Origin of the sequence: Blattabacterium clevelandi (assembly GCF_003268615.1) — a bacterium.
Taxonomy (GTDB): Bacteria; Bacteroidota; Bacteroidia; order Flavobacteriales; family Blattabacteriaceae; genus Blattabacterium; species Blattabacterium clevelandi.
The window spans coordinates 1-115,343 of sequence record NZ_CP029844.1 but is presented as its reverse complement, the minus strand read 5'-3'; the positions used below and the strand labels follow the sequence as shown (position 1 = coordinate 115,343).

106 protein-coding genes, 5 tRNA genes, 1 other RNA gene and 1 pseudogene (1 of these 113 running past the window's edge) are annotated in these 115,343 nt (G+C 23.4%); 44 read left to right on the top strand and 69 right to left on the bottom strand.

What is annotated here, in order from left to right:
* The 6 genes from DM817_RS00555 to DM817_RS00530 form a co-directional block, all read right to left on the bottom strand.
* Positions 1-960: the 5' portion of an aldehyde dehydrogenase family protein gene (locus DM817_RS00555; RefSeq protein ID WP_113738134.1), read on the bottom strand. It extends 396 nt beyond the left edge of the window; the window shows 960 of its 1,356 coding nt (coding positions 1-960); its start codon is at positions 958-960; its stop codon lies off the left edge, out of view.
* Positions 961-995: 35 nt separating this feature from the next.
* Positions 996-1,442 (bottom strand): SufE family protein, encoded by a 447-nt coding sequence (locus DM817_RS00550; RefSeq protein WP_113738133.1) that lies wholly within the window; start codon positions 1,440-1,442, stop codon positions 996-998.
* A gap of 43 nt (positions 1,443-1,485) precedes the next feature.
* A complete protein-coding gene (gene metE, locus DM817_RS00545) occupies positions 1,486-3,771 on the bottom strand; it encodes a 5-methyltetrahydropteroyltriglutamate--homocysteine S-methyltransferase (RefSeq protein ID WP_113738538.1) in 2,286 nt (761 codons plus the stop codon).
* 106 nt (positions 3,772-3,877) lie between these two features.
* On the bottom strand, positions 3,878-5,080 hold the full coding sequence (locus DM817_RS00540) for a putative sugar nucleotidyl transferase (RefSeq protein ID WP_113738132.1): 1,203 nt from the start codon (positions 5,078-5,080) through the stop codon (positions 3,878-3,880).
* Positions 5,081-5,103: 23 nt separating this feature from the next.
* On the bottom strand, positions 5,104-5,358 hold the full coding sequence (locus tag DM817_RS00535; RefSeq protein WP_014246058.1) for a type B 50S ribosomal protein L31: 255 nt from the start codon (positions 5,356-5,358) through the stop codon (positions 5,104-5,106).
* On the bottom strand, positions 5,327-6,472 hold the full coding sequence (locus DM817_RS00530; protein WP_113738131.1) for a 3-oxoacyl-ACP synthase III family protein: 1,146 nt from the start codon (positions 6,470-6,472) through the stop codon (positions 5,327-5,329). The genes DM817_RS00535 and DM817_RS00530 overlap by 32 nt, the downstream gene beginning before the upstream one ends.
* A 106-nt stretch (positions 6,473-6,578) precedes the next feature.
* On the opposite strand from DM817_RS00530, the gene ubiE reads away from it, so the two are divergent.
* The 5 genes from ubiE (at position 6,579) to DM817_RS00505 (ending at position 12,337) form a co-directional block, all read left to right on the top strand.
* The gene (ubiE, locus tag DM817_RS00525) at positions 6,579-7,322 is read left to right on the top strand and encodes a bifunctional demethylmenaquinone methyltransferase/2-methoxy-6-polyprenyl-1,4-benzoquinol methylase UbiE (protein WP_113738130.1); all 744 of its coding nucleotides are present in this window, start codon (positions 6,579-6,581) and stop codon (positions 7,320-7,322) included.
* Between the two features lie 22 nt (positions 7,323-7,344).
* Entirely contained in the window at positions 7,345-8,850 is a 1,506-nt protein-coding gene (locus tag DM817_RS00520) for a GH3 auxin-responsive promoter family protein (protein ID WP_113738129.1), read from the top strand.
* A gap of 57 nt (positions 8,851-8,907) precedes the next feature.
* On the top strand, positions 8,908-9,177 hold the full coding sequence (gene rpsO, locus DM817_RS00515; protein WP_110477392.1) for a 30S ribosomal protein S15: 270 nt from the start codon (positions 8,908-8,910) through the stop codon (positions 9,175-9,177).
* Between the two features lie 127 nt (positions 9,178-9,304).
* Positions 9,305-11,455 carry a polyribonucleotide nucleotidyltransferase gene (locus DM817_RS00510; protein ID WP_113738128.1) on the top strand — a complete coding sequence of 717 codons (2,151 nt, stop codon included), beginning with the start codon at positions 9,305-9,307 and terminating at the stop codon, positions 11,453-11,455.
* 18 nt (positions 11,456-11,473) lie between these two features.
* The gene (locus DM817_RS00505; protein WP_113738127.1) at positions 11,474-12,337 is read left to right on the top strand and encodes a sigma-70 family RNA polymerase sigma factor; all 864 of its coding nucleotides are present in this window, start codon (positions 11,474-11,476) and stop codon (positions 12,335-12,337) included.
* A gap of 10 nt (positions 12,338-12,347) precedes the next feature.
* Here DM817_RS00505 and DM817_RS00500 read toward each other — a convergent pair.
* The 3 genes from DM817_RS00500 to DM817_RS00490 form a co-directional block, all read right to left on the bottom strand.
* Positions 12,348-12,421, bottom strand: a tRNA-Arg gene (locus tag DM817_RS00500).
* A gap of 37 nt (positions 12,422-12,458) precedes the next feature.
* On the bottom strand, positions 12,459-13,217 hold the full coding sequence (gene tpiA / locus DM817_RS00495; RefSeq protein WP_113738126.1) for a triose-phosphate isomerase: 759 nt from the start codon (positions 13,215-13,217) through the stop codon (positions 12,459-12,461).
* 58 nt (positions 13,218-13,275) lie between these two features.
* Positions 13,276-13,791, bottom strand: a complete 516-nt coding sequence (locus tag DM817_RS00490) for a DUF1599 domain-containing protein (protein WP_113738125.1) — start codon at positions 13,789-13,791, stop codon at positions 13,276-13,278.
* Positions 13,792-13,830: 39 nt separating this feature from the next.
* Between DM817_RS00490 and folP the strand changes: the two genes are divergently transcribed.
* The 5 genes from folP to DM817_RS00465 all read left to right on the top strand — a co-directional run bounded on the left by folP (position 13,831) and on the right by DM817_RS00465 (position 19,100).
* Positions 13,831-14,661 carry a dihydropteroate synthase gene (gene folP / locus DM817_RS00485; protein WP_113738124.1) on the top strand — a complete coding sequence of 277 codons (831 nt, stop codon included), beginning with the start codon at positions 13,831-13,833 and terminating at the stop codon, positions 14,659-14,661.
* 55 nt (positions 14,662-14,716) lie between these two features.
* Positions 14,717-15,484, top strand: a complete 768-nt coding sequence (locus DM817_RS00480) for a diadenylate cyclase (protein WP_113738123.1) — start codon at positions 14,717-14,719, stop codon at positions 15,482-15,484.
* Between the two features lie 32 nt (positions 15,485-15,516).
* A complete protein-coding gene (locus tag DM817_RS00475; RefSeq protein WP_113738122.1) occupies positions 15,517-16,821 on the top strand; it encodes a UDP-N-acetylmuramoyl-tripeptide--D-alanyl-D-alanine ligase in 1,305 nt (434 codons plus the stop codon).
* Positions 16,822-16,898: 77 nt separating this feature from the next.
* A complete protein-coding gene (gene pdhA, locus DM817_RS00470) occupies positions 16,899-17,903 on the top strand; it encodes a pyruvate dehydrogenase (acetyl-transferring) E1 component subunit alpha (protein ID WP_113738121.1) in 1,005 nt (334 codons plus the stop codon).
* Between the two features lie 39 nt (positions 17,904-17,942).
* Entirely contained in the window at positions 17,943-19,100 is a 1,158-nt protein-coding gene (locus DM817_RS00465) for a dihydrolipoamide acetyltransferase family protein (protein ID WP_113738120.1), read from the top strand.
* On the opposite strand, the gene DM817_RS00460 is transcribed toward DM817_RS00465, so the two are convergent.
* Positions 19,097-19,825, bottom strand: a complete 729-nt coding sequence (locus tag DM817_RS00460; protein ID WP_113738119.1) for a TerC family protein — start codon at positions 19,823-19,825, stop codon at positions 19,097-19,099. The two genes, DM817_RS00465 and DM817_RS00460, sit on opposite strands and share 4 nt — an antisense overlap.
* Positions 19,826-19,833: 8 nt before the next feature.
* The gene (locus DM817_RS00455) at positions 19,834-21,657 is read right to left on the bottom strand and encodes an ABC transporter ATP-binding protein (protein ID WP_113738118.1); all 1,824 of its coding nucleotides are present in this window, start codon (positions 21,655-21,657) and stop codon (positions 19,834-19,836) included.
* Positions 21,658-21,745: 88 nt separating this feature from the next.
* On the opposite strand from DM817_RS00455, the gene secD reads away from it, so the two are divergent.
* Together secD and DM817_RS00445 are read left to right on the top strand one after the other, a co-directional pair.
* The gene (secD, locus tag DM817_RS00450; RefSeq protein ID WP_113738117.1) at positions 21,746-24,577 is read left to right on the top strand and encodes a protein translocase subunit SecD; all 2,832 of its coding nucleotides are present in this window, start codon (positions 21,746-21,748) and stop codon (positions 24,575-24,577) included.
* Positions 24,574-24,819, top strand: a complete 246-nt coding sequence (locus DM817_RS00445) for a Sec-independent protein translocase subunit TatA/TatB (RefSeq protein ID WP_113738116.1) — start codon at positions 24,574-24,576, stop codon at positions 24,817-24,819. The genes secD and DM817_RS00445 overlap by 4 nt, the downstream gene beginning before the upstream one ends.
* Here DM817_RS00445 and DM817_RS00440 read toward each other — a convergent pair.
* Genes DM817_RS00440 through DM817_RS00430 form a run of 3 tightly spaced genes read right to left on the bottom strand, consistent with a single transcriptional unit; the run spans position 24,816 to position 28,616 of the window.
* Positions 24,816-26,948 (bottom strand): peptidylprolyl isomerase, encoded by a 2,133-nt coding sequence (locus tag DM817_RS00440; protein WP_113738115.1) that lies wholly within the window; start codon positions 26,946-26,948, stop codon positions 24,816-24,818. The two genes, DM817_RS00445 and DM817_RS00440, sit on opposite strands and share 4 nt — an antisense overlap.
* A 3-nt stretch (positions 26,949-26,951) precedes the next feature.
* Positions 26,952-28,229: a hemolysin family protein gene (locus DM817_RS00435; RefSeq protein ID WP_113738114.1), complete on the bottom strand. Its 1,278-nt coding sequence runs from the start codon at positions 28,227-28,229 to the stop codon at positions 26,952-26,954.
* Between the two features lie 9 nt (positions 28,230-28,238).
* A complete protein-coding gene (locus DM817_RS00430; protein ID WP_235610883.1) occupies positions 28,239-28,616 on the bottom strand; it encodes a hypothetical protein in 378 nt (125 codons plus the stop codon).
* Between the two features lie 184 nt (positions 28,617-28,800).
* Here DM817_RS00430 and DM817_RS00425 point away from each other — a divergent pair.
* Positions 28,801-28,873, top strand: a tRNA-Phe gene (locus tag DM817_RS00425).
* A gap of 26 nt (positions 28,874-28,899) precedes the next feature.
* On the opposite strand, the gene DM817_RS00420 is transcribed toward DM817_RS00425, so the two are convergent.
* From DM817_RS00420 to DM817_RS00405, 4 genes are all read right to left on the bottom strand, one after another.
* A complete protein-coding gene (locus DM817_RS00420; protein ID WP_113738112.1) occupies positions 28,900-29,406 on the bottom strand; it encodes an OmpH family outer membrane protein in 507 nt (168 codons plus the stop codon).
* A gap of 30 nt (positions 29,407-29,436) precedes the next feature.
* Entirely contained in the window at positions 29,437-31,974 is a 2,538-nt protein-coding gene (locus tag DM817_RS00415; protein ID WP_235610882.1) for a BamA/OMP85 family outer membrane protein, read from the bottom strand.
* Positions 31,958-32,689: an isoprenyl transferase gene (locus tag DM817_RS00410; protein ID WP_113738111.1), complete on the bottom strand. Its 732-nt coding sequence runs from the start codon at positions 32,687-32,689 to the stop codon at positions 31,958-31,960. The genes DM817_RS00415 and DM817_RS00410 overlap by 17 nt, the downstream gene beginning before the upstream one ends.
* Before the next feature lie 100 nt (positions 32,690-32,789).
* Positions 32,790-33,674 carry an NAD kinase gene (locus DM817_RS00405; RefSeq protein ID WP_113738110.1) on the bottom strand — a complete coding sequence of 295 codons (885 nt, stop codon included), beginning with the start codon at positions 33,672-33,674 and terminating at the stop codon, positions 32,790-32,792.
* 156 nt (positions 33,675-33,830) lie between these two features.
* Here DM817_RS00405 and DM817_RS00400 point away from each other — a divergent pair, with 156 nt between their 5' ends.
* Genes DM817_RS00400 through DM817_RS00390 form a run of 3 tightly spaced genes read left to right on the top strand, consistent with a single transcriptional unit; the run spans position 33,831 to position 35,952 of the window.
* A complete protein-coding gene (locus DM817_RS00400) occupies positions 33,831-34,772 on the top strand; it encodes a mevalonate kinase family protein (RefSeq protein WP_113738109.1) in 942 nt (313 codons plus the stop codon).
* A 21-nt stretch (positions 34,773-34,793) separates the two neighbouring features.
* Positions 34,794-35,540, top strand: a complete 747-nt coding sequence (locus tag DM817_RS00395) for a pseudouridine synthase (protein ID WP_113738108.1) — start codon at positions 34,794-34,796, stop codon at positions 35,538-35,540.
* The gene (locus DM817_RS00390; RefSeq protein ID WP_113738107.1) at positions 35,527-35,952 is read left to right on the top strand and encodes a type II 3-dehydroquinate dehydratase; all 426 of its coding nucleotides are present in this window, start codon (positions 35,527-35,529) and stop codon (positions 35,950-35,952) included. Before DM817_RS00395 ends, DM817_RS00390 begins: the two co-directional genes overlap by 14 nt.
* On the opposite strand, the gene yihA is transcribed toward DM817_RS00390, so the two are convergent.
* Genes yihA through DM817_RS00365 form a run of 5 tightly spaced genes read right to left on the bottom strand, consistent with a single transcriptional unit; the run spans position 35,919 to position 39,614 of the window.
* Entirely contained in the window at positions 35,919-36,560 is a 642-nt protein-coding gene (gene yihA, locus DM817_RS00385) for a ribosome biogenesis GTP-binding protein YihA/YsxC (RefSeq protein ID WP_113738106.1), read from the bottom strand. The two genes, DM817_RS00390 and yihA, sit on opposite strands and share 34 nt — an antisense overlap.
* Positions 36,535-37,314, bottom strand: coding sequence for an alpha/beta fold hydrolase (locus DM817_RS00380; RefSeq protein ID WP_113738105.1), 780 nt, complete (start codon positions 37,312-37,314; stop codon positions 36,535-36,537). Before DM817_RS00380 ends, yihA begins: the two co-directional genes overlap by 26 nt.
* 43 nt (positions 37,315-37,357) lie before the next feature.
* Positions 37,358-38,071, bottom strand: a complete 714-nt coding sequence (locus tag DM817_RS00375) for a ribonuclease III family protein (RefSeq protein ID WP_113738104.1) — start codon at positions 38,069-38,071, stop codon at positions 37,358-37,360.
* Positions 38,058-39,320 (bottom strand): beta-ketoacyl-ACP synthase II, encoded by a 1,263-nt coding sequence (fabF, locus tag DM817_RS00370; RefSeq protein WP_201260537.1) that lies wholly within the window; start codon positions 39,318-39,320, stop codon positions 38,058-38,060. The genes DM817_RS00375 and fabF overlap by 14 nt, the downstream gene beginning before the upstream one ends.
* Positions 39,321-39,347: 27 nt before the next feature.
* Positions 39,348-39,614 carry an acyl carrier protein gene (locus tag DM817_RS00365; RefSeq protein ID WP_113738103.1) on the bottom strand — a complete coding sequence of 89 codons (267 nt, stop codon included), beginning with the start codon at positions 39,612-39,614 and terminating at the stop codon, positions 39,348-39,350.
* Between the two features lie 92 nt (positions 39,615-39,706).
* On the opposite strand from DM817_RS00365, the gene DM817_RS00360 reads away from it, so the two are divergent.
* On the top strand, positions 39,707-41,290 hold the full coding sequence (locus DM817_RS00360; protein WP_113738102.1) for a phosphoenolpyruvate carboxykinase (ATP): 1,584 nt from the start codon (positions 39,707-39,709) through the stop codon (positions 41,288-41,290).
* A 9-nt stretch (positions 41,291-41,299) separates the two neighbouring features.
* Here DM817_RS00360 and DM817_RS00355 read toward each other — a convergent pair whose 3' ends face one another.
* Positions 41,300-41,884, bottom strand: a complete 585-nt coding sequence (locus tag DM817_RS00355; protein ID WP_113738101.1) for a riboflavin synthase — start codon at positions 41,882-41,884, stop codon at positions 41,300-41,302.
* 57 nt (positions 41,885-41,941) lie between these two features.
* Here DM817_RS00355 and pdxA point away from each other — a divergent pair, with 57 nt between their 5' ends.
* Positions 41,942-42,985, top strand: coding sequence for a 4-hydroxythreonine-4-phosphate dehydrogenase PdxA (gene pdxA / locus DM817_RS00350; RefSeq protein ID WP_113738100.1), 1,044 nt, complete (start codon positions 41,942-41,944; stop codon positions 42,983-42,985).
* Here the strand turns inward: pdxA and DM817_RS00345 are convergent.
* Positions 42,980-43,216 (bottom strand): FoF1 ATP synthase subunit delta/epsilon, encoded by a 237-nt coding sequence (locus DM817_RS00345; protein ID WP_113738099.1) that lies wholly within the window; start codon positions 43,214-43,216, stop codon positions 42,980-42,982. The genes pdxA and DM817_RS00345 overlap by 6 nt on opposite strands.
* Positions 43,217-43,261: 45 nt before the next feature.
* Positions 43,262-44,770: a F0F1 ATP synthase subunit beta gene (gene atpD / locus DM817_RS00340; protein ID WP_113738098.1), complete on the bottom strand. Its 1,509-nt coding sequence runs from the start codon at positions 44,768-44,770 to the stop codon at positions 43,262-43,264.
* 98 nt (positions 44,771-44,868) lie between these two features.
* Between atpD and DM817_RS00335 the strand changes: the two genes are divergently transcribed.
* The 4 genes from DM817_RS00335 (at position 44,869) to tyrS (ending at position 50,585) form a co-directional block, all read left to right on the top strand.
* A complete protein-coding gene (locus tag DM817_RS00335; RefSeq protein WP_113738097.1) occupies positions 44,869-45,822 on the top strand; it encodes a bifunctional riboflavin kinase/FAD synthetase in 954 nt (317 codons plus the stop codon).
* A complete protein-coding gene (locus DM817_RS03030; protein WP_235610881.1) occupies positions 45,819-46,289 on the top strand; it encodes a hypothetical protein in 471 nt (156 codons plus the stop codon). Before DM817_RS00335 ends, DM817_RS03030 begins: the two co-directional genes overlap by 4 nt.
* A 38-nt stretch (positions 46,290-46,327) precedes the next feature.
* Positions 46,328-48,532: a PD-(D/E)XK nuclease family protein gene (locus DM817_RS00330; protein WP_235610880.1), complete on the top strand. Its 2,205-nt coding sequence runs from the start codon at positions 46,328-46,330 to the stop codon at positions 48,530-48,532.
* A 766-nt stretch (positions 48,533-49,298) separates the two neighbouring features.
* On the top strand, positions 49,299-50,585 hold the full coding sequence (gene tyrS / locus DM817_RS00320; RefSeq protein ID WP_113738096.1) for a tyrosine--tRNA ligase: 1,287 nt from the start codon (positions 49,299-49,301) through the stop codon (positions 50,583-50,585).
* 2 nt (positions 50,586-50,587) lie between these two features.
* Here tyrS and era read toward each other — a convergent pair whose 3' ends face one another.
* From era to DM817_RS03090, 4 genes and pseudogenes are all read right to left on the bottom strand, one after another.
* Positions 50,588-51,493, bottom strand: coding sequence for a GTPase Era (gene era / locus DM817_RS00315; RefSeq protein WP_113738095.1), 906 nt, complete (start codon positions 51,491-51,493; stop codon positions 50,588-50,590).
* A gap of 4 nt (positions 51,494-51,497) precedes the next feature.
* A complete protein-coding gene (locus DM817_RS03085) occupies positions 51,498-51,626 on the bottom strand; it encodes a hypothetical protein (RefSeq protein ID WP_317046361.1) in 129 nt (42 codons plus the stop codon).
* 305 nt (positions 51,627-51,931) lie between these two features.
* On the bottom strand, positions 51,932-52,027 hold the full coding sequence (locus DM817_RS03080; RefSeq protein ID WP_317046360.1) for a hypothetical protein: 96 nt from the start codon (positions 52,025-52,027) through the stop codon (positions 51,932-51,934).
* 418 nt (positions 52,028-52,445) lie between these two features.
* Positions 52,446-53,211 (bottom strand): annotated as a pseudogene (locus tag DM817_RS03090) (AAA family ATPase); the annotation flags it as partial.
* Between the two features lie 565 nt (positions 53,212-53,776).
* Between DM817_RS03090 and prfB the strand changes: the two are divergent.
* The 6 genes from prfB to menD are packed head-to-tail and all read left to right on the top strand — an operon-like array spanning position 53,777 to position 60,304.
* Positions 53,777-54,880 carry a peptide chain release factor 2 gene (prfB, locus tag DM817_RS00305; protein ID WP_113738094.1) on the top strand — a complete coding sequence of 368 codons (1,104 nt, stop codon included), beginning with the start codon at positions 53,777-53,779 and terminating at the stop codon, positions 54,878-54,880.
* Between the two features lie 9 nt (positions 54,881-54,889).
* Positions 54,890-56,281, top strand: a complete 1,392-nt coding sequence (locus DM817_RS00300) for a type III PLP-dependent enzyme domain-containing protein (RefSeq protein ID WP_113738093.1) — start codon at positions 54,890-54,892, stop codon at positions 56,279-56,281.
* A gap of 14 nt (positions 56,282-56,295) precedes the next feature.
* Positions 56,296-57,168 (top strand): agmatinase, encoded by an 873-nt coding sequence (gene speB / locus DM817_RS00295; RefSeq protein WP_113738535.1) that lies wholly within the window; start codon positions 56,296-56,298, stop codon positions 57,166-57,168.
* Positions 57,165-57,866, top strand: a complete 702-nt coding sequence (gene cmk / locus DM817_RS00290) for a (d)CMP kinase (protein WP_113738092.1) — start codon at positions 57,165-57,167, stop codon at positions 57,864-57,866. Before speB ends, cmk begins: the two co-directional genes overlap by 4 nt.
* Positions 57,867-57,875: 9 nt before the next feature.
* The gene (locus DM817_RS00285) at positions 57,876-58,610 is read left to right on the top strand and encodes a beta-ketoacyl-ACP reductase (RefSeq protein ID WP_113738091.1); all 735 of its coding nucleotides are present in this window, start codon (positions 57,876-57,878) and stop codon (positions 58,608-58,610) included.
* Between the two features lie 11 nt (positions 58,611-58,621).
* The gene (gene menD / locus DM817_RS00280) at positions 58,622-60,304 is read left to right on the top strand and encodes a 2-succinyl-5-enolpyruvyl-6-hydroxy-3-cyclohexene-1-carboxylic-acid synthase (RefSeq protein WP_113738090.1); all 1,683 of its coding nucleotides are present in this window, start codon (positions 58,622-58,624) and stop codon (positions 60,302-60,304) included.
* Here menD and DM817_RS00275 read toward each other — a convergent pair.
* The 3 genes from DM817_RS00275 to DM817_RS00265 all read right to left on the bottom strand — a co-directional run bounded on the left by DM817_RS00275 (position 60,301) and on the right by DM817_RS00265 (position 64,462).
* Complete coding sequence (locus DM817_RS00275; RefSeq protein WP_262509746.1) at positions 60,301-60,786, bottom strand: SanA/YdcF family protein; 486 nt, start codon at positions 60,784-60,786, stop codon at positions 60,301-60,303. The genes menD and DM817_RS00275 overlap by 4 nt on opposite strands.
* A gap of 128 nt (positions 60,787-60,914) precedes the next feature.
* On the bottom strand, positions 60,915-64,199 hold the full coding sequence (gene secA / locus DM817_RS00270; RefSeq protein ID WP_113738088.1) for a preprotein translocase subunit SecA: 3,285 nt from the start codon (positions 64,197-64,199) through the stop codon (positions 60,915-60,917).
* Positions 64,200-64,228: 29 nt separating this feature from the next.
* Complete coding sequence (locus DM817_RS00265) at positions 64,229-64,462, bottom strand: DUF2795 domain-containing protein (RefSeq protein ID WP_014246008.1); 234 nt, start codon at positions 64,460-64,462, stop codon at positions 64,229-64,231.
* 157 nt (positions 64,463-64,619) lie between these two features.
* On the opposite strand from DM817_RS00265, the gene fmt reads away from it, so the two are divergent.
* Both fmt and DM817_RS00255 read left to right on the top strand, forming a co-directional pair.
* Positions 64,620-65,576: a methionyl-tRNA formyltransferase gene (gene fmt, locus DM817_RS00260; protein ID WP_113738087.1), complete on the top strand. Its 957-nt coding sequence runs from the start codon at positions 64,620-64,622 to the stop codon at positions 65,574-65,576.
* Between the two features lie 102 nt (positions 65,577-65,678).
* Positions 65,679-65,945, top strand: a complete 267-nt coding sequence (locus tag DM817_RS00255) for an HU family DNA-binding protein (RefSeq protein ID WP_113738086.1) — start codon at positions 65,679-65,681, stop codon at positions 65,943-65,945.
* A 50-nt stretch (positions 65,946-65,995) separates the two neighbouring features.
* Here DM817_RS00255 and pdxH read toward each other — a convergent pair whose 3' ends face one another.
* Positions 65,996-66,661 (bottom strand): pyridoxamine 5'-phosphate oxidase, encoded by a 666-nt coding sequence (pdxH, locus tag DM817_RS00250; RefSeq protein ID WP_113738085.1) that lies wholly within the window; start codon positions 66,659-66,661, stop codon positions 65,996-65,998.
* A gap of 103 nt (positions 66,662-66,764) precedes the next feature.
* Between pdxH and DM817_RS00245 the strand changes: the two genes are divergently transcribed.
* From DM817_RS00245 to pheT, 3 genes are all read left to right on the top strand, one after another.
* Positions 66,765-66,838: transfer RNA gene (locus DM817_RS00245), tRNA-Met, on the top strand.
* 23 nt (positions 66,839-66,861) lie between these two features.
* Complete coding sequence (gene dnaN / locus DM817_RS00240) at positions 66,862-68,004, top strand: DNA polymerase III subunit beta (RefSeq protein ID WP_113738084.1); 1,143 nt, start codon at positions 66,862-66,864, stop codon at positions 68,002-68,004.
* A complete protein-coding gene (gene pheT / locus DM817_RS00235; protein WP_113738083.1) occupies positions 68,001-70,079 on the top strand; it encodes a phenylalanine--tRNA ligase subunit beta in 2,079 nt (692 codons plus the stop codon). The genes dnaN and pheT overlap by 4 nt, the downstream gene beginning before the upstream one ends.
* Before the next feature lie 12 nt (positions 70,080-70,091).
* On the opposite strand, the gene DM817_RS00230 is transcribed toward pheT, so the two are convergent.
* Both DM817_RS00230 and trxB read right to left on the bottom strand, forming a co-directional pair.
* Complete coding sequence (locus DM817_RS00230; RefSeq protein WP_113738082.1) at positions 70,092-71,555, bottom strand: glycine--tRNA ligase; 1,464 nt, start codon at positions 71,553-71,555, stop codon at positions 70,092-70,094.
* Between the two features lie 30 nt (positions 71,556-71,585).
* Complete coding sequence (gene trxB / locus DM817_RS00225) at positions 71,586-72,524, bottom strand: thioredoxin-disulfide reductase (RefSeq protein ID WP_113738081.1); 939 nt, start codon at positions 72,522-72,524, stop codon at positions 71,586-71,588.
* 29 nt (positions 72,525-72,553) lie between these two features.
* Between trxB and DM817_RS00220 the strand changes: the two genes are divergently transcribed.
* Positions 72,554-72,985, top strand: coding sequence for a type I restriction enzyme HsdR N-terminal domain-containing protein (locus DM817_RS00220; protein WP_113738080.1), 432 nt, complete (start codon positions 72,554-72,556; stop codon positions 72,983-72,985).
* On the opposite strand, the gene gap is transcribed toward DM817_RS00220, so the two are convergent.
* The 6 genes from gap to fabZ form a co-directional block, all read right to left on the bottom strand.
* Positions 72,973-73,995: a type I glyceraldehyde-3-phosphate dehydrogenase gene (gene gap / locus DM817_RS00215; protein ID WP_113738079.1), complete on the bottom strand. Its 1,023-nt coding sequence runs from the start codon at positions 73,993-73,995 to the stop codon at positions 72,973-72,975. The genes DM817_RS00220 and gap overlap by 13 nt on opposite strands.
* 12 nt (positions 73,996-74,007) lie before the next feature.
* The gene (lepA, locus tag DM817_RS00210; RefSeq protein ID WP_113738078.1) at positions 74,008-75,804 is read right to left on the bottom strand and encodes a translation elongation factor 4; all 1,797 of its coding nucleotides are present in this window, start codon (positions 75,802-75,804) and stop codon (positions 74,008-74,010) included.
* A gap of 122 nt (positions 75,805-75,926) precedes the next feature.
* Complete coding sequence (pth, locus tag DM817_RS00205; protein WP_235610879.1) at positions 75,927-76,490, bottom strand: aminoacyl-tRNA hydrolase; 564 nt, start codon at positions 76,488-76,490, stop codon at positions 75,927-75,929.
* Between the two features lie 7 nt (positions 76,491-76,497).
* Positions 76,498-77,385: a succinate--CoA ligase subunit alpha gene (sucD, locus tag DM817_RS00200; RefSeq protein WP_113738076.1), complete on the bottom strand. Its 888-nt coding sequence runs from the start codon at positions 77,383-77,385 to the stop codon at positions 76,498-76,500.
* An 80-nt stretch (positions 77,386-77,465) separates the two neighbouring features.
* A complete protein-coding gene (locus DM817_RS00195) occupies positions 77,466-78,050 on the bottom strand; it encodes an elongation factor P (RefSeq protein WP_113738075.1) in 585 nt (194 codons plus the stop codon).
* 49 nt (positions 78,051-78,099) lie between these two features.
* The gene (fabZ, locus tag DM817_RS00190) at positions 78,100-79,374 is read right to left on the bottom strand and encodes a 3-hydroxyacyl-ACP dehydratase FabZ (RefSeq protein ID WP_113738074.1); all 1,275 of its coding nucleotides are present in this window, start codon (positions 79,372-79,374) and stop codon (positions 78,100-78,102) included.
* 118 nt (positions 79,375-79,492) lie between these two features.
* Here fabZ and DM817_RS00185 point away from each other — a divergent pair, with 118 nt between their 5' ends.
* Positions 79,493-79,855, top strand: coding sequence for a hypothetical protein (locus DM817_RS00185; protein WP_235610877.1), 363 nt, complete (start codon positions 79,493-79,495; stop codon positions 79,853-79,855).
* A gap of 20 nt (positions 79,856-79,875) precedes the next feature.
* Positions 79,876-80,025: a 50S ribosomal protein L34 gene (gene rpmH / locus DM817_RS00180; protein ID WP_113738072.1), complete on the top strand. Its 150-nt coding sequence runs from the start codon at positions 79,876-79,878 to the stop codon at positions 80,023-80,025.
* An 8-nt stretch (positions 80,026-80,033) separates the two neighbouring features.
* On the opposite strand, the gene DM817_RS00175 is transcribed toward rpmH, so the two are convergent.
* The gene (locus tag DM817_RS00175; protein ID WP_113738071.1) at positions 80,034-81,212 is read right to left on the bottom strand and encodes a M14 family zinc carboxypeptidase; all 1,179 of its coding nucleotides are present in this window, start codon (positions 81,210-81,212) and stop codon (positions 80,034-80,036) included.
* Between the two features lie 264 nt (positions 81,213-81,476).
* Here DM817_RS00175 and DM817_RS00170 point away from each other — a divergent pair, with 264 nt between their 5' ends.
* Both DM817_RS00170 and DM817_RS00165 read left to right on the top strand, forming a co-directional pair.
* Positions 81,477-82,268 carry a CPBP family intramembrane glutamic endopeptidase gene (locus tag DM817_RS00170; protein ID WP_113738070.1) on the top strand — a complete coding sequence of 264 codons (792 nt, stop codon included), beginning with the start codon at positions 81,477-81,479 and terminating at the stop codon, positions 82,266-82,268.
* 74 nt (positions 82,269-82,342) lie between these two features.
* On the top strand, positions 82,343-83,266 hold the full coding sequence (locus tag DM817_RS00165; RefSeq protein WP_113738069.1) for a ribonuclease Z: 924 nt from the start codon (positions 82,343-82,345) through the stop codon (positions 83,264-83,266).
* On the opposite strand, the gene DM817_RS00160 is transcribed toward DM817_RS00165, so the two are convergent.
* Together DM817_RS00160 and DM817_RS00155 are read right to left on the bottom strand one after the other, a co-directional pair.
* Positions 83,255-84,454 (bottom strand): ABC transporter permease, encoded by a 1,200-nt coding sequence (locus DM817_RS00160; protein WP_113738068.1) that lies wholly within the window; start codon positions 84,452-84,454, stop codon positions 83,255-83,257. The two genes, DM817_RS00165 and DM817_RS00160, sit on opposite strands and share 12 nt — an antisense overlap.
* Before the next feature lie 6 nt (positions 84,455-84,460).
* A complete protein-coding gene (locus tag DM817_RS00155; RefSeq protein ID WP_113738067.1) occupies positions 84,461-84,784 on the bottom strand; it encodes a ribosome-binding factor A in 324 nt (107 codons plus the stop codon).
* Between the two features lie 91 nt (positions 84,785-84,875).
* On the opposite strand from DM817_RS00155, the gene DM817_RS00150 reads away from it, so the two are divergent.
* Positions 84,876-84,949, top strand: a tRNA-Ile gene (locus tag DM817_RS00150).
* Between the two features lie 20 nt (positions 84,950-84,969).
* Here the strand turns inward: DM817_RS00150 and DM817_RS00145 are convergent.
* The 15 genes from DM817_RS00145 to DM817_RS00075 all read right to left on the bottom strand — a co-directional run bounded on the left by DM817_RS00145 (position 84,970) and on the right by DM817_RS00075 (position 97,597).
* Positions 84,970-85,043 (bottom strand) — tRNA-Arg (locus DM817_RS00145).
* Between the two features lie 14 nt (positions 85,044-85,057).
* Positions 85,058-85,312 (bottom strand): 50S ribosomal protein L27, encoded by a 255-nt coding sequence (gene rpmA / locus DM817_RS00140; RefSeq protein WP_113738066.1) that lies wholly within the window; start codon positions 85,310-85,312, stop codon positions 85,058-85,060.
* A 24-nt stretch (positions 85,313-85,336) separates the two neighbouring features.
* Positions 85,337-85,663: a 50S ribosomal protein L21 gene (gene rplU, locus DM817_RS00135; RefSeq protein WP_113738065.1), complete on the bottom strand. Its 327-nt coding sequence runs from the start codon at positions 85,661-85,663 to the stop codon at positions 85,337-85,339.
* Between the two features lie 9 nt (positions 85,664-85,672).
* Positions 85,673-86,908, bottom strand: a complete 1,236-nt coding sequence (locus tag DM817_RS00130; RefSeq protein WP_113738064.1) for an aminotransferase class V-fold PLP-dependent enzyme — start codon at positions 86,906-86,908, stop codon at positions 85,673-85,675.
* 3 nt (positions 86,909-86,911) lie between these two features.
* On the bottom strand, positions 86,912-88,210 hold the full coding sequence (gene sufD / locus DM817_RS00125) for a Fe-S cluster assembly protein SufD (protein WP_113738063.1): 1,299 nt from the start codon (positions 88,208-88,210) through the stop codon (positions 86,912-86,914).
* Positions 88,211-88,220: 10 nt separating this feature from the next.
* A complete protein-coding gene (gene sufC / locus DM817_RS00120) occupies positions 88,221-88,991 on the bottom strand; it encodes a Fe-S cluster assembly ATPase SufC (RefSeq protein ID WP_113738062.1) in 771 nt (256 codons plus the stop codon).
* Between the two features lie 25 nt (positions 88,992-89,016).
* Positions 89,017-90,459: a Fe-S cluster assembly protein SufB gene (gene sufB / locus DM817_RS00115; protein ID WP_113738061.1), complete on the bottom strand. Its 1,443-nt coding sequence runs from the start codon at positions 90,457-90,459 to the stop codon at positions 89,017-89,019.
* 21 nt (positions 90,460-90,480) lie between these two features.
* Positions 90,481-90,810, bottom strand: coding sequence for a HesB/IscA family protein (locus DM817_RS00110; RefSeq protein ID WP_113738060.1), 330 nt, complete (start codon positions 90,808-90,810; stop codon positions 90,481-90,483).
* A 40-nt stretch (positions 90,811-90,850) separates the two neighbouring features.
* A complete protein-coding gene (locus tag DM817_RS00105) occupies positions 90,851-91,375 on the bottom strand; it encodes a DUF192 domain-containing protein (protein WP_113738059.1) in 525 nt (174 codons plus the stop codon).
* A complete protein-coding gene (lgt, locus tag DM817_RS00100) occupies positions 91,372-92,241 on the bottom strand; it encodes a prolipoprotein diacylglyceryl transferase (protein WP_113738058.1) in 870 nt (289 codons plus the stop codon). The genes DM817_RS00105 and lgt overlap by 4 nt, the downstream gene beginning before the upstream one ends.
* Before the next feature lie 5 nt (positions 92,242-92,246).
* Positions 92,247-92,465, bottom strand: a complete 219-nt coding sequence (yidD, locus tag DM817_RS00095; protein ID WP_113738057.1) for a membrane protein insertion efficiency factor YidD — start codon at positions 92,463-92,465, stop codon at positions 92,247-92,249.
* Positions 92,462-94,738 (bottom strand): aconitate hydratase, encoded by a 2,277-nt coding sequence (locus DM817_RS00090; protein ID WP_113738534.1) that lies wholly within the window; start codon positions 94,736-94,738, stop codon positions 92,462-92,464. The genes yidD and DM817_RS00090 overlap by 4 nt, the downstream gene beginning before the upstream one ends.
* 66 nt (positions 94,739-94,804) lie before the next feature.
* Entirely contained in the window at positions 94,805-95,578 is a 774-nt protein-coding gene (locus DM817_RS00085) for an alpha/beta fold hydrolase (protein WP_113738056.1), read from the bottom strand.
* Positions 95,579-95,581: 3 nt separating this feature from the next.
* The gene (locus tag DM817_RS00080) at positions 95,582-96,325 is read right to left on the bottom strand and encodes a pyridoxine 5'-phosphate synthase (protein WP_113738055.1); all 744 of its coding nucleotides are present in this window, start codon (positions 96,323-96,325) and stop codon (positions 95,582-95,584) included.
* Between the two features lie 12 nt (positions 96,326-96,337).
* Positions 96,338-97,597: a mechanosensitive ion channel family protein gene (locus DM817_RS00075; RefSeq protein ID WP_235610876.1), complete on the bottom strand. Its 1,260-nt coding sequence runs from the start codon at positions 97,595-97,597 to the stop codon at positions 96,338-96,340.
* A 173-nt stretch (positions 97,598-97,770) separates the two neighbouring features.
* Between DM817_RS00075 and nusA the strand changes: the two genes are divergently transcribed.
* The 3 genes from nusA to aspS are packed head-to-tail and all read left to right on the top strand — an operon-like array spanning position 97,771 to position 103,479.
* On the top strand, positions 97,771-99,027 hold the full coding sequence (gene nusA / locus DM817_RS00070; RefSeq protein WP_113738533.1) for a transcription termination factor NusA: 1,257 nt from the start codon (positions 97,771-97,773) through the stop codon (positions 99,025-99,027).
* Between the two features lie 41 nt (positions 99,028-99,068).
* Entirely contained in the window at positions 99,069-101,735 is a 2,667-nt protein-coding gene (gene infB / locus DM817_RS00065) for a translation initiation factor IF-2 (RefSeq protein WP_113738053.1), read from the top strand.
* A gap of 1 nt (position 101,736) precedes the next feature.
* Positions 101,737-103,479, top strand: a complete 1,743-nt coding sequence (aspS, locus tag DM817_RS00060; protein WP_113738532.1) for an aspartate--tRNA ligase — start codon at positions 101,737-101,739, stop codon at positions 103,477-103,479.
* On the opposite strand, the gene DM817_RS00055 is transcribed toward aspS, so the two are convergent.
* Together DM817_RS00055 and DM817_RS00050 are read right to left on the bottom strand one after the other, a co-directional pair.
* Entirely contained in the window at positions 103,476-103,967 is a 492-nt protein-coding gene (locus tag DM817_RS00055; RefSeq protein ID WP_113738531.1) for an inorganic diphosphatase, read from the bottom strand. The genes aspS and DM817_RS00055 overlap by 4 nt on opposite strands.
* The gene (locus tag DM817_RS00050; protein WP_113738052.1) at positions 103,964-105,169 is read right to left on the bottom strand and encodes a dihydrolipoamide acetyltransferase family protein; all 1,206 of its coding nucleotides are present in this window, start codon (positions 105,167-105,169) and stop codon (positions 103,964-103,966) included. The genes DM817_RS00055 and DM817_RS00050 overlap by 4 nt, the downstream gene beginning before the upstream one ends.
* 62 nt (positions 105,170-105,231) lie before the next feature.
* On the opposite strand from DM817_RS00050, the gene DM817_RS00045 reads away from it, so the two are divergent.
* A complete protein-coding gene (locus tag DM817_RS00045; protein WP_113738051.1) occupies positions 105,232-106,776 on the top strand; it encodes an NAD(P)H-hydrate dehydratase in 1,545 nt (514 codons plus the stop codon).
* 7 nt (positions 106,777-106,783) lie between these two features.
* Here DM817_RS00045 and lnt read toward each other — a convergent pair whose 3' ends face one another.
* Together lnt and ssrA are read right to left on the bottom strand one after the other, a co-directional pair.
* Positions 106,784-108,451 (bottom strand): apolipoprotein N-acyltransferase, encoded by a 1,668-nt coding sequence (gene lnt / locus DM817_RS00040; RefSeq protein WP_113738530.1) that lies wholly within the window; start codon positions 108,449-108,451, stop codon positions 106,784-106,786.
* A gap of 61 nt (positions 108,452-108,512) precedes the next feature.
* Positions 108,513-108,910: a transfer-messenger RNA gene (gene ssrA / locus DM817_RS00035) on the bottom strand.
* 36 nt (positions 108,911-108,946) lie between these two features.
* Between ssrA and DM817_RS00030 the strand changes: the two genes are divergently transcribed.
* Entirely contained in the window at positions 108,947-109,798 is an 852-nt protein-coding gene (locus DM817_RS00030) for a YitT family protein (RefSeq protein WP_113738050.1), read from the top strand.
* Positions 109,799-109,820: 22 nt separating this feature from the next.
* Here DM817_RS00030 and rodA read toward each other — a convergent pair whose 3' ends face one another.
* The 5 genes from rodA to DM817_RS00005 are packed head-to-tail and all read right to left on the bottom strand — an operon-like array spanning position 109,821 to position 115,343.
* Complete coding sequence (rodA, locus tag DM817_RS00025; protein ID WP_113738049.1) at positions 109,821-111,062, bottom strand: rod shape-determining protein RodA; 1,242 nt, start codon at positions 111,060-111,062, stop codon at positions 109,821-109,823.
* A complete protein-coding gene (gene mrdA, locus DM817_RS00020; protein ID WP_113738048.1) occupies positions 111,046-112,950 on the bottom strand; it encodes a penicillin-binding protein 2 in 1,905 nt (634 codons plus the stop codon). Before mrdA ends, rodA begins: the two co-directional genes overlap by 17 nt.
* Positions 112,947-113,462 (bottom strand): hypothetical protein, encoded by a 516-nt coding sequence (locus tag DM817_RS00015; protein WP_113738047.1) that lies wholly within the window; start codon positions 113,460-113,462, stop codon positions 112,947-112,949. The genes mrdA and DM817_RS00015 overlap by 4 nt, the downstream gene beginning before the upstream one ends.
* A complete protein-coding gene (gene mreC / locus DM817_RS00010) occupies positions 113,459-114,286 on the bottom strand; it encodes a rod shape-determining protein MreC (RefSeq protein WP_113738046.1) in 828 nt (275 codons plus the stop codon). Before mreC ends, DM817_RS00015 begins: the two co-directional genes overlap by 4 nt.
* 19 nt (positions 114,287-114,305) lie before the next feature.
* Positions 114,306-115,343, bottom strand: a complete 1,038-nt coding sequence (locus tag DM817_RS00005; protein ID WP_113738045.1) for a rod shape-determining protein — start codon at positions 115,341-115,343, stop codon at positions 114,306-114,308.

Here is a 115,343-nt window from a genome sequence, read left to right as displayed (position 1 = left end):
AAGATTTTTATATTGTTTATACAATTTTTCCGATAAATCTGAACGAGCTATATAACCTATTTTAGTAGATTCATCATATAAATCTCCTTGATTATATTTTTTCATTTCTTGAATAACAAGATCTATAAAATCATCGACAATAGAATGATCTATAATAAAACGTTTAGCAGAAATACACGATTGTCCTGTATTATTTAATCTAGACTCTGTAGCAAATTTTGCCGTTTTTTGGATATTATTTACATCTTTCATTACAATAAAAGAATCATTTCCTCCTAATTCTAAAACAGATTTTTTAATATATTTACCTGCTATATTTCCTATATGACTTCCAGTTAAATAACTTCCTGTAAAAGATACTCCTTGTATGATAGGATTTGCTATTACTAATTCTATTTTAGGTATATCTATTAAAAAAACTTGAAAAATACCTTTTGGAAATCCAGATTCAATAAATATTTTTTCTAAAAGGATAGAACAACCTACCGTATTAATAGAAGGTTTCAAAACAATGACATTTCCTAGTAAAATATTAGGAATTGCATATCTTATAGTTTGCCAAATAGGATAGTTCCAAGGCATAATTCCTAATATAGGACCTATAGGTTCAAATCGAATGTAAGATTTTTCATATTCAGTATAGATATTTTGAAACAAAATAGATTCTTCTAAATCAATATAATATTTACATAAATTGATACTTTTATTGACTTCTTTACGTGATTGCTTTATAGGTTTTCCCATTTCTTGGGTTATTAAATACGATAAAATATCTAAAACATCTTTCATAGAAGATATTAGTTTATTAATGTATTCAATCCTAGAAGAAAAAGAAAGATATTTCCATTCTTCATATGCTTTATTAGCTAAAGTGAGTTTATCATTAATTTTTTGATCCTCTATAAAAGAATAAGTATTTAATATATTATTATCAACCGGATTAATAGTTTGGAACTTCATGATTTTTTTTTATAAAGAAAAAAATGGTAAAATACCTACGTATTTTTACTATTACAACTAACAGAAATTTTTTCATTAAAAGCTATTGCATAATACTTAATTTTTTTTAAAAATAAAAGTATACCATTAGCACGAATCGGAGATAAAAATGTTCGAAATCCTATTTCAGAAATCAAATTGTCCTTATATGAAATAATTTCAAATGGAAAATGACCTGAATATATACGAATCATAATAGCGGCCATTCCTCTAGGTAAAAGAGCATCACTATCTGCATTAAAAAAAACACGTACTCCTCTTAATTTAGCTTCCAACCAAACATTAGATTGACATCCATGAATTAATTTATCTTCGGATCTAAAAATATCGGACTTTTTTGGTAAATTTTTTCCTAAATCTATAATATATTCATATTTTTCTTCCCAATTTTTGAGAAGAAGAAATTCCTTTTTAATTTTTTCCTCTTTATTCTGTAATGTCATTTTAAATATTTTACAAAATTAAATATATTGGATATTTTATCATCTAATTGATCAATTTTTTTCGAGCTATTCTTGCCGATTCTGTCATATTTTTCAGTGATTTGATGACTTCATCCCATTTTCTAGTTTTTAATCCACAATCTGGATTAATCCAAATATTTCTAATTGGGATTCTATTAGAAGCTTTTTGAATTAAATCGAATATTTCTTCTACAGTAGGAATTCTTGGAGAATGAATATCATATACCCCTGGCCCAATTTCATTTGGATAAGAAAATTTTGAAAAAGCCTTTAATAATTCCATTCTAGATCTAGAAGTTTCTAAAGTAATGACATCTGCATCTAAATCTGCTATATGTTTCAATATATCATTAAATTCACTGTAACACATATGTGTATGAATTTGTGTTTCATCTTCCACTCCACTTGAAGAAAGACGAAAGGCTTTAATCGCCCAATTAAAATAAGTATCCCAATCTTTTTTTTTTAAAGGTAATCCTTCTCTAATAGCAGGTTCATCAATTTGAATAATCTTAATTCCAGATTTTTCTAAAGATTCTACTTCATCCCTAATAGCCCAAGCAATCTGATAGGCCGTAGTAGAAATAGGTTGATCATTCCTAACAAAAGACCACAGTAAAATAGTGACAGGGCCTGTTAACATCCCTTTCATTAATTTATCTGTTTTAGACTTTGCAAAACATATCCATTTTACAGTCATATCACTAATCCTACTTATATCTCCATAAATAATAGGAGGTTTGACACAACGACTTCCATAACTTTGTACCCACCCATTTTCAGTAGAAATAAATCCTTTTAATTTTTCTGAAAAAAATTCAACCATATCATTTCTCTCAAATTCTCCATGTACTAAAACATCTAAATTTATTTTTTCTTGTTTTCGAATAACATCTATAATAAATTCTTTAATTTTTTTTTCATATTCTTCTTTACTTAACTTTTTTTTTCGGAATTTACTTCTTAAATTCCTAATTTCTTTTGTTTGAGGAAATGATCCAATAGTTGTAGTTGGAAATAAAGGTAGATTAAATTTTTGATGCTGTTTTTTTTGACGAATATTAAAAGGACTTTTTCTTTTTATATCTTTATCTTTTATTTTTATCACTCTTTCTTTAACCTTTTTATCATGAAAAATAAAAGAAGTTTGTGTTTTTTCCAAAAAATTCAAATTTTTTATTAAAATGGAATGATTCCCTTTTATAATATTTTCTAAATCGATTAATTCATAAATTTTTTGTTTAGCAAAAGACATTTTTTCTTTGATATCCATAGGAATAGAATGTTCAGATCCTATATCTATAGGAATATGTAAAAGAGAACAGTTAGGTGCAATCATCACTCTTTTTTCTCCTAATAATTTTATGGCTTTTTCAATTTTTTTTATGGAATGAACATAATTATTTTTCCAAATATTTCTTCCATCGATTAATCCTAAAGATAAAATTGTTTTTTTATCTATTAAAAAATCTAAAATGATTTCTAATTGTTTTGGATCTTCTATTACATCAATATGTAAAGCTGGGATAGAAAGATTCTTAAGAAGAAAAATATTTTCTGAAATTCCATCAAAATAGGATGTGAGTAAAATATTGATTTTCGAACAAATTTTAGATATTTCTTGATAAGCATATTGAAATGCTTCTATTTCTTTTTGAGATAAATCTAAAACTAAAATTGGTTCATCTATTTGAATCCAAGTAGCTCCTTGATCCTTTAATTTTTTAATTATTTGTATATAAACTGGAACAATATTTTCAATTAAATCCATTCTATGAAATGAATTTTCTTTTTCTTTTCCCAAAAAAAGATAAGTAACAGGACCTATCAAAACAGGTTTTGGAATTTTTTTTATCACTTTACTTACTTCTTCAAATTCATTAAATATTTTTTGGGATAAAATATAGAATTTTTGATTTTTGTAAAATTCTGGAACTATATAATGATAATTAGTATTAAACCATTTCGTCATTTCCATTGCCTTGATATCCCATCCATCTTTTTGAACTCCTCTAGCCATGGAAAAATAAAGATCGATATCATGTTTCATAGGAATTAAAGAATAAGATTTTGGAATAGATCCCAATAAAAAAGACATATCTAGAACATGATCATAAAAACTAAAATCATTACACGGAATCAAATCTAAGCCAGCGTTTTCTTGTGTTACCCAATTTTTTTTTCGTATTTTATAACCAATGTTCAATAAATTCTTCAATCCTATCTTATTGGACCAATAAAATTCACAATATTTTTTCAATTCTCTTTGTATTCCTATTCTAGGATAACCTAAATTATGTTTTAGCATAAAATCATTTTTATTTATATTAAAAACCAAATAACCAATATTTTCTAGTTTTTATAAAAAATTCATATTATAATCCTATTTTTTATTTATTGAAGGAATAAATAAGTTATATTTTATTACCCATCGAATGATATAAATATTCTAATATTTCTTTATCTAAAAAAGAAAAAGAAATATTTCTTCTATTCATCATTATCTCAGCAGTTTCACAAACCTTTTCAAAAGGAATGACTTTTCTATTTTGTATTCCTCCTAAAGAAAAAGAAGGAATATATCTAGGAGGAAATCCATATCCAAAGATATTTGTATTGACTCCTACTATTGTAGCGGTATTAAATTGAGTATTAATTGAAGATTTGGAATAATCTCCCATAATCATTCCAAAAAATTGAACATCAATAGGAAAAAAAATTTTTTTTTCGTAACTCCAAACTTTAACTTTAGAATAATCATTTCTTAAATTAGAAATATTGGTACCAGCTCCTAAATTACACCATTCCCCCAAAACCGTATTTCCCAAAAAACCATCATGAGCTTTATTAGAATAAGAAAAAATAACAGAATTTTTGATTTCTCCTCCTACTTTACAATCAGGACCAATTGTCGTCCCCCCATATATTTTAGATCCCATATTTAAAATTGATTTTTTACAAATAGCAACCGGGCCTCTAATCATAGATCCTTCCATTATTTGAACTTCTTTTTCAATATAAATTGGACCAAATTTTGCGTTTAATACAATATTCTCAGCTGTCATATCTTCTTCTAAAAAAATTTCTTCTTTATAAAGAAGGTGATTGTTTCCAAATAGAGAAAAAGAATTTTTCCCTTTTGTTAAAAAATGAAAATCTTGTTTTAAGATACTTTCATTGTTGATAAATATATCCCATGGATATTGAATATAAATTACCTGGTTAATATGATATATTTTTTTATATTTTTTTAAAAATGGAGTATCTGTTCTATAAGAAAAAAGAGATTTTCGTACAGCTACCATTTTTTCTTTAAAAAAAATAGCCTCATTTTCTTTTAATTCAAAAATTATTTGAATCAATTTTTCATTGGGAATAAATGAAGAATTGATTAGTAATATATTTTTGTGCATTCCCTTTTTTTTTTCTATTCCAAAAGAATATTTTTTTGAAAGAAATGGTTTTGTAAGAACAAAAGCTTTTCCTCCAATATATCTTTCCCATCTTTCTTTTATTGTCAATATTCCTAATCTAATTTCTGATATTGGTCTAGTAAATGTAATAGGAAGTAAATTTTTCCATTCAATATTATCATCGTATAATATGAAATAATCCATATTATAATATAAGATAATTTATATTAAAATTTTTTATATTTTTCGTATTTTTTTTTAAATTTCTCTGCTGGTCCTGTTTTACCTAAAAATTTTTTTTCTCCAGTAAAAAATGGATGAGAATAACTAGATATTTCCATTTTATATAGTGGATAAATAGATTCATCTATTTTAATGGATTCTTTTGTATTTACGGTAGATCTACAAATAAATAGGATTTCGTTGTTAATATCTTTAAATACAACAGGTCTATAATTTTCTGGATGTATTTTTTTTTTCATAATATTTTTTAATTTTTTTTTTAGGAAAACGATAAATCATTCCATTAATATTCATACCTGCTCCTAATGAAGCCATTAATATAGTATCTCCAGGATTAATTTCATGAGGAGGAATTTTTTTTTGAATAATTAAATCCAATAGAGTTGGAACAGTTGATACAGAAGAATTTCCAAATTTTTGAATAGTCATTGGCATTAAATTTTTACAAAAATCTTTGTTTGAAGATGAATACTCATACAAGTTCAACAATCTTTTTAAAATAGCATAATCCATTTTTGCATTAGCTTGATGAATAAGAATTTTTTTAAGATCTTTAATATGCAAATTCGAATGATCTAGTATACTTTTTAGCATATGGGGAACTTCTTTTAATGCATATTCATAAATACGTCTTCCATTCATTTTAATATTCACTAAAGATTTTTTATAATTAGGATTTAAAGAGGGACCATTAGTTAAATAATGTAATTCCTCATTATTATTGCATTGAGAATCATAATGAATAATTCCTTGATTTTCTTCTTCTTCTATTTCGATAGCAGATAACACTGCTGCCCCCGCTCCATCTGAAAAAATCATAGAATTTTTATCATGCGGATCTATTACTTTAGATAAAGTTTCAGAACTAGTAATCAAAATATTTTGAGCGTTTTTAGATCTTAAAAGTTGATCTGCCAATATCATCCCTTCTATCCATCCTGGGCACCCAAAAATCATATCATATGGACGACATTTTTTATTTTTTATTTGAAGTTTATTTTTCACTCTAGAAGCTATAGATGGCATTAAATCAGATTGAAAAGAAATAGGATGAATATCTCCATAATTATGGGCAGAAATAATATAATCTATTTTTTCCTTATTAATTTTAGAATTAATCAAAGCTTTTTTTGCAGCTATAGAAGCAATATCAGAATTATTAAATAATGGATTATTTATATATCTTCTTTCTTCTATTTCTGTAATTTTTTGAAATTTTTTGATAATTTCTTCATTAGATTTTTCAATTTTTAATCCTTTTTTATCATAAAATGTATGTTTTAAAAAATGATTATTATTTATAATTTTATTTGGTAAGTAATGTCCAGTTCCTGTAATTATTGATCGAATCATTCTTTTTTAATAAAAATAATAATTAAAAATAAAAAGAAAAAAAAATAAAATTCTTAAATAAAGAATCGTTTTTCTTAACTTAAGTAAATATTAATTCATATTATTTATGAACAAAAATTCTATTTCATCAGAAGAAGATAAATTAACAAAAATGTTCGATAGTATCTCTTCAAAATATGATTTTCTGAATCATATATTGTCTTTTGGAATAGATATACTCTGGAGAAAAAAAGTCATTAATTTATTAATCAAAAACAAAAAATACAAAAAAATATTAGATTTGGCTACTGGAACTGGAGATTTAGCTATATTGCTAGCAAAAAAATTTAAAAATTCTTCTATTATTGGTTTAGATCCTTCTGAAAAAATGCTAAAAATAGCAAAAAATAAAATAAAAAAAAATTTTTTGGAAAAAAAAATCACTCTAATTCAAGGATATTCACAAAATATTCCTTTTGAAAACAATACTTTTGATTTAGTCACCATTGCGTTTGGAATAAGAAATTTTCAATATATTCACCTTTCTTTCAAAGAAATATATAGAATACTAAAACCTTTAGGAATTTTAGAAATTTTAGAATTTTCCAATCCTTCTAATCCTTATATAAAAATATTTTATCATCTTTATTCTCATTCTATTTTAACTAGAATAGGAAATTTTTTTTCAAAAAACCATTTTGCTTATAACTATTTACAAGAATCTATTAAATATTTTACTTATTATGGAAACAAAATGAAAAAACTATTAAAATACCACGGATTTCAAACTTATTCTACAAAAGAATTAACTTTTGGAATTGTTTCTATTTATTTATCCCAAAAAAAAATTAATTCAAAAATTTATTTTTGATTGATTGAAAAATTTCATTATAATGAAATATTTATCTGGATATTTAACATCTTCTTTTATAAAAAAAAGAATCAAAAAAATAGAATCGATCATACGATCACCAATAAAAATACAACATAAGTTAATCCATAAAATGATATTTTATGCAAAAAAAACAGAATTTGGAAAAAAATATGGATTTCAAGATATTAAAAAATATCAACAATTTTCTGAAAGAATTCCTGTATGCAATTATATAGATTTAATTCCTATAATTAAAAGAATTCGTAAAGGAGAAAAGGACATATTATGGCCTGGAAAAGTCAAATGGTTTGCTAGATCTTCTGGTACTACCAATACAAAAAGTAAATACATTCCTGTTACTACTTTTTCTATGCATGATTGTCATTACAAAGCAGGAAAAGATATGCTATCTATATATATTCATAATCACCCAGAAACAAAAGTATTCTTTGGAAAAGCTCTACGTTTAGGAGGTAGTCATGAATTATGTAAAAAATACAATACTTTTTATGGAGATTTATCTTCCATTTTAATACAAAATCTTCCATTTTGGGCAGAATATATTAGTATTCCTAAAAAAAAAATAGCATTAATGAGTGAATGGGAAAAAAAATTAGAAACTTTAGTAAAAGTAACTGCATCCAAAGATGTTCGTATTTTATTAGGAGTTTGTTCTTGGCTATTAATTTTTTTAAATCGATTATTAAGCGAATTTAATAAACAAAAAATAAATGAAATATGGCCTAATTTAGAAGTTATATTCCATGGAGGTGTTAATTTTAATCCCTATATCAAACAATATAATAATTTATTTAACACTCCTATTAATTATTACGATGTGTACAGTGCATCCGAAGGATTTTTTGCAGTACAAGATCAAAAAAATGTTGATGGTCTTTTACTTTTATTAGATCATGGAATTTTTTATGAATTTATTCCTATGGAAGAATTCCATAATCCTTATCCCAAAATTTTTCCTATTGATAAGGTAGAACTAAATAAAAATTATGCTTTAGTGATTTCTACCAATGCTGGACTATGGAGATACATAGTTGGAGATACTATTAAATTTACTAGTATATCTCCATATCGTATATCTATTTCTGGAAGAACAAATCATTATATCAATTCTTTTGGAGAAGAATTAATTATAGAAAATGCAGAAATAGCTTTAAAAAAAACTTGTTTGAAAACAAATTCTATTATTCATGAATATACTGCAGGCCCTATTTACATGAACAAAAAAAATTCTGGAGCTCATGAATGGATTATAGAATTTAAAAAAACTCCAAAAGATTTATCCTATTTTAGAGATATTTTAGATAATGAATTAAAATCATTGAATTCTGATTATGAAATTAAACGATATAAAAATATGGTTTTACGTCCCCCTATTATATATATAGCTCGAACTGGATTATTCTACGATTGGTTAAAAATGCATAAAAAACTAGGAGGTCAAAATAAAGTACCTCGTTTATCTAATGATAGAAAATATCTAGATTCTCTACTTAAATTAAAATAAAGTATAAATACATATTTATAAAATATTTTTAACTTTATCAAATAAAGATATTGTATTATGTATTTAACTGAAAATAAAAAAAAGGAAATATTTAAAAAATATGGAATTTCCGTTTTGGATACAGGATCTTCTCAATCTCAAATAGCTTTATTCACTTATCGAATTAATCATTTAAGTAAATATCTAAAAAATAATAGAAAAGATTTCAATACAGAAAGATCACTGATAAGATTAGTAGGAAAAAGAAAAAAATTATTGAAATATATAGAAAAAAAGGATGTAAATAGTTATAAAAAAATTATAAAAATCCTAGGATTAAGAAAATAATCTAATCTTTGATCATGATTACATACAGATAATTTCTTTTCATATCATTCATACTACACAAAATATAATAATAAAAGAAATAGAATTTTTGTTATTTTTTTTTAAATCCAAAAGTAAAAAATCAAACATGCTAGATACAGTAAAGGAAATTATCTCTCTAGGAGATGGACGTACTATTATTATAGAAACAGGAAAATTAGCTAAACAGGCTGACGGTTCAGCTATTATACGTATAGGTAATACAATACTATTAGCTACGGTAGTAATTTCCAAAAAAATAAAAAATGAAGCCAATTTTTTACCATTAACAGTAGATTATAGAGAAAAATATTCTGCAGGTGGTAAGATTCCTGGTGGATTTATAAAAAGGGAAGGAAGACCTTCTGATGAAGAAATTTTGACAATGAGATTAGTAGATCGTGTTTTAAGGCCAACTTTTCCTGAATCTTTTCGAAAAGAAATACAAATAATGATATCTTTATTATCATATGATAATAAAGTTTTACCAGATGGATTAGCTGGACTTGCTGCTTCTACAGCATTATCTGTTTCTGGAATTCCATTTAATGGACCTATATCAGAAGTTCGTATCATACGTATAAATGGAAAATTCTTTATAAATCCAAGTTTAGATCAATTGGAAAAATCTGATATAGATCTAATAGTAGGAGCTTCTACTAATTCCATTATTATGATAGAAGGAGAAATGAAAGAAATTACAGAAGATGAATTTATTAATGCGGTTACTATAGCTCATCAAGAAATAAAAAATCAAATAAAAGCCCAAAAGAGATTAGTAGAAAAATTACTAAAACTAAAATCCAATCATCCTTACTTTTCACTTCTTTATGAACATAATCATATAGATGATCCATATTTATTGGAAAAGAAAACTATGAAAAAAAAACTTTTTTCTTTTTCATACGAAAAAATTTACAAACTATATAAACAATTTTTGGATAAAAAGACCAGATCTATTCAAGAAAATAAAATTTTAAATAATTTTAAAAAAACATTACCTATAGATGATAAAGAAAAAAATGAAATTTTTATCGATCAATGTTATGAAGAAATAAAAAAAGAAATAACCAGAAACATGATTTTAAAAGAAGGAATTAGATTAGATGGAAGAACTAATAAACAAATACGAGAAATATGGAGTATTGTGGATTATCTTCCTGGAGTTCATGGTTCTGCTTTATTCTCAAGAGGAGAAACTCAATCATTAACTACAGTAACATTAGGATCATCTTTAGATGCTAATAAAATTGATAATGTAATCATGGAAAATCATGAAAAATTTTATCTACATTATAATTTTCCTCCTTTTTCAACAGGAGAGATACGTCCAATTAGAGGTGTATCTAGACGTGAAGTAGGACATGGAAATTTAGCACAACGTGCCTTAAAAAATGTTATACCTGATAATCCTTATACGATTCGTGTAGTATCGGATATTTTAGAATCTAATGGGTCTTCTTCTATGGCTACAGTTTGCGCAGCAAGTTTAGCATTAATGGACGCAGGAATTTCTCTTGAAAAACCTGTTTCCGGTATTGCTATGGGATTATTTATAGATAAAGAAAAAAAAGTTATTTTATCTGATATTATGGGAGAAGAAGATAGTTTTGGAGACCTTGATTTTAAAATAACAGGTACAAAATATGGAATTACAGCATGTCAAATGGATGTAAAAACAATCCAAGGATTCACTTATGATCTTTTAAATCAAATTTTAATACAAGCTTTAGAAGGTCGTATGTTCATTCTAAAAAAAATGCTAGAAAATTTTCCTATATATAGAAAAAAATTAAAACCTAATGCTCCTAAAATACATACTTTCAATATCCCAAAAAATTTTATAGGTTCTGTAATCGGTCCTGGTGGAAAAGTTATTCAAGAAATACAATCTTGTACAGAAACAAGTATTTTAATTGAAGAGAAAGGGAATATGGGTAATATTGAAATTATAGGAAAAGATTATCAAAAAATAGAGGAAGCAATTCATAGAATTAAAGAAATTACTTTTGTTCCTGAAATAGGAAAAATTTATAAAGCGAAGGTAAAATCTATAAAAGATTTTGGAGCTTTTGTTGAAATATCTAAAGGTGTGGAAGGATTGTTGCATATTTCTGAAATAGGATGGAAAAGACTAAATAATATAGAAGAAGAACTACAAATTGGAGATATCATCGATGTAAAATTTATGGGCATTGATGATAAAAATAAAAAAATGAAACTTTCTAGGAAAATACTTTTACCTCGTCCTAAAAAATGAGTAAAATAATAACAAAATATGAGACAACTTAAAATCACCAAACAAGTTACCAATCGTGAATCTGAATCTTTAGATAAATATCTTCATGAAATAGGAAAAATTCCATTATTAACTCCAGAAGAAGAAGTTGAATACGCACGTAGAGCAAGAGAAGGAGATTCTTCTGCTATAGATAAATTAGTAAATGCAAATTTACGTTTTGTGGTTTCTGTTGCAAAACAATATCAAAATCAAGGATTAAGTTTATGTGATTTAATTAATGAAGGTAATCTAGGGTTGATCAAGGGTATATTGAGATTTGATGAAACAAGAGGATTTAAATGTATCTCTTACGTTGTATGGTGGATAAGACAAGCTATATTACAGGCTATAGCTGAACAATCACGTTCTATTCGTCAACCTACAAATAAATTGGCATTGTTAAACAAAATACTTAAAACTTTTGCTCAATTAGAGCAAGAACTTCAAAGAACACCTTCTGCAAGAGAAATAGCAGAAAATTTAGAGATGAATGAAAAAGAAGTAGAGGAATCTTTAAAAAATTCAGGAAGACATATTTCTATGGATGCTCCATTAATAGATGGAGAGGATTCTAATCTATACGATTTAGTAAAATCTGATGAATCTCCTCGTCCAGATGAACATTTAGAAAAGGAATCTCTCCGTAAAGATATAAAAAGAATTTTGGAAACTTTAAGCGAAAGAGAACGTCGAGTTATCATTTTACATTTTGGATTAAATGGATCCCCACCAATGACATTAGAAGAAGTGGGGCAATCTTGTGATTTAACAAGAGAACGTGTAAGACAAATCGAAAGCATAGCCTTAAAAAGATTAAAACATTCTTCTAGAAGTAAAATACTAAAACCTTATTTAGGATAAAAATAAAATGAGACCTCGAGGGGAGTCGAACCCATAACCTTCTGATCCGTAGTCAGATGCTCTATCCAATTAAGCTACGAGGCCGAATAATTTTTTAAATGATAAAGATAATAAATAAAAATTAGGATTGAATAATTTTCATAAAATTTTTCATATTAAGGGAATAATTTCCAACCAGTCCTCCATCAATGTCTTTCTGTAAAAAAAGATCTTTTGCATTCATATCATTTATACTACCTCCATACAAAATAGATAAATCATTGGACCCACTTTCTCCATATTTATTAAAAAATAAGGTACGTATGTATTGATGCATATTTTGAGCTATTTCAGGAGTAGCTGTTTTTCCAGTCCCAATAGCCCATATAGGTTCATATGCTATAATAAATGAATTTATTTCTTCTAAAGAAAAATAAAAAATTGTTTTTTCTAATTGATTTTTTACGGTAAGAAAATGTTTTTTTTTTTCTCTATCTACTTTCGTTTCTCCTACACAGAAAATAATATGAAATCCATATTTTAATGCAATTTTAATTTTTTTGATGAGAATATCATTCGTTTCGGTAAAATATTTTCTACGTTCACTATGTCCTAATATGACCTTTTTAATTCCTATAGATTTCAACATAGAGGCCGATACTTCTCCTGTATAAGATCCATTTTCCATTTGATGTATATTTTGTGCAGCAATACTTAAAGTAGTCCCCTGTAAAATTTGATTTGAAATATGTAAAAAAGGAAAAGATGGAGCAATAATTATTTTTTTTTTTTGATTAATTTTATTTTCAAAAATGATTTTTAATAAATTTCTAAGATAAGAAGTCGTTTCATAGAAATCGTGATTCATTTTCCAATTTGCAATTATAACTTTTTTTTTCATTTTTAAATTTATTATAATAATCCTAAAGATGAATTTTTGATAATATATAAATAAAATTTCATTTATGTTTTTTCATATCCTTCATCAATAAAAGAATGGTTATTTTTAAAATTTTAAAAAAAATTATTTCTAAATGATTAGATAATATTTTTTCTTTTTTTTTTTTTAAATAGAAAATATATTCTAAAATCTTTTCTATTGAAGGGGTCCTTATTTTTTTATTATATAATTCTATATTTTTTTTCCAATTTTTAATTTTATTAAATTGTTGAATATAAAGACAAATAATCTTAGAATGAGAAATATTTTTTTCAAGATTATTAGAAGTATTTAATTTTATTATCGTAATGACAATATAATTTATCACATCTATATATGTATCTATCACTTTTTCCTCTTTTACTTTTTGATATCCCCTTTTTTGAATATTGTATATACGAAAGACTTTCATAAAAATTTGATCTATCATAGAATATATTTTTATGATTTTCCATGATAAATCATAATCTTTTAATTTTTTTTTAAATAATTTTTTACATTTTTTTATGATAAAATCAATGGAAATATGATTCATCTCATTTAATTTTAAAAATGAATTAAAAATAGTTTTTTAATGACAATTAATTGTGCAGGAACTTTATTTTCTTTTAAAGAACCAAAAATTATGGGAATAGTTAATTTAACTCCTGATTCTTTTTATGATGGAGGTAAGTTTAATTCTGAATTTAGTGTATTAAAACATGTGGAAAATCTATTAAATGAAGGATCGGATTTCATAGATATTGGAGGATGTTCTACTCGTCCAGGATCCAAATATCCAACAGTAGAAGAAGAAATAAAACGTGTTATCAAACCTATTCGTTCTATAATAAAAAAATTTCCAAATGTTAGAATATCTATAGATACTTTTCGAAGTGAAATTGCAAGAATAGCTGTAGAAGAAGGAGCTATAATGATCAATGACATATCTGGAGGTATGTTAGATCCAAAAATGTTTTCTTTATTATCGAAACTTAAGATTCCATATATATTAAATCACATGAAGGGGACTCCAGTAAATATGCAAAAAAATCCATATTATTATAACATAATTATAGAAATAAATAACTTTTTTGCTAAACAAATTTTTTTATTAAAAAAATATGGAATTAATGATATTATTTTAGATCCAGGATTTGGTTTTGGAAAAACTGAAAAACAAAATTTCCAATTATTAAAAAATTTATCTTTACTTGGATTTGAGGATCATTTAATTTTAATAGGAATTTCTAGGAAATCTATGATTCATAATATTCTTAATATTTCTTCTGAAGAATCTCTGAATGCAACTTCTATCATTCATACATTAGCTCTTTTAAAAAAAATAAAATTGTTACGTGTTCATGATGTAAAAGAAGCTGTAGAATGTATAAAATTGGTACAATATTATAGAAAAATTTTCTAAATTTTTATTAATAAATTTATATTATCATAATTCTTTTTTTTCATTTTTATATTTTTTGAAAATTTCTTTCATTGATATTTTAGATATTTTTCTAGTAGCTATTATTTTATTTCAGGTATATAGACTTGTTTATAATACAGCTGCTTTAAATATTTTTTACGGAATTATTGCAACTTTTGTATTCTGGAAAATAGTAGAAGCATATAAAATGAAACTCCTTAGCATCGTTATAAGCATTTTTTTCAAAGGAGGGTTCTTAGCTTTAATTATTCTATTTCAACCAGAAATAAGAAAATTTCTTCTGATAGTTGGAAGTAGAATTTTTTTTAAAAAATTTATTCTTTCTATCTTTGGAAAATTCGAAAAATCAAAATTTTCCGTAAAAACAGAAACTATAGATAGTATTGTAAGATCTTGTGCAATTTTATCAGGAGATAAAACAGGTGTTTTAATTGTAATTCAATTATATCAAGATATAAAAGAATTTATACAAAATGGAGATGAAATGGATGCTAAAGTCAATAGTCCTATTTTAGAAAGTATTTTTTATAAAAATAGTCCATTACATGATGGTGCAGTCATTATTATAGGAAACAAAATAGTAAGAACCAGAGCGATACTTCCTGTTTCTTACAATAAAGAAATTCCATCACGTTTAGGCCTTCGTCATAGAGCTGCTATTGGATTATCCGAAAAAACGGATTCTATTTGTCTTGTTATTTCTGAAGAAACAGGTTATATATCTTATATTAAAAATCAAAAAAGAACAGTTATTACTAATATTAATAATTTAAAAATAAAACTTGAAAAAGATCTTCTTTAAAATTTTTTATCTATTTATTTACTAAAATATGGATGACTATAAAAAATTTATATAATTTTTATTCTATTTCCTCTGGAATAGAAATAAATAGTAAAAAAGTAAAAAAAAACTCTATTTTTTTTTCTTTAAAAGGAAAAAAATTTGATGGGAATCAATTTGCTTATGAAGCAATTTCAAATGGAGCAATGATTGCTATAGTAGATAATAGAAAATATTCTATTCTTCATAAGAATATTTTTTATGTAAAAAATTCCTTATATTTTTTACATAAATTAGCTGTTTATCATAGATTTAAACTAAAAAATATACCGATTATTGCTATTACAGGAAGTAATGGAAAAACAACTACTAAAGAATTAATAACATCTATTCTTTCTAAAGAATATGAAAATGTTCATTATACTAAAGGTAATTTTAATAATCATATAGGAATTCCATTAACCATATTATCTATGCAGAAAAATACACAAATAGCAGTGATAGAAATTGGAGCAAATCATGAAAAAGAAATCAAAAAAATGTGTTCTATAATTAATCCAGATTATGGATATATAACTAATTTTGGAAAATCTCATTTAGAAGGATTCAAAAATATAAAAGGGATCATTCGTGGAAAATTGGAATTATACAATTTTTTAAAAAAAAATAAAAAAAAAGTTTTTGTCAATGGAGATGATCCTATACAATTAATTAACAGTATAGGAATGAATAGATATATTTTTTCAGAAAAAGTAAATTCAAATCCAGATATAATCATTCAATATTTATGGAATAAAATTGGATTAAAATCTATTTTATGTATTAAAAATATAAAAATAGTTTCCCCATTAGTAGGAGATTATAACTTATATAATATAGCTTCTTCTATAACTATTGGAATTTATTTTAAAGTTTCTTTAAAAAAAATTAAAAAGACCATAGAAGAATTTATTCCTAATAATAATCGTTCTCAAATTTTAAAAAAAAGAAATATCAAAATCATTATAGATTGCTATAATGCTAACCCAAGTAGCATGATAAAAGCTCTTACTTTTTTTAATAATAAAATTATAGGAAATAAAATAGTTATATTAGGTGATATGTTAGAATTAGGAAATTATTCTGAGGATGAACATAAAAAAATTATTTTTTACTTGGAAAAAAGCAATATAAATTCAATATTTTTGATAGGAAAAATATTTTTTAATACGAATATCAAAACATCCGATAAAATTATAAAATTTTTTAATAAAAATATATTTATACAATGGATAAAAAATATATCTGTTAAAACAGATTATATCCTGATCAAAGGTTCTAGAAAAAACACATTAGAAAGTTTGATCCCTTTTATCTAATTATCTAATTATATAAATTTTTTGTAGATTTATATAATTAAATTTGTAAACAATAACCTCGTAAAGGTTTTTCTTTTATGAAAAAAATTACCACAAAAACTTACCTAAAATGGTTTAAAGACATGTTTTTTTGGAGAATTTTTGAGAATAAATGTCGTTCCTTATATTTAAAACAAAAAATTAGAGGATTTCTACATTTATATAATGGACAAGAAGCTATTCCTGCTGGAATCACCCATGCGATGGATCTTTCTAAAGATAAAATTATTACGGCTTATAGATGTCATATATTACCTATTTCTATGGGAGTAAATCCTAAAAAAGTTATGGCAGAACTTCTAGGTAAAGAGACAGGTACTTCTCATGGAATTGGAGGTTCTATGCATATTTTTAGTAAAAAACATCGTTTTTACGGTGGCCATGGTATTGTGGGAGGCCAAATTCCATTAGGGGCTGGTATAGCTTTTGCTGATAAATATTTTAATAGAGATGCAGTTACATTAACAATTATGGGGGATGGGGCTGTTAGACAAGGTGCCTTACACGAAACTTTTAACATGGCAATGTTATGGAAATTACCAGTTGTATTTATTTGCGAAAATAATCAATATGCTATGGGAACTTCCGTAGAAAAAAGTACAAATATAAAAGAAATTTATAAAATTGGTCTATCCTATGGAATGCCTTCTTATCCTGTAGATGGAATGGACCCTAAAAAAATAGCAAAAGCGACTTATAAAGCTATTGAAATTGCTAGAAGTGGAAATGGTTCTACTTTTTTAGATATTAAAACTTATAGGTATAGAGGACATTCCATGTCGGATTCAGAATTATATCGTAACAAAGAAGAAATTCTTTTATATAAGAAAAAAGATCCTATTTTAAAAATAAAAAATATTATCATAAAAAATAAATGGAAAACTGTAGAAAAGTTAAACTTTATAGAAAATAAAATAAAAAAAGAAGTAGAATCCTGTGCTGATTTTGCAGAAAAATCAGATATTCCTTCTATTAAACAAATGTATAATGCTGTTTATTATGAATCTAATTATCCTTTTTTAGATGAAGTTCCATATTCATGATTATTTTTTTATATTGTGTAAAAAAAATACCTTAAAATAATGGCTGAAATAATATTCATGCCTCAGTTAAGCGACACAATGCAGGAAGGTACTGTAATCAAGTGGAATAAAAAAGTAGGAGATCAAGTATCAGAAGGAGATATTTTAGCGGAAATTGAAACCGATAAAGCTATTCAAGATTTTGAAATTGATGTAAGTGGATTTTTACTTTTTATTGGTGTAAAAGAAGGCGAAACAACACGTGTTAATAATATGTTAGCTATTATTGGGAAAAAAGGAGAAAATATAAGTTCATTGATAGAAAATTCTAACTTATTGAAGACAGAAGAAGAAAGTAATCTTAAAAAAGAAAAAGAATGTAGAATTTTTATTTCTCCTTTAGCAAAAAAAATAGCAAAAAAAATAGGAATTTCTATAAATAAAATAAAAGGAAGTGGAAAAAATAATCGTATTATTAAAAGAGATATTGAAGCTTATGAAGAAAAATTAATAAGAAAATTAAAGAATCCAAAAGAAAATAAACGAATCAATATTTCTTCTATGAGGAAAAGAATAGCAGAACATTTAATATATTCTAAATTTACAGCTCCACACTATTATCTTTTCATAGAAATTAATGCAGAAAAAATGATTAATTTGAGAAAAAATTTAAATGATAAACTTTCTAAAGAAAAAAAAATATCTTTTAATGATATTATTATTAAAGCAGTAACTATATCTTTAAAAAAATATCCAAATTTAAATGTTTCTTGGAAAGAAAAAGAAATTATATACCATTCCTATATTAATATTGGTATTGCAGTAGCTATCCAAGATGGATTAATTGTTCCAGTAATTAAAAATGCTGATCAAAAATCATTATTACAAATTTCTCAAGAAATAAAAGATAAAGTTTTATGTTCAAAATCAAGAAAAATCCAACCAGAAGAACTAGAAAATAGCACATTTACAGTTTCAAATTTAGGAATGTATGGAATCGAATTTTTTACTTCTATTATTAATCTTCCTAATTCTTCTATTCTATCTATAGGATCTATTATAGAAAAACCTATCATTAAAGATTCCAAAATTGTAATAGGAAATATTATGAAAGTTACTTTATCTTGTGATCATAGAATTATAGATGGAGCTACAGGTAGTAATTTTCTTTCTTTTTTAAAAAAAATATTAGAAGATCCAATAATGATATTAATCTAACTTTTTTTTTTGTATATCCAATTGGATATACAAGTATAAAAAATTGGGGATAAAAATAAAATTATGGTAATAAATGAAAAAATGCTTTCTAAATAAATATTATTATTTGTATAATATTTTTTTTCAAAAAAAGAAAATATAAGTTTTATTCCAAGTAATAAAATAACGGAAAAGGCAGAATCTTTTAAAAAAGGATTAATTTCCATTAATTTTACAAATTTTTGAGCGGTAAATCTCATTGTTAAAATTCCTATAAAAATTCCTAAAAAAATCAATATAAAATTTTCTGAAAAAGCAATAGTAGCAAATATATTATCAATGGAAAAAGCTAAATCCATTATTTCTATAGAAATAATAATTTTCCAAAAAGAATTTCGTAATATTATATTCTTGTTCGAATCTTTTTTAACCAATTTTTTTGAAAAAAAATGATTCAATCCAATATAAACTAAATATAACCCACCCAATGGTTTTAACCACCAAATTTTAATTAAAATAGAAGCGAATATTAAGCTAATACCTCTAAAAAAATAAGCTCCAAAAATTCCATATTTTAAAGCTTTTTTTCTATCTTCTTTTTTTAATCTCATAATCATAGAGGCTAACATAGCTGCATTATCTATTGATAAAATACTTTCTATTAAAAATAAATTTCCTATAATAGAAAAAGATTTTATAGGATTTTCAGTAATATCTGTAATATAATTTAAAATAAAATCTTTCATTTTTTTTATTAAAAATTCCTGTAAGTACCTTTTTTAGATATTAAAACATGAGTAGGACCTTGTTCTATTATTTTACCTTTTTCCAATATTATGATATAATCCGCATTTTTTATAATATTAGAAGATAATCTATGCGCTATTATTAATGAAGTAGAATTTTTCATCATTTTATTTAAAGAATTTTGAATCATTATTTCTGATTCTATATCTAAAGAGGAAGTTGCTTCATCTAAAATTATAATTGGAGGATTTTTTAATACAGCTCGAGCAATACTAATCCTTTGTTTTTGACCCATAGATAATTTATTCCCATTATACCCAATAATAGTATCATATCCATTTGGAAGTTTTTTAATAAAATAATGAGCATTTGCAATTTTAGCTGCTTTTATTACAGAACTTATAGATATTTTTTCTTCCAATCCTAATGCAATATTATTTAAAACAGAATCATTAAAAAGAATTGGTTCTTGTGTTACCATTCCTAATAACTTTCTGTAATCTCTGTTTTTTAAATAACTAATATTAATTCCATCAATAGTGATTTCTCCAGAAGAAACTTCATAAAAATTAGCAAGTAAATTTGCAATAGTAGATTTACCACTTCCAGATCTTCCAATTAGAGCTATGTTTTTTCCTTTTTTTAAAGAAAAATTTAAATTCTGAATTAATACTAATTTATTATATGTTAATGAAACATTACGAAATAAAATTTCATTTTTAAAATGAAAAATAGATTTTGATTGTTTTTTTTTATCATGTTGAAAACATTTAGTATTTAATATTTCTACAATTCGTTCTGCAGAAGCTTTTCCTTTTTGAATATTTGATATAGAATTCACTAAATTTTTTGCTGGATTAATAATTTGAAAAAAAAGACCTACAAAAGAAAAAAGTATTTCTGGGGCCATTCCTTTTTTTTCTAAAAATAGTTTTCCTCCATACCAAACAATCAATATCATTGTAATAGTTCCTAAAAATTCACTAATAGGAGAGGCTAATTCTTTTTTACGATTTACACGTGCAGAAAGTTTTTTCTGACATTCAGATACTTTTTCAAAACGTTTTTGCATCTGATTTTCTGCATTAAAAATATTTATAATTTTTGTAAAATTCAAAGTTTCTTCTACAACCGTAAATAATTCTCCTAATTGATTTTGAGCTCCTCTTGCATCTTTTTTCAAACTTTTTCCTATAATAGAAATTAATGTTCCCATTAATGGAAGTAAAATAAAAGTAAATAAAGTTAATTGATAACTCATAAAAGATAAAGTAAGCAAATGAAAAAAAACCATAATGGGAGAACTAATTATATTTGCTAAAGAATTTACAATAGATACTTCTATTTCATTTACATCATTAGATAATCTAGACATTAAATCTCCATTTTTTTTATCATAAAAAAATATTGTTGGAATCGATAATATTTTTCGATGAAAATCATTTCGAATATTTCTAACAATAGATGTTCTTATTCCTATCATAAAATATTCAGCTAAATATCTAAAGGTATTTCGCAAAAAACAAAGTAAAATAATAAAAATACAAAAAATTCCAAGTGTATTTATTTTTCCATATTTGTCTGATAAAATATTAATATAATAATGAAAATATTTTTGAATAAAATTAAAGGATCCATCCAAAAAATTTAAAAATGTTGTTTTATTTTCTTTTTTTACATCAGTAATTTTCAGAAAAATACTTAATAAAGGAGAAATAGATATTATAGATAAAACTGAGAATAAAGAATGTAAAAAATTACACGATATATTTAGAATATAGTGATATTTGTAAGGTTTTGAATAAGATAAGATTTTTTCAAGTGCATTCATTTAATTTTCTTAATCCACTAAAAGCAAAGATAATTAGAAAATTTTATTCTATTCTAATTTTTATATTTTTACCATAAAAATCATTAGAATGCGTATAAGAAATTTTTTTACAATTTTTACAGTTATTTCGTTAACTATAATTTGTTTGTATTATATATGTTTTAGTTTTTATGCTTCTAAGTTAGGAAAAGATTCTTACGTTGATTCTAATGTCAATTTAGAAAATGAAAAAAAAATAGGATTATTAAAAAATAAAACCATAAATCTAGGATTAGACTTAAAAGGAGGAATCAGTATGATATTGGAAATATCTGAAAAAGATTTATTAAAAAAATTTTCTGATAATTCTAAAAACCCCATTTTTTTAAAATCATTGGAAAAAACGGATAAAAAAAAAGAAAAACATCCAAATACTGATTATTTTTCTTCTTTTTTAAAATATTTTTATCAAGAAAGAGAAAAAATGAACATAGATTTTTCTCTTTCGGATTTATTTGGAATAAAATCTCATATAGAAGAAATAAACTATAGTAGTTCTAATAAAGAAATAGAAAATATTATTAAAAAAAAGATAGATAAATCTATTTCTTCCACTTATAATATTCTTAGATCTAGAATAGATAAATTTGGAGTTATTCAGCCAAAAATACAAAGAATTAATAATTCAAATAGAATTTTAATAGAATTATCTGGAATAAAAAATATCGATAGAATAAAAAATATTTTGCAAAAACAAGCTGAATTAAATTTTTTTGAAATATATAGTTTACAAGAAATTATTCCATATTTTGAAGATATAAATAAAAAATTTTTCAAGAATAAAATCAATGAAAATAAATCTTTAATAGATATATTAAACATTCCTCATATTATTAAATATACTAATAATCCAATCGTAGGTTTGGTAGATCAAAAATATTTTAAAATAGTGAATGAATTTCTGAATTCAAATGAATCTAAAGAATCTTTACCATATAATTTACGAGATATAAAATTCTTTTGGGGATATAAAAAAAATCAATATAAAAATAAAAAATTTTTTCAATTATTTTCTATAAAAAAAACAAATGATGAAAAAGAAATTTATCCGTTAAATGGAGATATGATTGTTAAAGCATATAAATCTTTTGGTCCATTTAATGAAATAGTTGTTAATATAAAAATGAATCAGATTGGATCTAGAAATTGGAAAATGCTTACTGAAAAAAATATTGGAAAAAATATAGCTATAGTTCTAGATAATTTAGTTTATACAGCTCCTATTGTTAAATCAATCATTCCCAATGGTATGTCTCAAATATCAGGACGTTTATCTTTACAAGAATCTGAAGATTTAGTAAATATATTAAATGCAGGAAGATTACCTACTTCAGTAAAAGTAATTCAATCTGAAATAATAGGCCCATCTTTAGGAAAAGAATCTGTACAAAAAGGAATATTTTCATTTTTTATATCCATATTTCTCGTATTTATTTGGATATTTTTTTATTATTATATTCCTGGTTTATATGCTAATATAGCATTAATTTTTAATTTAATATTTATATTTGGAATTCTTATATCTATAAATGCTGTATTAACTTTTCCTGGAATTTCTGGTATAATATTAACATTAGCAATGTCTATGGATGCTAATATACTTTTTTATGAAAAAATTAAAGAAGAGATAAAAAAAGGAAATTCTATACGTATAGCTATTTACAATAGCTATACTATACATAATGGAGCATTATCTTCTGTTATTGATGGTCAAATAACTACTTTATTATGTGGTCTTATTTTATTTTATTTTGGAATAGGTCCTATTAAAGGATTTTCTACGACATTGATTATTGGAATTTTTACTTCCATGTTTACTTCTATTTTTTTAGTAAGATTATTTTTAGAATTTCATTTAAATAAGTATAAAAATATTTCCTTTAACTACCAAAAAATATTAATTAATAAAATTAAAAATATTAAATGGGATTTTTTATCTAAAAGGAAATTAACTTATACTATATCCTTTATCTGTATTATAATTAGTTTTTTATCACTTTATTATCAAGGATTAAACTTGGGAATAGATTTTGTTGGAGGACGTTCTTATATTATTTGTTTTGATCATAAAGTTATTCCAGAAAAAATCTCTTATCTTTTGTCCAAATCTTTTATAGAAAATGGAATCCCATCATTTCCAGAAGTAAAAACATTTGGTAATGAAAATCAATTGAAGATAATAACTAAATACAAAATACGGAATGAAAGTAATAAAGTAGACAGAGAAATTTTGGAAAAAATGTTTGTAACATTAAAACCTTATTTTAATACTATAGATTTTAATAGTTTTAAAATATTAGGCAAAGAAAAATCCTTAGGTATTTTATCTATCGAAAAAGTAGGACCTATTATAGCTGAAGATATTACTAATAATGCATTTATTTCAATACTTTTATCCTTATTAGTAATATTTTTTTACATTTTTATTAGATTTAAAAAATGGAAATTTGGTTTAGGTGCTTTAATTTCTCTACTACATGATATAATTATTGTTCTTGGGATATTTTCTCTTTTTCATAAATGGATTCCTATTCTAGAAATAGATCAAACTTTTCTCGCAGCTTTATTGACTATAATAGGTTATTCTATCAATGATACAGTAATTGTTTATGATAAAATTCGACAAATATTAAAAAATACCCCTTCTTCAATTTCTTTTTATAAAATTATAAATGATGGAATTAATCTAACTTTAACAAGAACTATGAATACCTCATTCATAACTATGTTAGTTATCTGTACTATTTTTTTCTTTGGAGGAACTACTATTCGTGGTTTTATGTTAGCTTTATTCCTTGGAATAGGAATTGGTACTTATTCTTCTATATTTATAGCATCATCTATAGTATATGATTTATCTAAAAATCAGAAAAAAAAATGATCAATTTTTTATTTATTAGTATTGAAGAAAGTTTTTTTATTATTTTTATAGCTATAATAATATTTGGACCAAAAAAAATACCGGATATAGCTCGTAATATGGGGGAAGGGATAAGATATTTAAAAAATGCAAAAAATAAAATTCAAAATGAAATAAATACAAATCGGATTGATCCCTTTTCTGAAAAAAAACAAAAATCTATTAAAAAATCAAAAATATGTTCCTCTATAAAACGTAACTAAAAATTAGTTCTATAATCTTGTATTTTAGAATTACTTATCAATTTTTTTGATAAATATTCTAGAATTTTTTTTCTCAAAAAAGAATTTAAAACTTCTATTTCATAAGAAAAATAAGAAGGTTTTTTATAATTATAAATATTCTTTAATGGTCTTATAAAAAAAACTCCATTTTTACCAAAAATAGGTTTAGAAGTATTTTTTAATTTTAAAGAAAAAGAACCCCCAACTACTTTAGGCTCTTTATAATTATTAATCATAGAATCATAAAAATTGATTTTATAATGTTTTTTTATTTTTTTAGAAAAATAAAATGCTATTTTTTCTAGATTTCTAGAAATAGATTTTCTTTCTATTATATTGTAGAATAATTTTTCTATTTTTTTTCTTCTAAGAAATATGGTCAAGTTATTTTTTATTTTTTCAATAGGAAATACTCTTTTTTGAATATTTGAAAGATAAACAATAATACAATCTCTATTTGAATTATATATTATTTTGATATCTTTTTCTTTTCTTTTATTTTCGAAAGACCAATTAATAATTTCTCTGTCTAATTCTGTATTTAAATCACTTATTGTCCATTGATTAGATTTAATATTTTTCAAAAAAATAGTCTCATATTCTTTTTTTCTTGCATTTTTAATAAATGTATTTAAATTAGAATTTTTATTTTTTATAATAAATTTTTTAACATTATTAGAAATAAAATTTTCCGTTTTTTTAGATGGAATAAGTGTTTTTATAATTACAGCAAATTGATAAGCAGGTTCAATAGGACTTTTTTTATCAATTCTTAAAATATGATATCCATATTCAGTTTTTGTTAATCCAATTGTCCCATTTTTATTTTCTTCATTAAAAATATTAAATGTTCCAAAAGAATTTTGTTCTTCATATTTTAACCATCCTAAACTTCCTTTATTATTTTTTTCATTAATTGTATCATCAGATTTTTCTTGAACTAAGGAATCAAATTTAGAAGGATCCTTTTTAAGTATATTATATATTTTTTTAGAAATTTCTTCAGCTTTTTTTTCAGTTCTGCTATTAGAAGAACGTATAGCATTTTTATGAGAAATCAATATATGGCTTGATAAAACAGAATCAGATATCATTTTTTTTCCAATAATTTTTGCTATTATATATGTATTTCCTACTTTTAAAGGACCAAACATACTTCCATTTTTATTATTTTGATTTTGAATAATAAAATTTTGAAAAAAAATAGGAATATTTTTTTTTAAATAAAAATTGGGATCAAAAGGTTTTTCAGATTGTTTGGAAACAAAAATAGAATTTTGATTGGTATATTTAAATTTTTGAAATAATTCCTTCATTTTATTTTTCATATTTTTCTCATCTTCTAAAGAAGGTTTTGATCGAATAATTGCAAAACTAAGACTTCTTAAATCTTCTTTTTTATAAAGGAATTTATGTTTTTTTATATAGTCTTTAATTTCAGAATTTTTTAAAAAAATATTATATTTGTGTTCTATTTCTGAATAAGGAATAAAAACATAATCAACAATAGAAAAAGAATTTTTTTCTTTATAATTCAATTCCGCTTCTACCGAGGAAGTATTTAATCCATACATTAACATTTCTATATATTTCTTTGCAAGAATTCTTTTTGGAATATTATTTTTTTCATAGGACCAAATATTTTTTTCTTCTTCAATTTGAGAATTAGTCAAAATGTTTTTTTTTTCCAATTTTTTTAAATATAATTGAAATTTATTTATATCTAAATTTCCATTAGAATCTTGAAATTCAGAAATATAACTATATATAGATTGTTTAGATATAGCGTTCCAAAAATCTTTATCTGTAATTTGTAATCCTAATTTTACTGCTTGTTGATTTAATAATTTTTCATGAATTAATAAATTCCAAGCTTCATTTTTTAAATAAAAATCTGGTTCATCCTGACGAAATCGTTTTAAAAATTGAAAACAATCAACATATTCTTTTATAAAAATATTTTCTCCATTTACTTTACCAATAATATTAGAATTTCTAGTGAAAAATTTAAATAAAATATTGGGATCTAATATAAAAGATAATAAAGCTATTCCTATAAAAATAAATAAAATCCATGTATTTTTTCTAATTTTTTCTAAGAAACTCATCTATTATAAATTCTTTTTTCTAATAAATCTAAGAAAAACTTCTTCTATTTTATTTTTAGATACCTTTTTAACTTCAATATACAAAATATCGCCAATAATTATTTTTTCTTTACTATTAGGAATAGACCCTGTATGAAAAACAATTAAACCTCCTAAAGTTTCATATTCTTCAGATTTTGGAATACCTAATTTATATTTTGCGTTAATAAAATCAATTTTTAAACGAGCAGAAAATAAAAATTCATTATCATTCAATTTTTTTTCAACAAATTTCATTTCATCATGTTCATCTCTTATATCTCCAAGAAATTCTTCTAATATATCCTCTATTGTTATCATTCCGGCTGTCCCTCCATATTCATCTAATACTATAGCTATACTTTTTTTTTTCTTAATAAGAATATCCATTATTTCTCGTATTGGAGTGTTCATATGAACTAATTCTACAGGTCTCATTATAGATTCTATATTTTTTGGTTTTTTTAAAATTTCTAAATAATGAATATATCCTATAACATTATCTATATTATTTTTATGAATGATAATTTTTGATAATCCTTTTTCTGTAAATTTATGACGAATTCTATCAATAGAAGAAGTATATATATTAGAAGATACTATTTCTTTTCTTGGTACCATACATTCTCTTGCTTTTTTTTCAGAAAAATCTAAAGCTTTATGAAATATTTCTACTTCCGATTCTACTATACCATGAATATTATTCTCTATATTTTCTGATACAAAATAAATTAAATCTTCTTTATCAAAAATTTGAGTTCTATTATCTTCTTTTTCTCCAAAAAATTTCAAAAATATATTTGAAATCCAAATAATAGAATTTGTAATAGGAGATAACATTTTTTCTAAAACATATACAGGAACAATCAATAGACTTAACAATTCATTAGAATATGCGCTAAAGACAATTTTAGGAATAAATTCTCCAACAATAAGAATAATAGTAGCAGAAACTATTGTTTCTAAAAGAAGAATGAAAAAAAAATTATCGTGAATGAAAAACCATTTTGGAAAAAAATATAAAAATAATTTTTCCATATGAATTCCATATACCACCAAGGATATTGTATTCCCAATTAACATTGTAGTTATAAATTTTTTTGGTTCTTTAATGCTTTTGGAAAGTAATTTAGAACGAAAAGAATCTTTCTTTTTTTCTAATTCTATTTGAAATAAACTGGAAGAAATTAAAGCCATTTCCATTCCAGAAAAAAAAGCAGATAAAAGTATAGTAATGAAAACTATACTAATATGAAAAACCATAGGAATATTTTATTGTATAGGAAAAATACCACTAATATTTTTTAGCCTAATTTTTTTTAGGTCATCAGTAGCTTCTAATCCATTCATAGCTTTTAATACTGTCCCATCGGAACAATATATAATTGTATACTTATTATTAAATATTTTTTTATATTTTTTATTCCAAAATATTTCCTCTGTTTTTAAAAAATCTCCATCAGAATTCATAATAATAATATTTCCTTTAATATGATAAAATATTGTTTTAATTGATTTAACCCAATTTGCACTAAGATAAGTATACTTATTTGTTTTTATTCTATAAATAAATAATTGTAATCCATTTGGAAATAAGGTATAAATGGAATATTCCTTTATAATTGGGGAATATATAAAGGATCTAATCATTCCATTTTCTTTATATAAAATACTTGTACGAATAAAAATCCTATTAGGTATTTCTTTTTTATTTTTTTTAAATTTAACAAAAATTTCTTTTCTTGTACAAGAAAGAAAAAAAAATACTAATAAAAAAAATAGACTTTTTAGTTTTTTACTTATTATTTTATTATTGTATTTTTGTTTTTTGGTTGGTATCTTAGCTCAGTAGGTAGAGCAAAGGACTGAAAATCCTTGTGTCCCCGGTTCGATTCCGGGAGATACCATTCCCTTTTTATTTTATTAAATTTTATTAAAATCCCAATTCTTTTTTTACATCTTCCGTAATATCTATTCCTTTATTAACCAAAACACCTTTCCCGGGACTACAATCATCAACTCTAACAATATTTTTATCTTTTTCCATTACTATATTAATAGCTTTTTCTATTTTTTTATAGATAGGATCTAATAATTTATTTTGTTTTTTGGATAAATCATTTTCAGCAGTTTTTTGATATGCCTGAGCCCTAGATTGTAATATTTCTAATTCTTTTTTAAGAATTGGATTTCTATTTTTTTGAAATTTTTCTGCTTTTTTATGAAATTCTTTTGCCAATTTTGCCAATATATTTTCATGATTTTTACTCAATTTTTCCAATTCTTTCTGAACTTTAGAAAATTCAGGCATTTTTTCTAAAAGAATCAAACTATTAAGACAAACAATTTTCTGATGACATTCCTCTTTAGAAAATAAAAATTTTCCTATTCCAAATAGGAAAAAAAACAATAAAAAATAAAAAATTGTATTTCTTTTCATATATTTTCTGTATTTATCTTATAATATTAATTAATCTTGACCTATAACAAAATTAGTTTTCCATCCTGATTTAATAGAAAAATCTTTCCTATCTACGGGATTACATATATCTATTCCAAAAAATCCTATAGGAAATAAAAAAATACGGAATCCAATTCCAAATGATTTTTTCATTTTTAACGGATTAAATGTTTTATAAGAATCACTAATATTTCCTCCTTCTATAAAAATATTGCTCCAAAACTTGGATGTATTAGAAAATTCCTTAATCAAATAACGAATTTCTAAAATAGATTTATTATAAATAAGTCCCCCATCATTTGGAGAAATATTTTCTAGATTCTTTCTATGAGAAGAATACCCTCTTAATGGAATATGATCTATATTTTCTATTTTTGAACTAAATGAATTTTTATCTCCACCCATATGAAATCTCTGTATTGGAAATAATATTTTTGTTTTATCGTATCTTCCTAAAAATCCAAATTCATTACCTACTTTAATCACTAGATTATCTATAATTTTTTTATACCAAAAAGTGTTTATTTTAATTTTGAAAAATTCCATCCAATATATTTTAAATCTTTTAGTATTTTTGAATAAAATGGAATAAGGAGGAGTAAATATTCCAATTAATTTTAATTCTGATCCTTTAAAAGGAAAAATAAAATCTGGATCATTTGAAATTCTTTGTAAAGAAATTAAAGATTTTATATTAGTATATTTTAATTTTCTATTGTGACTTGAAAATAGTTTTGTATTGTAATTTAAAGCCTCATAATCCATAGATAATTTAATTTTAGAATATGGATCTAAAATAACTAGAGGCTTATTTAAACTCAAAGATATTTCTATTTTATCTATAAATCCTTCATGAACTGTTGTATCAGAATTAAAAAATCTAGGTAAGAAAAAAACGTTTTCGGATTTTTTTATTTTCTTTTTTGAATAATTTAAATGAAAACTAAGTGATGTAGGACTAGTTTTCTCTATCCAAGGTTCTATAAAAGAAAATCCATAAGATTTTATATCCTTACTAAATTTACTAAAAAAAAATAATTTTTGTCCATCTCCTTGAGGAAAAGGATTCCATGATCTAAATTTCAAAAAGTTACTTAGAGAAAAATTTCCAAAATTTAATTTAAAATTTCCAATAAGGGCATCTCCTCCATATCCTCCATATATTTGAATTTGATTAGAATTTTTTTCAATTATACGCCATTCTATATCTATAGTATTATTTTCTTTATTTTGATGAATTAAAGGATGTATTTTACTATTATCAAATAGATTCAAATCCACTAAACGAAGCATACTATACTTAATTTTTTGAGGAGAAAATAAATCTCCAGGATAAGTAGTTAATTCACGTCTAATAACATGATCTTTTGTTGTTGTATTTCCGGATATATTTACTTTATTTATATATACTGGTTTATTTTCTTCTATTTTTATTTCTAAATAAATTTTATTATTTTTTATTCTTTTTTCTATTGGAACTATTTTCACAAACAAATGTCCAATATTGAGATATTTTGAAAGAATACTAGATTCGTATTCCGAATTAAAAATATTTTTATTAATTCCAATTTTATTATAGATATCTCCTTTTTTATAAGAAAATATTTTTCTTAATAAATTCGTTTTTATAAAAGTGTTCCCTACAAAATTAACATCTCCTAAAAAATATTGATCTCCTTCAATTATCTTTATTTTGATTCCATAATTACCAGAATTTTTTTTCCATACAGAATCTAAAAATACTTGAGAATTTAAAAATCCCATTGATTGATATTTACGTAAAATATTTTTCAAATCCTCTTGAATATTTTCATGAGAAAAATAAAATGGATTTCCTACTATTGGTACAAAAATTTTTTTTCTTATCTTAACCATAAGATTAAGTAATTCTTCTTTGGAAAAATGGTTATTCCCATCAAATAAAATATTTTCTATTTCAATTTTTTTCCCTTTATCTACATATATATTTAAAATATTTTTACCATTCTGAATACTCCATTTACTCTTTATAGAAATTTCATTATATCCTTTTTTTATATAATAATTTTTAATATCATTTTTAATAATTTGAATTGAATCTTCAGAAATTTTATCTCCTGACTTAATTTTTTCAATGGAAAAAAATCGAATCATACCGGTACCTTTTACATTAATTTTATCAACTTCTATTAAATCTTCCAAATCAAAAAATAAGTCTATTTCATTTGAATTTAAATATGAACTATTTTTTTTATAGATAGATATTTTTCCAAAAAGACGACTTTTCCATAATTTTTTAATAGCCTGATCTATTTTTTTACTAGGTATAAAAATTTCATCTCCTGGATAAATATGAGATAAATTTGAAATAAAATCACGATTATATTTTGTTTTTCCTATAATAAAAATATTCTTAATAAAAAAAGATGAAAATAATTCTTCCCTTTTTTCTTTCTGAATTATTTCAAGGTTATTATTATTTTCCGTTTTAGAAAATGATATATCTAACAAAAGAAAAAAAAATAACGGAAATAAAAAAAAATTTTTTGATTTATAAAACTTTTCCAAAACGACGTTTTCTTTTTTGATAATTTATTATGGCTTCGAAAAAATCTTTTTTACGAAAATCTGGCCATAAAATATTCGTAAAATATAATTCTGCATAAGCAGATTGCCAAAGTAAAAAATTACTAAGACGTTGTTCTCCACTAGTTCTAATAATAAGATCTACATCTGGTATTTTATTAGTAGTATATAAATAATTTTGAAAAGAAGAAAAATTAATATCTTTTAGGGATAATTCACCAACATAAACTTTATTGGCTATAATTTTTGTTGCTCTCAAAATTTCCTCTCTAGATCCATAACTGATAGCTAAAACTAATGTTATAGATGTATTATTTTTTGTCTTTTTAATAAAAAAAAGTAATTTATCTTGTATCATAATAGGAAATTTTTTTATTTCTCCTATAACAATAATTTTTACATTTTTATCATGAATTTCTTCTAAATAATTTTTTAATTTTTCATGAAATAAACGTATTAAATCATCTATTTCTTTTTTTGGTCTATTCCAATTTTCTGAAGAAAAAACATATAAAGTTATATAAGGAATTCCTAATTCTTTACAGCTATTTATAGAGTCTGTAATAGATTTTATAGAATTCTCATGTCCAAATGTTCTCAATTTTCCTCTTTTCTCCGCCCAACGACCATTACCATCCATAATAATTGCTACGTGATTAGGTATACTATTTAAATCTATTTTTTTTAATAATTTCAAATATCGATCATTCTAACTACTACTACTACTACTTACTAATAATAAATAAACAAATATATAAATAAAAAGTAAAGAAAAATAGATTTTTTCTAACTTATCATCAATTTCTTTGATCCATCCCCCATAATAATTTTTCTCGTAAAGTTTTATAATAAGTATATTTTTCTTCTTGAATAATATATATATAAAAAGGAGCTTTTCTAATATATAATTCATTATCTTTTTTTAAAGATTTAAGTCTAGTATCCATAGATAATGAATAATATTTTACTCTACTATGTATTTTTAAATGTATTTTTTGACAATCGGAAATAATCAATGGACGTGAAAATAAATTATGTGGAGATATAGGTGTAATAACAAAATTTTTATTTTCAGGAGTAATAATAGGTCCTCCACAACTTAAAGAATATCCAGTAGATCCAGTAGGAGTAGAAATAATTAATCCATCCGCCCAATAAGAAGTCAAAAACTGCTTATCTATATAAGCATCTATAGTAATCATAGAAACAGTTTCTTTTCTAAAAATAACAATCTCATTTAATGCAAAATTAAAAAATGGATTATGATCCGTAATAGAAGTTTCTAACCACAATAGACTTCTAGGAATCAAATGAAATTTTTGATCGAAAATTTGGTCTATTTTTTTAATAAAAACATCTTTATTAAAGGTAGCTAAAAATCCTAAATTTCCTGTATTAACACCTACAATAGGAATTCCAGTATCTCTAATAAAATTTAAAGAAGATAATATAGTTCCATCTCCTCCAAAAGTAAACATTAAACTAAAATCTTTTGTTAATTCTTTATAATGAGAAAAAACAGGAACATTAAGATTTTTAAATTCTTCAAAAGAAGACAAAATATTAAAAAATGATTTTTCAATAGATATATCTATTGAATTATTGAATATATAGCCAATGAACTGATTCAGATATGGAATATTTTTTTTTCCAATTTTTTGTCCATATAAGGCTACTTTCATCGTTATTTATTATTAAATATCCAAAATATGGTAAAAAAAATACAAAATATTATTTTTAAAAATTTCATCTATACAAAAATAATTTTAATGATTTTAATTAAATTTATTTTCTTTTTTATTATTATTTATTATTCATAATAAAAGTAAAAAAAAAGTATGAAAAAATCTGTTTTTTATTCTAAAATTCTTTTATTTGGAGAATACGGAATTATAGAAAATTCTATTGGACTTTCCATTCCTTATAATTTTTATAAAGGATCTTTAAAATTTTTAAATTCTACCAAAAATAAAGAATTTTTTTATTCTAATTTAGAATTAAAAAAATATTATAAATTTTTATTTTTTTTAAAACAAAATAAAAAAAATTTAGTAAAAATTGATCTTAAAAGATTACAAAAAGATATTCAAAAAGGAATTTATTTCCAATCAAATATTCCTAAAGGATATGGAATAGGGAGTTCAGGGGCATTAGTTTCCTCTATTTATGATAAATATGCTAAAAAAAAACTAAAAAAATGTTTAAATAATAAAAATATAATAATTTTAAAAAAAATATTTAGCCAAATGGAATCTTTTTTCCACGGAAAAAGTTCAGGAATAGATCCTTTAATTTGTTATTTTAACAAACCATTACTCATTCGTTCAGAAACAAATATTTCTACCATTAAAATTCCTAAAAAAAATGAATTAAAAGGGAAAGGAGCGATTTTTTTATTAGATACTGGTTTTTCTAGAAAAACTTCTTTTATGATAGAAAAATTTTTTTTCGTAAAATTAAAAAATGATGAATTCAAAAAAATATTAAAAGAAGAATTTATGAAATATAATGAAAAATGTATTGAATCCTTTTTAAAAGGAAATTTCAAAATTATGCTAAAAAACGTAAAATTACTTTCTACTTGGATTTTTATTCATTTTCGCCCTATGATACCAAAAATATTTTGGAAAATATGGGAAAAAAGCCTTTTTACTGACCTTCATTATTTAAAACTATGTGGTTCTGGAGGGGGAGGATTTATTTTAGGATTTACTCCAAATTATGATATTTCTAAAAAAATATTAAAAAAGTATACAACAGAAGTTTTCTTTCGTTTTTAAGTACAAAAATTGAAAATTATAATGAATCATATACAAAATAAAAAAAATGAATTTATACGATTAAATCATTATTTATCCAATTCTGGAATCTCTTCTAGAAGAGATGCAGATAAATTAATTCAATCGGGGATCGTAAAAGTTAATGGAATCCCCGTTACAAAATTGGGGACAATTATACATGTAAATGATGTTATAAAAATAAATGGAAATAAAATTAAAAAAAAAAAAAATATATATATACTTCTTAATAAACCTAAGGGGTTTATTACTTCTACACATGATCCATTTAATAGAAAAACAGTTATGAGTTTAATTCCCAATTTTTCTGATTATAGAATTTTTCCTGTTGGAAGATTAGATCGTTCAACTACAGGAGTTTTACTTCTTACCAATGATGGATTCATAACTGAAAAATTCACTCATCCAAAATATAATGTAAAAAAAATATATCATGTTTTACTAAATAAAAAAATTAACGATGAAGATATCTATAGAATTCAAAAAGGAAAAATATTTCTCAAAGAAGGAAGAGTAAAAATAGATTTTATATACAGAGAAAAAAAAAATAGAATAAAAATTGGATTACACATAGGATGGAATAGAATAATTAAACGTATTTTTAAAAAATTAACTTATCAAGTAGTTCAATTGGATAGAATTAATTTTGGAGGTCTTACTAAAAAAAATCTTAAAATAGGATGCTGGAGTTTTTTAAATAAAAATGAAATAGATAATACTATAAAAAATTTTTTTCATGAAAAAAATTAGCATTATTAATGGTCCTAATTTAAATCTTTTAGGAAAAAGAGAACCAGAATTATACGGTACTGAAAATTTCATAAACTATTTTAATAAATTAAAAAGAAAAAAAATTTTTTCTTCTATAGAAATGACCTATTATCAAAGTAATCATGAAGGTAAAATTATAGATATATTACATGATATAGGAGACCTATCAAATGGAATTATTATCAATGCTGGAGCATATACTCATACTTCTTTAGGAATTGCAGATGCTATTAAATCAATCTCTACTCCAGTTATAGAAGTTCATATTTCTAATATCTATTCCAGAGAAATTTTTAGACAAAAATCATTTTTATCTTCTGTTTGTAAAGGGACTATTTTTGGATTTGGATTGAAATCTTATGAATTAGGAATAATAAGTTTTTCTCTGTAAGGTTTTTTTTTAAATTCAAAATATTCATTCAAATTTTGAATAATTTGAATAAGTTTTTCTCTTCCATATTTTTTTTTTACAGAAACTTTAAAATATTTAGGCATTGAAAAAAAATTTTTTTCAATTTTTTCTTTACAATAATTTATATTTTTATCTAAAATTTTTGGATTTATTTTATCCGTTTTCGTAAAAATAATACAAAAATATATTTTATAAGTTTTTAACTTTTTTATAAAATCTAGATCTAATGGTTGTATAATTATTCTACAATCTAAAAGTAAAAATAAACAAACTAAATTAGTTCTATAAAAAATATAATCTCTAATTAATTTTTTTTTTTCTATTCTTCTATTTCTTTTCAAAGAATAACCATATCCAGGTAAATCTATTAAATACCATTTATGGTTGATTAAAAAAAAATTAATAAATTTTGTTCTTCCAGGAGAAGATGATACTTTAGCTTCTTTTTTAGAATTAACAATAAAATTAATCAAACTAGATTTCCCTACATTAGAACGTCCAGAAAAAGCATATTCAGGAAAAGTAGAATAAAAAAATTGATTGGATTTTTCTATACTTTTTTTAAACTTTACAGAAAAAATTTTCATGATTTAAATTAAATTTAGATAACCATTTTTCTAAAATTTTTATAAATTTTTTTGGATGTTCCATCATAGGAACATGACCACATTTATCTATCCAATATAATTCGGAATGAGGTAACAATCTATGAAATTCTTTTGCTACATCTGGTGGAGTTACAGGATCTTGTTTACCCCAAATTAAACAAATAGGTTTTTGAATAACAGATAAATCTTTTGACATATTGTACTTCATAGCACTTTTCGCAATATATAAAGTTTTAATTCCCTTTTTTTTATCATTCACAATATGAAAGACTTCATCTACTAATTCTTTAGTAGCAATTTTAGGATCATAAAATACTTCTTGTGATTTTTTTCTAATATATTCATAATTTTCTCTTTTAGGAAAAGCATATCCAAAAGATTTTTCAAATAATCCAGAACTTCCTGTAAGAACCAAAGAATGTACTAAATCTATTCTTTTTTTTGCTATAATTAAAGCAATATGCCCTCCTAATGAATTTCCTATTAATGTAGAATTTTCAATTCCAATTTCTATTAAAAACTGAATAATATATTTAGATAAACTGTAAATATTTGTAAGAAATAGAGGCATCTTATAAAAAGGTAAAACAGGGATTATTACTTGATATCCTTTTTCTGGAAAAAAATCTAAAAGTGCATTAAAATTACTTAATCCACCCATTAAACCATGAAGTAATATTAGTGGATGCCCTGAGCCTTTTTTTATATAAGAAAACTTTTTTTCTTTAAACATAACATCATATATTTTCTTGATAAATTATTGTAATTTTTAAATATTAAATATTTTTTTTATACTTTTTTTGAATAAGAAAATAAGCTTTTTTTGCTGCAATTTCTTCTGATTTTTTTTTGGATGGGCCTCTACCCAATGTTTTCATTTCATATTCAGATATAGTAAATTCAGATAAATAAGTAATTATATTTTTATTTTTTTCTTCTTTAAAAGTATTAAAATTTATCAAAAATTTATTTTTTTGGGACCATTCTATAATCCATACTTTGTAACTAAAAATTTCCTTCTGTAATTTCACAATATTTACATGAAAATGTAAGATTTTTTTATATACAAAATTTTTACACCCCTGATATCCAATTTCTAAATAAATAAAACCTATTAAAGATTCAAGAGCATTTCCAAACATATTATCAGATATTATTGATTTCTTTTTTTTAAAGAAAATTTCTGTTAACGTTAGTTTTTTAAAAATTTCATTTAAATTTCTTCTACATACTATTTTAGATCGAACTTGAGTTAATTCTCCTTCTTTTTTTTCAGGAAGTTTTTCATATAAAAAATGGGAAATAATAGAATTCAATACGGCATCTCCTAAAAATTCTAATCTTTGAAAATCTATATAATAATTTTTATTTCTTTTTTTTGTAGAAAAACTATATATAAATACTTCTTTTAAATAACTTATTCTTTTTGGACAAAATCCTAATATTTTCTTTAATCGACCAACTAAAATAGAATCTTCATCTTTTAACATCTATTTTTTTAAATAAAATACAAACGTTATGTCCTCCAAAACCAAAAGTATTGCATATACTGATTTTAATTTCTTTTTTTATTGCATTATTTGGAGTAAAATTAATTTTAGAATCTATTTTTTTATCTATTTCAAATAAATTAATAGTTGGAGGTATAATTTTTTCCCTTAAAGGAAGTATAGAAGCAATCGCTTCTATAGAACCTGCGGCACCTAATAAATGACCTGTCATAGATTTAGTAGAATTAATGTTAATGTTATATATACTTTCATGAAAAACTTTTTGAATAGCTTTTACTTCTGCAAGATCTCCTAAAATAGTAGAAGTTCCATGAGAATTAATATGATTAACTTCTCTATATTCAATTCCAGCATCTTTTATAGCTTCTTTCATAGCAATAATAATCCCTTTTCCTTCTGGATGAGGAGCTGTAATATGATATGCATCTCCAGACATACCAACTCCACCTATTTCAGCATATATATTAGCATTTCTATTTTTAGCATGTTTATATTCTTCTAATATTAAACATCCTGCACCTTCCCCCAAAACAAAACCATCCCTATCTTTATCAAAAGGACGTGATGCTGTTTTGTAATCATCATTTCTAGTAGATAATGCATGTAATGCATTAAATCCACCTACTCCACTTTGTGTAATAGCTGCCTCAGACCCACCAGTTACCATAATATCTGCTTTTCCTAAACAGATTAAATGATATGCATCTACAATTGCATTAGAAGAAGAAGCACAAGCGGATACAGTAGCATAATTAGGTCCATGTAGTCCATATTTAATCGAAATAAATCCAGCAGTAATATCTATTAATATTTTAGGAATAAAAAAAGGACTAAATTTAGGAAATCTTCCTCCATTTACATAATCAGAAATAGATTCTTCTAAGTTTAAAAGACCTCCAATTCCAGACGACCAAATAACTCCAATACGTTCCCTTTTTTCTTTAGAAAAATTAATTCCACTATTTTTTACGGCTTCAGAGGATGCTAAAATTCCATATTGTGCACAAGGATCCAATTTTTTTTGTTCTTTTTTACTAAAAAAAATATTAGGATCATAATGTTTTAATTCACAAGCAAATTTAGTTTTATATTTTTTAGTATCAAAATAGGTAATAGGCTCTGCACCACTTTTTCCATTTACAAGGGAAATCCAATATTCTTCTAAATTATTTCCTATTGGAGTAATAGATCCAAGTCCTGTAACTACTACTCTCTTTAATTTTTTCATCAACATAAAAAAAAGAATAAATATTTTTTAATCAGAACTATTATCCTCTTTTTTTTTCTCATCTAAAATATTTTTGATAGCTTGTATTGCCTCACCTACAGTTGTTATTTTTTCTGCTTTCTCATCAGAAATACTAATATTAAATTCTTTTTCAAATTCCATAATAAGCTCTACTATATCTAAGGAATCTGCACCTAAATCATTGGTAAAACTAGCCTTAGGAAAAATATCATTTTCTTCTACACTCAATTTTTCTACAATAATAGACTTTACTCTTGATGCAATATCAGACATAGGATAGTAATTTTTATTTTTTCTAATACAAAATTAGTAAACTTTTATAAATCGTATATAAATTTGTTTTATTATAAAAAATACAATAGAAAATGAGTTCTCTTTATCTAGAAAGATATGGAATATTGAATTCTTCAAATAATTGGCAATTATCTTCTGAAGAATTACAAAATATAATTATTCAAAATAAAATGGGGGTAGAAACTAAATCAGGAGTTTTAGCAATAAATACAGGTATATTCACTGGTCGTTCTCCTGAAGATAGATTTATTGTGAAAGATAACATTACAAATAAAAAAATTTGGTGGGATGAAAATTTTAATCAATCTTTTAATTCTAAAAAATTTGATCGTATATATCAAAAATTAGTCGGATACTTATCTGAAAAAACCTTATACGTAAGAGATGGGTATCTTTGTTCTGATAAACGTTATCAACTTAATATTCGTTCTATTAGTGAATATCCATGGTCTGATCTATTTATCCATAATCTTTTTTTTCGAATTTCTAAAATTGAACAAATTGTACCAGATTGGTTATTATTATGTTCACCTGGATTTCAATCTAATCCAATGACAGATGGTACACGGAAAAAAAATTTTACCATATTAAATTTTAAAAAAAAAGTTATATTAATTGGTGGATCAGGATATACAGGAGAGATTAAAAAATCTCTTTTTTCGGTTCTAAATTTTATACTTCCTATATATAAAAATGTTTTCCCTATGCATTGTTCTGCAAATATTGGGATCTTAAAAAAAGATACAGCACTTTTTTTTGGATTATCTGGGACTGGAAAAACTACTATTTCTAATGATACTAATAGAAAATTAATAGGTGATGATGAACATGGTTGGACGGATGACAACATTATTTTTAATTTTGAAGGAGGTTGTTATGCCAAAATATTGGGTATTTCTAAAGAAAAAGAACCTATGATTTATCATGCTATCAAGAAAGGAGCAATGTTGGAAAATGTAGTTTTCAAAAAAGGAACCAATGAAGTAGATTTTTTTAATGATTCTATTACACCAAATATACGAGTAAGTTATCCTATAAATTTTATAAAAAATATCGAAAAAAAATCCATATCTTCCAATATTAAAAATATTTTTTTTCTAACCTATGATGCCTTTGGGATATTACCTCCTATATCAAAACTAAATAAAGCACAATCCGCTTATTATTTTTTATTAGGTTATACTTCTAAAGTTGCTGGAACAGAATTGAATATAAAAAAACCACAAGCTACTTTTTCTTCCTGTTTTGGAGCTCCATTTATGCTATTAAATCCAGTTCAATATACAAAAATGTTAATCAAAAAATTAAATAATTCGGAAATAAATGTATGGATGGTAAATACAGGACTACTTTTTGTTGGAGAATCCATTGGATTTAGGATAAAATTAAAATATACACGAAAACTTATTCAATGTGTTTTAGATGGATGTTTATCCAGAGTAGATTACGAAAAGTATCCTATATTCAATTTTCATATTCCAAAATACTGTCCAGGTATATCTTCCAATATTTTAAATCCAAAAAAAACATGGAAAAATAAGAAAATGTATCAAGATCAAGTAAAAAATCTTGTAAAAAAATTCATCAAAAATTTTGATATATACAGAAAATATACGGATAAAGAAATTTTGTCTGGAGAACCTAAAATAGAATAAAATTTTATTTTAAAAAAATAAATTTTTTATAATATACTTTCCAAGTATATCATATTCTATGTTAACAAAATCTCCTACATTCATAAAATGAAGATTGGTTTTTTCATAAGTATAAGGAATAATAGATACACTAAATATTTGATTAGTACATTTTGTTATAGTAAGGCTAATTCCATTTACAGAAATGGAGCCTTTTTCTATAACTAAGTTATCGAATTTCTTTCTAGATTTGAAAGAAAATAACCAACTCCCATTTTTACTATTTATTTCAACAATTTTAGCTATAGTATCTATATGACCTTGTACTATGTGCCCATCTAATCTTTCATGAACTTTCATTCCACGTTCTAAATTTACTTCATCTTTAATTTTTAAAAAATCTAAATTAGTACAACGTAAAGTTTCTTCCGATGCTATTACTGAATAAGTTCCATTTATTATCTCTGTAATACTTAAACATATTCCATTATGAGAAATACTTTGATTAATTTTAATATGATCTAAAAATGGATTTTTAAAAGTAATAAAAAGATTATTTTTTTGACGATTTAATCTATATACTTGTGTAGTACATTCTATTATTCCAGTAAACATAATTGAAATTGATCCATATTTTTTTTAAATTAAAATATTTATTTCATAAAATATGGTATGAATTATAGAACAAAAAAAATAAAAGTGGGTATTTCTACAGGAGATATTAATGGAATAGGAATAGAAATTTTTTTAAAAGTATGTCGTAAAAAAAAACTTTTAGATTTTTTCACACCTGTTTTATTCGGATCTACAAAATTATGTTCGTATTATGAAAAAATTTTAAATATTGAAGTAAATAATATACGAGGAATAAAAAATTTAAAAGAAATTATAGATTATAAAATAAATGTTTTAAATATATGGAAAGAGGATGTTAGATTTGATTTAATCAAAATTAACCATGAATCAGGGAAATATCCTATTTCATCTTTAAAAAAAGCCACAAAAGCTTTAAAAGATGGAAAAATTGACGTTCTTGTTACAGCCCCTGTAAACAAAAAATGGATGAATTTTAAAGAATTTTATTTTTTAGGCCATACTGAATATTTACAAAATATTTTGGATGGAGATTCCTTAATGTTAATGATTCATGAAACATTAAAGATCGCATTAGTTACCCATCATATACCATTAAAAAATATTAGTTCTGAATTAACTATAAAAAAAATTGTAAAATCTATAAAAATTTTACATAAATCTTTAAAAATTGATTTTTCTATAGAAAAACCTAAAATTGCAGTTTTAGGATGTAATCCTCATTCAGGAGAAAATGGGTTATTAGGTGAAGAAGAGAAAACGAAAATTAAACCAGCTATTGATATTTTATTTCAAGATCAAGGATTATTAGTTTTCGGGCCTTATTCTCCAGATAGTTTTTTTGGAAATCATAGTTATAGAAATTTTGATGCAGTTTTAGCGATGTATCATGATCAAGGATTAATTCCCTTTAAAACATTAACTTTTAATGAAGGAGTTAATTTTACGGCTGGCCTTTCTCATATACGTACTTCTCCAGATCATGGAGTAGCATATGATATTGCTAAAAAAGGTATTGCTAATGAAAATTCTTTTAAAGAAGCTATTTTTAATGCTATAAAAATTTTTAAAAACAGAAAAGAATATATGAAAATAATCTCTTCTGGATCTAGATTTCTATAAAATAACTATAACAAAATTATTTTTAACTCGTAAAAATCCTCCATTTATTGGTATTTTTAAAATTTTATCATCAAATGATTTATTTAATTTAATCCACCCATTACTCAATATAGAAATAAATGAAGCATGATTTTCTAATATTTGAAAATAACCATTTAATCCGGGGGCTATAATAGAAATTGCTATATTTTTGTATAATATTTTTTCAAAATTAATAATCGTTACCTGCATAATATTTCATCTTATATTCTATTATATTATTTTATTATAGTATTCTTATGTAGAAGATAAGATTTCTTTTCCTGTTTCTATAACTTGTTCAATAGTTCCTTTTAAATTAAAAGACATTTCCGGAAGATGATCTAATTCTCCATCCATTATCATATTAAATCCTTTAATCGTATCTTCAATTTTTACAAATTCTCCTTTTATCCCTGTAAATTGTTTTGCTACATGAAATGGTTGAGATAAAAAACGTTGTACCCGTCTAGCTCGATAAACTATTAATTTATCTTTTTCACTAAGCTCTTCTATTCCTAGAATAGCAATAATATCTTGTAAAGAATTGTATTTTTGAAGAATTTCTTTAACACGTTCCGCACAATGATAATGATCTTTATCTATTAAATCGGGAGATAATATACGTGAAGAAGAATCTAATGGATCTACTGCTGGATAGATTCCTAAAGAGGCTATTTTTCTTGAAAGTACTGTAGTTGCATCCAAGTGAGAAAATGTAATGGAAGGAGCTGGATCTGTTAAATCATCAGCAGGAACATAAACAGCTTGTACTGAAGTTATAGATCCCCTATTTGTAGATGTAATTCTTTCTTGCATAGATCCCATTTCAGATGATAAAGTCGGCTGATAACCTACAGAAGATGGAATTCTACCTAATAAAGCAGAAACTTCTGATCCTGCTTGAGTAAATCTAAATATATTATCTATAAAAAATAAAACATCTTGTCCTTTCTTTTTAAATACTTGATCTCTATAATATTCCGCTAATGTTAATCCAGATAATGCTACTCTAGCCCTTGCTCCAGGAGATTCATTCATTTGTCCAAAAATAAAAACTGCTTTAGACTTTTTTAAAGATTCCTTATCTACTTTAGAAAGGTCCCAATATCCTTTTTTCATAGATTCCATAAATGAATTTCCATATTTTATAATTCCTGATTCTAACATTTCTCGTAATAAATCATTTCCTTCTCTAGTCCTTTCTCCTACACCAGCAAATACAGAATGACCTCCATGTTTTTTCGCTACATTATTAATTAATTCTTGTATTAAAACTGTTTTTCCTACTCCAGCACCACCAAATAATCCAATTTTACCTCCTTTTGAATAAGGTTCAATCAAATCAATTACTTTAATCCCTGTATATAATATTTCTGTATCTGTAGATAAATCTTTAAATTTAGGAGGAGGATTATGAATAGATCTAGAATTAGACTTATCTAAAGGAAATAAACCATCAATAGGTTCTCCTAAAACATTAAATACTCTACCATTAATAGATTCGCCTATTGGAATACTAATTGGTCTACCTATAATTTCAACCTCTTGTCCTCTTTTTAATCCATCTGTAACTTCCATAGAAATACAACGAACACAATGTTCTCCAATATGCTGTTGAACCTCTAATATAATTTTATTATTATTGGATAATTTTACTTCTAATGCATCGAAAATTTTAGGTATAGAAGCTGTATCATTAAAAGATACATCAATAACTGGTCCTATAATTTTAATTATTTTTCCTTTTAATTTTTTTTTATTCATGTTATCAAAAAAACTATTAATTAGTATAGTATACGTTAATCATATATATTTGTAAATAAATATATATGTAAGATAAGAGAAAAAAAAAATAAAAAATTTTGAAAATTTATTCATTTATTGATGAATTTTCTTCCTTTTTACCATGTGTATTTACACTTGGTTTTTTTGATGGAGTTCATATAGGACATAAAAAAATTATTCAAAACTTGATTTTTAGAGCAAAAGGTAAGTATTGTACGGTTTTACTAACTTTTACCCCACATCCTAAAGAAGTACTAATTCCCAAAAAAAATATTTTATATTTAAATACTCTTCCAGAAAGAATTAATCATCTAAAAAAAACAGGAATAGAACATTTGATTATTCATCCTTTTACAAAAAATTTTTCAAAATTAAGTACCCAAGATTTTTTTCAAAATATTTTGTTTTCTAAAATAAAAATTAAAAAAATTATAACTGGATATGATTCTCATTTAGGAAAAAATAGAGATGGGACTTTCCATCAATTAAAAAAATTTTCTAAATCATATGGATTCAAAATTTATAAAGTAAATCCTTATAAATATAAAAAAAAAATTATTAGTTCTACTAATATCCGAAAATCTCTTTTAATAGGAAATATTGAATGGGCTAACAATGCTTTAGGTTATTTATATAGCTTATCTGGTTATGTAATAAAAGGAAAAGGAATAGGTAAAACATTAGATTTTCCAACAGCTAATATTCAACTAAATGAAAATAAATTAATTCCAAAAAAAGGAGTTTATGCTGTAAAAGTTAATATTTTTAATCCTTTTTATCAAGGTATGATGAATATAGGAATCTGTCCTACAGTTAATAAAAAAAATAAAAAAATAAAAATTGAAGTTCATATTTTCGATTTTGATCAAGAAATATATGGAAAAAAAATTGATATTTTTATTGTTAAAAGAATTCGTGAAGAAAAAAAATTTAATACACTTTATGATCTGAAAAGACAAATAAAAAAAGATAAAATGAAAATAGAATATTTTTTTGCAAAACAATCATTTAAAAAAAATTTTTTATTGTGATAAAAAAAATTGATCAAATAATTCAATATTTATTAATTCAAAAAAAATACTTGAAAAAAAAATTAATATTGATATCATTTAACGATTCTATTATAGAATATATAAAAAAAAAATACCAATATAAAAATAATCTGTTTACAGAAATTTATACAATAGAAAAATTTATTGAAAAAATATCCGGTTTATATATTTTTCATGAATCTTATATCCTTTTTCATTTTTTTTATATTTTAAAAAAAGAAAATAGTGATTTATCAAAAAAATTTAATGATTTTTTCAAATGGGCTCCTCATATTTTAAATGATTTCCAAGATTTAGATTTTAATTTGATTAATATTGAACATTTTTTTTCTTATATTATTTCTACAGAAAAAATTAAAAAATGGAATCCTAATCCAGAAAATAATTTGATAGAAAAAAAAAAATTCTTTTTTGGAAAGAAATTTATAAATTCTATAACATTCTAAAAAATATCCTTTTTAAAAAAGGGATCGGTTATACTGGAATGATTTTTAGAATAGCTATTTCCCGTTTAAATAATTTTTTATTAAAAAACTCAGATATACGAATTATTCTATTTTTTTCGAGATCCCAATTATTAAATAAATGTGAAATAGAATTTATTAAAAAGATCATCCAATTAGAAAAAGGATCTATATATGATTTAGATAAAAAAAATATGCTAATAAAAAATCCTTTCGATTTTTTTATCAAAAAAAAGATCAAAAACACTTCAATCAACAATATTTATCTTAATCATATAAAAATTATTAGTGTTTCTAAAGAAGTAGAACAAGTTAAAATAGTAGAAAAATTAGTCTATAAAATGATTAAAAATGGAGTCAATCTATATAAAATTGGTCTTATTTTAGGAGATAAATATTTAACCATACCTTTATTTAATTCACTAAAAAAAATTTTAGGAAAAAATCTATCTATATCCATAGACTATCCACTAAAAAACCTCCCTATTCATTATACATTTTTTTCAATCTTTGAATTATTATTAAAAAAGGAAAAATTGAAAAAATTTTATGGTAAAGATATACTAAGATTATTATCAGATGGATACATACAAAAATTTTTTATTAAAAAAAATTTATCGTTTATAGTAGATAAATGGAATGCAGAAAATTCAAATTTGATTCCAGAATCTATAATAAATAAATATCTATCCAAAAATGATATTTATATCATTTTTCAAATACAAACTCATGATACTAAAAAATGTATTATTGGTATTATAAGCTTTATTAGAAAATTGAAAATTATATTGATTTCAAATTTAAAAAATAATCTATTAGAATTAAAATTTCTTTCAAAATTGGAAATTTATATGCAAAAATTCAGAATATTAATCAGAAAAACAGAAAAAAATTTTTTAGGAATCAAAGATATATTCAATATTTATCAACAATTCATAAATACAGAAAAAATACCATATATCCAAAAAAATAAAAAAGGATTGAAGATAATAGGATTTATGGACTCCTATTTCGAAAATTTTGAAAATACAATTATAACTTCCGTTAACGAAGGTATTATTCCACCAGATAGAATAAAAAAATATAATACTTTTATTCCTTTTGATATTCGAAATAAATTCAATCTTTCCATTTTTCAAGAAAATGAAAAAATTTATCATCATCATTTTATAAAAATTTTAAAAAATTCAAAAAATATTTATTTGATTTACAAAAATCAACCAGATGAACTTAATTCTGGAGAAAAAAGTCGTTTTATTCATCAAATAGAAATAAGTTCAAAACTTACCATAGAAAAAAAAAAAAATTTTTCATTCTTATTTTCAAAGTCTAAAATATCTCCTATTGTGATAAAAAAAACAGAATCCATGATTCAACGTATATCTACTCATGGGTTATCTCCTTCTTCTATTTATCTGTATAATTATAATCCTCTTCTTTTTTACTACAAAAAAGTTCTTGGATTAAATGATCTAGAAGAAATTTCGATGAAACAACAAGTAGGAAAAATCATACATAAAATATTAAAAATATTATATAATCCTATTAAAGGATATTTAATTACTATAGATTGGATTAATAAAATGAAAAAAAATTACGAATATCTTACAGAGAAAGTAATATTAAAATATATAAAAGATTCTTTTATAAAAGGTAAAAATATATTACTATATTCTATAGTAAAAAATTATATAAAAAATTTTATTTCCTGGGAGGAAGGTTTTGTTCATAAAGGTCATCAAATTTTGATTAAAGAATTAGAATGTAGTTCTTCCACAATATTAGATATTGGAGATTATCAAGTTAATTTATATGGAATCATAGATAGAATAGATGAATATGATGGAATTACACGTATTATTGATTATAAAATCGGAATATCAAAAACAAAAAAAATACATATTCCTTTGAATAAAATTGAAAATATATTTCAATCCACCGATAATAGAAATACTATGCAATTATTGATTTATATGTATTTATGGTTTAAATCCCCTCTATTTTTAGGATTAAAAAATTCTTCACCCATTATTTCTATTGTTTCACCAGAAAAAGATAAAAATAATTCAATATTAACAATACCTGTAATTTTTTTTCATCAAAAAAAAAAATTCATTACATATAAATGTTATGTAAAATTTTTTCTACCATGTCTAATTAATAGAATTTCAGAAATTTTAAATCCAAAAATTCCAATTATAGAAAAAAAAATTAGAAATTTTTGATATATTCTATTTTTATTTTTTACTTATATAATTTCCTACTTTTTCAATATTTTAAAAATAATATAGAATCTATTCTAAATAGAATTTTTGAAAAATTTTTCTAAAATTATTTTTTTATATAATATGCAATACTCCAATATTCACAAATACGAAAAATATTTATACTATAATAATTTTTAAATATTTTTTAACCTTCATTAAAAAAAAAATCTCAAATTATATCAAAAATCAATCTTTATAATATTTATAATGGTATTTTTATAAAACAAATAGCATTATTCCTATTTTCGAAAAAAAAAAATTTACGAAAAAATATAATATACTCTATTCTAGTATAAATAAATTACTCAAAATAACTTTTTTTATTCCGATAATTTATTAAAATTATAGTCTTGAAAAAAAGTAGCATAAAATACGAAAAAATAAAATTAATAATTGTTTGAATTGAATTCAAAAGATTATATTCAATAATTAAATAAAAAAATATATAAATACCACAAAATAACTGTAAAATTGAAAATATAATATATAAATCAGTTCTTTTATTTATGGTTAACAAATAAAAAAAGAAAAAAAAACTACTAATAGGAAATAAAAAAATATATATTTTTAATAAAAAAAAATTTTTTTCATAAAAAAAAAATTCCATATTATATGAATAAAACTAAAAAAAAAAGTTAAAAAATTATATATTATAGTTTTTTTTAAAAAAAGTTTCATAAAAATGATCGAAGATAAATTTATTAAGTTACCTTAATTTTTTAACATGAAAAATATTATTGATGAACTCTCTTGGAGAGGGTTAATACAAAATAGTGTTCCTGGTGTAGAAAAACAATTAAAAAAAACTACTACTATATATATAGGGTTCGATCCGACATCTGATTCTTTACATATAGGTAGCTTACTTCCAATTATTATATTAATTCACTTTCAAAAAATGGGGCATAAATCCTTAATATTAATTGGAGGAGCAACAGGTTTTATAGGAGATCCATCAGGAAAATATGATCAAAGAATTTTTTTAAAAAAAAAAACATTACAAGAAAATATAGAATCTATTAAAAAACAATTATCTAAATTATTAGATAGTTATTCAAAAAAAATAGAATTTATAAATAATTTTGATTGGATAAAAAATATTTCTTTTTTAGAATTTATCAGAAATATAGGAAAACATTTTACTATAAATTACATGATATCTAAAGATTCTGTTAAAAAACGTATTCAAGATAATAAAAAATATAAAGGAATATCTTTCATGGAATTCACTTATACTCTTATACAAGGATATGATTTTTTTTATTTAAATAAAAAAAAAAATTGTTTATTACAAGTTGGGGGATCTGATCAATGGGGAAATATAACTACTGGAATAGAACTTATTAAAAAAAAAACAGGAAAAAAAGCATATGGAATTACTTTTCCTTTAGTTACAAGAACTGATGGATTAAAATTTGGAAAAAGTAAGAAAGAAGGAAATATATGGTTAGATGATAATCGAACTTCTCCATATAAATTTTATCAATTTTGGATCAATATTTCAGATATTGAAATTGAAAATTTTATTAAAAAATATACTTTTTTTTCCAAAAAAAAAATTGAAAAATTAATTTTAAAACATAGAAAAAATCCAGAAAAAAGACTATTACAAAAAAAATTAGCATCGGAAATCACTAAATGGGTTCATGGGAAAAAATCTTATGAAAAAGTAGTAAAGATTTCACATATTTTATTTGGAAAAAAATATACAAATAATCTATTTTCATCTTTAGATGAAGATATACTTAATTCTCTTTACGATAATATTCCGCATATGCATTTACCTGATAAAGATTTTAGAAAAGGAATTTTTTTATTAGATTTATTAAAAAAAAGTAATCTTTTTAAATCTAAAAGTGAAGCTAATCGTGCTTTAAATTTAAATTCTATTTATATAAATAAAAAAATTATCAAAAAAAATATACTTCTTAAAAAAGAAAATGTAATAAAAAAAAAATATATTTTACTTCAGTTTGGAAAAAAAATGTTTTTTATTATAAAAATTGAATAATTTTAATATCCAAAATTTTTTAGTTTTTTATAATTTGAACGCCAATTTTTGCATATTTTTACATTTAATCTTAACCATACTTTTTTACTAAAAAAATTCTCTATTCCTTGTATAGAAAAATATCCTAATTTATTGATAGAATTTCCTTTTTTTCCAATTAAAATTCCTTTTTGTGAATCACGCTCTACATATATAGAAGAATCTATATGTATGCTATTCTTTCCATTCTTAAATTTTTCCGTATAAATTTCCACAGAATAAGGAATTTCTTTTTTATACATTAAAAATATTTTTTCTCTAATTATTTCATTTACAAAAAACCGTTCAGATCTATCACTTAAAATTCCTTTAGGATAATAAGGAGGTCCTTTAGATAATAAATCTAAAATTTTATTTAGTAACAAATCTTGATTTATATCTTTTAATGCAGATATTGGTAATATTTCTGAATTAGGAAAAAAATTATTCCAATAATTAATCGTATCATACAATATATTTTCACTATATACCACTCCAATTTTATCAATTTTATTGATTAATATAAGAATGGGAATTTTTTTCTCTTTTAGAAAATTCAAAAAAGATAAATATTTATTTAATAAATAAAATTTTCCTATTTCTGTAGTAAATAAAACAATATCAGCGTCTTCTAAAGATTTTTTTACATATTTCATCATAATTTTTTGCATAGAATAAATCGGTTTTATCATAATACCAGGAGTATCCGAAAAAATAATTTGGTAATCATATTCATCTATTATCCCCAATATTCTATGACGAGTTGTTTGTGGTTTATTGGTGATTATAGATATATTTTCTCCTACAAGAGAATTCATTAATGTTGATTTGCCTACATTTGGAAATCCTATAATATTAACAAAACCAGATTTATGTTTATGATTAATCACTTTATTATTTAGATTTTAATTGTCTAAATACAATTCCATTTTCTTTAAAAAAATCTACTAAAATTCTATCATTATCATGGATTTTTCCTTGAAGAATTTCTTTGAAAAGATTATTTAGAATATTATTTTGAATTAATATCTTTAATGGTCTATCTCCAAAATATGGATCATAACATTTTTCAAATATATTATTTTTTTATTAGTCACTTCTATAAAAATATTTTTATTCGATAATAAAATTCCTAATTTTTTCATTTGTAATTTTACAATATCTTTAATTTCTTTTTTGGTTTAAATAAAATTATTTCATCAATACGATTAATCAATTATGGTCTAACAATATTTTTTAATAAATCTATTAAATCATTTTTAATTTTTTCCATTTGATTAAAAGATATTTCTTAATCAAAATTTTCCTGAATAATATCCGATTCTATATTAAAAGTCATGATAATAAATAATTGTATTTGTAACATGGATAATTCTACTTTTATTATCTGTTAATCTCCCATCATCTAATACTTGTAAAAGTATATTAAATATATCAGAATGGTCATTTTCTATTTCATCTAATGATTGAATAAGGTCTTCTACGTATAGATTCTGTTAATTGACCACTTTCATCATAACCGATATTATATATACAGAATGAGATCCAATAAGTCGGATTATAGAATAACGTTACTGATATTCACTCATATCGTACTATATTCTTTTCATTATCAAAAAAATATTCATCTAACGTTTTAGCAAGTTCCGTTTCTTTTTCTAATCCCTGTACCACTCATAAATAAAAAATATCCTATAGTTTTTTTTTATTTTATAGTCAATCTCTAGAACGACGTATAGAATTTTCAATAGATTGAATAGCCTTATTTTGACCTATCACTCTTTTATGTAATTATTTTTCATCATTTTCTTTTTTTATAGACTCTATTTGAATTTCCATTTACATTATTTTCCTAATATCTAATTTTTCTGTTTGAGAATTGATTTCCATTCTTATTTTTGAAGCTGCTTCATTAATAAGATCAATAGATTTATCTGGTAAAAAAAAAACGTTCATTAATATAACTTTGAGATAATTATACTGCATAAATAATAGGTTTATTTTTAATTTTTACTTTATGATAACTTTCATACTTTTCTTTAATACTACGTAAAATAGATATAGAATCTGTTATAGATGGTTCTTCAATATATACTTGTTGAAATCTTCTTTCTAAATCTTTATCTATTTTAAAATATTTTTGATATTCATTCAAAATCATTTCTCCTATAGCACGAAGTTCTCCTCTTACTAATGCAGGTTTAAAAATATTTACAGAATCTATATAACCATCTCCTCCACCGGCATTTACCAATATATGAATTTCATCGAAAAATAAAATAATCTCTCCATTGGAAGAAATTACTTCTTTAAGAACATTTTTTTAACGTTCTTCAAATTCTCCTTTATATATATTTATTTCCTGCAATGATAGTACCCATATCTAAAGAAAAAAATTTTTTATTTTTTAAATTATCTGGAATATCTCCATTAATAATACGATGTGTTAATCCTTCATCTATCGAAGTTTTTCAAACTCCTGGTCCCCAATTAAAATAGGATTATTTTTTTTTTTTCTAGATAATCTTTGTAAAACTCTACGTATTTCTTCATCACGTCCAATAACAGGATCTAATTTTCCTTTATTGGCCCATTCATTAAAATTTTTTGAAAATTTATTCAAAGAATTATAAGTATTTTCTTCTGTTTTAGAAATTAAATTTTTACTTTTTTTTCTGATATTTTCAATCATATTTTAAATATTTTTCTATAAATTTTTGATTTATAGATAATGGATAAATTATATCCCATTTTGTAAAAATCGAACCGAAAATATGTTCTATAGAAATAAATTCATCTTTTAAAAGATTTGCATAAAATTCTATTTTTTTAACATTTGTATAAAAAAATTGCTTAAATATTGAGTAGAAAAAAAATTCATTCCTACTTTAAGGTCAAAAGATAGAATATAATTTTCTTATTATTCATTGATGATTGACATTTAATTTTTTTAAAAAAAAGGAATAATATTGTTTTTTTTTTCTAAAAAAAACTTTTATAATATGTGCATTTTCAATAGAATATTTATTTATTTTAAAAGTAATATTTTTGATTTTTTGTATTGATATTTTATAGTAAATTTATTAAATTTTATAATTACAGATAAAAATTTTTGTATTTATTTTTTAAATAATTTTAGGATTCCATACCTTAAATTAATCTATTTTAGTATCATGATCATAAAGGATGAAATACAATCTATTTCAGAAAGAATTAACAGGATTCATAAAGTTCTTAACATTGATGAGATTAATAAATATCTTGATAAAGAACAAAAAAAATTTTTAAATCCTAATTATTGGAGTAATTATAAAGAATCTAAAAATTTGATCAAACATTTACATGTTATGAAAACATGTATAAAAGATTTTTTTGAATTAAAAAGTTCTCTAGAAGAATTAGAATTAATATTTTCCCTCTCTAAAGAAGAAAATCTGGAAAAAGATCTTCAAATTCAATTACATAAAACAAGAAAATTACTATCAAATTTAGAATTAAAAAACTTTCTTTCTGAAAAAGAAGATAATTTGAATGCTATACTTCAAATTTCTTCTGGAGCAGGGGGAACTGAAAGCTGTGATTGGAGTTCTATGCTAATGAGAATGTATATTATGTGGGCTGAAAAAAAAAAATACTCTGTAAAAAATATTCATCTTATTCCTGGAGATATAACGGGAATAAAATCCATTATATTAGAATTCAAAGGAATATATGCTTTTGGATATTTAAAAGGAGAAAATGGAGTACATAGATTAATCCGTATATCTCCATTTGATAATAATTCAAAACGTCATACTTCTTTTTCTTCTGTTTATGTCTATCCTTCAGTAGATAAAAATATAAAAATTGATATCAAAATATCTGATATTCATTGGGAAACTTTTCGATCTTCTGGATCAGGAGGACAAAATGTCAATAAAGTAGAAACAGGAGTTAGATTACGTCATATTCCAACCGGAATTACTATTGAAAATACCGAATCTCGTTCACAAATACAAAATAGACAAAGAGCTTTGCATCTTCTAAAATCTAGATTATTTGAAATAGAAATAAACAAAAAAAATGAAAAAAAAAATCAAATAAAATCTGAAAAAAAAAAAATAGAATGGGGATATCAAATACGAAATTATATCATGCATCCTTATCAATTAGTAAAAGACTTACGGACAGGTTATGAAACTAAAAATATTAATTCCGTAATGGATGGAGAAATAGATGTTTTTCTAAAAAAATTTATGGTATATAACAAAAAAATTAAAAATTTTTTTACCCATTAATTGTATTTAATGAAAATTCGATATTCTGATCTTATAGATCAAACTTTTAATTTTCCTACAGAGGAATTTACTATTAAAAATAATTTTTTAGAATTTCATGGAATTCCATTAATAGATCTCATTAAAAAATATGGAACTCCATTAAAATTTAATTATTTACCAAAAATTTCTCAAAATATACAAAAAGCAAAAAAATGGTTTAAAAAAGCAATTCATTCTAATCAATATAAAAATAAATATACCTATTGTTATTGTACAAAAAGTTCTCATTTTTATTTTGTATTAGAAGAAGTATTAAAAAATAATATTAGCATTGAAACTTCATATGCTTATGATATAGAAATCATTAAAAATCTTTATCAAAAAGGTAAAATGAATAAAAATATTGAAATTATTTGTAATGGATTTAAAACTCATAACTATATAAAAAATATATCAGAATTAATTAACAATGGTTTTTACAATACTATTCCAATATTAGATAATTATGATGAATTGGAAAAATTAAGTTTTTTTATACATTATCCATTTAAATTAGGCATACGTATTGCATCTGAAGAAGAACCAAAATTTGAATTTTATACTTCTCGATTAGGAATAGGATATAAAGATATTCTTATTTTTTATTTAAATAAAATAAAAAATAATTCAAAAATAGTACTAAAAATGTTACATTTTTTTATAAATACAGGAATAAAAGATACCTCTTATTACTGGAATGAACTTTTTAAATGTTTACATATTTACGCTAAATTAAAAAAAATTGCACCTGAATTAGATATCCTAAATATAGGAGGCGGGTTCCCTATTAAAACATCTATGTCATTTAAATACGACTATGAATACATAACCAATGAAATTGTTTATCAAATAAAAAAATTTTGTAAAAATGAGAATATTTTAGAGCCACATATATATACAGAATTTGGGGCCTATACAGTAGGAGAAAGTGGTGGAATTATTTATAAAATACTTAATCAAAAAAAGCAAAATGATAGAGAAAAATGGAATATGATAGATAGTTCTTTTATGACAACTCTTCCGGATACTTGGGCTATAAATAGTCGGTTTATTATGATGGCGATAAATCGTTGGAATGATTCTTATGAAAGAGTATTTTTAGGTGGATTAACCTGTGATAGTGATGATTATTATAATTCAGAACAACATATGAATGCGATATATCTTCCCTGTTTTCGTGAAAAAAAACCGCTTTATATTGGATTTTTTAATACTGGAGCATATCAAGATACAATAAGTGGATATGGAGGGGTACATCATTGTCTCATACCCCAACCAATCCATATATTAATCAATTATGACGAAAAAAAAAACTTAGTATATAAAATATTTCGTTATTCACAAAAACATGAAGAAATATTAAAAATATTAGGTTATTGAAAATAATATTTTTTATGAAAACAAAAACTTTTGCTGGAATTCCTAAAAAATATGCTACTCTTGAAAAATCTAAAATTGTCCTTATTCCTGTACCATATGATTATACAGGAACGTGGAAAAAAGGGTCTAAAAAAGGTCCTAAAGCATTTTTATCTGCATCAGAACATATGGAATTATATGATATAGAAACTAATTCTGAAGTTTATAAAAGAGGGATATATATTTCTTATCCTCCTATAAGTAATTATTCATTTTCTTCCAAAAAAATGATAGAAAAAGTATACGATATTACTAAAAAATATCTTTTTAAAAAAAAATTTGTAACTCTAATCGGTGGTGTCCATTCCATATCTATAGGAAGTATTCGCGCATTTGGAGAAAAATATCCTGATATGAGTATTCTTCACATGGATGCACATACAGATTTACGTCCTACATACAATGGTGATCCTTATAATCACGCTTGTTCTATGTATGAAGCTTCAAAAAAATATCCAATTATACAAATAGGAATTCGAAGTATGAATATACTAGAAAAAAGGTATATCCAAAATGATAATATTTTTTATTTCCATGAAATATATCAAAATGATTTATGGATGAAAAAAGCAATTCAAAGATTATCTAAAAATGTATTTATAAGTATAGATATAGATGTTTTTGATCCAAGTATAGCCCCATCTACAGGAACTCCAGAACCAGGAGGTTTTTTTTGGTACGAAATTTTAAAATTTTTAAAAATGGTTTTTGAAAATAAACAAATTATAGGTTTTGATATTGTTGAACTTTTACCCAATGAAAAAGATTTTTCTACAGATTTTTTATCTGTTAAACTTTATTATAAATTATTATCATACAAGTACGAATTAATTTATTCTCCATTATGAATCGAAAAATGATTATAGCTATAGATGGATATTCAGCTTCTGGAAAAAGTACTTTAGCTAAAAATCTTTCTAAAAAATTAAAATATACTTATATAGATACCGGAGCTATGTATAGAAGTATAACATTATTAGCTATTAGAAAAAAAATTTTTCATAGTGATTTGTGGAATATAAAAAATTTTCTTCCTTTTTTGATAAATATAAATTTCCAATTTAAATGGAATAATAAATTAAATAGAACTGATATCCTTATCAATAAAGAAAATGTTCAATCTAAAATTCGATCAATAGAAGTAACTAATAAAGTTAGTTTAATAGCTAGTATTCCAGAAATTCGAGAAAAACTAACAATTATACAAAGAAATTTTGAAAATAAACAAGGAATTGTTATGGATGGGAGAGATATAGGATCTAATATATTTCCTAAATCGGATTTAAAAATTTTTATGAAAGGATCTATAGAAATTCGTTCTTATAGAAGATTTGAATATCTTAAAAAAAAAGGGAAAAAAATTTCTTATGAAGAAGTAAAAAAAAATATTTTTTATAGAGATATGATGGATTTATATAGAAAAATTTCTCCACTTAAAAAACCAAAAGATTCTATAGAAATAGATAGTACATTGATTAGTACTGAAAAACAATTAAATATGGTACTTCAATTAATAGAAAATATTAAATTTTGTCAAAAAAAATAAAAAATATATATGAAACTTTTAAATGGAAAAATAGCCATAGTTACAGGTGGATCAGGAGATATAGGAAAATCTATTGTGAAAACATTTGTAAAAAATGGTGCAAAGGTTATTTTTACCTTTTTTTCTTCAAATAAAAATGCTAAAAAATTATCTGATGAATTGGGAGATTCGGTAGTTTCATACAAAATTGATCTTAAAAATTTAAATTCTTCAAAAGAATTAGTTAAAAAAGTTATAGAAAAATTTGGAGTTATAGATATATTAGTGAATAATGCAGGAATTATAAAAGATAACTTTTTATTTAGAATGTCGGAAACAGATTGGGATCAAGTCATTAGAACTAATATTTATTCTATTTTTAATTTAACCAAATATGTAATATTTCCTATGATAAAACAAAAAAATGGAAGTATTATTAATATGAGTTCTATCATAGGAATAACCGGAAATTCAGGACAATCTAATTATTCAGCATCTAAAGCAGGAATTATAGGATTTACTAAATCAATATCTAAAGAATTAGGAAAAAAAAATATTCGTTGTAATGTTATAGCACCTGGCTATATTTCTACAAAAATGAATTCGCATATTCAATTAAAAATAAAAAAAAATTGGATCAATAAAATTTCATTAAAGAGACCTGGAATACCTCAAGATGTAGCTAACTGTAGTTTATTTCTAGCTTCTGATTTATCTAATTATATTACTGGATCCGTATTTAATGTTAATGGAGGAATGATTTAATTTTTTTTAAAATGTATTCGAATAAAAAAATAGTACAAAGTTTAGGTGAAATATTAATATCAAAATCAATATTTCATATAATAATATCTCCAGGTTCTAGAAATGCTCCCATAATTATCCATTTTACACAGCATAATTCATTCAAAACTTATAGTATTGTCGACGAGCGTTGTGCTGGATTTTTTGCTTTAGGAATAGCGCAAAAAATAAAAAAACCTGTAGTTCTTAGTTGTACTTCTGGGTCTTCTGTAGTAAACTATTATCCTGCAGTTACGGAAGCATTTTATCAAAATATTCCACTTATTTTTATTACTGCAGATAGACCAAAAAAAATTATAGATATTCTTGAAGGACAATCTATTGATCAAGAAAATATTTTTCAAAATCATGTCGAATCTTCTATTCAATTAACAGAAGAAGAATCTAAATTAGGATTATGGTATAATGATAGATTAATCAATGAATCTATTAATAAATGTATTTTTAAAAAAAAACCTATACATATTAATATCCCTTTTTCAGAACCTCTTTATGAGACTACAAATTTTTTACAAGTAAAACCTAAAATTATAAAAACTTTACCTGTAATAAATTATATTGAAAAATCTAAATATTATAAAAAAGAAGAATTTATATGGAAAAAATCCAAAAAAAAAATGATTTTATTAGGATTATATCATTCAGAAAAAAAATTGGAAAAAATTTTAAAAAAATTAAGTCTAGATTCTTCTATAGTCATTTTTACCGAAACTACATCTCATTTATACGGAAAATTATTTTTTTCATGTATAGATCAACTTGTTTTTAGTATAAAAAATAAAGAATGGATAAATTTAAAACCCAATATTTTATTAACTATTGGTGGAAATATTATATCTAAAAAAATAAAATTTTTTTTACGAAAATACCCACCTATATATCATTGGCATATAGGAGAAAATATAAAAAATTACCCAGATACTTATTATAGTCTAACGAATTTTTGGTCAATAAAACCTGAATTTTTTTTCAAAATATTTCATGGAAATAATTTACAATCCTCTGATTATAGATATAGATGGGAAATATTGAGAAAAAAAAGAAGAAAAAAAAATAATTTTTTTTTAAAAAAAGAAAAAAGTTTTTCAGATCTTAAAGTTTTATTTTTGATATTTAAATCTATTCCTAAATATTCCATTTTACAATTAGGAAACAGTACTATAATACGCTATTATCAACTTTTTGATAAAAAAAAATATTCTGTTAAATCTTATTGTAATAGAGGAACTTCAGGAATAGAGGGGTGTGTTTCTACTGCTATAGGTTATGCTGTAAAAAGCAAAAAAATAGTAACTTTAATTATTGGTGATATCAGTTTTTTTTATGATAGTAATGCTTTATGGAACAATTATACTCCAAACAATTTCCGTATTATACTTATGAACAATGGAGGAGGAAATATTTTCAGATTTTTATCAGAAAAAAAAATTTCTAAAAAAATTTTTAATTTTTTTGAAACAAAACATTTTTTTACTGCAAAAAAAATTTGTGAAATGCATAATTGGAAATATGAAATAGTATCCGATAACCTTTCTTTAAAAAATAGTTTGTATATTTTTTGGAATAAATCGGATAGACCTTTTCTTTTAGAAATTAATACTCAAAAATCTAATAACGCAGAAATACTAAAAAAATATTTATCCTATTTATCTTAATTTTTTTGTTTAAAAAAAAATAAAAATATGTCCAATATAGCTTTAATTCTAGCGAAAATTTCCCTAATCTGTATTTTCCAATCAAAAGGAATATTTTTTGCGTTAAAACCTATGATATCTAATCCTAAACAATTTCCAATAAATATGGCTCTTTCATTATGAAATTTTTGAGAAATAATGGTAAATTTTTTTTGATTAAAAATTTTATAAACTCTTAATACAGAATGTATAGTACTAATTCCAAAAAAGTCTTCATATATAAAATAATCGGGAATTCCTTTTTTTATTAATTCTTTTTTCATCATTTTTGGTTCATTATAATTTTTTTCTCTATTATCTCCACTAACAATAATGTAACGAATTTTTTTATGAGAGAAAAGAAAAAAAGCTGCATCTATTCTATATTTAAAATAGGCATTGATCCCCCCACCATGTAAATATTTAGAAGTTCCTAAAACAACACCAAATGTATTATATGGAATTTCATTAATATTATCATATTTTTTTCTTATGGAACATAAACTAACCCCAAAATAAAAAAAAACTACAAATAAAATTATAATAAAAAATATACGTTTTATTTCTAATTAACACAATCGAATGTTTCTAACTAAAAAAAATCCTCTTCTATAATCCAATCTCCTTTTTTCAAAAAAAAATCAACCTGTTTTAATTTAATATTTTTGGTTTTTCCTGTAACTAAATGACGGATAATAATTTTATTATTTCTCCCTAATTTTTTACCATTTTTTCCTTTTAAAAAAAAATCTATTATCCTATTATTTTTCGGAATACATAAAATATTACCTTTCATGATAGTAGACTTAATAAAAAAAGAAATAATTTTTTTATTAATTTCATAAACTCTTTCTTGAAATAAATTAAAAGCATTTTGTTTGTAAACTATAAGAGGATCTTTTTGTTCAAAAACGGCATTTTGTACCGAATATCGTAAATTATCCATTTCCCGTAAATGTTCTTTCCATTTTTCATCTAGAAAACATAATATAGTTTTTTTTTCAAATATAGATAATAACGATACCCCTCGATCTTGATAACTTTCTTTTAAGCTATATTCAGAGCTAATATTAGTAATACCATCTGTAAATGTTATCTTAACTTGACAATCTATATGATTTTTTTCAAAAATATTGGATATAATAGGATAAATTTCTTGATAAATTCTTTTTTCTTTTTTTTTTTCATAAAAATTTATAATTAAATCATGAATTTTATTGATACAATCTCGTTCTTTATATAAAAAAAATTCACTTTCTGGTATAGGAAACTCAATTCCAAAAATTTGAAAAAATTCGTATTCCAAATTTTTAAAATCATTTAAAGATTTATTCACCAGTATCATAATATCCAATAAAACATATACCATATTAGAAATATCTAAACTAAGATCTTTTCCACATAAAGCATTCTTACGCTTTTTATAAATAAACTCTCGTTGTTTATTAATAACATCATCATAATCTAACAAACGTTTTCGAATACTAAAATTATTATATTCTATTTTCTTTTGTGCTCTTTCTATAGATTTCGTCAATAAAGAATGTTGGATAATATCACCTTCTTTATGTCCAAAACGATCCATTAATTTAGATAATCTTTCTGAATCTATAAATAAACGAATTAAATTATCCTCTAGAGATACATAAAATTGAGAACTTCCTGGATCCCCTTGACGCCCAGATCGTCCCCTTAATTGATTGTCTACTCTTCTAGAATCATGTCTTTCAGTTCCTAAAACATAAAGTCCCCCATATTTTACAACTTCTTTTGAAAGTTTTATATCTGTTCCTCTACCAGCCATATTAGTCGCTATAGTTACAGATCCAGGTAGTCCTGCTTTTTCTATAATTTCTGCTTCTTTATCATGTAATTTTGCATTTAAAACATTATGTTTAATTTTTCTAAATTTTAAAGCTCTACTAAGAAACTCAGATACTTCAACAGAAGTTGTTCCAACAAGTACGGGACGTTTTTCATATTTAGATAAATAAATAATTTTTTCTAAAATAGCATTATATTTTTCACGTTTTGTTTTAAAAACAAGATCTTGTAAATCCATCCTTTGTATTTTCCTATGTGTAGGAATAACTATAACATCCAATTTATAAATGTGAAAAAATTCTCCGGATTCTGTTTCCGCTGTTCCTGTCATTCCAGATATTTTTTTATACATTCTAAAATAGTTTTGTAAAGTAATAGTTGCAAAAGTTTGACTAGAAGATTCTATTTTTACATTTTCTTTTGCTTCAATAGCTTGATGAATTCCATCTGAATAACGTCTTCCTTCCATTATACGACCAGTTTGTTCATCCACTATTTTTACTTTTCCTTCTAAAACTACATAATCTATATCTCTTTCAAATAAAGTATAAGCCTTCAGAAGTTGATTGATTGTATGTAGACGTTGTAATTTAACTGTAAAATTATTTAAAAGTTTTTCTTTTTCTTTTATTTCTTTTTCTTTAGGAAAATTGTTTTTTTCTAATTCAGTAATTTCTAAATTAATATCAGGCAATACAAAAAATCTGATGTCTTTTACATTTTGAGATAAAAATTCAATTCCCTTATCCGTTAATTCTACAGTATTATTTTTTTCATCTATAACAAAATAAAGATCTTTATCTACTTTATACATTTCTCTTCCGTTATCTTGTAAATAATAACTTTCTACTTTTTGTAAAAGTAAACGATTCTTATCTTTACTTAAAAATTTAATTAAGGATTTTTTTTTTGGTAATCCTCTATATACTTGAAAAAGTTTCAATCCTCCTAATTTATTATCTCCAGATTTAATTAAATTTTTCGATTCATAAAATAAATTTTTAATTTCTAAATTTTGCTTTTTTACAAGATATTCTACTTTATTTTTTAACAATTTAAATTCCTCTTTATTATCATGATGAGAATGAACTGGACCTGAAATAACTAAAGGAGTCCGTGCCTCATCTATTAAAACAGAATCAATTTCGTCTATAATAGCGTAATTTAATTCCCTTTGAACCAAATCTTCTTTAGAAGAAACCATATTATCACGTAAATAATCAAATCCAAATTCGTTATTGGTACCATAAGTAATATCTGCTTTATAAGCTTTCTTACGCATATAAATATTAGAAGATGGATAATCATCAATACACTCTACTCTTAATCCGTGAAATTCCATTAAAGGTGCCATCCAATTTGTATCCCTTTTAGATAAATAATTATTAACTGTTACAATATGAACTCCTCTTCCAGAAAGAGCATTTAAATAAGCGGATAAAGTAGCTACAAAAGTTTTTCCTTCTCCAGTAGCCATCTCGGCAATTTTTCCTTGATGAAGGACAATCCCACCCATTAATTGAACATCATAGTGTACCATATCCCAGATTACAGATTTTCCATAGGCATCCCATTTATTCTTCCAAATAGCTATATTATTGCTTAATAAAACATAAGGTTTAATTTTTGATAATTCTTCATCAAAAGCCGTTAATTTTACTATAAGTTGTTTTTTTTCTTTAAAACGTTTAGCAGTTTCTTTAATAACAGCAAAAGCTTTTGATAAAAGATTCATTAATACTTTTTGTTCTACTTTATAACATTCTTCCTTAATTTTTTCTTTATTTAATTTTACTTCTTCTAAAGTCAGTATATTACAAAACTTTTTTTCTACTTTTTTTATAAGAGATTCTTTTTTTTCATAAAACTGTTTCGTAGATAATTTGATAATATTTTTAAATTCTTGAGTTTTATTTCTTAATTCATCATCAGATAACGATAATATTTTTTTCTCTTCCTCCTTAATATGAATCAAAAGACTTCTAACTTTTTGAAGGTCCTTTTCATTTTTATTCCCTAATAATTTTTTTAATATTTTTCCAAAAAAACTCATCAATTATAATAATTAAACGTAGTTTTCAGTTAAAGTTCATATTCGTCTCTATTCCAATAAAAATCTTCGTCATCCCGTGGATAATCTGCCCATATATCTTCTATAGATTCAAAAATTTCTCCTTCTCCATTTTCTAACTGCTGAAGATTTTCCACAACTTCCAATGGAGCACCTGTTCGAATAGCAAAATCGATTAATTCATCTTTTGAAGCTGGCCAAGGAGCATCTTCTAAATGAGAAGCTAATTCTAAAGTCCAATACATATTTTATTACCTATTGATATTTATTTTTGAATTATATTTGAAAATTTGATAAATTATTGTTTAGGTTTGATTTTCAAAAATAAATGAACTATTTCGTATTACAAGATAAAATTAGTGAATTTAAATTACAAATAAAATAGTTTAATATTATTTATATATGAAAAATTTTCCTAGAATTGTATTTATAGGTTCTACTCCTTTTTCCCTTTTTTCTTTAAAAGAACTTTATATTAGACGATATAATATTGTAGGAATAATTACAAATCCTGATTCTATTTTTAATAAAAAAAATAAAATAAATAATACATCTGTTAAAAAATATGCATTAGAAAATCATATTCCTATTTTACAACCAAAAAATCTTCTAGATTCTTCTTTTTTAAAAAATTTAAAAATATGGAAAGCAGATATACAAATTATAGTTTCATTTAGAATTTTACCTAAAGAAGTTTGGGGGTATCCAAAAATGGGAACCTTTAATCTACATGCTTCTTTACTACCTCAATATAGAGGAGCAGCTCCTATTAATTGGGCAATTATTAATGGAGAAAATCAAACTGGATTAACTACTTTTATGGTAAATAATCAAGTTGATTCTGGAAAAATTCTTTTACAAAAAAAAATAAAAATAAAAAAAGAAGAAACTGCTGGTACACTTGAAAATAAATTAAAAAAATTGAGTGGATCTATGATCATAAAAACACTAGAAGGAATTCTTCAAAAAAAAATAAAACCCCAATTTCAAAAATCTTTTTCAATACTAAAATATGCTCCAAAAATATATACTATAGATTGTAGAATTTTTTGGAAAGAAACTTCTATAGAAGTTATTTATAATAAAATACGAGGACTTAGTCCTTATCCTACAGCATGGACATTTTTATTTTTTGAGGAAAAAAAATTTTTTAGATTTAAAATTTTCATTGTTAAAACAATAAAAAAAATACATTTTTTTCCAATTGGATTTGTAATTTTTTCAGAATCTGAAATGAAAATTTCGGTAAAAGAGGGATTTATCTCTATTATTGAAGGACAAATAGAAGGAAAAAAAAAAATGAATATAAAAAATTTAATTAATGGAATCAAAATAAGAAAAAATATTTTTGTTCGATAACAAAAAATTTTTACTCAGTCATACATATTTATCCATTATATTTGCTATCATTAATTATAAAAATGTTGTTTTATAGTTAATTAAAATTAAATTAATTGTATAATGAACAAAACAGAATTGGTTAATTCAATAGCTGAAAAAACCGGGATTACAAAAATAAAAGCGAAAAATATTATAGATGCATTTATTGAAACCGTAATTGAATCCCTAAAAAAAGGAGATAAAGTTACCTTAGTTGGATTTGGAACCTTTTCTGTTATAGAAAGGAATCCAAGAAATGGAATTAATCCTAGAACAGGAAAAAAAATTTTTATTCCAGGAAAAAAGGTTGCTAAATTTAAAATAGGTGCAGAACTAACGAATTTGTAATTTTTTTTCATGAAGATAAAGTGAGATAATCACCTTATCTTCTTTATTATTTATGGAGATAACCGATATAATTTCCATTTATTCCGTTTTTTTTCTAAACTGTAAATTAACCTATCATGAAGTCTATTAGGTTGTCCTTGCCAAAATTCCATTTTATAAGGTTTTACGATATATCCACCCCAATAAAAAGGACGTTTTATCATGTGTATTTTAAAAAAATGAGTCCATTTTTGATATTGAATACATAAATATTCTTTAGATGGAATAATGACACTTTGTTTAGAAGCCCAACATCCTATTTGATTTTTTTTTGGTCTTTTATAAAAATATTCATCCGATTCATTTTTTGATAATTTTAAAACATCTCCTTGAATAATAATTTGTCTTTCTGTATTTGGCCAATAAAAAGAAATACATACTTTTGGATTTTTTTGAATAGATCTTCCTTTCAAGCTATAATAATTTGTATAAAAAATAAACCCTTCTTGAGAATACATTTTTAACAAAACAATTCTAGTTTCAGGAACTCCATCTTTTCCTATAGTTGAAATAGACATAGCATTAGTTTCTTCATTTATTTTTTTATGTATTTTATGAATATTTTTTTCTTCTTGAAACCAATTATGAAATAATTTTAAAGGATCCGATGGAACATCGGATTCTATTAAATTTTTTTTTTTATAAATTTTTCTATAATCACTTAAATCAAAAGTCATAATATTAAAAATGTATTATTATATAATCTAAAAATAGATTAACTTTCATTTTTTATAGGTATCTTTTATAAGATTTATGATTTTTTCTAGATTAAAAACATAAGGCGTGATAGCTCAGATGGTTAGAGCGTTGGATTCATAACCCAGAGGTCGGGGGTTCAATTCCCCCTCACGCTATTATTCTGTTTAAAAAATATAACATGCATTTTTTTGTTTCTAGTTTTTATCTTTTACAAAAATTATGTGTTTTACATAAAATTATAAAAAATAATTCAAAATATTTTCTTTTTGAACTTTTCGAAGAAAAATTAATCATTATAATTTCAGATTCAGAAAATAACATTCTTACTACAGAAATAAAAGTATGTGTAAAAAAAAAATCAAAAGAAAAAATAGCTATTCATCCCAAATTGATGATAGATATTTTAAATACCTTTCCTGAAGAGCCTCTTCTTATAAAAAAAGAAAAAAATATACTTAATATTTATTCTAAACAAGGTAGTTATCCTATTCCTAGTATATCTAATGAAATTAAATCTATAAATAACTATTCAAATACTTTTTTAGTAGTAAAAAAAACTAAAAAAATTATTTTATATTCAAAAATACTTTTAAAAATTTTAAAAAAAACTTTATTTGCAACAGGAAATGAATATTTAAATCCCATTATGAATGGAGTTTTTTTTCATTTTTCTCCATATGGATCTACTTTTGTAGCTACGGATACTTATAAATTGGTAAAATATACTATATATAATATTAGATTTAATTATTCCATTAAATTTACTATACATAAAAAATCTCTTCATATACTTCAAAATATTTTAAATGAAGAACACGAAAAAAGTATTGTTGATATTGAATATAAAAAAATTGATATAATTAAATTTAATTTTAAAAATAAAACTTTTTTATGTAGATTAATTAATGAAAAATATCCAGATTTTAACTCTGTAATTCCTAAAAATAAAGATATATCATTCATTGTTAATCGACTTTTATTTCTAAATTCTATTAAAAGAATCTCTATTTTTTCTAAAAAAAAAATAAGTTTTATTCGATTTTATTTAAAGAATAATAAATTAAAAATTTATGAAGAAGATTCCATTATTTCTAATTATTCAAAAATACAATGTAAATCTATTTATGAAAAGTGTCAAGGTGAATATATTAAAATGGGGTTTAATTCTAAATTTTTAATAGAATCATTATCTTCTTTTAATGAAAATTTTATCAGTTTTGAATTGTGCAATTCAAATAAAACTGGTATTATTAGACCTTATTCTAATAATATAAAAAAAAAAGAATCAATTTTAATATTGATTATGTCTGTAATAATATGAGAATATCATATAATTGGCTTAAAAAATATATTTCCGTTAATCTTAATTCTAAAAAAATATCGAATATATTAACCGATATTGGATTATCGGTAAAAAATGTAAGTAAAATTACTACAAAAAATAATAGAGAAGATACTATTCTAGATATAGATATTACACCTAATCGTTCCGATGCTATGAGTCATTATGGAATCGCTCGTGATTTATATGCTATTTTAACTTATCGTGGATATAAACCTATTTTATCAAAACCTATAATAAATAATGATAAAAAAGATCTTAACAAATATTGTTTTACAATATTAATTGAAGAAGAAAAAAAATGCAGAAGATATTCTGGAATAGCTCTTTCTAAAATAAAAATAGATTCATCTCCAGATTGGTTAAATGATCAATTAAAATCAATAGGAATCAAATCCATTAATAATGTAATAGATATAAAAAATTTTGTAATGCATGAATTAGGTCAACCTATACATATTTTTGATATGGACAAAATAAAAGGAGAAAAAATAATTATAAAAAATGCAAAAAATAAGACTTATTTTCAATCTGAAGATAATATTATAAAAGAATTAGATGAAAAAGATTTAATTATATCTGATACAAAAAATCCTTTATCTATAGCTGGAATTATAAATAGTCATAATTCAAATATTAGTATAAAAACAAAAAATATTTTTTTAGGAAGTGCATATTTTAATCCTATTGATATTCGTTCTATTGGAATAAAACATATAATCAAAACTGACGATAGATTTCTATTTGAAAAAGGGATAGATCCTAATCAAACAGTATATGCCTTACAAAGAATGGTATATCTTCTTAAAGAAATTATAAAATGTAAAATAAGTTCTGATATAGTGGATATTTATCCAAATCCAATTTTTCCATTAAAAATAAAACTTCGTTATAAAAAAATTCTGGATATTATTGGAAAAAATATATGTAAAAAAAAAATCAAAAAAATTTTATCATTACTTGAAATTGTAATTATTTTAGAAAATGAAAAATCATTATTAGTCCTTGTTCCTCCTTATCGAATAGATGTACAAAGAGAAATAGATTTAATAGAAGAAATATTGCGTATTTATGGAATAAACCAAATAAAAAAATCCAGTAAAATAAAAATCTATTCAATTCCTAATTTTTGTTATAAAACAAAAGAAAAAATACAAAAAATTATTTTTAATCAGTTGGTAAATTATGGATTTCAAGAAATTATAAATTCTCCTATGAGAAATCAAAATTCAGATTCTTCTTTATTAAATTCTTTTTTTGATAGAGAATCAATTAATATTATTAACCCTATAAATAAATATTATAATTCAATGCGTTCAACTCTATTATTTGGAATAATAGATAGCATAAAGTATAATTATAATAGAGGAAGTCACAATATAAAATTTTTTGAAATTGGAAAAATTTATTATAGAAAAAATCATCAATTTTTAGAAAAAACTTGTCTTAGTATTGCTATATCAGAAATAGAAAAAAATAATAGAAAAATAACAGAAAATAAAAATTATGTATTTTTTTATTTAAAAGGAATTATAGAACAAATTTTTCAAAGAATAGGAATTAACTATTATACTCAAGAATCCTCTATGAATCCTCTTTTTAAAGAAAATATATCCATTAAATATAAAAATAAAAATCTTGTAGAATTAGGAAAAATTCAAAAAAATATATCTAAAAATATAGAAATATTCTATGCAGAAATTGATTTGGAATATTTAATTTCTATTGTTCAAGAAAAAAAAATAATTTTTATTCCATATTCTAAATATCCTACTTCAAAAAGAGACTTATCATTATTAATTGAAAAAAGAATTCCATTTGAAAAAGTTTATCAATTAATAAAAAAAATGGAAAAAAATTTAATTAAAAAAATCAAAATATGTGATTTATATGAAGGAAAAAATTTACCAAAATCAAAAAAATCTTATACTATAAGTTTTTTTTTTGAAAGTAAAAATGAAACATTAACCGATATTATTATTAATAATTTAATGAAAAAAATAGAAAAATTTTTAAAAAATAAATTAGGAGCAAAAATTAGAGGAATATCTTAATAAATTAATATATTATATTGATAATTTTTTTAAAATTTTTCGTATTCCAGTTTTATATTCTATAATTTTAGAAATATTTTTTATATGAACTCTTTTTTGTTTCATAGAATCTCTATCTCTCATAGTTACTGTATTTGTTTTTATAGTATCATAATCTATAGTAAAACAAAGAGGAGTACCAATAGCATCTTGTCTTCGATAAAGTTTGCCAATAGATTTTTTTTGATCATAAATTATTTGATAATCCATTTTAAGATTATTAAATATTCGTTTTGCAATTTCTGGTAATCCATCTTTTAAAACTAATGGAAATACAGCTGCTTTTATAGGAGATAAATAAGGAGGAAATTTTAGTACAATACGTTCATTCCCATTTTCTAATTTTTCTTTTTTAAGAGAAGAAGAAAATATAGCTAAAAAAAGACGATCTAATCCCAGGGATGTTTCTATTACATAAGGAATATAATTTCCAAAATTCTTTTTTTTTCCAAAAATTCTTAATTTTTTTTTGGAAAAAACCTCATGTTGTTTTAAATCGAAATCTCTTCGGGAATGGATCCCTTCTATTTCTTTAAATCCAAAAGGAAAATTAAATTCTATATCTGATCCGACACTAGCATAATGTGCAAGTTGATCATGATCACGTATTTGATATTTTTGATTTCCTAAATTTAATTCTAAATGCCATTTTAACCTATTTTTCTTCCAATATTCATACCATTTCATTTCTTCTTCAGGAAAAATAAAAAATTGCATTTCCATTTGTTCAAATTCACGCATACGAAAAATAAATTTTCTAGCAATAATTTCATTACGAAATGATTTTCCTATTTGAGCAATTCCAAAAGGAATTTTCATCCTACTAGAATTTTTTATATTTAAAAAATTAGAAAATATTCCCTGAGCAGTTTCCGGACGTAGATATAATAAATTTCCTTTTTCTTCTTCAATTTTAAACATCATATTAAATAAACGAATATTTGTCCAATTATGAGATCCACATATAGGATCAGGTATATTTAATTCATCAATTAAAACACGAATATCTAATAAATCCTTTTTTTTTAAGGATTGATACATTCGAAATAATATTTTTTCTTTAGGAATATTTACTAAATGACCTTTATTTTTATTATCCATTAAATTAACATATTCTCTAATTAATACCTCCGGACAATATCTTTTTTTAGAATCCTTATTGTCAATTAAAAAATCATTAAATTTTTCAATATGTCCAGAAGCTTTCCAAACATCAGAATTCATAAGTATAGAAGTATCTATACCAACTATATTTTCATTAAGTTGAGTCATAGACTTCCACCAATATTCTTTAATATTATTTTTTAATTCTATTCCATATTGTCCATAATCATAAATAGCATGTAATCCTCCATAAATTTCACTAGAGGGAAAAACAAAACCATAATTTTTGGCATGAGAAATTAAAAAATGGAAAAAATGATAGTTATCTTTCATGAATCAAAAAAAATGAAAAATATTAAATTATTAATACAAATATAAATACCTTTCCAAATCTAAAGCGGCCATACATCCAGTTCCAGCTGAAGTAATAGCTTGACGATATATAGGATCTTGAACATCTCCTGCAGCAAATACACCTGGTTTATTCGTAGAAGTCCTCCCTTTTTCTACAATAATATAACCATTTTTATCTAGATTAAGTTGATTTTTAAATAATTCTGTATTAGGAGTATGACCTATAGATATAAATAGACCACTAATAAAAAGGATTCTAGTAGTTTGATCTTTATTATTCATTATTTTAATCCCTTCTAAAAACCGATCTCCAACAATTTCTATAATTTGATAACAAAAAAAAATATTTATATTTTTTTTTGTTAAAATCCGATTTTGTAATGCTTTAGATGCTCTAAAATAATTTTTTCTAACAAATAAATATACATTTTTACAAATTTTGGATAAATAGCTAGCTTCTTCTAAAGCAGTATCACCTCCTCCTACAACGGCTACATCTTTTCCTTTATGAAAAAAACCATCACAAGTAGCACAAAAAGAAACTCCAAGTCCTATAAATTTTTTTTCTTTATCTATCCCCAAAAATTTAGGACGGGAACCTGTAGCTATAATAATACCTTTACTTTCTATATTTTCTTTATTTTCTACATTAATCAAATGTACCCCACCTTTTTGATGAGATAAATATACTTCAGTAATAGTTTTATGAATAATAAAAGTATTGAAACGTAATGCTTGTTTTTTACAATTTTCCATGAGTTCATTTCCACTAATTCCTATTGGAAATCCAGGATAATTATCTACATCGGTAGTGGATGTTAATTGACCACCGGGTTGAAATCCTAAAAAAAGGGTAGGATTTAAATCTGCACGAGCGGCATATATAGCGGCTGAATATCCAGCAGGCCCAGATCCAATAATTACACAATTCATTATTTTTTTTGACATAAAAAATATTTTTTTTATATTGAATATATATGTATTTTTTTGATTTTTTTTTCAATCATTTACATTTAAAAAAAACAAAGAATAAAACTTATATATCTTGTGTAATTCGAAAAAAATTTTATTCCTTTACTAAGGAAGAAGTAATTCGTCAATATATAATTTTTTTACTAAAAAAAATAAAAAATTATAAAAATTCTGATATATGGGTAGAACACCCTTTTCATATTAATAAATTAAATAAAAGATTAGATATTTTAGTTCATTTAAATAAAAAACCACATATACTTATTGAATGTAAAGCACCTAATATTTTATTAACACAAAAAATTTTCGATCAAATCTCTCAATATAATAAAAATATCCAAGCTCCATATCTAATGATCAGTAATGGTATAAAAAATTTCGTTTTTAAAACGAATAAATATAATAAAAATTTTTCATTTTTAAATTATATTCCATAATCACGATAACCCATATAATGAATAAGATCTATTAATTTAGTAGAATACCCCACTTCATTATCATACCATGAAACTATTTTTATAAAAGTAGGATTTAACATAATACTTGAACTAGCATCAAAAATAGAAATTCTTTTATCTCCTATAAAATCTGTAGATACTACTTCTTCTTCAGTATATCCTAAAATTCCCTTTAATTTAGTTTCAGATTCTTTTTTTATGCAATGTTTAATACAATCATAAGTAGTACGCATCCTTAAACGAACAGTTAAATCTAATACAGATACATCTGATATAGGAACTCTAAAAGCCATTCCTGTTAATTTTCCGTTTAGACTAGGTATAATTTTTCCAACCGCATTTGCAGCTCCAGTAGATGATGGAATCATATTAATTAAGGATGATCTTCCACCTCTCCAATCTTTATATGAAACAGAATCTACAATTTTTTGAGTTGCAGTTGAAGCATGTATTGTAGTCATCAATCCTTCCAATACCCCAAAATTATCATTCAACACCTTAACAATTGGAGCTAAACAATTAGTAGTACAAGAAGCATTAGATATAATATCTTGATTGGAGTTAATAGTATCATGATTAACTCCCATAACATACATAGGAATATCATCTTCCTTTGGAGGAGCCGATAATACTACTTTTTTAGCTCCTGATTTCAAATGTATTTCAGCTAATTTTTTCGTTAAAAAAAGACCCGTAGATTCAACAACATAATTTACCCCTAAATTTCCCCATTTTAAATTTTCAGGATTTTTTTCATTAGTTACTTTTATTCTTTTTTCATTTAAAATTAAATAATTATTATTTTCTATACGAATGTTTCCTTTAAAAGGACCATGAACGGAATCGTATTTTAATATATAAGCTAAATATTCTATTGGAACCAAATCATTTACGGATATTACTTCAATATCATTTTTATTTAAAGCAGATATTAAAACCAATTTCCCTATCCTTCCTAAACCATTTATTCCTATTTTAATTTTGGCCATATTGAAAAATTTTTAATTAATTTTTAAAAAATTTACAAAAGTAGATGAAGGAATTTCTACTTTTCCTATCTGACGCATTTTTTTCTTTCCTTTTTTCTGTTTTTCCAAAAGTTTTCTTTTTCTAGAAATATCCCCTCCATAACATTTAGCAGTTACATTTTTTCTTAGAGATTTAATAGTCTCTCTGGCAATTATTTTTCCAGAAATAGAAACTTGAATAGGTATACTAAATTGATGTTTTGGAATCAAAATTGCCAACTCTTTACATATTTTTCTTGCTATAAAAAAAGCTTTTTCTTTATGTACTAAAAGAGATAATGCATCTACTTTTTGATGATTAATTAATACAGTAATTTTTTTTAAATCAGAATTTCTATAATCTAAAAAATAGTAATCAAAACTAGCATATCCTTTAGATATTATTTTTAATTTATCATAAAAATCAAATATTATTTCAGATAAAGGAATTTCAAATTTAACTTTAATTCTACTAGAAGTTAAATAATGTTTATCTCCAATCATATTTCCTCTTTTTCCTATACATAAAGATATCACATTACCTATGAAATTTTCTTTAGTAAGAACAGAAACTAAAACATAAGGTTCCTCTATTTTTTTTATTTTTTCCATTTCTGGAAAATCTGAAGGATTATTTACAATAATAAAAACCTGATTCGATTTTTTTTTCATAAAAACTCTATAAGAAACATTAGGAATAGTAATGATTACGGTAATTCCATATTCACGTTCAAGACGTTCTTTAACAACTTCCATATGAAGTACACCTAAAAAACCACAATGAAATCCAAATCCTAAAGCAGGTGAAGATTCAGAACTAAAAGTAAGAGAAGCATCATTCAATTGTAATTTTTCCATAGCAGAACGTAATTCCTCATACTTATCAGAAGTTACAGGATAAACACTAGCAAATACCATAGGTTTGACTTCTTCAAATCCACTAATAGATTTTAAAGCTGGTTTTTTAGCATCAGTGATCGTATCTCCTACTTTAACTTCATATGTATTCTTAATTCCAGAAACGATATATCCTACATCTCCTGCTTCAATCTTATTTTTAGAAATACGTTTTAATTTAAGAATACCTATTTCATAAGCATAATAAATTTTTTTTGTAGACATAAAACGTAATTTTTGACCCTTTTGTATAAATCCATTTTTTACTTTAAAATAAGCAATTACTCCAGTAAATGAATTATAAAAAGAATCAAAAATCATTGCCTGTAAAGGAGCCATTTTATCCCCATTTGGAGAGGGAATATGTGTAACAATTTTATCTAAAACTTCCTTAATTCCAAATCCATTTTTAGCACTAACAGAAATAATATCTTCCGATTTACATTTTACTAGTTCTATAATTTCTTCTATAACATCTTCAGATCTTGAATTAGATAAGTCAATTTTATTTAATATTGGAATAATTACAAGATTTTTTTTTAATGCTAAATAAAGATTAGATATAGTTTGTGCTTGTACACTTTTAGTACAATCAACAACTAATAAAGCTCCTTCACAAGCTGCAATTGAACGTGATACTTCATAGGAAAAATCTACATGTCCTGGAGTATCTATTAAATTTAATTTATACTCTTTATTATTATATTGGTATTCCATTTGAATAGCATGACTTTTAATAGTAATACCACGTTCTCTTTCTAAATCCATATCATCAAGTAATTGATGTCTATATCCTTCTGGAACTGTTTTTGTAAATTCTAATAACCGATCAGCTAAAGTACTTTTTCCATGATCTATATGTGCAATGATACAAAAATTCCGAATGTTATGCATACATAATTTATTATTTTACTTTATATAATGATAATATTAAATAAACTAAAACCAATTCCATAAAAATCGATATCTTCATATTTTTTTATATATATATTATTGTAATAATCTTGATATGATTATCAATTTTTTTTATTAAATAGATTCATTGTTTTTTGTAATCCATTTAAAATAAATGAAAATATGATATTCATACTTATTTCTAATTTATTAAGTATATCCTTTAATTCATTTTCTTTCCAAATTCCTAATACATAATCTATTTTTTTAGAAAAATCATTTTTAATTCCAAAACGTAGACGGGCATAATCAGAACTTTTTAATTCTTTTTCAATACTTTTTAATCCATTATGTCCTCCATTTCCTCCTTTTCCTCTTAAACGAAGATATCCAAAATTAAGATAAATATCATCAGATATTATAAGAATATTTTTTAATAGTATTTTTTTTTTATTCATCCAATATTTAACAGATAAACCACTTTCATTAACGTAAGTAGAAGGTTTTAGAAAAAATATTCGTTTTTCATAAAAAATGAATTCTGAAAGAAACCCTAATTTTTTTTTAGAAAAAGAAAATAAATATTTTTCTGATATTTTATCTAAAATAAAATAACCTAAATTATGTCTTGTTTTTTGATATAAACTACCTGGATTCCCTAATCCAATTATTAAAAATTTATCCATATTTACATTATTTTTCATGATCATGAAGAACTTCATTCACCTTCATTCCTATATATGCAAGAGATAAAACAATATGTATTCCACATTTTTTCATAATATTCATTTTCACTTTTGCAGTTTCTGATGTCTTTCCTATAATAGCCCCAGCATGACCCATTGTACGTCCTTTAGGAGCTGTTTGACCTGCTATAAATCCTATTATTGGTTTTTTATTTTTTGATTTTTTTATCCATTCTGCAGCATCAATTTCTAATTTTCCACCTATTTCTCCAATCATAACAATGCATTCCGTCTCATCATCTTTCAAAAATAACTCTATAATTTCTTGTATATTCATTCCAATAATAGGATCACCTCCTATCCCAATAGCCGTAGAAATTCCATATCCATATTTTACTATTTGATCTGCAGCTTCATAAGTAAGGGTACCAGATCTAGATATAATACCTACTCCTCCTTTTTTATTAAAAACTAAATTAGGCATAATTCCAACTTTTGATTTTTTCGGAGAAATAATTCCAGGACAATTTGGACCAATTAATCGTGATTTTTTACCTTTTAAAAAATGTTTTACTCGGATCATATCTAAAACTGGAATTCCTTCAGTAATGCATACAATTACTTTAATATTCATACTAATTGCTTCCATAATAGCATCTGAAGCAAATAAAGAAGGAACAAAAATGACACTTACATTTCCACCAGTATTATTAACTGCCTCATACATAGTATTAAAAATAGGAACTCCTAAATAAATTTTCCCTCCTTTACCAGGAGTGACCCCTCCAACTACAGTTGTTCCATAATTTATCATCCTTTCAGTATGAAATAAACCTTCTTTTCCAGTTAACCCTTGTACAATAACTCGAATGTTCTTATCTATCAAGATACTCATAATTATTTATCTGATATTCTAATATATTTTTTTAAATTTACTTACTACTTACTAACTATTCAATAAAAAAAATATATATTTTATTGATTATTTTCTAATTTTCTAACTCTTTCTATATAAGATTTACTATCCGTATTAATTTTAATATATTCTCCAGAATTTATAAATGATGGGATTAAAAGTTTAGTTTTTGTTTCTAAAATAGCAATTTTACTATCTTTATTAATAGTATATCCTTTTTTTACAGATTCTGTATATTTAACTTTTAAAATAATAGTAGGAGAATTTTTTATAAAAAAAATAATTTTATTATTTTTATTTTTGAAATGAAAAAAAATAGTAAACTCTATACCTTCTTTTAAAAATTTTATATTTTTCATTAATTTTTTTTCAATTTGTATTTGATCATAACTTTTTGTATTCATAAAATGAAATAAATTTTCAAATCTATATAAATATCGATATGATTCGGTTTCTATTTTTTCTTTTTTTATTTTATACTTATCTGAAAAATTATTTTCTAAAATATGACCTGTTATAATATTTTTTAATTTATTTTTTATAAAAGCATATCCTTTTCCTGGTTTTACATGAAGAAAATCGATTATTTTGTATATATCCTTATTATGTAATATATATAATCCTTTTCTAATATTTGTATACATTTTATTAAAAATTAAATATGTAAAAAATTTTTATTAATTATAAAAAAAATCAATCAATTTTCATTATTTTTGCCAATACTTCTGCTTCAACTACCAGTTTTTTATTTACATATCCTTTCCCTTTCATATGAACAATTCCTCTTCTTATAGGCTCTAATAAATCTACTTGAAAAACTAGTAAATCTCCAGGAACTACTTTTTGTTTAAATTTAACTTTATCTATTTTTAAAAAATATGTAGAATAAGATTCTGGATTTTTTAATTTGTTTAAAACTAAAATTCCACCTACTTGTGCTATAGCTTCTATTTGTAAAACTCCAGGCATTATTGGTTCTTTAGGAAAATGGCCCATAAAAAAAGGTTCATTCATAGTTACATTTTTTACTCCTATTACATAATTTTCTGTTAATTCAATAATTTTATCTACTAAAAGAAATGGAGGTTTATGAGGTAAAATTCTCATAATACTTTTTATATCAAACAGAGGATTTTTAGTTAAATCAAATTTAGGAATATCTTTTTTTTTGAATATTTGAATTTTTTTTATTAATCTTTTTGCAAATTGTATATTTATATAATGACATGGTTTATAAGCTATTATTTTTCCTTTTAATTTAACTCCTATTAAAGTTAAATCACCAATAATATCTAAAAGATAATGTTTAGCAATTTCGTTAGAAGTATAATTTAAAAAATGTAAATTTTTTTTATTCACAATTTTATTTTCTTTTTCATGAAGAAAACAAAAAGTTTTTGAACTTGCTATTTTTTTCTTAAATTGATTTAAATTTTTTAATATAGCATTTTGTGTATCAATAAATTTTGAATCAAAATCCATCAAGATTACTATTTCAAATTTTTTAGAAGGTAAAGCAATAATTTCTCCTCCTGTTTTTGAATCTTCATAAGATATAATTTCTTTTATTGAATAATATTTTCTTTCTACATTTTGTTCTATAATTCCAACTTTTTCAATAGCTTCTACAAAATATTTTGAAGATCCATCCATTATAGGAAATTCAATATTATCTAATTCTATAATAACATTATCTAAATCCATTCCAGTCAAAGCTGCAAGTACATGTTCACTCGTACGGATTTTCAATCCATTATTTTCTAAAATAAGACCGTTTTCTGTTTCATTTATTAATAGAAAGGATAGATTTGCCTTCATATAAGGGTTCCCTTTTATATCTGTTCTAACAAAAATAAATCCTGTATTTTCTGGAGCTGGTTTAAAAGTAATAGTAACTTTTTTTTCAGTATATAACCCTATTCCTTGCAAAGAAATTTTTTTTGCAATGGTTTTTTGTTTATCCAACATAAATTAATTAATATTATTAAGGGGGAATATTACTCTCTAACATTGTTAGTTTTTTATCACTAATTTTTATCACATTTATTGAAATAATTTTAGTAAATTATTATTGACTATGAATTTCATGAGGCGTTTGTATTTTTTTTTAACAGGTTTTATTATTGGTGTTATAATTTTATATTATTCCTATAATTATTCTACTTCTTATCATCGAAAAATATTGAATAATAATATAAAAAATAAAAAAATAATAATTGAAGTAAATAAAAATAATATACAAAAATGTAAAAAAAACTCTATATTATGCAATCCTTTTTTTATAAAATCAAAAATTTTAAAAAAAGGAAAAATTTTTTTTCAAAAAAAGATTTTTAAAGAAAAACCTTTTCCCTTAATTTATCATATTGAAATTATAGAAAAAAATAAAAAAAATATATTTATAATAGAAGAAAAATTAGAAAAAATTATTATAAAAAAAATTATATAAAATAAATATTTTAATTCTTTATGAAAAGAACTTACCAACCTTCTAATAGAAAAAAAGTTAATATTCATGGATTTATAAAACGAATGAATACAAAAAATGGTCGTAATCTTTTATCTAGAAGAAGAAAAAAAAATAGAAAAAAATTAACAGTTTCTAATTTTAAAAAATGAATTTAAATTTAAAAAAAATAAAATATGTCTTGATCTCCAATTTCTGGAAAATTTTTACCTTTTTTTTTTCTTTTTATATAAAAATTTTTTCCATTCAAAATAGTATCTTCATATGCAAAAAAATTAGATAAATCTCCTATATCAACAATCTTTGAAATCAAATTGATATTTTTTCGGATAGGATCAAATTTTTCTATAGTCCTCATTCCTATATCAACTAAAAATTGATATTTACCTTTTTTTATTTGAACTTTTCTATAAATTTTATCGAATAAATTTTTTTTATTTTCAGGAATAGAAAAATAAGATTTATATTCTTTTTCAATATTTATTTTATTAGTAGAAAGAAAATAAAAACCTAAAAGAATAGAAAAAGTATTATATTTTCTAATTATCTCTTTTTGATGATCTTTAGGGTACCATCCGGCTTCAAAAAGAATAGAAGGATAACCTAATTTTTGAAAATTATCTCCAGTAGCTGTAGGATATATTTTATCAGAAAATCGACCTATAGATCCTATACTGGGTAATATTCCTCTCATTTTTTTTTCAATAGAAGAAATTAGTCCCATAGATTTTTTTATTTTAAAAGTTATTTTTTTATCTCCTTCTAATGAAGGAGATAAAAATGATAAAATAGATGGATTGAAATATTTATCTCCAATATTATAAATACTTTTTTGATCATGTAAATTAAATAAAATATGAGGATTATTCTTCTTTATTTCATAAAATAATATTTTAATTTCTGGAGATTGTAAACGAATTGCATCTCTATTTAAATCAATATTTACAGAATTTCTTCTTTGAAATTTTTCAGAACCATCAGGATTTAACATAGGGATAAATAAAATGGTTAATTTTTTCCTTAAAAATCTAACTAAATCATGATTTTTTTCTTTTGAAAAAAAATGAAAAATATCAAACATAGCTTTTGTTCCTGTAGTTTCATTACCATGCATTTGGGACCAAATAAAAATTTTCAAATTTCCTTCTCCCCATTGAAATTTAAAAATTATTCTTTTCTCTATGGAAAATCCTACAGGTTTAACAGAATATATATTCTCGTATTTCTTAACCATTTTTAATAATTTAGAATATTTAAAAATTCTAGAAGATGTTATAGTTTTATCCTTAATAAGAGAATTATAAGATCTAAATAAAGTATTTATATCAAAATATAACATAATAGATTTTATTATTTTTTATTTTGAATAAATTATACCCTCTTTTTTTAAAAAAATTGTTTTAACTTTCATTTTTTTGTTTATTAAAAAAATACAATTAAAAAATGATTGAATTCAAATTCAAACAATATTCATTAAATATATATAATGAATTATCAAATTTTATTAACTATCAAAAATACTAGATTTTCGTCAAAAAAATGTATATAATATTACATAATTCCTAGAAAGGAATTTGAGGAATTGAACGAAATTTTATTTTTTATGAAGAATTATTTTAAAATAAGTTATACTGAAGCTTTTCTATTAATTTTATCATTTACTTTTTTAAATTTTTTCAATATAATTTTTAGGAAATTATTGATCACTATAAATTTACCTGAAAGTATGATATTTTCTATATCGTATACAATTCCATTTATTTTTTTATTTATTTTTGTTTCTTATCAAGCACAAAAGAAAAATCTTATTATAGAATTATCATTTAAAATATCTCCATGGTATATTTATTTAGTTCTTTTTTGTGTAATGTTTTGTATAATTATATTGAATGATTACATCTCTTCATTTGTTCCAAAAGACGGACCATTATTAGGAAATATGTATAAAGAAATTGAAGATTTTTTTAAGGAAGAAGTAAAAAATCCAATTCCTTTTTTCTCTACAACTGTATTATTAGCTCCTATATGTGAAGAAGTACTTTTTAGAGGAATTATTTTAAATGGAATGTTAAAAAATAAAATACATCCAATTAAAGCTATTCTATTTTCTTCTTTTTTATTTGGATTAACTCACATGAATCCATGGCAATTTGTAGGGGGTATTTTTATTGGAAGTTTTATAGGATTTATTTATTTTACGACAACTTCCATAATAGACTGTATTTTATTACATATATTTAACAATGCTTTCGCTTTATTTACCATGTTTTTTTTCATTAAAAATGAAGAGATTTTTTCAAAACAGAAAAGTTTTAATTTTTTATTAATCTTGATTATTAGTTTAATTACAACTGTTGGTTGTATTTTTCTTTTTAAGAAAAGAAAAAAAACATGAAAAAAAATTATAAAATCATATATTTTAAAAATATGATAAAATTCATGAATTAATTATCATCAATATTATTATTAATGAAAAAATCTTCATTAACTATTTTAGGGTGTCATTCATCAATTCCAACTAAAAAATTTTATCCAACAGCTCAAATATTAGAAATGAAAGGATCTATTTTTCTTATTGATTGTGGAGAAGGTACACAAGTTCAATTAAGAAAAGCAAAAATAAAATTTAATAACATAATACATATATTCATATCTCATTTACATGGAGATCATTTTTTTGGACTAATTGGATTACTTTCTACTTTTCATTTATTAGGAAGAGAAAAATCGGTAAATATTTACGCTCCAAAAGGATTAAAAGATATTATCAATACTCATTTTAAATGGTCTTATACACGAATAAAATATTGTATAGATTACATAGAATTATCCTCTAATAAATTAGAAAAAATAATGGAAAATGAAAAAATAGAAGTTTATACTATTCCATTAAAACATAGAATTTACACTAATGGATTTCTTTTTAAAGAAAAACTTAGTAATAGAAAATTAAATATGGAAGAAATAAAAAAAATTCCTGATATCAATATCGTACATTATAAGGACTTGAAAATTGGAAAAAATTTTAAAACTAATGAAGGAAAAATAATTCCAAATTGTCAACTAACATTTGATCCTCCTAAAATATTATCTTATGCTTTTTGTTCAGATACTTCCTACTATTCTCCTATTATTGATCATATAAAGTATATAGATTTATTATATCATGAATCAACTTTTTTAAAAACAGAAGAAATAAGAGCTATTAATACAGGTCATTCAACAGCTAACCAAGCTGCTTGTATAGCAAAAAAAGCTAAAGTAAAAAAATTAATACTAGGGCACTATTCTAATAGATTTCCAAATATTAAAGATTTCGAGAAAGAAGCAAAAAAAATTTTTTATAATGTAGTAGCATCAGAACCTTTAAAAAAATACTATTTAGATCAATAAATAATTCATTCTTTTAGATGAAAAAAAAGATATCATTATACCTATTGTTAAAATTATACATGTCGTCATAAAAAAATCTTCTATTGTAAATTTTACTGGAAAAGGAAGTTTTCCTCCAATTTTAAAAATATGATATTTTTCTTGTAAAATAGATATAATATATGATATACATATCCCTAAAAACCATCCAGAAAAAGTAATAATGAAACCTATATAGAAAAAAATTTTTTTAATTTTATATAAAGAATAACCAAAACTCCATAATATAAAAATATTTTCTTTTTTATCTAATTGTAATATGAAAATAGCACTAATTAAATTAAAACCAGCAATTAAACTTATTAAAAATAATAAAAAATAGATAAATATTTTTTCCGTATTAATAATTTTGGAAAAAGATTTTTCTTTTTCTATACGTGTTTGTATCATGAATTTAGATCCAAATTTTTTTTTTAAAAGATTTTTGATATTATTTACATTTTCATTTTTATGAATTTTTATTTCTAGAAAATGAAAAGTTTTTTTTTTAATTAATTTTTGAATTTCGGAAATATCGCAAAATAAATATTGATTATCTACTTCTTGATTAAAATGAAATAATCCTTTTATTTTTACTTTTTTTTGTATAATTAATGGGGTATTATTTGTTTTTTTTTTATCAAAAAAAAAACAAATAATTTTTGTAGGATTTTTTTCTATTTTATCAAAAAACAATAATGAAAAAAAAGGTAAAAAAGAAGATATTCCTATATATATATTCAATTTTTTATAAAATGATTTATTTATAAAAACAATTTTTTTAAAATTGTTCATAACTTTTCCATATTCAGAATCTACTCCTTTTAAATGAAAAAAATATTTATTATTTTGATAATATAAATACACTTTTTTTTCCATAGTTTTAGAAAAAGAAAAGATTCCTTTTATAGATTTCATTTTTTCTTTTAATATTTTATCATTTATGAAAATATTTTCTTTTTTCCAAGAAGAAATAACTATATCCGGATAATTATTTTGATAAAATTTAATATTTAAATTTTTTACACCTGAGAAAACAGATAAAATAGAAGATAGAGAAAATGTAGATATACTAAGAGATAAAATAGATAAAAAAATAATAATATTAACAATATTAGTTTTTTTTTTAGAAAAAAAATAACGTATAGCTATATAACAAGAAGGATTCAATAAAAATTATTCAATAAAATGTTTTTTTGAAAAAGAATTTTCTAAACGAAAATCCAATTTGGGAACTTTTTTTACACGATATCTAAGTTTCTTAGATAATAATTTTCTATAAAATCCAGATTTTGATCTAATTTTTTTAAAAATATTTTCCTTGATAAAAGGATATATAGATATATACCCTTTTATAAAAGTCATATCGGGATTCATACAAACTTTAGTCAAAGTAATTAAAAATCCTTCTCTATTTTCATTATTAAATTCTTGATGAAGTATTTCTGCTATTTCCGTATAAAATATTGAAGATATTTTTTTATTTTTAATGGAATCCATTATTCTAAAATTTTTATAACTTAAATTTACTAAAAAAAAAATTATATTTTTTTTGAATCAATAAAGAATTTTTTGTAAAATTGCATTTATAGGTCCCATAGCTCAGTTGGTTAGAGCATCTGACTCATAATCAGGAGGTCGCTGGTTCAAATCCAGCTGGGACCATTATTTTTTTATTTTTTATGTGACCGGGGAGGGATTCGAACCCACAACTTACAGTTTAGGAAACTGTTGTTCTATCCTATTGAACTACCCAGCCTCATTTTATTTTCATTATTTTGATATAATAGATACAACAGACTTGTTTTTTTTTATTTTTTTAAAAATAACAAATCCTGTTTTGATAGCATATAAAGTATGATCTTTACCCATTCCTACATTTCTTCCAGGATAATGTTTTGTCCCACGTTGACGAACAATAATATTTCCTGATTTAGCAAATTGATTTCCATATATTTTTATTCCTAATCTTCGACCTTCTGAATCACGACCATTTCTAGAACTTCCTGAACCTTTTTTATGAGCCATTTTAAATTAAAATTTTTTATATTTTTATTTTTCAATTTCTGAAAAAGAAATCACTTTAATTTTTGTAAAAAATGGTCTAAATCCATTTTTTACTTTATATCCTTTTCTCTTTTTTTTTTTGAATACAATTATTTTATTTCCTTTTAAATGTTGTAAAATTTCTACTTGAATACTTATATTTTCTAAAAATGGATTTCCTATTTTTGTAAATCCATTTTTAGAAAATAGAAAAACTTGATTAATCCATATTTTTTCTCCTAAATTCATAGAAGAAAAACGAGGAATATAAACGAATTTATTTTCAATAAGTTTAAATTGATTTCCTAAAATATTTACAATTGCGTATATCATATATAATTTTTAATGCTTTAATAAAAATTTTTTTGCTTTTAAAATACTATCAAATAAATAATCTATTTCTTCAAAAGTATTATATATAGAAAAACTAGCACGAATCATTCCATTTACATTAAAAAAATTCATTAAAGGTTGAGCACAAAGATGACCAGTTCGTACCGCTATTCCAAAACGATCTAAAATACTACCAACATCAAAACAATGTAATTTACTTAAATTAAAGGATATAATACTAGATCTTTTTTTTAAATCACTTCCTCCATATAATTGGATTCCATCTATTTTACTTAAAAGTTTTATAGCATAACTTAAAAGTTCTTCTTTATAATGTTGGATATTTTCTACTCCTATTTTTTCTACAAAATCTATAGCTGCCCCCCATACAATAATTCCTTCTATATTTGGAGTTCCAGCTTCAAATTTAAATGGCAAATCAGAATAAGTAGTTTGATCAAAACTTACTTTATTAATCATTTCCCCTCCAGTTTGATAAGGATAAAGATGATTTAATATTTTTTCCTTTCCATATAAAATTCCAATCCCAGTAGGTCCATACATTTTATGTGCGGAAAATACATAAAAATCAGCATTTAAATCTTGAACATCTAAATCTAAACTAGATGGAACTTGAGCACCATCAATCAAAACTAAAGCTCCATATTCATGAGATTTATCAATAATATTTTTTATAGGATTTATAATTCCTAAAACATTGGATACATGATTAATTGCTACAATTTTCGTTTTTTCTGAAATTAAAAAATTAAAATATTCTAATTGTAATAATCCATCTTGATTAATGGGTATTATTTTTAATAAAGCTTCTTTTTTTGAACAAAGAATTTGCCATGGTACAATATTAGAATGGTGTTCAAGATAGGAAATAATAATTTCATCTCCTTTTTTTATCAAAAAACTAATACTATAAGCTACTAAATTAATAGATTCTGTAGTCCCCTTTGTAAAGATTATTTCTGAAGAATGTTTTGCATGAATAAATTTTTGAATTTTTTTTCTTACATTTTCTACATAAAAAGTAGATTCTTGACTTAAGAAGTGTAATCCTCTATGAACATTAGAATTTATAGTAGAATAATAAATTTCAGAAGCTTTAATAACTTGAAAAGGTTTTTGAGTAGTAGCAGCGTTATCTATATAAACTAAAGAATTTGAATAAATTTTTTTTTTTAAAATGGGAAATTGATCTCGAATTTCTTGAATTTTTTTTTTTGAAAACATATACTATAAATATATGCCTAATTTTTTTTTTATTTTATTAGAAACTATATTTTTCAATTTTAAAATATTAATAGGTTTTAATACTTCCTCTAAAATAGAAAGTAATAATAAAACCTTTCCTACTTTTTCTGAAATTCCTCTTGATTGAAAATAAAATAAATCAGATTCATGAAAATTCCCAATAGTACAACCATGTGAACATTTCACTTCATTAGAAAATATTTCTAATTGAGGTTTTGCATATATACAAGCTTCATCAGAAAGAAGAATATTATTACTTTTCTGAAAAGCATTAATTCCTTTTATTCCTTTTTCAACAAGTATTTTTCCATTAAAAATACTTTTAGATTTTTCTAATAAAATACTTTTATATAATTGAAAACTATGAGAATTTGAATATAAGTGATCTATTAATGTATGATGATCTATCAATTGTTTTCCTGATAAAAGAGAAATTCCATACAATGAAGAAGAAGTATTTTCTCCGGTAGAATAAAAATTTAGATTATTTCTGATAAAATTTCCTTGAAAAGAAAAAGTATGAATTGAACATTTACTATATAATTTTTGTTGAATAAAAGTATTATCTATCAAATTATATCCTTTGATATCATCTTGAATTTTATAATATTCTATTTCACTATTATCAAATGCATAAATTTCACTAACAGAATTGATCAATAATAAATGTCTTTTTAAAGATTTATGATGTTCAATAATTTTTACCTTAGATGATTTACCTACTATAATTAAATTTCTTGGATTTAATAGAATTTTTGATTCTACTCCTGTATAAATATGTAATATTTCTATAGGAGTTTTTAAATAAACATTATTAGGAATATAAATATATCCTCCATCATTTGAAAAAATAGTATTTAAACTATTAAAAGCATCATATTTACGTAATAGCTTACCATAAAATTTTTTAATTTTTTCTTCTTTTTGTGAATAAATATTGGATAAAATAATATTTTTTATTTTATTATTATATTTATGGGATAGATAAGAATTATATTTTCCATCAATAAAAATAAGAAGAAAAGAATTTTTTTCTTTTAGAAAAACCATTTTTTCGATTTTATGATATTCTAAATTTTTGTTTTTTTTTGAAAAAATCTTATAGTCTTGATTAATAATTGAATTTATATCCGTCTCTCTCCATTCTTCATTTTCAGAAGATGGGAATCCATTTTTCTTAAAAAAGTTGATTGATTGATATCGTAATTTAGATAAATAGGGATCCTTTTTACTAAAATTTAATTCTGAAAATGATGAGATAATTCTATCTTTTAATAACATTAGAATCTAATTAATTAGATAAATAATTTTCTTTATTTTCATTTATAATCCAATTATATCCTTTTTTTTCTAATTTATCAGCTAATTGTTTATTTCCAGATTTAATTATTTTTCCATCATATAAAATATGTATTATATAATCTGAAAATAAATAATCTAATAATCTCTTATAATGAGTAATAATTAAAATAGAATTTTGATTATTTTTTAACGTATTAATTCCATTTGAAACAATACGTAATGCATCTATATCTAATCCTGAATCTACTTCATCTAAAACAGATAATAATGGATCCAACATAGACATTTGAAATATTTCATTTCGTTTTTTTTCTCCTCCTGAAAATCCTTCATTCAATGATCGATAAAAAAAATTTTTTTCAACATTTAAAAGTACAGATTTTTCTTTCATTTTAAAAAGTATTTCTTTAGCGGGCATTTTATCCAATCCTCTTGCTTTACGAGATTCATTAATAGCTGTTTTAATAAAATTAATTACAGAAATTCCAGGTATTTCTACTGGATGTTGAAAAGATAAAAAAATACCCAAATGTGCACGTTCTTCTGGAGAAAAATTTAATAAATTTTGATTCTGAAAATAAATATTTCCTTTAATGATATTATATTCTTTTTTACCTGCAATAACAGAAGCTAATGTACTTTTTCCAGAACCATTAGGACCCATAATTACATGAATTTCTCCTGAATTAATTTTCAAATCAATTCCCTTAAGAATTTTTTTATTTTCTATAGAAACATGTAAATTGTTGATAACCAACATATAATTTTTTAAAATATTTTTTCTGTTATCCAATAGATCCCTCTAAAGAAATTTCCAAAAGATTTTGAGCTTCCACTGCAAATTCCATTGGTAATTTCTTTAAAACTTCATTACTAAAACCATTTATAATAAGAAAAATTGCTCTTTCTGTATCAATTCCTCGTTGATTACAATAAAAAATCTGATCTTCTCCAATTTTTGAAGTAGTCGCTTCATGTTCTACTTGAGAATTAGAATTATAGACATTTATGTATGGAAAAGTATGTGCTTGACATTGATTTCCTATTAATAAAGAATCACATTGAGAATAATTACGTGATTTTATAGCTTTAGAAGAAATTTTCACTAAACCCCTATAATTATTTTTAGATTTTCCAGAAGATATCCCCTTTGATATAATTACACTTTTCGTATCTTTTCCAAGATGAATCATCTTCGTCCCTGTATCCGCTTGTTGAAAATCTTTGGTTAAGGCTAAAGAATAAAATTCCCCAATAGAAGAATCCCCTTTTAGAATACAAGATGGATATTTCCAAGTAATAGAAGACCCCATTTCTACTTGTATCCAAGATATTTTAGCTTTTTTTTCACATAATCCACGTTTTGTTACAAAATTGAAAACACCACCTATACCTTCTTTATTACCAGGGTACCAATTTTGAACAGTAGAGTATTTAATTTCAGAATTCTCCAAAGCAATAATTTCTACTACAGCAGCGTGTAATTGATTTTCTTTTCTTTTTGGTGCAGTACATCCTTCTAAATAACTAACATAAGATTCTTTATCTGCAATAATTAAAGTTCTTTCAAATTGACCAGTTCCATTTTCGTTAATACGAAAGTATGTAGACAATTCCATAGGACATCGAATTCCTTTTGGAACATAACAAAAAGATCCATCTGAAAATACAGCTGAATTAAGAGCTGCATAAAAATTATCTTTTTTTGAAACTACAGAACCTAAATATTTTTTTACAAGATCTGGAAATTTTTTTAAAGCATCATTAATAGAACAAAATATAATTCCATAATCCTCCAATTTTTTTTGAAATGTAGTAACCAAAGAAACGGAATCTAAGACTATATCTGTCGCAATTTTAGAAATATTTTTTTTTATAGGAACTCCTAATTTATTAAATGTATCTAATAATTCTGGATCCATTTGATCTAAATTATTTAGATCTATTTTTTTTTTGGGGGATGAATAATAACTTATTTCTTGAAAATTTGGTTTTTTATATTTTATATTTGCCCAATTTGGCTCTTTCATTTTTTTCCATATAGAATAGGATTCTAATCTCCAATTTAACATCCATATTGGTTCTTCCTTTTTTTCTGATATTTTTCGAATAATATTTTCATTTAATCCTGCTGGAATTTTATCCGATTCTATTGGAGTATAAAATCCATATTTATACTCATAATCAGAACTAGTAAAATTATCCAATACTTTATTTCTTTTTTTCATATAATAGGAATATAACTCAGATTAAGATGAAAAACTTTTTCCGCATCCACAAGTATGTTTAGCATTAGGATTTTTAAAGTAAAATCCTTTTCCATTCAATCCCCCTGAATATTCTAATGTTATTCCAACTAAATAAGGGAAACTATTTTCATCTACTAATATTTTCATTCCTTCATATTTAAAAAGTTTATCTTCTTTTTTCTTTTTTTTATCAAAAGTAAGTTCATAAGATAAACCAGAACATCCTCCGTTTTTAACACCAAATCTGACGAAAGAAAGATCATTATAGAGTCCTTCTTCTTTCATAATGGAAATCAATTTATTTTTAGCTTGATCAGATATAAAAACCATAATGATTATAAAATTTTAAATTTTTAAAGTTAAATAATATTCAATATTTATTATTTGTATTTGTTAAAAAAATTTTTGTTTTTCCTTGTTGTATACCCCACTTATCTGCCATACCAGCATTAATTTCCAAAATATATTTTATTCTAGGAATATTAATTTCATTAATTTTTTCTATTCTATTCATAGGATAAACATATTTATTGATCAAAACAATGGTATTAAAATAATCAATATAAATAATATCTAAAGGAATTCGCATATTTTTCATATTTATTTGATGAATATCTTCTTTATTGGTTAATAAAAATAACATTCCTCTATTTTCTTTTAAAAAAGATCTATACATTAATCCATTTTTTATTTCTATAGCTTTATTGGCTAATTCTACATCAATTTTTTTTATAAAAAAATTTTCATTTTTCATATACAATTCTCCATGTTTTAAAAATTCAATTTCTAATTGATCTCCTACATAAAAAAATAAGGATTCTTCATTTTCACTTTTTTCAGAAGCAGAAAAAAGAAAAAATAAAATAAATAAAAATAAAATTTTTGTTTTTTTCATGAAAAAAAACTTTTATTTTTTCTAGAAAAATAAAGAATAAATATTCCAAAAATAATGCATGGTATACTAAGCCATTGCCCCGTATTTAGAGAGTACATATTTATGATTTCATCTCCTTGTGGTTCTTTAATAAATTCTAATAAAAACCGAGAAGACCAAAGTAAAATAAAAAAAATTCCAGATATATATCCAGTAATATTTCTAATATTTTTTTTTCTATATAAAGAATATAAAAATAAAAAAAGTAAAAAATAAATAATAGATTCATATATTTGAGTTGGATGTCTAGGAACTATTTCTCCATATCCTGTATCCATTTGTAAAAATTTAACGGACCAAGGTAAAGAAGAATTGCATGGAATTCCTACAATTTCAGAATTGAAAAAATTACCAATTCTTATAAAAACTGCAGATAATGTAGCTACAATACATAATCTATCACATAACCAAAAAAAGGATTTTTTAAGTATTTTTTTACTATAAAAAAAAATAGATAAAATAATTCCTATAGTAGCTCCATGACTAGATAATCCTCTATAACCAATAAATTCATAACCTTTGATGATTCCTAATTGAGAATAGTTTTCTTTTACAGGAAAAAAAGCTTCTATCCAATGATCTGAAAAATATGAAAAATCATAAAAAAATATCTGTCCTAATCTCGCTCCTATAATAGTTCCTAAAACTGTATATACCAATAAAGTATCTAAATACTTTTGATTAATTTTTTCTATTTTATAAATATATTTCATAATATACCATCCTATTACAAAAGATAGAAAAAACATTAAACTATAAACATGTATAGAAACCCCTTTCCATAAAATAAATTTATGGATAGGATCCCAATTAATATATTTTAACATAATTTTTATTTTATAGGATCGTATCCTGAATTACCCCATGGATAACATCTAAAAATTCTTTTCAAACTCATTAAAATTGCTTTAAAAAAGCTATATTTTATTAAAGATTGAATCATATAATCAGAACAAGTTGGTATATATCTACAATGTTTTCCTATCCAGGGAGATATTACTATTTGATAAATTCGAATACTTTTTAATAAAAAAATATGGATAATATTCATATAAAATTATTTTTATTTTTTTCTCGAATAAAATTTAAAAAAGAGCCAAATATAAACCATTGAATTTGTCTTTTATTATAAGAATGTTGTACTTTTATTTTCTCTATTTTTCCATTATTATGAATCAATTCTACATCAATATTTTTTTTAGGACGCAAATCTTTTATATAGAAATGAAAAATATCCTCTTCTTTAATTTTATAATAATCGGAAGAATTCAAAAAAGTTAAAGCTAAAATTCCTTGTTTTTTTAAATTAGTTTCATGTATTCTGGAAAAAGATTTTACAAGAACTATACGGACTCCTAAAAAACGAGGTTCCATAGCAGCATGTTCTCTTGAAGAGCCTTCTCCATAATTTTCATCTCCAACAATTAAAGTTGGAATTTTTTTTAATTTATAAAATTTAGCAGTATCGGGAACTGTTCCATAATTTCCTGTAAAAATATTTTTTATTTTATTCATTTTATTATTAAAAGCATTAACAGCTCCAATTAATAAATTTTCAGAAATTTTCTCAAGATGACCTCTGTATTTAAGCCATGGTCCTGCCATAGAAATATGGTCTGTGGTACATTTTCCTTTTACTTTTATTAAAAGTCTAATATTTAATAAATTTTTTCTATTCCAAAAAGGAAATTCAGATAATTCTTGTATTCTTTTTGATTTTGGATTTATATATACAGATATATTTTTTCCATTTTTTTCTGGATTTTCGTATCCTAAGGTTTTTAAATTAAAATTTTTACAAATAGGAAGATCTATAGATTTTGGTTCTTCAAATTTTATATATTCTCCTATTTCATTTTTTAATTTATCTGTTCGAGGATCAAAAGTTAAATATCCGGAAAAAATTAAGGCAGTAACAATTTCCGGAGATGCTATAAAAGCATGTGTTTTTGGATTTCCATCATTACGGGATGAAAAATTTCTATTAAAAGAATGAATAATTGTATTTTTTCTTTTTTTATGATTTTTTTTTCTACCCCATTGTCCAATGCAAGGACCACAAGAATTAGAAAAAATTTTTGCACCTATTTTATGAAAAATAGAAATAAATCCTTGTTCTTTTATTAAACGATATACTTTTTCAGATCCTGGAGTTATTAAAAATTCAGAAGAAATTTTTAATCTTTTTTTTTTTGCTTGTTTAATAATAGAAATGGATTTTGATAGATCTTCATAAGAAGAATTTGTACAAGATCCGATTAATCCTACTTCTATTTTAATAGGCCAATTATTTTTTATCACTTCTTCTTTCATTTTAGAAATTGGAATAGCACGATCAGGAGTAAATGGTCCATTTATATGCGGTTCTAATATATTTAAATCTATTTCTATTATTTTATCATAATATTGATATGGATTGTTATTTACTTCTCTATCTGATTTTAAAAATTGGCTTAATTCATCTGCCATTTCAGATATTTCTTTTCTTCCACTTTGATCTAAAAAAATCCTCATTTTTGGATCATATGGGAATAAAGAAGAAGTAGCTCCAACTTCAGCACCCATGTTACATATAGTTGCCTTACCTGTACATGAAATACTTTCTATACCATCTCCAAAATATTCAATAATAAAACCTTTAGCTCCTGAAACACCTAAAATTCCAGATAATTTTAATATTACATCTTTAGGAGAAGCCCATCCATTTAAATTCCCTTTTAAATAAACTCCAATAATTTTAGGAATTTTTAATTCTAAAAAGGATCCAGACATAACCTCTACTGCATCTGCTCCTCCTATTCCTATAGCTAACATACCTAATCCTCCAGCATTAGGAGTATGAGAATCTGTTCCAATCATCATTCCTCCAGGAAAAGCATAATTTTCTAAAATAATTTGATGAATAATTCCTGATCCAGGGGTCCAAAATCCTATCCCATATTTATTGGATGCCGATTTCAAAAAATCATAAATTTCTTGGTTTTCTATTATAGATTCCTTTAAATCTACTTCTGCTCCATTTACTGATTTTATAAGATGATCGCAATGCACCGTTGTAGGTATTTTTGTTTTATTTTTTCCAGTTTTCATAAATTGAAGTATGGTCATTTGTGCTGTAGCATCTTGCATAGCTAAACGATCCGGAAAAAAATTTAAATAAGAATCCTTAAAATCTTGATTATCTAAATTTATTTTATTTGAAATATGAGAATATAGAATTTTTTCAGAATAGTTCATAGGCCTACCTATTTTATTTCGAATTTTATTAATTCTCAATTTTAAATTTGAATAAAAACTTCGAATCATTTTAATATCCAAGATCATAATATTGTTTTTTTTTTTCAAATTTAGAAATTATGTAATTTTTTTAAAAAAATACCTAAATAAGATTTATGTTTTTTCGTTTAAAAAATCAGATACTTTTTTATAAAAATCTATAGGATTATCTATATGTACCCAATGTTTAGATTTATTAACTGTCATAATTTTTGCTTTTGGAAATAATTTTTTGATAAAAATAAAATCTTCAGGAAGAATGTAATCAGAATATTCCCCACGTAAAAAAAGTACAGGATTTTTATAACAACCATCTTTAATTTCCTGATGAATTAAGGAATAATAATTTTTTTCAATTCCAAATAAAAAAAAGCAAAAAGATAATTTACCATTTTTTTTTCTGTAAGTGCATTTGGAAAAAAATGATCGTACTTCTACATTTTGAATAAATGGTTTTAAAAAAAAATCAAGATCTTTTCTTGTTTGAATAACATTAAAATTTACACTTTTTAATATTTGAATAATATTTTTATAATATTTAGAAGAATAGGCCTTAGGACTAATATCCACAATTATAATTTTTTTAGGAATCAATGGATAATTGAGGGAAAATTTCATAACAGCCCTACCTCCAATAGAATGACCTATCAATATTGTTTGAAATAAATTATAATGACGAATATATTCTAAAATATCTTTTGATATAAGATCATAATCCATTTTTTTTGAAAAAAAACTTTTTCCATGATTTCTAATATCAAGTAAATGAACTTGATATTTTTTAGAAATTTTTTTTGCAAAAGATATCCAATTTTCTCCATTACCAAATAATCCATGAAAAACTAATATTGGGAATCCATTTCCCAAAATTTTAGAATGTAAAATCATATTTTACTCTATTATTGACTTTTTTTTACAAGATTTATAAATTTTTTTTAAATAAGTTTGAATGGTATTTTCTAATCCCATATAAAGAGAATCGCTAATCAAAGAATGACCTATAGATACTTCTTCGATATTTGGAATTTTTTCAATTAAAAAAGAAATATTTTCTAAATTTAAATCATGTCCAGCATTAACTAATAAATGATGATTCATAGCTTCTTTTGCTGTAATAATATAAGGATGAATACAATTCCATTTTTTATTGGCGTATCCTATCGCAAAATTTTCAGTATATAACTCTATTCGATCAGCACCTGTATTAGCCGCATATGAAACTAATTTTGGATTTGGATCTAAAAATATAGAAGTACGAATTCCATGATCTTTCAACTTATTAATTTTTTCAGTTAAAAAATCTTGATAAAGAATTGTATTCCATCCGGAATTTGATGTTATTACATTTTCTAAATCAGGTACTAATGTCACTTGATTTGGTAAAATATCCAATACTAATTTCATGAATTTATTGATAGGATTCCCTTCAATGTTTAATTCAGTTGTAATAATAGATTTTATATCATAAACATCCTTATAGGATATATGCCTTTCATCAGGACGTGGATGAATAGTAATCCCATTTGCCCCAAATTTCTGAATATCTATGGCTACTTGTAAAATATTTGGAATGTTTCCTCCTCTTGAATTTCTTAATGTTGCTATTTTATTTAAATTCACACTTAATTTGACCATATTAATTTAATTTTAAGGAGAAATATTTGTAGTTACTTGTGTAACTTTTAAACTAAATTCTTTAGAAGCTGTTAATAAGTGATCAAAAACACTAGCTTGTATTTGTTCATATTTTATAGATTCAGAAGTATTCGTAAAACAATATAATTCGACAGGAAGACCATAAGGTGTAGGATTTAAGTGTCTTACCATCAAAGTTTCTGATTGAGATATTTTAGGGTGTTGATGTAAATAAGATAATGCATATTGACGAAAAATACCAATGTTAGTTAATTTTCTTCCATTAATATCTATATTAAGATCAATATTTTGATCTTTATTAAAAATTTCTATTTCTTTTTGTTTTCTATGAATATAATTTTTTATTAAATAAAAATTTTGGAATTTTTCTAAACTTTCTGAATTACAAAACTGAAATGATTGTATGCTAAATAAAATAGATCTTTTGATTCTACGTATATTTTTTTTACGCATTACCTCAAAATTAGTTACTGCAGTAGATATAAGATCATAAGTAGGAACACTTGTAATAGTTTTATCAAAATTTTCTATTTTTGCAGAAGTTAAATTTATTTCTATTACAGTACCTTCTATACTATATTTATGTATTCCTATCCAATCTCCTACTTTGATCATTTTAGTAGAAGCCATCTGTACTCCAGATACAAATCCTAGGATTGTATCCCTAAAAACTAGTATAACAATAGCAGTTATTGCTCCTAAACTAGTAAGAACAGTAATAAGATCATTTTTTGTTAAAATAGAAATAATTACCAAAACACAAAACATAACCGATATTATTTTTAATAATTGTGAAAAAGAACGGACTGCAATGGTTTGATGACTATTTTCACTAGTATAAATTCTCATAATTGAATTAACTACTCTAATCAAAAATTGTAAAATTATCAATACAAATAATATATCAAATATTTTTTCTAGATATAGAATAATTTTAGGATAGTTTTTAAAAACTGGGTTGATTAAAATAAATCCAATTGATAATGGAAAAAAATGTGCTAAACTATCAAAAACTTTATTTTCATATAATATATTATCCCAAATAAAGTGAGTAGAACTTATAATTCTTCTACCTATCAAACGAACTACCCTATTAAAAATAAATTCCAAAGTAATTAATAAACAAGTAAATAAAAATATTTTACAAATTATGATCAAGGCTATACTACCCCATTTTTTTAAAAAAAAATTTGGAGTAAATTCATAAAAAATCCATTTATATTGAATATTAAATATTTCTAATATTTCCATAATAATTTTTAAAAATATAGATAAATCTCTCTATTATTCAAATTAACTTAGTATAAGTAATTTTCAATAAATTTTATCCTTTCTTAGTATATTGAAGAATATAATAGATATTGAATTACGTTATAAAAGATAAAAGATAAAAAATTTTGATTCAATTTTTAAATTTAAAAATTATGGATAATGAAGCTTTAATAGATTCTTTTTCAGATTTTAAATATGAAAAAAACATAGATAGAGTAAGTTTAATGGCCATACTAGAAGAATCTATAAGATGTGTATTAAAAAAAAAATATGATTCTTCTAAAAATTACGATATTATTGTTAATCCAGATCAAGGAGATTTAGAAATTTGGAGAAATCGTATAGTTGTTAAAAATGGAACTGTAAAAGATCCAAATCAAGAAATAGAATTATCTACAGCCCGTAAAATAGAAATGGATTTTGAAATTGGAGAAGAAGTAACCGAAAAAGTAGAATTGAAATCTATAGGGAGGAGAGCCATTTTATCTCTAAGACAAAATTTACTTTCAAAAATAAATGAATATGATAATACTAATACCTATAAAAAAATTAAAAGTAAAATAGGAGAAATTATTAATGTAGAAGTATATCATATTTTACCTAAACAAATTATAATGAAAGATGATGAACAAAATGAAATGGTTCTACCTAAACAAGAACAAATTCCAAATGATTTTTTTCGTAAAGGGGATCCTGTTAAAGTATTGGTCAAAAAAGTAGATTGGAAAGATAGTAAACCTTTTGCCGTTTTGACCAGAAAAGACGAATCTTTTTTAGAAGAACTTTTTAAATTAGAAATTCCAGAAGTATCTGAAGGATTAATTACTGTCAAAAAAGTAGCACGTATTCCAGGAGAAAAAGCTAAAGTTTCCGTAGAATCTTATGATGACCGTATAGATCCTGTTGGAGCTTGTGTAGGAATGAAAGGATCTAGAATTCATCCTATTGTTAGAGAATTAAAAAACGAAAATATAGATGTTATTAATTATACTACCAATATACAATTGTATATAACAAGAGCATTAAGCCCAGCTAAAATTTCTATGATGGAAGTAAATGAAGAACAAAAATATGTAAATGTATATGTAAAATTAGAAGAAATATCCAAAGCTATTGGTAGAGGTGGTCAAAATATACGATTAGCCAGTCAATTAACTGGATATAAAATTCATATATTTAGAGATTATCCTTATGAAGATGATGTAGAATTAACGGAATTTTCTGATGAAATAGAACCAGAAGTTATTGAAAAATTCCATCAAGTGGGTTTAAATACAGCAAAATCTATTTTAAATTATAGAAATAACGATCTCAGTAAAAGAACTAATCTTGAAGAAAAAATTATTAAAAAAGTAATTTTTATTCTAAAAAAAGAATTTGAAGAGGAATTAAATAATATAAATACCTAATTTTTTATAGATAAATAATTTTTATCTTTATTTTTATTATTATGACTGATAAAATCAGATTAAAAAACGTATTGACTAAATTTAATATTTCCTTAAAAAGAGTCGTTAATTTTTTGAAAAAAAAAGGAATTAAAATAGAAAATAATCCTAATGCAAAAATAGAAGAAAAAATATACAAATTTATTGTACGAGAATTTAAAACTTATAAAGAAATACGAGATGCTTCTGAAAAAGTTTTTTTGCAAAAAAAAATAGAAAAAAAGAAAATAAAAGAAGAATTACTAAAATCAAAATATTCTCCTCAAATCATTCGTGCAAAATCAGAAAATTTAATTGGTTTTAAAAAAATAGGAAAAATAAATATAGATACACTAGAAAAAAAACATGGAAAAAAAGAATTTTTTACAGAAAAAAAAAAGGATTCCTATAAAAAAGATTATAATAATAAAAAAATTAGAGAAATAGATAAAAAACAAGATTCTTTTTATAATAAATCTATTCAGAATAAAGATAAAAAACCTGAACATATAGATACTATCTATCAAAAATTAGATGGAGTTATGTTAACAGGAGATAGGATTGATTTATCTCAATTTGAAAAAAAAAGAATAAGACTAGAAGATCAAATTAAAAAAAGACGAAAAAGAATTAAAAAAGAAATTTTTGTTGAAGATATAAAAAATATTCCTGTAAAGAAAAAACAGGAAAAAGAAAGAAAAATTTATTTAACCCATTCATCTTATAAAAAGATTGAAAAATCAAAAAATAAAAAAAATTCACAAAAATCTGTAATTACAAAAGATCAAATTGAAAAACAAATTAAAGAAACTTTAGAAAAACTTTCTTCGAAAGGGATAAAATCAAAAGCTTCAAAAATTAGAAAAGAAAAACGTCAATACAAAAAAGAAAAAAGAATTCTTCAAAATGAAATAGACAATGAAAAAAAAGAAAAAATACTTAAAATAGCTGAATTTACAACTGTAAATGAATTATCATCTATGATGAACGTCAATGCAACAGATGTAATTATGTCTTGTATGTCTTTAGGACTTATGGTTACTATGAATCAAAGACTAGATGCAGAAATAATAACACTAGTGACAGATGAATTTGGATATAATGTAGAATTTGTAGGATTAGATTTAGAAGAAGTGATTCAAGATGATAAAGATTTAGAAGAAAATTTAAAACCTAGACCTCCTATTATTACTATAATGGGACATGTAGATCATGGAAAAACATCTTTATTGGATCATATTAGAAATACTAATGTAATTGCAGGTGAATCTGGTGGAATTACTCAACATATAGCAGCCTATAGTGTAGAATGTTCTAATAATCATAGTATTACTTTTTTAGATACTCCAGGGCATGAAGCATTTACAGCTATGCGTGCAAGAGGAGCACAAGTTACAGATATCGCGATCATAGTGATTGCAGGAGATGATCAAGTCATGCCTCAAACAAAAGAAGCTATTAGTCATGCCCAAGCGGCTAATGTTCCTATGATATTTGTATTCAATAAAATGGATAAACCAAATGCAAAATCTGATAAAATTCGAGAACAATTAGCTAATTTAAATTTCTTAGTAGAAGAATGGGGAGGAAAATATCCGTCTCAAGAAATATCCGCAAAATTAGGAACTGGAGTGGATAAATTATTGGAAAAAGTACTTTTATTATCAGAATTATTAGATTTAAAATCAAATCCAAATAAACCTGCTGTCGGAACAGTGATAGAAGCTTCTTTAGATAAAGGTAGAGGCTATATAACCACCATGCTTTTGCAAAGTGGAACATTAAAAGTAGGAGATTATGTATTAGCAGGAATTAATCATGGAAAAGTAAAAAATATTTTAGATGAACGTGGAAAATCTATTCATTCAGCAGGTCCTTCCAAACCAATTACTATACTAGGATTAAATGGAGCACCTACTGCTGGGGATAAATTTAAAGTTTTTAAAGATGAAAAACTAGCAAAACAACTCGCTTCAAGAAGAGAGCAATTACAAAGAGAACAAAATATACGATCTCAAAAACATCTAACATTAGATGAAATAGGAAGAAGGATAGCCTTAGGAGATTTTAAAGAATTAAAAATAATTCTTAAAGGTGATGTTGATGGCTCTGTAGAAGCTATTTCGGATTCATTACAAAAATTATCTACAAATACAATTATGGTGAATATTATCTATAAAGGAGTAGGACAAATTACAGAATCCGATGTATTATTGGCAAGTGCTTCAGATGCCGTTATAATAGGATTTAATGTTCGTCCAAATAATGGATCTAAAAATATAGCAAAAAAAGAAGATATAGAAATACGTACTTATTCAATTATCTACAATATTATTAATGATCTTCAAGAAGCTATGGATGGAATGTTATCTCCTGAAATAAGAGAAAAAATATTAGGAAATGCAGAAATAAGAGAAATTTTTAAAATTTCAAAAACTGGAAATATAGCTGGATGCATGGTAATAGAAGGAAAATTATTACGTCAAGGAAAAGTAAGATTAATTAGAGATGGAATAGTTATATTCCAAAATGGTGAATTAACTTCCTTAAAACGTTTTAAAGAAGATGTAAAAGAAGTATCTAAAGGTTATGAATGTGGGTTAGGAATCAAAGATTATCATAATATTAGACATGGAGATATCGTTGAGGTTTATGAAGAATTATCTACTAATAATAATAAAAAAAATTAATATGCTTTACCGAACACATAATTGCGGAGAATTATGTCAAAAAGATATTGGTAAAGAAGTGGTTTTATCTGGGTGGATTCAAAAAATAAGAAATTTAGGATCCTTGATTTTTATAGACATTAGAGATTATTTTGGAATCATACAACTTATTTTTTCAAAAAATTTAATACACAAAAACTTTAATTTAGGAAAAGAATTTCTCATTAAAGTTAATGGAAAAGTAGTAAAAAAAAAATCTAAAAATTTCAATATATCTACAGGAGAAATAGAAATTTTAGTTTCTAAACTAGAAATATTGAATCCATCTATTATCCCCCCTTTTATTATAGAAGATAAAACAGATGGAGATGAAGAATGTCGTATGAAATATAGATATCTTGACATCCGAAGAAATCCGATCAAAAATAATTTGATACTTCGTCATCAGATATCTATAGAAATAAGAAATTTTCTTTCTAAAAATGGATTCATAGAAATAGAAACTCCTTTATTGATAAACCATACTCCAGAAGGAGCTAGGAGTTTTGTCGTCCCTTCTAGAATTCATTCCGGTCAATTTTATTCTTTACCTCAATCTCCTCAATTATTCAAACAATTATTGATGATAGGAGGAATAGATAAATATTTTCAAATTGTAAAATGTTTCCGAGATGAAGATTCTCGTTCTGATCGTCAAATTGAATTTACACAAATAGATTGTGAAATGGCCTTTGTAGAGGTTAATGATATACTACTTTTTTTTGAATATTTTATTCAATATATATTCAAAAAAATAAAAAATATTCAATTAGAACCTTTTACTTGTATTACTTATTCTGATGCGATAAAAAAATATGGAACTGAAACCCCTGATCTACGTTTTTTAATAAAAATTTTGGATATCAATGATTTTATTCCAAAAAATAAATTTGAATATTTTCAAAAAAAAAAATTCATCATAGTGATTAACGTACTAAAATGCAGTCATTATACATATGATCAAATTTATTCAATAATAAAATCGATTAAACAATCAAAAATAGAAGATCAAGAAATTTTTTGGGTAAAATTTTTTCCTAATAAAACATTTATTTCTTCAAAAAAAAAATTATTTACTAGAGAAAATTTAGTAAAAATTATCAAAAATATAGATTCTCATCCTGGTGATTTATTATTTATTTTTTTTTCAAAAAAAATACAAAATAAAATAAAACTTAATAAATTACGTATAGATATATCAAATTGCTTAAATTTTCTAAAAAATTATCAAATATTTAAACCTTTATGGATTATAGATTTACCTCTTTTAGAGTGGAATGAAAAAATCCAAAGATATAGGTCTTTTCATCATCCTTTTACTAGTCCAAAAAAAGAAGATATCCATTTGTTGGAAAAATTTCCAGGTGATATTCGTTCCAAATCCTATGATTTAATTATTAATGGTGTGGAAATAGGTGGTGGATCTATACGTATTCATGATAAAAAAATACAAAATTTAATTTTCAAACATTTAGGATTATCCATAAAAGAAATAAAATCTGAATTTGGATTTTTAATTAAAGCTCTTGAATATGGTGCCCCTCCTCATGGAGGAATCGCATTTGGATTAGATAGATTATTATCTATTTTGGAAGGAAAAGGGAATATAAAAGATTTCATTGCTTTTCCAAAAAACAATTCTGGAAAAGATATTATGGTTAATTCTCCATCTTTTTTAAAAGAAAAAAAGTTAAAAGAATTGAATATATCAAAAAATACACATTAGTTTTTATGATTCTTATATCTTAAATAAGATTCTTTATAAATAGAAATTGCTATATCTTTATTTTTCCAATCACCTATTATCACTTTCTTATTTTCTAAATCTTTATATACTAGAAAAAAATGTTCAATTTCTTTTTTAGCATGAAAAGAAATTTCATCAATATCGTTAATTATATTATAATTTGGATCTGAAATAGGAACAGAAATAATTTTTTCATCTTCTCCATTTTCATCAGTCATAAAAAAAATACCAATTGGTTTAACTCTGATCAAACATCCTGGAATAGTTGGTTCAGTTAAAAAAACTAAAACGTCTAATGGGTCCCCATCTTTTGAAAGGGTTTTTGGAATAAAACCATAATCTGTTGGATAACTCATAGGAGAATACAATACCCTATCTAATCGAATTAAATTATTTTTTTTATCAAACTCATATTTATTTCTACTTCCTTTAGGTATTTCTATCAATACATCAAAATTTATTTTCATATTATTTTTGTATAACATTTATATTCTTCTAAATATAAGGCAACTTTTTTAACAAATCCACCTCCGAGTACACCATCTATTACACGATGATCATAAGAATGAGATAAATAAATCTTATGTCTTATCCCAATAAAATCTCCTTCTGGTTTTTCTATAACAGATAATTTTTTTTGTATTAATCCTATTCCCATAATAGCTACTTGAGGTTGATGTATAATAGGAGTTCCAAATAGATTTCCAAAACTTCCTATATTACTAATGGTATAGGTGCCACCTTTAGTTTCTTCAGGTTTTAATTGATTAGATTTAGCTCTTTTTATTAAATTATTGATAATTTTGATTAATCCCCCCAAACTATAAGAATCTGCATTTTTAATCACAGGAACAATGAGATTACCATTAGGTAATGCTGTAGCTAATCCTATATGAATATTTTTTTTTTTTATAATATTAGTTCCATTCACAGATATATTGATCATAGGATAATCTTTGATAGCTTTCACTACACATTCTACAAATATAGACATCAAAGTCAATTTTTCTCCTGTATTTTTCTTAAAAATATCCTTCATTTTATCTCTCCATTTAACGATATTTGTAACATCTGCTTCTACAAAAGATGTTACATGAGCAGATATTTTTTTACTATAAACCATATGAGATGAAGTTATTTTACGAATTCTATCCATTTCTACTATGGTTTCGTTTTTATTTTCATTACTCTGCTGATTATTATTTATGAGACAACAAGTAGAAGATAAAATAGTATCATTTTTATTAACTATTTTATTTTCTTTTTTATTTCTAATATATTTTATAATATCATTTTTATTAATTCTTCCTTTTTTTCCAGTTCCTTCTATAGATTCTAATTCATATAAACTAATCCCTTCTTTTTTAGCAATGGTACGTATAAAAGGGGAATAAAATCGTGTTCTATTTTCTAGATAAATTTCTTTATCTTCTATTTCTAGAATTGCTATAGGACTTCCTACTTTAGCTACCTCATTTGTAGAAAATAATTTTTTTTTCAGTATTCCATTTACTGGAGAAGTAATTTCAGAATCTACTTTATCCGTAGAAATTTCCACTAATAAATCTTCTTCTTTGATATAATCTCCTTCTTTTTTTAACCACCGAATGATAGTAGCCTCAACTATACTTTCACCCATGGATGGAAGAATTAAATTATACTCAGCCATCTAAATTTATCGTTTTATATATTATTTTTGCTTAATCAAAAATAATAAATTCATTTCAAAAAATGAAAATTCTTTCGTTAAATCAAATTAAAAAAATAGATCAATATTGTATTGATCACGAAAATATTTCTTCTATAGAATTAATAGAAAGATCGGCTAAAAGTTGTTTGAATTGGATTATTCATAATTATCGTAATCTTAAAAAAATTATATTATTAGCAGGAAATGGAAAAAATGGAGGAGATGGCCTTTCCTTAGCAAGAATGTTATATCAACAATATGGGAGTACGGTAATCACTATATATATTCTGAATATTTCTAATCATTTTTCTCCAGAATTTATCATTAATAAAAATAAAATCCTAAAGTATGGAGGAATAGAATTGAAAACTATTCATGAGGGAGAAGATTTTCCTATTTTTTTAGATAATAAAAATAGCCTACTTATTGATGCAATTTTTGGAATAGGATTGAATAGACCTATAAAAAAATATTGGAAATCTTTTTTTCATTATATTAATAATGAAAATAAATTTATATCCGTTATTTCTATAGATCTTCCATCTGGTCTTTTTATGGAAAAAAATAAAAATAATTTTGAAGGAATTATAAAAGCGACTCATACATTAACTTTTCAAAGTCCTAAATTACCTTTTTTTTTATCAGATTATGCTAACTATATTGGAAAATGGCATTTATTAAATATTGGATATAAAGAATCCTATACAAATGAAATGTATGTAAAGAATTTTTATATCGATGATATTTTGATTAAATCCATATATAAAAAAAGAAAAAAATTTTCTCATAAAGGGAACTATGGTCATGGACTACTGATTGGAGGATATCATGGAATGATTGGATCTATAGCTCTTTCTGCAAAAGCAAGTTTTCGAATTGGTATTGGAAAATTGAGTGTATATGTACCACGTTGTGGATATCAAATTTTACAAATTCTAATACCAGAAGCTATTATAAATACAGATTTAGAAGATCAATTTATAAGTAATATCCCTATTAATATTCATGTAAATGCGATAGGTATAGGAATGGGAATGGGGGGAAAAACTATAACTGCATATGCATTAGAATCTTTCTTTTTAAAAAATAAAAAAAATAAAATCCCTATGGTCATAGATGCGGATGCTATAAATATATTATCTAATCAATTCAAAATAATCAATTTTATACCAGAAAAAACTATTTTTACTCCACATCCAAAAGAATTTAGAAGATTATGTGGTCCATGGAAAAATGATTATCAAAAATTAGACTTATTAAAAAAATTTTCTAAAAAATATAAAATTTATATTGTATTAAAAGGAGCACATACAGTTATTTCAACTCCTAATGGAAATCTTTATTTTAATAGCACTGGAAATCCAGGAATGGCTACCGCAGGAAGTGGGGATGTATTAAGTGGAATGATTACAGGTTTATTAGCTCAAGGATATACCCCCAAACAATCTTGTATTATGGGTGTATACTTACATGGTTTAGCAGGAGATATAGCTTCAATAGAAAAAAATGAAGAATCTATAATAGCGGAAGATATTATAAATTATATAGGAAAATCTTATCAAAAAATAAAAATGTATCAAAAATAATAAATATTCAAATCTTATTTTTTATATAAAAACGAAATATTGTGGTATAAATAAAAATTATTATTACTGTTAATAAACTTATCTTAGCTAGATAATCTCCATTTTTTGTATAAAATGTCTTCCTTCTATTAATGCTAACTTTATCGGATAATATTCCTTTTTTTCCATAAGGAATAGAAGAAATTATTTCTCCTTTTTCATTAATAAAACAAGATACTCCGGTATTGGAAGATCTAGCTATATACTTTCTATTTTCAATTGCTCTAAGACGAGCATAAGAAAGGTGTTGTTTGTAACCTTGTGATCTACCCCACCATCCATCATTAGTTATTATTATTATAAAATCTGCATTATTTTTTTTAATAAATTTAGATACGTATTCTCCAAAAATAGATTCATAGCAAATAATAGGAACTACTTTAATTCCAAAATTAGGATGTATAAATATATCGGAAAAAGGATCTTTCGATTTTCCATGTTCCATTACACTTCCTCCAAAATTAAGTAAAATATCCCCCAATATAGGGAAAAGAATTTTTTTATAAGGAAGAGTTTCTACAGCTGGTACTAGTTTTGATTTATGATGAATTTTTATATTTTCAGATACACCAATTTGAATTATAGAATTAAATAGATCTAACCATCGTATATTGTGTTTAGATTCCAAAAAAATGGGAGTAGAAGTTTTACTTCTATTCCATTGATGATATAAAGCATATAATTCTACTCCTGTAATAAATACGGTTTTTGGATAAAATCTACTGAGATAATTTCTAAATATTGAAATAGTTCTATCTTTTTCGATATTGTCCATAGAAATTTTTTTACCTTTTCCAGGTAAAACTGTTTCTGGAGCTATAATAAATGTCTTTTTTTCAAAAGATATTTTTTTATCCATTAATTTTTTCAATTGAAAAATTAATTTATCCGTAGAAATTTTATACTTCTGATAATATGGATCAATATTAGGTTGTAAAATGAAGACTTCTACAGATCCATCTTTTTTTTCTTCATATTTCAAGTATATATAGTTTGAAATAAAAATTAATAAAAATATTTTTCCTACATTGATAAAAATATTTTTGTATAAATTTAGTTGATTATTGTTTTTTTGATATTCTATAATAGAATTCATTAATCCTATATTAACACTCCATATCCAGATGCTACCCCCTAATGACCCCGTATATTCATACCATTGAATCCAATCTATATGATTAGAAAATCCATTTCCTAAATTTAACCAAGGCCAAGATAATTCCCATTCTAAATGCATTTTTTCAAATGATATCCATATACAAATTAAGAATAGATATCCTATTTTTTTATTGTCTACACTTTTTTTTATCCATGAATAAAAAATAAATACTATTGACATAAAAAAAGCATTTAAAAGCATAGGAATTAAATAAGCTTCTATAGCAAAATCCCCATTAGGTCTCTTTGCATAAGATAACCACCATGTAGAAATAGCATTCCATATTAAAAAACTAAGAAAAGAAAATATAAAAATGAAAAAAATAATTTTTTTAGAATAGAATAAATAATTACTCAAACATTCTTCTATGTATAATAAAGGAATAAAAGCTATGAATAAAAATAAAGGATTACCATTAGTAGGCCATCCTAATCCCAATAAAATTCCAGAAAGTATACTATAGAAAAAAAAATACATTTTTTTTTCTATAAATAATAATTTATAATGCAATTCAAAAATAAATTTTTTTTTGTATAAAAAGTGGAGCTGACGGGATTCGAACCCGTGTCCAAACAAGTAATATAAAGGAATTCTACATACTTATCCAAAGCTTATTTTTTCAGATTAAAATCGGACTTTGGATCCAAAATAAAATCCTAGATTCCAAAATTATAATTAGAAAATTTGAGAATCATCCGTTTTCTAATCCTTATATTTTGAGTACCTCTATATCAGAAACTATAAGAAAAATTCCTGAGAGATATTTTACTTCTGTATCTTACAGATTAAGCTATAATGATATTTCATTAAGCAGCAAAAGCGTATTGTTTTTCGCCATTTATATATTTGTAACGCTTTATTTACGTGTAATACCTTACGTGACACGGTATGCTATCCTTCATAAATAATCTTGCTGTCTATTCCAAAATCAGCCCCTATTTATTTAATAATTTTAATCAAAAAAAAATTCTAATGAAATATACAAATTTTTTGAAAAATCTTAAATATATACTACAAATTTTTTTAGGGATAAACAGTGTTGCTTTTGGATTAGAAAGTTTTCTGATTCCAAATTCTTTTATAGATGGAGGAATAATGGGGATTTCTTTACTGTTAAATATGTTAACTCCATTAAAATTACAATTTTTATTAATTTTTTTGAATTTTCCTTTTATTATTTTAGGATATAAACATATAGGACATGATTTTGCTATCAAAACTTTGATTTCTATGTTTTTATTATCATTAGTTTTAATAACTATTAATTTTCCAATTTTAACAAAAGATAAGATGTTAGCTTCTATTTTTGGAGGATTTTTTATAGGTTCAGGAATAGGATTAACTATTAGGGGAGGAGGAGTTTTAGATGGAACTGAAGTATTCGCTATTTATGTAAGTAGAAAAATAACTTATTTTTCTGTAAGTGATATTATCATATTAATTAATATTTCCATTTTTTTAATATCTTCTTTTTATTTATCAATAGAGTCAGCATTTTATTCAATATTAAGTTATTTAGTAGCAGCTAAAACTATTGATTTTGTTATAGATGGAATAGAAGAATATACTAGTGTTACTATTATAACTGATAAATCAAAAAAAATACATCAGATGATTAAAAATATGGGATTTGGAGTAACCATTTATAATGGAAAAAGTGGATATAACATGAAAAAATTGAATATTATATATACAATAGTCACTCGTTTAGAAATAAATAAACTTAAAATAGAAATAGAAAAAATAGATTCTAAAGCTTTTGTTATTACACAAAATATAAAAAATACGCAAGGAGGTATGGTAAAAAAAAGACCTTTTCATTAATATGAATTTCATATTATCTATTTTAGATCAAACTAGTTTGATCTGAAGAATCTAATCGAATAAAAATAAATAGTAAAACAGTAAAAGACCAAATAGAAGATCCTCCATAACTAAAAAATGGGAAAACAATTCCTATTGTTGGAAATAAACCCATCACCATTCCTAAATTTAGGATAATATGGATAAAAAAAATATTTCCTACAGAATATCCAAAAATTCTTCCAAAAAGATCTTTTTGTCTTTCAGATAAAAAATAAATACGACTAATAAACCATAAATAAAATATAATTAAAATTACACTTCCTATAAATCCCCATTCTTCTCCTACAGTACAAAAAATATAATCTGTATGTTGTTCAGGAACAAATTTTCCTTTTGTAATGGTCCCTTTTTGATATCCTTTCCCAAAAAATTTTCCAGATCCAATAGCAGTTTTGGAATATAAAAGATTATATCCTATATTTTCTCTATATTTTCTATCAAATTCGTTTTTAAATAGAATATTAATCCTATCTCTATGATGTTTTTTCAATAATTTTTTATAAAAAAATGGAGATACAAAAACAAAAGTAGAAAAAATGATAAAGAAAAAAATATAAAATAATAAATTATTTATGGTTTTTTTTTTTTTTAAAAAAAAAATAAGTAGAAAAATAAAAAAAAGAAAGAATACAATGATCCAAGGTGAAATATTTAACGAAATAACGAATAAAAAAACTAAAAATAATATATAAAATATAAAAAATACAGATAATCCTTCTCTATAAAAAGTTAGAATAAATGAAGAAAAAACTATAGAAGTACCTGGATCAGGTTGAAAAAATATTAATAATGTGGGTAATATTACTATTATAGATATATATAATAATGTATTTTTATTTTTTTGAATATTTTCTTGACTCATAATACGAGCTATCATCAAAGAAGTCGATATTTTAGATAATTCAGAAGGTTGAAAACTAATAGGACCAAAAACATACCAAGATTTTGATCCATTTATATTTTTACCAAAAAAAAATACTCCGATCAAAAGAAATAACGTAAATAAAAAAAAGAATGGAGAAAAATATTTATAATGTATTGGTTTAAATAAAAAAACTATAAATATGAAAATAAAACTCAATATAATCCATATAAATTGTTTTTCTGCTTTTTCATAAGAAACAGAACATAGGTTCATACATCCAAAAAAAATCATGAAAATATAAATTATTACAATCCACCAATCAATATTGACCAATAATATTTTATTTCTTTTTATCAATAGAATATTTTGTATTTTTTTTATTATAACCTTTCATCTTTGCTATAGAATCGTATACTATTTTTAATCCTGAAGTCATTATTTTTTTCTCAAGATTTTTTCTATATACATTATTATTAATATATTTTTCTGCAATAAGACTAGCTATAGGTCCAGCCCAACGAGATCCAAATCCTCCATTTTCTATGATAACTGAAATAGCTATTTTAGGATCTTCTACTGGAGCAAATAAAATAAAAACAGAGTGATCAGGAAGAGTAATAGTATTATGATTAATTTTAATAAAATTTTGTGCAGTTCCTGTTTTCCCAGCCATTCTAATATATGAAGATTTAAAATTTTTTCCAGTTCCAATTGCAAAAACTTTTTCCATACCATGAATAATGTAATCAAAATACTTACTTTTTACTTTAGTATATTTAGCAAAAGTATAGTTTGAATTAGAAATAGGTTGATGATTAATATATTTTACAATATGTGGAGTATAAAAAAAACCTTTATTTGCTATAGCACAAACCATATTAGCTAATTGAATAGGAGTTACATTAATTTCTCCTTGTCCAATACTATTTGAAATAATGGTAAGAGCATTCCATTTAGAATATCCATATTTTTTATTGTAATAATCTCCAGATGGAATCATTCCTTTTTCTCCAGTAGCTAAATCATTATACAAATAATTTCCAAATCCAAAACTTTTAATAATGTCACACCATTCATTCACACTTTTCGTTATATTTTTTGGATATTTTTCAATTACACGTTTATAAACTTGTGCAAAGTAATTATTACAAGATACAGCTACAGCAGTTTCTATCCCTATTGGAAATCTATGATACCCAGAATGACAATGAATTTTTTTTTTTCCAAACTTAAATCCATTATAACATATAAAATGGGTTTTTGTATTTACAACACCCATTTGAAGACCTGCTAATTCTGTTAACAATTTAAATGGAGACGCAGGGGGATAACGTGCTTGTGTCGTTCTATCAAATAATGGATAATCTATTGTATTTGTAATTAACCTTTTAAATTCTTTAGAACGATGTATCCCTACGAATAAATTAGGATTATTAATAGGACTGGATACTAAAGATAATATTTCTCCATTTTTAGGATTAATAGCTACTATCCCACCTTTTTTTTGATACATCAATTGTTCTGCATATTTTTGAAGATTCCAATCGATAGTTAAAGAAATATCATTTCCACTAATAGATTTTACATTATTTTTTTTATTATTATAACTTTCTATAATACATCCATTTCTATCTTTAATCCAATATTTTATTCCTTTTTTACCCCTTAATATTTTTTCATAAGATTTTTCTACTCCGGCCCATCCTATAAAATCGCCCATTTGATAATAATTAGATTCTTTCTTAATATTTTTTTGATTTACCTCCCCTATATATCCTAAAATATTAGCGGAACTTTCTACTTTATAATCTCTAAGAGACCGTTTAGTCCAATCAAATCCTTTATATTTATAAAGTTTCTCTTGTATAGTAGCGAATTTTTCCTTTGAAATAAAAGGAAGAAAAACAGAAGGTAAATATTTAGAATAAGCTTTTGCTTTATTTAAATTTTTATGAAAAGTATCTTTTTTTATTCCTAGAAGATTACAGAATTCTATGATATTAAAATTTTCATCTATTAACATGGGGACTACTATTAATTCATAAATAGACTGATTAAATACTAATAAATTATTATTTCTATCAAAAATAGAGCCCCTTTCAGGAATAATAATTTCTTGTTTTATAGATGTATTAAATGCATTTAAAATATACTTTTCAGTATATATTTGTAAATAGAATAATCTAATTATAAAAATTAAACCTATAGAACTTAATAAAATATAAAATATATATAATTTTTTCAATTTTTAATTTTTCTAAAAAAAAAATATACAATACATAAAATTGTTGTCAAAATACTGCTAAATATAGTTTTCAATAAAATAATTTTACTAAAAAAAGAAACTTTAAATACTTCTAACATAAATAATGAAAAATGATGAGCAAAAACTAATGAAAATATATAAAGTATTTTTCGAATAAATGGTAATTCATAAATAGAAAAATCACTTCTTATTAGAAAATTTTTACCGTCAAAAAATTGAAGTAATTTTAATCGAAAAAAAGCAGAAAAAGTAGTAGAAAAAGCATGATTTCCTCCAGTGTTCATACAATTATCTATAATCCATCCAATTATAAAAGATAAACACAAAAATATAGATTTATTTCCACGATATGGATATGTTAATACAAAAAGTATATAAATATAAGTATACCATCCAAAAAATATAGGATTCAATATCGATATTTGAATTAAAAAAAGAAAAAAAATATAAAAAACATATATGAAAAATATTCTAATAAAAATAAAATTCATTGTTGATGTTCAACTTTATAAAGTTGAATATTATTCCATTCTTTTTTGAATAAATTTTTCACAACATAAGCATTTTCTAATGTAGAAAAATTTTCAAAAAGTTTTACTTTTATTACATAATTTGCATATTTTTCATCGAATTTATAACAAGTAACTCTACCAATCGGGATCCCTTCAGGAAAAGTTGAAGATTTTCCATCTGTTTCTACTATTTCTCCTTTATAAAAAATAGAATGTCTAGGAATATCGTACAAAACAATATATTCATGGTCAACCCCATCCCAACTTACCGTTCCAAAATATTTATTTTTTCTTAATCTAGCATTAACTTTAATTTTTGGATTTAAAAGAGAAATAGCTATACTAAAATGTGGTGAAGTTTTTATAATGATTCCAGCTATTCCATAAGATAATATTATCCCCATATCTGTTTTAATTCCATCTAAACTTCCTTTATTAATAGTTATATAATTCTCCTGTTCATATATACTGTTATTTATAATTTTTACAGGTGTATAAATATATTGTTGTAAATAATCGATATTTTTTTTTTTAAAATCTTTAGTAATTTTTTTTATTTTAGAGGATATAAGAAAATGACGTAATTTTACATTTTCATTTATAAGTTTTTCATTTTCAATATCTAAAAAAAAATAATGACGTAATCTATAAATAGATTCATAAATATTACCAATAATAAAATTAGAAGAACCAGTATCAATATTTTTATGAAAATTATTTTTTGAAAAAGAGAGAAAAAGTGCTGTAGATTCTAATAAAATAAATAAAATAAAAAAACGCCATTTTAAAAAAAAATCACGCATAATAATATTCTATATTTCATTATTTCATTAAAAATGTAAATTTATCAATATTTTTCAAAGCAACACCTGTTCCTTTTACTACCGCTCTCAAAGGGTCTTCCACTAAAGAAACAGAAAGCCCCGTTTTTTTAGAGATTCTTCTATCTAAACCTCTTAAAAGAGATCCCCCTCCAGCCATATATATACCCGTTTTATAAATATCTGCAGCAAGTTCTGGTGGAGTACTAGAAAGAGTTTCCATAACCGCATCTTCAATACGTAGAATAGATTTATCAAGTGCAGGAATAGTTTCTTTATAAGAAAGATTCATTTCTTTAGGTTTTCCTGTAGGTAAATCTCTTCCTTGTATACGAATATTTTCTGGTGGATTATCAATAGATTCTGCAGCTGCTCCAATGTCTATTTTAATTTTTTCTGCCGTTCTTTCTCCAATATATAAATTGTATTTAGTTCTAAGAAAATAAGCTATATCATTAGTAAAAACATCTCCAGCAATTTTAATAGATTTTTGGCAAACAATTCCACCTAGAGCTATTACTCCACATTCTGTAGTACCTCCACCAATATCAATAATCATATTTCCTTCAGCTTTAGTTACCGATATTCCAGAACCAATTGCGGCTGCCATGGGTTCTTCAATCAAATATACTTCTTTTGCATTAAGATGTTGTGCAGAATCTTTTACGGCTCTTTTTTCTACTTCTGTTATTCCGGACGGTATACAAATCACCATAGTTAATGATGGAGTAAAAAATTTTTTATTGATACCAGGAACTTTTTTTATAAATTCTCTTATCATAAGTTCTGCAACTTGATAATCTGCAATAACTCCATCTTTTAATGGTTTATATATTTTAATATTATCATGTGTTTTTCCTTGCATTTTTTTTGCTTCTTCTCCTACAGCTAATACTTTTTTAGTTCTAACATCTATAGCTATTATTGAAGGTAAATCTACAATAACCTTATTGTTATGCATGATAAGAGTATTAGCTGTCCCTAGATCTATAGCAATTTCTTGATTAAATAAATTATTTATCAAATCAACTAAACCCAT

Excerpts from the sequence above, each read along its gene's own strand:
- DM817_RS00110 (WP_113738060.1), bottom strand. The coding sequence starts at position 90,810 with ATGGTTTTTATATCTGATCAAGCTAAAAATAAATTGATTTCCATTATG.
- DM817_RS00530 (WP_113738131.1), bottom strand. The coding sequence starts at position 6,472 with ATGATTCGATCAATAATTACAGGAACTGGACATTACTTACCAAATAAA.
- DM817_RS00460 (WP_113738119.1), bottom strand. The coding sequence starts at position 19,825 with ATGAAAGATTTTATTTTAAATTATATTACAGATATTACTGAAAATCCT.
- nusA (WP_113738533.1), top strand. The coding sequence starts at position 97,771 with ATGGATAATGAAGCTTTAATAGATTCTTTTTCAGATTTTAAATATGAA.
- DM817_RS00005 (WP_113738045.1), bottom strand. The coding sequence starts at position 115,343 with ATGGGTTTAGTTGATTTGATAAATAATTTATTTAATCAAGAAATTGCT.
- dnaN (WP_113738084.1), top strand. The coding sequence starts at position 66,862 with ATGCATTTTTTTGTTTCTAGTTTTTATCTTTTACAAAAATTATGTGTT.
- DM817_RS00405 (WP_113738110.1), bottom strand. The coding sequence starts at position 33,674 with ATGAAAGTAGCCTTATATGGACAAAAAATTGGAAAAAAAAATATTCCA.
- lepA (WP_113738078.1), bottom strand. The coding sequence starts at position 75,804 with ATGCATAACATTCGGAATTTTTGTATCATTGCACATATAGATCATGGA.
- DM817_RS00380 (WP_113738105.1), bottom strand. The coding sequence starts at position 37,314 with ATGTTTAAAGAAAAAAAGTTTTCTTATATAAAAAAAGGCTCAGGGCAT.
- infB (WP_113738053.1), top strand. The coding sequence starts at position 99,069 with ATGACTGATAAAATCAGATTAAAAAACGTATTGACTAAATTTAATATT.
- DM817_RS00420 (WP_113738112.1), bottom strand. The coding sequence starts at position 29,406 with ATGAAAAGAAATACAATTTTTTATTTTTTATTGTTTTTTTTCCTATTT.
- DM817_RS00130 (WP_113738064.1), bottom strand. The coding sequence starts at position 86,908 with ATGTTTTCAAAAAAAAAAATTCAAGAAATTCGAGATCAATTTCCCATT.
- rplU (WP_113738065.1), bottom strand. The coding sequence starts at position 85,663 with ATGATATACGCAATTGTAAATATTTTAGGAAATCAATTTAAACTTATT.
- DM817_RS00050 (WP_113738052.1), bottom strand. The coding sequence starts at position 105,169 with ATGGCTGAGTATAATTTAATTCTTCCATCCATGGGTGAAAGTATAGTT.
- DM817_RS00085 (WP_113738056.1), bottom strand. The coding sequence starts at position 95,578 with ATGATTTTACATTCTAAAATTTTGGGAAATGGATTCCCAATATTAGTT.
- DM817_RS00345 (WP_113738099.1), bottom strand. The coding sequence starts at position 43,216 with ATGCAGGTAACGATTATTAATTTTGAAAAAATATTATACAAAAATATA.
- DM817_RS00300 (WP_113738093.1), top strand. The coding sequence starts at position 54,890 with ATGAAAATTCGATATTCTGATCTTATAGATCAAACTTTTAATTTTCCT.
- yihA (WP_113738106.1), bottom strand. The coding sequence starts at position 36,560 with ATGAAAATTTTTTCTGTAAAGTTTAAAAAAAGTATAGAAAAATCCAAT.
- DM817_RS00540 (WP_113738132.1), bottom strand. The coding sequence starts at position 5,080 with ATGGATTATTTCATATTATACGATGATAATATTGAATGGAAAAATTTA.
- sucD (WP_113738076.1), bottom strand. The coding sequence starts at position 77,385 with ATGAGTATCTTGATAGATAAGAACATTCGAGTTATTGTACAAGGGTTA.
- DM817_RS00465 (WP_113738120.1), top strand. The coding sequence starts at position 17,943 with ATGGCTGAAATAATATTCATGCCTCAGTTAAGCGACACAATGCAGGAA.
- folP (WP_113738124.1), top strand. The coding sequence starts at position 13,831 with ATGACAATTAATTGTGCAGGAACTTTATTTTCTTTTAAAGAACCAAAA.
- prfB (WP_113738094.1), top strand. The coding sequence starts at position 53,777 with ATGATCATAAAGGATGAAATACAATCTATTTCAGAAAGAATTAACAGG.
- gap (WP_113738079.1), bottom strand. The coding sequence starts at position 73,995 with ATGGCCAAAATTAAAATAGGAATAAATGGTTTAGGAAGGATAGGGAAA.
- tpiA (WP_113738126.1), bottom strand. The coding sequence starts at position 13,217 with ATGAAAAAAAAAGTTATAATTGCAAATTGGAAAATGAATCACGATTTC.
- sufB (WP_113738061.1), bottom strand. The coding sequence starts at position 90,459 with ATGAAAAAAAGAAATAAAGTATTGGATAATTTTACTAGTTCTGATTAT.
- mreC (WP_113738046.1), bottom strand. The coding sequence starts at position 114,286 with ATGCGTGATTTTTTTTTAAAATGGCGTTTTTTTATTTTATTTATTTTA.
- DM817_RS00475 (WP_113738122.1), top strand. The coding sequence starts at position 15,517 with ATGACTATAAAAAATTTATATAATTTTTATTCTATTTCCTCTGGAATA.
- DM817_RS00045 (WP_113738051.1), top strand. The coding sequence starts at position 105,232 with ATGAAAATTCTTTCGTTAAATCAAATTAAAAAAATAGATCAATATTGT.
- DM817_RS00390 (WP_113738107.1), top strand. The coding sequence starts at position 35,527 with ATGAAAAAAATTAGCATTATTAATGGTCCTAATTTAAATCTTTTAGGA.
- DM817_RS00195 (WP_113738075.1), bottom strand. The coding sequence starts at position 78,050 with ATGTATACAAATATTAGAAAAGGATTATATATATTACATAATAAGGAT.
- rpmA (WP_113738066.1), bottom strand. The coding sequence starts at position 85,312 with ATGGCTCATAAAAAAGGTTCAGGAAGTTCTAGAAATGGTCGTGATTCA.
- fmt (WP_113738087.1), top strand. The coding sequence starts at position 64,620 with ATGAAAAATTTTCCTAGAATTGTATTTATAGGTTCTACTCCTTTTTCC.
- ubiE (WP_113738130.1), top strand. The coding sequence starts at position 6,579 with ATGAACAAAAATTCTATTTCATCAGAAGAAGATAAATTAACAAAAATG.
- DM817_RS00550 (WP_113738133.1), bottom strand. The coding sequence starts at position 1,442 with ATGACATTACAGAATAAAGAGGAAAAAATTAAAAAGGAATTTCTTCTT.
- pheT (WP_113738083.1), top strand. The coding sequence starts at position 68,001 with ATGAGAATATCATATAATTGGCTTAAAAAATATATTTCCGTTAATCTT.
- DM817_RS00030 (WP_113738050.1), top strand. The coding sequence starts at position 108,947 with ATGAAATATACAAATTTTTTGAAAAATCTTAAATATATACTACAAATT.
- rpmH (WP_113738072.1), top strand. The coding sequence starts at position 79,876 with ATGAAAAGAACTTACCAACCTTCTAATAGAAAAAAAGTTAATATTCAT.
- DM817_RS00230 (WP_113738082.1), bottom strand. The coding sequence starts at position 71,555 with ATGAAAGATAACTATCATTTTTTCCATTTTTTAATTTCTCATGCCAAA.
- pdhA (WP_113738121.1), top strand. The coding sequence starts at position 16,899 with ATGAAAAAAATTACCACAAAAACTTACCTAAAATGGTTTAAAGACATG.
- DM817_RS00445 (WP_113738116.1), top strand. The coding sequence starts at position 24,574 with ATGATCAATTTTTTATTTATTAGTATTGAAGAAAGTTTTTTTATTATT.
- tyrS (WP_113738096.1), top strand. The coding sequence starts at position 49,299 with ATGAAAAATATTATTGATGAACTCTCTTGGAGAGGGTTAATACAAAAT.
- secD (WP_113738117.1), top strand. The coding sequence starts at position 21,746 with ATGCGTATAAGAAATTTTTTTACAATTTTTACAGTTATTTCGTTAACT.
- aspS (WP_113738532.1), top strand. The coding sequence starts at position 101,737 with ATGCTTTACCGAACACATAATTGCGGAGAATTATGTCAAAAAGATATT.
- pdxH (WP_113738085.1), bottom strand. The coding sequence starts at position 66,661 with ATGACTTTTGATTTAAGTGATTATAGAAAAATTTATAAAAAAAAAAAT.
- DM817_RS00105 (WP_113738059.1), bottom strand. The coding sequence starts at position 91,375 with ATGAAAAAAACAAAAATTTTATTTTTATTTATTTTATTTTTTCTTTTT.
- DM817_RS00355 (WP_113738101.1), bottom strand. The coding sequence starts at position 41,884 with ATGTTTACTGGAATAATAGAATGTACTACACAAGTATATAGATTAAAT.
- DM817_RS00510 (WP_113738128.1), top strand. The coding sequence starts at position 9,305 with ATGCTAGATACAGTAAAGGAAATTATCTCTCTAGGAGATGGACGTACT.
- cmk (WP_113738092.1), top strand. The coding sequence starts at position 57,165 with ATGAATCGAAAAATGATTATAGCTATAGATGGATATTCAGCTTCTGGA.
- fabZ (WP_113738074.1), bottom strand. The coding sequence starts at position 79,374 with ATGTTGGATAAACAAAAAACCATTGCAAAAAAAATTTCTTTGCAAGGA.
- DM817_RS00165 (WP_113738069.1), top strand. The coding sequence starts at position 82,343 with ATGAAAAAATCTTCATTAACTATTTTAGGGTGTCATTCATCAATTCCA.
- DM817_RS00520 (WP_113738129.1), top strand. The coding sequence starts at position 7,345 with ATGAAATATTTATCTGGATATTTAACATCTTCTTTTATAAAAAAAAGA.
- DM817_RS00435 (WP_113738114.1), bottom strand. The coding sequence starts at position 28,229 with ATGGTTTTTCATATTAGTATAGTTTTCATTACTATACTTTTATCTGCT.
- DM817_RS00400 (WP_113738109.1), top strand. The coding sequence starts at position 33,831 with ATGAAAAAATCTGTTTTTTATTCTAAAATTCTTTTATTTGGAGAATAC.
- menD (WP_113738090.1), top strand. The coding sequence starts at position 58,622 with ATGTATTCGAATAAAAAAATAGTACAAAGTTTAGGTGAAATATTAATA.
- DM817_RS00090 (WP_113738534.1), bottom strand. The coding sequence starts at position 94,738 with ATGATCTTGGATATTAAAATGATTCGAAGTTTTTATTCAAATTTAAAA.
- atpD (WP_113738098.1), bottom strand. The coding sequence starts at position 44,770 with ATGAATAAAAAAAAATTAAAAGGAAAAATAATTAAAATTATAGGACCA.
- pdxA (WP_113738100.1), top strand. The coding sequence starts at position 41,942 with ATGAATTATAGAACAAAAAAAATAAAAGTGGGTATTTCTACAGGAGAT.
- pth (WP_235610879.1), bottom strand. The coding sequence starts at position 76,490 with ATGGATAAATTTTTAATAATTGGATTAGGGAATCCAGGTAGTTTATAT.
- DM817_RS00360 (WP_113738102.1), top strand. The coding sequence starts at position 39,707 with ATGAGTTCTCTTTATCTAGAAAGATATGGAATATTGAATTCTTCAAAT.
- DM817_RS00080 (WP_113738055.1), bottom strand. The coding sequence starts at position 96,325 with ATGGTCAAATTAAGTGTGAATTTAAATAAAATAGCAACATTAAGAAAT.
- DM817_RS00075 (WP_235610876.1), bottom strand. The coding sequence starts at position 97,597 with ATGGAAATATTAGAAATATTTAATATTCAATATAAATGGATTTTTTAT.
- DM817_RS00265 (WP_014246008.1), bottom strand. The coding sequence starts at position 64,462 with ATGTATTGGACTTTAGAATTAGCTTCTCATTTAGAAGATGCTCCTTGG.
- DM817_RS00375 (WP_113738104.1), bottom strand. The coding sequence starts at position 38,071 with ATGTTAAAAGATGAAGATTCTATTTTAGTTGGTCGATTAAAGAAAATA.
- sufD (WP_113738063.1), bottom strand. The coding sequence starts at position 88,210 with ATGTTATTAAAAGATAGAATTATCTCATCATTTTCAGAATTAAATTTT.
- DM817_RS00430 (WP_235610883.1), bottom strand. The coding sequence starts at position 28,616 with ATGATTAGATCCTTTATATATTCCCCAATTATAAAGGAATATTCCATT.
- DM817_RS00015 (WP_113738047.1), bottom strand. The coding sequence starts at position 113,462 with ATGAATTTTATTTTTATTAGAATATTTTTCATATATGTTTTTTATATT.
- DM817_RS00330 (WP_235610880.1), top strand. The coding sequence starts at position 46,328 with ATGATTTTTAGAATAGCTATTTCCCGTTTAAATAATTTTTTATTAAAA.
- DM817_RS00535 (WP_014246058.1), bottom strand. The coding sequence starts at position 5,358 with ATGAAAAAAAAAATACATCCAGAAAATTATAGACCTGTTGTATTTAAA.
- DM817_RS00490 (WP_113738125.1), bottom strand. The coding sequence starts at position 13,791 with ATGAATCATATTTCCATTGATTTTATCATAAAAAAATGTAAAAAATTA.
- speB (WP_113738535.1), top strand. The coding sequence starts at position 56,296 with ATGAAAACAAAAACTTTTGCTGGAATTCCTAAAAAATATGCTACTCTT.
- DM817_RS00170 (WP_113738070.1), top strand. The coding sequence starts at position 81,477 with ATGAAGAATTATTTTAAAATAAGTTATACTGAAGCTTTTCTATTAATT.
- lgt (WP_113738058.1), bottom strand. The coding sequence starts at position 92,241 with ATGTTAAAATATATTAATTGGGATCCTATCCATAAATTTATTTTATGG.
- DM817_RS00440 (WP_113738115.1), bottom strand. The coding sequence starts at position 26,948 with ATGAGTTTCTTAGAAAAAATTAGAAAAAATACATGGATTTTATTTATT.
- DM817_RS00220 (WP_113738080.1), top strand. The coding sequence starts at position 72,554 with ATGTATTTTTTTGATTTTTTTTTCAATCATTTACATTTAAAAAAAACA.
- DM817_RS00185 (WP_235610877.1), top strand. The coding sequence starts at position 79,493 with ATGAGGCGTTTGTATTTTTTTTTAACAGGTTTTATTATTGGTGTTATA.
- DM817_RS00155 (WP_113738067.1), bottom strand. The coding sequence starts at position 84,784 with ATGGATTCCATTAAAAATAAAAAAATATCTTCAATATTTTATACGGAA.
- trxB (WP_113738081.1), bottom strand. The coding sequence starts at position 72,524 with ATGTCAAAAAAAATAATGAATTGTGTAATTATTGGATCTGGGCCTGCT.
- fabF (WP_201260537.1), bottom strand. The coding sequence starts at position 39,320 with ATGAAAAAATTAAAGAGAGTAGTAGTTACAGGACTTGGATCTATTACT.
- lnt (WP_113738530.1), bottom strand. The coding sequence starts at position 108,451 with ATGTATTTTTTTTTCTATAGTATACTTTCTGGAATTTTATTGGGATTA.
- DM817_RS00285 (WP_113738091.1), top strand. The coding sequence starts at position 57,876 with ATGAAACTTTTAAATGGAAAAATAGCCATAGTTACAGGTGGATCAGGA.
- DM817_RS00505 (WP_113738127.1), top strand. The coding sequence starts at position 11,474 with ATGAGACAACTTAAAATCACCAAACAAGTTACCAATCGTGAATCTGAA.
- DM817_RS00395 (WP_113738108.1), top strand. The coding sequence starts at position 34,794 with ATGAATCATATACAAAATAAAAAAAATGAATTTATACGATTAAATCAT.
- DM817_RS00175 (WP_113738071.1), bottom strand. The coding sequence starts at position 81,212 with ATGTTATATTTTGATATAAATACTTTATTTAGATCTTATAATTCTCTT.
- yidD (WP_113738057.1), bottom strand. The coding sequence starts at position 92,465 with ATGAATATTATCCATATTTTTTTATTAAAAAGTATTCGAATTTATCAA.
- DM817_RS00365 (WP_113738103.1), bottom strand. The coding sequence starts at position 39,614 with ATGTCTGATATTGCATCAAGAGTAAAGTCTATTATTGTAGAAAAATTG.
- secA (WP_113738088.1), bottom strand. The coding sequence starts at position 64,199 with ATGAGTTTTTTTGGAAAAATATTAAAAAAATTATTAGGGAATAAAAAT.
- DM817_RS00255 (WP_113738086.1), top strand. The coding sequence starts at position 65,679 with ATGAACAAAACAGAATTGGTTAATTCAATAGCTGAAAAAACCGGGATT.
- DM817_RS00055 (WP_113738531.1), bottom strand. The coding sequence starts at position 103,967 with ATGAAAATAAATTTTGATGTATTGATAGAAATACCTAAAGGAAGTAGA.
- sufC (WP_113738062.1), bottom strand. The coding sequence starts at position 88,991 with ATGTTGGTTATCAACAATTTACATGTTTCTATAGAAAATAAAAAAATT.
- DM817_RS00455 (WP_113738118.1), bottom strand. The coding sequence starts at position 21,657 with ATGAATGCACTTGAAAAAATCTTATCTTATTCAAAACCTTACAAATAT.
- rpsO (WP_110477392.1), top strand. The coding sequence starts at position 8,908 with ATGTATTTAACTGAAAATAAAAAAAAGGAAATATTTAAAAAATATGGA.
- metE (WP_113738538.1), bottom strand. The coding sequence starts at position 3,771 with ATGCTAAAACATAATTTAGGTTATCCTAGAATAGGAATACAAAGAGAA.